General features: G+C 71.0%; 100 protein-coding genes, 3 tRNA genes and 1 pseudogene (2 of these 104 running past the window's edge). 53 read left to right on the top strand and 51 right to left on the bottom strand.

Going from position 1 to position 115,343, the window contains the following annotated elements; translation table 11 throughout:
- From FHS08_RS07820 to FHS08_RS07860, 9 genes are all read right to left on the bottom strand, one after another.
- Positions 1-827 carry the 5' portion of an aldehyde dehydrogenase family protein gene (locus FHS08_RS07820; protein WP_341800359.1) on the bottom strand. Its footprint begins 967 nt before the window's first position, so 827 of the gene's 1,794 nt are visible here — the first part of the coding sequence; its start codon is at positions 825-827; the stop codon falls past the left edge of the window.
- Positions 828-988: 161 nt separating this feature from the next.
- A complete protein-coding gene (locus tag FHS08_RS07825; protein ID WP_167037585.1) occupies positions 989-2,299 on the bottom strand; it encodes a kynureninase in 1,311 nt (436 codons plus the stop codon).
- Entirely contained in the window at positions 2,289-3,266 is a 978-nt protein-coding gene (locus FHS08_RS07830; protein ID WP_167037588.1) for an amidohydrolase family protein, read from the bottom strand. Before FHS08_RS07830 ends, FHS08_RS07825 begins: the two co-directional genes overlap by 11 nt.
- Complete coding sequence (kynA, locus tag FHS08_RS07835; protein WP_167037591.1) at positions 3,263-4,147, bottom strand: tryptophan 2,3-dioxygenase; 885 nt, start codon at positions 4,145-4,147, stop codon at positions 3,263-3,265. The genes FHS08_RS07830 and kynA overlap by 4 nt, the downstream gene beginning before the upstream one ends.
- Before the next feature lie 59 nt (positions 4,148-4,206).
- Positions 4,207-4,452: an acyl carrier protein gene (locus FHS08_RS07840; RefSeq protein WP_167037594.1), complete on the bottom strand. Its 246-nt coding sequence runs from the start codon at positions 4,450-4,452 to the stop codon at positions 4,207-4,209.
- A 23-nt stretch (positions 4,453-4,475) separates the two neighbouring features.
- On the bottom strand, positions 4,476-5,708 hold the full coding sequence (locus tag FHS08_RS07845; RefSeq protein WP_167037597.1) for a pyridoxal-dependent decarboxylase, exosortase A system-associated: 1,233 nt from the start codon (positions 5,706-5,708) through the stop codon (positions 4,476-4,478).
- Entirely contained in the window at positions 5,705-7,261 is a 1,557-nt protein-coding gene (locus FHS08_RS07850; RefSeq protein WP_167037600.1) for an acyl-CoA ligase (AMP-forming), exosortase A system-associated, read from the bottom strand. Before FHS08_RS07850 ends, FHS08_RS07845 begins: the two co-directional genes overlap by 4 nt.
- 8 nt (positions 7,262-7,269) lie before the next feature.
- Positions 7,270-8,109 (bottom strand): hypothetical protein, encoded by an 840-nt coding sequence (locus FHS08_RS07855; RefSeq protein ID WP_167037603.1) that lies wholly within the window; start codon positions 8,107-8,109, stop codon positions 7,270-7,272.
- A 129-nt stretch (positions 8,110-8,238) separates the two neighbouring features.
- Positions 8,239-8,505 (bottom strand): glutaredoxin family protein, encoded by a 267-nt coding sequence (locus FHS08_RS07860; RefSeq protein ID WP_167037606.1) that lies wholly within the window; start codon positions 8,503-8,505, stop codon positions 8,239-8,241.
- A gap of 180 nt (positions 8,506-8,685) precedes the next feature.
- On the opposite strand from FHS08_RS07860, the gene FHS08_RS07865 reads away from it, so the two are divergent.
- Complete coding sequence (locus tag FHS08_RS07865; RefSeq protein ID WP_167039746.1) at positions 8,686-9,837, top strand: glycosyltransferase; 1,152 nt, start codon at positions 8,686-8,688, stop codon at positions 9,835-9,837.
- Positions 9,838-9,894: 57 nt separating this feature from the next.
- Here FHS08_RS07865 and FHS08_RS07870 read toward each other — a convergent pair whose 3' ends face one another.
- Positions 9,895-11,121 (bottom strand): glycosyltransferase 87 family protein, encoded by a 1,227-nt coding sequence (locus FHS08_RS07870; RefSeq protein ID WP_167037609.1) that lies wholly within the window; start codon positions 11,119-11,121, stop codon positions 9,895-9,897.
- Positions 11,122-11,366: 245 nt separating this feature from the next.
- Here FHS08_RS07870 and FHS08_RS07875 point away from each other — a divergent pair, with 245 nt between their 5' ends.
- Positions 11,367-12,869, top strand: a complete 1,503-nt coding sequence (locus tag FHS08_RS07875; RefSeq protein WP_167037612.1) for a glycosyltransferase 87 family protein — start codon at positions 11,367-11,369, stop codon at positions 12,867-12,869.
- 41 nt (positions 12,870-12,910) lie between these two features.
- Here FHS08_RS07875 and FHS08_RS07880 read toward each other — a convergent pair whose 3' ends face one another.
- From FHS08_RS07880 to FHS08_RS07890, 3 genes are all read right to left on the bottom strand, one after another.
- Positions 12,911-14,332 (bottom strand): UbiA family prenyltransferase, encoded by a 1,422-nt coding sequence (locus tag FHS08_RS07880; RefSeq protein ID WP_167037615.1) that lies wholly within the window; start codon positions 14,330-14,332, stop codon positions 12,911-12,913.
- Between the two features lie 49 nt (positions 14,333-14,381).
- Complete coding sequence (locus FHS08_RS07885) at positions 14,382-14,864, bottom strand: GtrA family protein (RefSeq protein WP_167037618.1); 483 nt, start codon at positions 14,862-14,864, stop codon at positions 14,382-14,384.
- Between the two features lie 93 nt (positions 14,865-14,957).
- The gene (locus tag FHS08_RS07890; protein ID WP_167037621.1) at positions 14,958-16,157 is read right to left on the bottom strand and encodes a glycosyltransferase family 87 protein; all 1,200 of its coding nucleotides are present in this window, start codon (positions 16,155-16,157) and stop codon (positions 14,958-14,960) included.
- Between the two features lie 184 nt (positions 16,158-16,341).
- Here FHS08_RS07890 and FHS08_RS17255 point away from each other — a divergent pair, with 184 nt between their 5' ends.
- Positions 16,342-17,241 (top strand): phosphatase PAP2 family protein, encoded by a 900-nt coding sequence (locus FHS08_RS17255; protein ID WP_341800360.1) that lies wholly within the window; start codon positions 16,342-16,344, stop codon positions 17,239-17,241.
- Positions 17,242-17,257: 16 nt separating this feature from the next.
- Here FHS08_RS17255 and FHS08_RS07895 read toward each other — a convergent pair.
- Positions 17,258-18,178 (bottom strand): annotated as a pseudogene (locus tag FHS08_RS07895) (acyltransferase family protein); the annotation flags it as partial.
- A 78-nt stretch (positions 18,179-18,256) separates the two neighbouring features.
- A complete protein-coding gene (locus tag FHS08_RS07900) occupies positions 18,257-20,113 on the bottom strand; it encodes an ATP-binding cassette domain-containing protein (RefSeq protein WP_167037627.1) in 1,857 nt (618 codons plus the stop codon).
- 154 nt (positions 20,114-20,267) lie between these two features.
- On the opposite strand from FHS08_RS07900, the gene FHS08_RS07905 reads away from it, so the two are divergent.
- The 5 genes from FHS08_RS07905 (at position 20,268) to FHS08_RS17265 (ending at position 24,166) form a co-directional block, all read left to right on the top strand.
- Positions 20,268-20,405: a lasso RiPP family leader peptide-containing protein gene (locus FHS08_RS07905; protein ID WP_167037630.1), complete on the top strand. Its 138-nt coding sequence runs from the start codon at positions 20,268-20,270 to the stop codon at positions 20,403-20,405.
- A gap of 66 nt (positions 20,406-20,471) precedes the next feature.
- Positions 20,472-21,632 carry an asparagine synthase-related protein gene (locus FHS08_RS07910; RefSeq protein WP_167037633.1) on the top strand — a complete coding sequence of 387 codons (1,161 nt, stop codon included), beginning with the start codon at positions 20,472-20,474 and terminating at the stop codon, positions 21,630-21,632.
- Positions 21,622-22,083 carry a lasso peptide biosynthesis B2 protein gene (locus FHS08_RS07915; RefSeq protein ID WP_167037637.1) on the top strand — a complete coding sequence of 154 codons (462 nt, stop codon included), beginning with the start codon at positions 21,622-21,624 and terminating at the stop codon, positions 22,081-22,083. The genes FHS08_RS07910 and FHS08_RS07915 overlap by 11 nt, the downstream gene beginning before the upstream one ends.
- Entirely contained in the window at positions 22,080-23,018 is a 939-nt protein-coding gene (locus FHS08_RS17260; RefSeq protein ID WP_167037640.1) for a hypothetical protein, read from the top strand. Before FHS08_RS07915 ends, FHS08_RS17260 begins: the two co-directional genes overlap by 4 nt.
- Positions 23,015-24,166: a nucleotidyltransferase family protein gene (locus FHS08_RS17265; protein WP_167037643.1), complete on the top strand. Its 1,152-nt coding sequence runs from the start codon at positions 23,015-23,017 to the stop codon at positions 24,164-24,166. Before FHS08_RS17260 ends, FHS08_RS17265 begins: the two co-directional genes overlap by 4 nt.
- A gap of 6 nt (positions 24,167-24,172) precedes the next feature.
- Here FHS08_RS17265 and FHS08_RS07930 read toward each other — a convergent pair whose 3' ends face one another.
- From FHS08_RS07930 to FHS08_RS07955, 6 genes are read right to left on the bottom strand one after another with little or no spacing between them, the layout of a single operon-like run.
- Positions 24,173-25,108, bottom strand: coding sequence for a glycosyltransferase family 2 protein (locus tag FHS08_RS07930; protein WP_167037645.1), 936 nt, complete (start codon positions 25,106-25,108; stop codon positions 24,173-24,175).
- Positions 25,109-25,141: 33 nt separating this feature from the next.
- Positions 25,142-26,068, bottom strand: coding sequence for a GNAT family N-acetyltransferase (locus FHS08_RS07935; RefSeq protein ID WP_167037649.1), 927 nt, complete (start codon positions 26,066-26,068; stop codon positions 25,142-25,144).
- A 13-nt stretch (positions 26,069-26,081) separates the two neighbouring features.
- Positions 26,082-26,720, bottom strand: coding sequence for a PIG-L deacetylase family protein (locus FHS08_RS07940; protein ID WP_167037652.1), 639 nt, complete (start codon positions 26,718-26,720; stop codon positions 26,082-26,084).
- A complete protein-coding gene (locus FHS08_RS07945) occupies positions 26,717-27,883 on the bottom strand; it encodes a polysaccharide pyruvyl transferase family protein (protein WP_167037655.1) in 1,167 nt (388 codons plus the stop codon). Before FHS08_RS07945 ends, FHS08_RS07940 begins: the two co-directional genes overlap by 4 nt.
- Entirely contained in the window at positions 27,880-28,674 is a 795-nt protein-coding gene (locus FHS08_RS07950) for a glycosyltransferase family protein (RefSeq protein ID WP_167037658.1), read from the bottom strand. Before FHS08_RS07950 ends, FHS08_RS07945 begins: the two co-directional genes overlap by 4 nt.
- A 1-nt stretch (position 28,675) precedes the next feature.
- Positions 28,676-30,031, bottom strand: a complete 1,356-nt coding sequence (locus tag FHS08_RS07955) for a glutamate-1-semialdehyde 2,1-aminomutase (RefSeq protein WP_167037662.1) — start codon at positions 30,029-30,031, stop codon at positions 28,676-28,678.
- A 57-nt stretch (positions 30,032-30,088) separates the two neighbouring features.
- Here FHS08_RS07955 and rfbG point away from each other — a divergent pair, with 57 nt between their 5' ends.
- Together rfbG and FHS08_RS07965 are read left to right on the top strand one after the other, a co-directional pair.
- Positions 30,089-31,144, top strand: coding sequence for a CDP-glucose 4,6-dehydratase (rfbG, locus tag FHS08_RS07960; protein ID WP_167037665.1), 1,056 nt, complete (start codon positions 30,089-30,091; stop codon positions 31,142-31,144).
- The gene (locus FHS08_RS07965; RefSeq protein ID WP_167037668.1) at positions 31,141-31,710 is read left to right on the top strand and encodes a dTDP-4-dehydrorhamnose 3,5-epimerase family protein; all 570 of its coding nucleotides are present in this window, start codon (positions 31,141-31,143) and stop codon (positions 31,708-31,710) included. The genes rfbG and FHS08_RS07965 overlap by 4 nt, the downstream gene beginning before the upstream one ends.
- A 58-nt stretch (positions 31,711-31,768) precedes the next feature.
- Here the strand turns inward: FHS08_RS07965 and FHS08_RS07970 are convergent, their stop codons facing one another.
- The 3 genes from FHS08_RS07970 to FHS08_RS07980 are packed head-to-tail and all read right to left on the bottom strand — an operon-like array spanning position 31,769 to position 34,446.
- Positions 31,769-32,917 (bottom strand): class I SAM-dependent methyltransferase, encoded by a 1,149-nt coding sequence (locus FHS08_RS07970; protein WP_167037671.1) that lies wholly within the window; start codon positions 32,915-32,917, stop codon positions 31,769-31,771.
- 42 nt (positions 32,918-32,959) lie between these two features.
- On the bottom strand, positions 32,960-33,244 hold the full coding sequence (locus FHS08_RS07975; protein WP_341800361.1) for a PqqD family protein: 285 nt from the start codon (positions 33,242-33,244) through the stop codon (positions 32,960-32,962).
- The gene (locus tag FHS08_RS07980) at positions 33,241-34,446 is read right to left on the bottom strand and encodes a glycosyltransferase (protein WP_167037673.1); all 1,206 of its coding nucleotides are present in this window, start codon (positions 34,444-34,446) and stop codon (positions 33,241-33,243) included. Before FHS08_RS07980 ends, FHS08_RS07975 begins: the two co-directional genes overlap by 4 nt.
- Before the next feature lie 121 nt (positions 34,447-34,567).
- Here FHS08_RS07980 and FHS08_RS07985 point away from each other — a divergent pair, with 121 nt between their 5' ends.
- Genes FHS08_RS07985 through FHS08_RS08000 form a run of 4 tightly spaced genes read left to right on the top strand, consistent with a single transcriptional unit; the run spans position 34,568 to position 38,799 of the window.
- Entirely contained in the window at positions 34,568-35,590 is a 1,023-nt protein-coding gene (locus tag FHS08_RS07985; RefSeq protein WP_167037675.1) for a GDP-mannose 4,6-dehydratase, read from the top strand.
- Positions 35,587-36,519, top strand: coding sequence for an NAD-dependent epimerase/dehydratase family protein (locus FHS08_RS07990; RefSeq protein WP_167037678.1), 933 nt, complete (start codon positions 35,587-35,589; stop codon positions 36,517-36,519). Before FHS08_RS07985 ends, FHS08_RS07990 begins: the two co-directional genes overlap by 4 nt.
- Positions 36,516-37,616, top strand: coding sequence for a glycosyltransferase (locus FHS08_RS17130; protein WP_167037681.1), 1,101 nt, complete (start codon positions 36,516-36,518; stop codon positions 37,614-37,616). The genes FHS08_RS07990 and FHS08_RS17130 overlap by 4 nt, the downstream gene beginning before the upstream one ends.
- A gap of 25 nt (positions 37,617-37,641) precedes the next feature.
- The gene (locus FHS08_RS08000; RefSeq protein ID WP_167037684.1) at positions 37,642-38,799 is read left to right on the top strand and encodes a glycosyltransferase; all 1,158 of its coding nucleotides are present in this window, start codon (positions 37,642-37,644) and stop codon (positions 38,797-38,799) included.
- Between the two features lie 7 nt (positions 38,800-38,806).
- Here the strand turns inward: FHS08_RS08000 and FHS08_RS08005 are convergent, their stop codons facing one another.
- Genes FHS08_RS08005 through FHS08_RS08025 form a run of 5 tightly spaced genes read right to left on the bottom strand, consistent with a single transcriptional unit; the run spans position 38,807 to position 46,267 of the window.
- Complete coding sequence (locus tag FHS08_RS08005) at positions 38,807-42,076, bottom strand: galactose-binding domain-containing protein (RefSeq protein WP_167037687.1); 3,270 nt, start codon at positions 42,074-42,076, stop codon at positions 38,807-38,809.
- Positions 42,077-42,088: 12 nt separating this feature from the next.
- Positions 42,089-42,907 (bottom strand): ABC transporter permease, encoded by an 819-nt coding sequence (locus FHS08_RS08010; RefSeq protein ID WP_167037690.1) that lies wholly within the window; start codon positions 42,905-42,907, stop codon positions 42,089-42,091.
- An 8-nt stretch (positions 42,908-42,915) separates the two neighbouring features.
- A complete protein-coding gene (locus tag FHS08_RS08015) occupies positions 42,916-43,908 on the bottom strand; it encodes a glycosyltransferase (RefSeq protein ID WP_167037693.1) in 993 nt (330 codons plus the stop codon).
- Positions 43,905-45,140 carry an ATP-binding cassette domain-containing protein gene (locus tag FHS08_RS17270; RefSeq protein ID WP_167034302.1) on the bottom strand — a complete coding sequence of 412 codons (1,236 nt, stop codon included), beginning with the start codon at positions 45,138-45,140 and terminating at the stop codon, positions 43,905-43,907. Before FHS08_RS17270 ends, FHS08_RS08015 begins: the two co-directional genes overlap by 4 nt.
- 17 nt (positions 45,141-45,157) lie before the next feature.
- Positions 45,158-46,267: a glycosyltransferase family 4 protein gene (locus FHS08_RS08025; RefSeq protein WP_167037696.1), complete on the bottom strand. Its 1,110-nt coding sequence runs from the start codon at positions 46,265-46,267 to the stop codon at positions 45,158-45,160.
- A gap of 107 nt (positions 46,268-46,374) precedes the next feature.
- On the opposite strand from FHS08_RS08025, the gene FHS08_RS08030 reads away from it, so the two are divergent.
- The 4 genes from FHS08_RS08030 to FHS08_RS17275 are packed head-to-tail and all read left to right on the top strand — an operon-like array spanning position 46,375 to position 50,969.
- Positions 46,375-47,445: a glycosyltransferase family 4 protein gene (locus FHS08_RS08030; protein ID WP_341800362.1), complete on the top strand. Its 1,071-nt coding sequence runs from the start codon at positions 46,375-46,377 to the stop codon at positions 47,443-47,445.
- Positions 47,442-48,443 (top strand): DUF6492 family protein, encoded by a 1,002-nt coding sequence (locus FHS08_RS08035; RefSeq protein ID WP_167037702.1) that lies wholly within the window; start codon positions 47,442-47,444, stop codon positions 48,441-48,443. The genes FHS08_RS08030 and FHS08_RS08035 overlap by 4 nt, the downstream gene beginning before the upstream one ends.
- Before the next feature lie 31 nt (positions 48,444-48,474).
- Complete coding sequence (locus FHS08_RS08040) at positions 48,475-49,815, top strand: O-antigen ligase family protein (protein WP_167037704.1); 1,341 nt, start codon at positions 48,475-48,477, stop codon at positions 49,813-49,815.
- A complete protein-coding gene (locus FHS08_RS17275; RefSeq protein WP_167037707.1) occupies positions 49,812-50,969 on the top strand; it encodes a glycosyltransferase in 1,158 nt (385 codons plus the stop codon). The genes FHS08_RS08040 and FHS08_RS17275 overlap by 4 nt, the downstream gene beginning before the upstream one ends.
- Here the strand turns inward: FHS08_RS17275 and FHS08_RS08050 are convergent.
- Positions 50,966-51,586: an arsenate reductase/protein-tyrosine-phosphatase family protein gene (locus FHS08_RS08050; protein ID WP_167037710.1), complete on the bottom strand. Its 621-nt coding sequence runs from the start codon at positions 51,584-51,586 to the stop codon at positions 50,966-50,968. The genes FHS08_RS17275 and FHS08_RS08050 overlap by 4 nt on opposite strands.
- Positions 51,587-51,682: 96 nt before the next feature.
- Between FHS08_RS08050 and FHS08_RS08055 the strand changes: the two genes are divergently transcribed.
- From FHS08_RS08055 to FHS08_RS17280, 3 genes are read left to right on the top strand one after another with little or no spacing between them, the layout of a single operon-like run.
- Positions 51,683-53,620: a glycosyltransferase gene (locus tag FHS08_RS08055; RefSeq protein WP_167037713.1), complete on the top strand. Its 1,938-nt coding sequence runs from the start codon at positions 51,683-51,685 to the stop codon at positions 53,618-53,620.
- A 2-nt stretch (positions 53,621-53,622) separates the two neighbouring features.
- Entirely contained in the window at positions 53,623-54,633 is a 1,011-nt protein-coding gene (locus tag FHS08_RS08060; RefSeq protein ID WP_167037716.1) for a glycosyltransferase, read from the top strand.
- Positions 54,630-55,748: a glycosyltransferase gene (locus tag FHS08_RS17280; protein ID WP_167037718.1), complete on the top strand. Its 1,119-nt coding sequence runs from the start codon at positions 54,630-54,632 to the stop codon at positions 55,746-55,748. Before FHS08_RS08060 ends, FHS08_RS17280 begins: the two co-directional genes overlap by 4 nt.
- Here the strand turns inward: FHS08_RS17280 and FHS08_RS08070 are convergent.
- From FHS08_RS08070 to FHS08_RS08100, 7 genes are all read right to left on the bottom strand, one after another.
- The gene (locus tag FHS08_RS08070) at positions 55,737-57,470 is read right to left on the bottom strand and encodes a polysaccharide biosynthesis tyrosine autokinase (protein WP_167037720.1); all 1,734 of its coding nucleotides are present in this window, start codon (positions 57,468-57,470) and stop codon (positions 55,737-55,739) included. The genes FHS08_RS17280 and FHS08_RS08070 overlap by 12 nt on opposite strands.
- A gap of 256 nt (positions 57,471-57,726) precedes the next feature.
- The gene (locus tag FHS08_RS08075; protein WP_167037723.1) at positions 57,727-59,256 is read right to left on the bottom strand and encodes a sugar transferase; all 1,530 of its coding nucleotides are present in this window, start codon (positions 59,254-59,256) and stop codon (positions 57,727-57,729) included.
- 288 nt (positions 59,257-59,544) lie between these two features.
- Positions 59,545-63,444, bottom strand: coding sequence for an SCO7613 C-terminal domain-containing membrane protein (locus tag FHS08_RS08080; protein WP_167037725.1), 3,900 nt, complete (start codon positions 63,442-63,444; stop codon positions 59,545-59,547).
- The gene (locus FHS08_RS08085) at positions 63,441-63,671 is read right to left on the bottom strand and encodes a helix-turn-helix domain-containing protein (RefSeq protein ID WP_167037728.1); all 231 of its coding nucleotides are present in this window, start codon (positions 63,669-63,671) and stop codon (positions 63,441-63,443) included. Before FHS08_RS08085 ends, FHS08_RS08080 begins: the two co-directional genes overlap by 4 nt.
- The gene (locus FHS08_RS08090; protein WP_167037731.1) at positions 63,671-64,147 is read right to left on the bottom strand and encodes a DUF2975 domain-containing protein; all 477 of its coding nucleotides are present in this window, start codon (positions 64,145-64,147) and stop codon (positions 63,671-63,673) included. Before FHS08_RS08090 ends, FHS08_RS08085 begins: the two co-directional genes overlap by 1 nt.
- Positions 64,148-64,270: 123 nt before the next feature.
- Entirely contained in the window at positions 64,271-65,566 is a 1,296-nt protein-coding gene (locus tag FHS08_RS08095) for a GmrSD restriction endonuclease domain-containing protein (protein ID WP_243847255.1), read from the bottom strand.
- A gap of 94 nt (positions 65,567-65,660) precedes the next feature.
- The gene (locus FHS08_RS08100; protein ID WP_167037734.1) at positions 65,661-68,150 is read right to left on the bottom strand and encodes a phosphoketolase family protein; all 2,490 of its coding nucleotides are present in this window, start codon (positions 68,148-68,150) and stop codon (positions 65,661-65,663) included.
- A gap of 133 nt (positions 68,151-68,283) precedes the next feature.
- Here FHS08_RS08100 and FHS08_RS08105 point away from each other — a divergent pair, with 133 nt between their 5' ends.
- From FHS08_RS08105 to FHS08_RS08120, 4 genes are all read left to right on the top strand, one after another.
- Positions 68,284-68,832 carry a hypothetical protein gene (locus FHS08_RS08105; protein ID WP_167037736.1) on the top strand — a complete coding sequence of 183 codons (549 nt, stop codon included), beginning with the start codon at positions 68,284-68,286 and terminating at the stop codon, positions 68,830-68,832.
- 4 nt (positions 68,833-68,836) lie between these two features.
- Positions 68,837-69,415 carry a hypothetical protein gene (locus FHS08_RS08110; protein ID WP_167037739.1) on the top strand — a complete coding sequence of 193 codons (579 nt, stop codon included), beginning with the start codon at positions 68,837-68,839 and terminating at the stop codon, positions 69,413-69,415.
- A 14-nt stretch (positions 69,416-69,429) separates the two neighbouring features.
- Positions 69,430-70,665 (top strand): FAD-dependent oxidoreductase, encoded by a 1,236-nt coding sequence (locus tag FHS08_RS08115; protein WP_167037742.1) that lies wholly within the window; start codon positions 69,430-69,432, stop codon positions 70,663-70,665.
- A 90-nt stretch (positions 70,666-70,755) separates the two neighbouring features.
- Positions 70,756-71,022, top strand: coding sequence for a class I SAM-dependent methyltransferase (locus tag FHS08_RS08120; RefSeq protein ID WP_167037745.1), 267 nt, complete (start codon positions 70,756-70,758; stop codon positions 71,020-71,022).
- A 552-nt stretch (positions 71,023-71,574) separates the two neighbouring features.
- On the opposite strand, the gene FHS08_RS08125 is transcribed toward FHS08_RS08120, so the two are convergent.
- From FHS08_RS08125 to FHS08_RS08135, 3 genes are all read right to left on the bottom strand, one after another.
- A tRNA-Phe gene (locus FHS08_RS08125) sits at positions 71,575-71,647 on the bottom strand.
- Positions 71,648-71,717: 70 nt separating this feature from the next.
- Positions 71,718-71,791: transfer RNA gene (locus FHS08_RS08130), tRNA-Asp, on the bottom strand.
- 30 nt (positions 71,792-71,821) lie between these two features.
- Positions 71,822-71,894, bottom strand: a tRNA-Glu gene (locus FHS08_RS08135).
- Between the two features lie 221 nt (positions 71,895-72,115).
- Here FHS08_RS08135 and FHS08_RS08140 point away from each other — a divergent pair.
- Positions 72,116-73,444 carry a peptidoglycan DD-metalloendopeptidase family protein gene (locus FHS08_RS08140; RefSeq protein ID WP_341800364.1) on the top strand — a complete coding sequence of 443 codons (1,329 nt, stop codon included), beginning with the start codon at positions 72,116-72,118 and terminating at the stop codon, positions 73,442-73,444.
- Between the two features lie 122 nt (positions 73,445-73,566).
- On the opposite strand, the gene FHS08_RS08145 is transcribed toward FHS08_RS08140, so the two are convergent.
- The gene (locus FHS08_RS08145) at positions 73,567-74,100 is read right to left on the bottom strand and encodes an inorganic diphosphatase (protein WP_167037748.1); all 534 of its coding nucleotides are present in this window, start codon (positions 74,098-74,100) and stop codon (positions 73,567-73,569) included.
- A 173-nt stretch (positions 74,101-74,273) separates the two neighbouring features.
- Here FHS08_RS08145 and tilS point away from each other — a divergent pair, with 173 nt between their 5' ends.
- Positions 74,274-75,281: a tRNA lysidine(34) synthetase TilS gene (gene tilS, locus FHS08_RS08150; protein ID WP_167037751.1), complete on the top strand. Its 1,008-nt coding sequence runs from the start codon at positions 74,274-74,276 to the stop codon at positions 75,279-75,281.
- Positions 75,282-75,446: 165 nt separating this feature from the next.
- Here tilS and FHS08_RS17140 read toward each other — a convergent pair whose 3' ends face one another.
- Entirely contained in the window at positions 75,447-75,989 is a 543-nt protein-coding gene (locus tag FHS08_RS17140; RefSeq protein WP_167037754.1) for a DUF937 domain-containing protein, read from the bottom strand.
- Positions 75,990-76,134: 145 nt separating this feature from the next.
- On the opposite strand from FHS08_RS17140, the gene hpt reads away from it, so the two are divergent.
- The 12 genes from hpt to lysS all read left to right on the top strand — a co-directional run bounded on the left by hpt (position 76,135) and on the right by lysS (position 87,652).
- On the top strand, positions 76,135-76,686 hold the full coding sequence (gene hpt / locus FHS08_RS08160) for a hypoxanthine phosphoribosyltransferase (protein WP_167037757.1): 552 nt from the start codon (positions 76,135-76,137) through the stop codon (positions 76,684-76,686).
- Between the two features lie 130 nt (positions 76,687-76,816).
- Positions 76,817-78,823: an ATP-dependent zinc metalloprotease FtsH gene (gene ftsH / locus FHS08_RS08165; protein ID WP_167037760.1), complete on the top strand. Its 2,007-nt coding sequence runs from the start codon at positions 76,817-76,819 to the stop codon at positions 78,821-78,823.
- A gap of 9 nt (positions 78,824-78,832) precedes the next feature.
- Positions 78,833-79,423 carry a GTP cyclohydrolase I FolE gene (gene folE / locus FHS08_RS08170; RefSeq protein WP_167037763.1) on the top strand — a complete coding sequence of 197 codons (591 nt, stop codon included), beginning with the start codon at positions 78,833-78,835 and terminating at the stop codon, positions 79,421-79,423.
- Entirely contained in the window at positions 79,423-80,250 is an 828-nt protein-coding gene (folP, locus tag FHS08_RS08175; protein WP_167037798.1) for a dihydropteroate synthase, read from the top strand. The genes folE and folP overlap by 1 nt, the downstream gene beginning before the upstream one ends.
- A complete protein-coding gene (folB, locus tag FHS08_RS08180; RefSeq protein ID WP_167037801.1) occupies positions 80,223-80,630 on the top strand; it encodes a dihydroneopterin aldolase in 408 nt (135 codons plus the stop codon). Before folP ends, folB begins: the two co-directional genes overlap by 28 nt.
- Positions 80,627-81,160: a 2-amino-4-hydroxy-6-hydroxymethyldihydropteridine diphosphokinase gene (gene folK / locus FHS08_RS08185; protein WP_167037804.1), complete on the top strand. Its 534-nt coding sequence runs from the start codon at positions 80,627-80,629 to the stop codon at positions 81,158-81,160. Before folB ends, folK begins: the two co-directional genes overlap by 4 nt.
- Positions 81,157-81,627 carry a DUF3180 family protein gene (locus FHS08_RS08190; RefSeq protein WP_167037807.1) on the top strand — a complete coding sequence of 157 codons (471 nt, stop codon included), beginning with the start codon at positions 81,157-81,159 and terminating at the stop codon, positions 81,625-81,627. Before folK ends, FHS08_RS08190 begins: the two co-directional genes overlap by 4 nt.
- Entirely contained in the window at positions 81,596-82,270 is a 675-nt protein-coding gene (locus FHS08_RS08195; RefSeq protein ID WP_243847256.1) for a PH domain-containing protein, read from the top strand. The genes FHS08_RS08190 and FHS08_RS08195 overlap by 32 nt, the downstream gene beginning before the upstream one ends.
- Positions 82,271-82,395: 125 nt before the next feature.
- Positions 82,396-84,381, top strand: a complete 1,986-nt coding sequence (locus tag FHS08_RS08200; protein WP_341800365.1) for a PH domain-containing protein — start codon at positions 82,396-82,398, stop codon at positions 84,379-84,381.
- Positions 84,378-85,094, top strand: coding sequence for a DUF2520 domain-containing protein (locus tag FHS08_RS08205; protein WP_167037810.1), 717 nt, complete (start codon positions 84,378-84,380; stop codon positions 85,092-85,094). Before FHS08_RS08200 ends, FHS08_RS08205 begins: the two co-directional genes overlap by 4 nt.
- Positions 85,091-85,936, top strand: a complete 846-nt coding sequence (panC, locus tag FHS08_RS08210) for a pantoate--beta-alanine ligase (RefSeq protein WP_167037813.1) — start codon at positions 85,091-85,093, stop codon at positions 85,934-85,936. Before FHS08_RS08205 ends, panC begins: the two co-directional genes overlap by 4 nt.
- Positions 85,937-86,128: 192 nt before the next feature.
- A complete protein-coding gene (gene lysS / locus FHS08_RS08215) occupies positions 86,129-87,652 on the top strand; it encodes a lysine--tRNA ligase (protein WP_167037816.1) in 1,524 nt (507 codons plus the stop codon).
- Positions 87,653-87,666: 14 nt separating this feature from the next.
- Here lysS and FHS08_RS08220 read toward each other — a convergent pair whose 3' ends face one another.
- Positions 87,667-88,884: a DUF4192 family protein gene (locus tag FHS08_RS08220; RefSeq protein ID WP_167037819.1), complete on the bottom strand. Its 1,218-nt coding sequence runs from the start codon at positions 88,882-88,884 to the stop codon at positions 87,667-87,669.
- A 145-nt stretch (positions 88,885-89,029) separates the two neighbouring features.
- Here FHS08_RS08220 and FHS08_RS08225 point away from each other — a divergent pair, with 145 nt between their 5' ends.
- From FHS08_RS08225 to FHS08_RS08240, 4 genes are all read left to right on the top strand, one after another.
- Positions 89,030-89,233: a hypothetical protein gene (locus tag FHS08_RS08225; RefSeq protein WP_167037822.1), complete on the top strand. Its 204-nt coding sequence runs from the start codon at positions 89,030-89,032 to the stop codon at positions 89,231-89,233.
- 52 nt (positions 89,234-89,285) lie between these two features.
- Positions 89,286-90,752 carry a cardiolipin synthase gene (gene cls, locus FHS08_RS08230; RefSeq protein WP_167037825.1) on the top strand — a complete coding sequence of 489 codons (1,467 nt, stop codon included), beginning with the start codon at positions 89,286-89,288 and terminating at the stop codon, positions 90,750-90,752.
- Between the two features lie 91 nt (positions 90,753-90,843).
- Positions 90,844-91,581, top strand: a complete 738-nt coding sequence (locus FHS08_RS08235; protein ID WP_167037828.1) for a hypothetical protein — start codon at positions 90,844-90,846, stop codon at positions 91,579-91,581.
- Positions 91,582-91,736: 155 nt separating this feature from the next.
- The gene (locus FHS08_RS08240; protein WP_167034304.1) at positions 91,737-92,087 is read left to right on the top strand and encodes a hypothetical protein; all 351 of its coding nucleotides are present in this window, start codon (positions 91,737-91,739) and stop codon (positions 92,085-92,087) included.
- Between the two features lie 9 nt (positions 92,088-92,096).
- Here FHS08_RS08240 and FHS08_RS08245 read toward each other — a convergent pair whose 3' ends face one another.
- Positions 92,097-92,294 carry a helix-turn-helix domain-containing protein gene (locus FHS08_RS08245; RefSeq protein ID WP_167037831.1) on the bottom strand — a complete coding sequence of 66 codons (198 nt, stop codon included), beginning with the start codon at positions 92,292-92,294 and terminating at the stop codon, positions 92,097-92,099.
- A 55-nt stretch (positions 92,295-92,349) separates the two neighbouring features.
- Between FHS08_RS08245 and FHS08_RS08250 the strand changes: the two genes are divergently transcribed.
- Positions 92,350-94,875 (top strand): ATP-dependent Clp protease ATP-binding subunit, encoded by a 2,526-nt coding sequence (locus FHS08_RS08250; protein ID WP_167037834.1) that lies wholly within the window; start codon positions 92,350-92,352, stop codon positions 94,873-94,875.
- Between the two features lie 159 nt (positions 94,876-95,034).
- Here FHS08_RS08250 and FHS08_RS08255 read toward each other — a convergent pair whose 3' ends face one another.
- On the bottom strand, positions 95,035-96,039 hold the full coding sequence (locus FHS08_RS08255) for a putative zinc-binding metallopeptidase (protein WP_167037837.1): 1,005 nt from the start codon (positions 96,037-96,039) through the stop codon (positions 95,035-95,037).
- A gap of 44 nt (positions 96,040-96,083) precedes the next feature.
- Between FHS08_RS08255 and FHS08_RS08260 the strand changes: the two genes are divergently transcribed.
- Complete coding sequence (locus FHS08_RS08260) at positions 96,084-96,869, top strand: SDR family NAD(P)-dependent oxidoreductase (RefSeq protein WP_167037840.1); 786 nt, start codon at positions 96,084-96,086, stop codon at positions 96,867-96,869.
- Positions 96,870-97,077: 208 nt separating this feature from the next.
- Here the strand turns inward: FHS08_RS08260 and FHS08_RS08265 are convergent, their stop codons facing one another.
- From FHS08_RS08265 to FHS08_RS08275, 3 genes are read right to left on the bottom strand one after another with little or no spacing between them, the layout of a single operon-like run.
- Positions 97,078-97,971 (bottom strand): transglutaminase family protein, encoded by an 894-nt coding sequence (locus FHS08_RS08265; protein ID WP_167037843.1) that lies wholly within the window; start codon positions 97,969-97,971, stop codon positions 97,078-97,080.
- Entirely contained in the window at positions 97,968-100,511 is a 2,544-nt protein-coding gene (locus FHS08_RS08270) for a circularly permuted type 2 ATP-grasp protein (protein ID WP_167037846.1), read from the bottom strand. Before FHS08_RS08270 ends, FHS08_RS08265 begins: the two co-directional genes overlap by 4 nt.
- Positions 100,508-103,852 (bottom strand): transglutaminase family protein, encoded by a 3,345-nt coding sequence (locus tag FHS08_RS08275; protein ID WP_167037849.1) that lies wholly within the window; start codon positions 103,850-103,852, stop codon positions 100,508-100,510. Before FHS08_RS08275 ends, FHS08_RS08270 begins: the two co-directional genes overlap by 4 nt.
- Before the next feature lie 93 nt (positions 103,853-103,945).
- Between FHS08_RS08275 and FHS08_RS08280 the strand changes: the two genes are divergently transcribed.
- Complete coding sequence (locus FHS08_RS08280) at positions 103,946-104,458, top strand: amino-acid N-acetyltransferase (protein WP_167037852.1); 513 nt, start codon at positions 103,946-103,948, stop codon at positions 104,456-104,458.
- Between the two features lie 66 nt (positions 104,459-104,524).
- A complete protein-coding gene (locus tag FHS08_RS08285) occupies positions 104,525-105,244 on the top strand; it encodes a hypothetical protein (protein ID WP_167037855.1) in 720 nt (239 codons plus the stop codon).
- Between the two features lie 100 nt (positions 105,245-105,344).
- Here the strand turns inward: FHS08_RS08285 and FHS08_RS08290 are convergent, their stop codons facing one another.
- Positions 105,345-106,919 (bottom strand): amino acid permease, encoded by a 1,575-nt coding sequence (locus FHS08_RS08290; protein ID WP_167037858.1) that lies wholly within the window; start codon positions 106,917-106,919, stop codon positions 105,345-105,347.
- A 180-nt stretch (positions 106,920-107,099) separates the two neighbouring features.
- Between FHS08_RS08290 and FHS08_RS08295 the strand changes: the two genes are divergently transcribed.
- The 6 genes from FHS08_RS08295 to FHS08_RS08320 all read left to right on the top strand — a co-directional run bounded on the left by FHS08_RS08295 (position 107,100) and on the right by FHS08_RS08320 (position 113,016).
- A complete protein-coding gene (locus FHS08_RS08295) occupies positions 107,100-108,455 on the top strand; it encodes a glutamine synthetase family protein (RefSeq protein WP_167037861.1) in 1,356 nt (451 codons plus the stop codon).
- A complete protein-coding gene (locus FHS08_RS08300; RefSeq protein ID WP_424960792.1) occupies positions 108,436-109,266 on the top strand; it encodes a gamma-glutamyl-gamma-aminobutyrate hydrolase family protein in 831 nt (276 codons plus the stop codon). Before FHS08_RS08295 ends, FHS08_RS08300 begins: the two co-directional genes overlap by 20 nt.
- Positions 109,263-110,621: an aldehyde dehydrogenase family protein gene (locus FHS08_RS08305; protein WP_167037864.1), complete on the top strand. Its 1,359-nt coding sequence runs from the start codon at positions 109,263-109,265 to the stop codon at positions 110,619-110,621. The genes FHS08_RS08300 and FHS08_RS08305 overlap by 4 nt, the downstream gene beginning before the upstream one ends.
- A 120-nt stretch (positions 110,622-110,741) precedes the next feature.
- Entirely contained in the window at positions 110,742-111,515 is a 774-nt protein-coding gene (locus FHS08_RS08310) for a 3-oxoacyl-ACP reductase (protein ID WP_167037867.1), read from the top strand.
- Between the two features lie 202 nt (positions 111,516-111,717).
- A complete protein-coding gene (locus tag FHS08_RS08315) occupies positions 111,718-112,434 on the top strand; it encodes a FadR/GntR family transcriptional regulator (protein WP_167037870.1) in 717 nt (238 codons plus the stop codon).
- Between the two features lie 171 nt (positions 112,435-112,605).
- Positions 112,606-113,016, top strand: coding sequence for a dehydrogenase (locus FHS08_RS08320; RefSeq protein WP_167037873.1), 411 nt, complete (start codon positions 112,606-112,608; stop codon positions 113,014-113,016).
- Positions 113,017-113,176: 160 nt separating this feature from the next.
- On the opposite strand, the gene radA is transcribed toward FHS08_RS08320, so the two are convergent.
- Positions 113,177-114,544, bottom strand: a complete 1,368-nt coding sequence (gene radA, locus FHS08_RS08325) for a DNA repair protein RadA (protein WP_167037876.1) — start codon at positions 114,542-114,544, stop codon at positions 113,177-113,179.
- Between the two features lie 297 nt (positions 114,545-114,841).
- A protein-coding gene (locus FHS08_RS08330) for an L-lactate dehydrogenase (protein WP_167037878.1) crosses the window boundary here: on the bottom strand, positions 114,842-115,343 show its 3' portion. 455 nt of this gene lie beyond the right edge of the window; the window shows 502 of its 957 coding nt (coding positions 456-957); the start codon falls outside the window, past its right edge; its stop codon occupies positions 114,842-114,844.

Raw genomic sequence — 115,343 nt, forward strand, 5'->3', positions numbered from 1 at the left:
GCGTCGAAGGTCGGCTTGGCCCCCGTGATGTGCACGTGGTCGATCCCGTCGTGCCGTGTCAGATACGCCCCGACGTCGCCCCCGCCCGTCACGATGCGCACGAACCCCGGCTCGATGAGGGGCGCGAGCGCGCGCTCGAAGACCGGGAGGAGGGCATCCTGCGTCGGGTTGAGCTTGAGCAGCGCCACGCGGTTGAACGCGAGAAGCTCGTAGAGCACGTCGAGGACGGGGATCGACGCGACGTTCCCTGCGCCGAGCACGAGCCCGACGCCGCCCGGCGTCGCGGGGTGCAGCTGCCCGAGCCCTGCGCGGCGGCGGGCCTCGGCATCCGTCACCCCCGGCTCGAACCACACCTCGCCCGTGTATCCCGACAGCAGCAGCCCGTCCAGGGGGTCGAGCGGGAACGTGCGTGCGCGCAGCCGCCCGCCCGGTGCGCTCGCCGTCGTGACGCCGTCGAGGGGGCCCGCGCCCTTCGCGAGCTTCGCGAGGGTCGAGCGGTAGGCGTCGAGCGCGACGAGAACGGCGTAGGGCCCCGAGAGCCACTCCTCGCCGCGGAGGGGATGCCCCGGCTCGAGGCCCTTGGAGGTCGATGCGACGTCGGCCCATTCCTCGGCGACGGCGCCCGTCGCGGCGCGGACCCGCTCGAGCAGGCGACCGCGCTGGTCGAGGGTCAGGTGCGTCCAGGTGCTCGCTCCCGTGCGGAGCGCGTCGATCGCCGCATCGAGCGAGGGGGCGGATGCCGGGACCGCGGCAGCCGCGGCAGGGCGGGGGGAGCGAGGCGCTTCGGCGGCGGACGTCTTCGTGGCCGGCTTCGCGGTGGGTGACACGGCGCTCTCCTTCGGGCGTGGCGTGCGCGGGGCGGGATCCCAGCTTACGTCGCGGCGGTGCTTCCGATCCTGGGACTCGGTGCCGCGGCATCCGCCACCGGGTCCCGATGCCATGATCCGGGATGCCGCGCGCGGCGCATCCCGCAGGGCGGTGCCGGGGCTCAGGCCCCCGTGATCTCGCGGAGCGCGACCGATACGGCGTGCAGGCCGTGGAGCGTCTCGAGGAAGCTCGTCGACAGCGGTGAGAGGCCGATGCGCAGGCCTCCCGGATCGCGGTAGTCGGGGATCACGTCGCGCGACCACAGCAGCGCCGTGACGTCGCGCATCGCGGGGTGGGAGAGGGTCACGTGCCCGCCGCGCAGCGCGGCATCGCGCGGAGAGGCGACCTCCACGCCGAGCGGCGCGAGCAGGGCGTCGGACACCCGCACGGCGAAGCCCGTGAGCGCGATCGACTTCGCGCGTATCGCCGGGACGCCGGCCTCCGCGATCATGGCGAGCGAGTCCTGCATCGCGAGCATCCCGAGGATCGGAGGCGTCCCCGACAGGAATCGCCGCATGCCCGTCGCGGGGAGATACGCCGGCCCCATCGCGAACACGTCGGCGGCGCCCATCCACCCCTGGATCGGCTGGCGGAGGAATGCCTGGCGCCGCGCCGCCACGTACGCGAAGGCGGGCGATCCCGGGCCGCCGCTGAGGTACTTGTACGTGCACCCGACCGCGAGGTCGAACCCCCACGCATCCGCCTCGACGGGCACAGACCCGGCCGAATGGCACAGGTCCCACAGGACGAGCGCGCCCGCGTCGTGTGCGGTGCGGGTGAGGGCGGCGGCATCCGTCAGGTAGCCCGAGCGGTACGCGACGTGGCTCAGGAGCACGACCGCCGTCTCGGGGCCGACGACCGCGGCGAGCGCGTCCGCGTCGACGCCCATGGCGTGATCGTCGCCGCGCCCGCTCGAGGCCGCACCGGCCCGGCCCGCGGAGCCTCCGGGCGTGTGCGCCGAGTCGATCCAGCGCACGCGGCCGCCGCGCTCGGCGGCGATGCCCTCGACAAGATAGCGGTCGGTCGGGAACTCGTCGCGGTCGACCACGATCTCGACGCGGGCCGGATCTGCGGCGAGCTGGGCGTCGAAGGCGCAGCGCAGGAGCTTGTAGAGGAGCACCGTCGTCGAGTCCCCGACGACGGTCTGCCCCGGCGCGGCGCCGATGACCCAGCGCCCGATCGCGTCGCCGATCTCGAACGGGAGGTCCATCCACGACTCGTCCCAGCCGCGGATCAGGCGGCCGCCCCACTCGTCTGTCACGAACCGCGACAGACGATCCGCCGTCGCCTTCGGCGGCCTGCCGAGCGAGTTCCCGTCGAAGTAGACGAGCCACGCCGAGGAGTCGGTCCCGACGAACAGGTCGCGGTATCGGGCGAGCGGATCCGCGCGGTCGAGGTCGATCGCCTCGGCCGCCCACGGGTCAGACGTCATCGCGGATCAGCTCCTCGTCGGGCACGACCGTCGCACGCGAGAGCCACGCGGGGACCTCGTCGAGCGTGCGGGGCGCCGGCCCCGGGATGAACGTCGCGATCGCCGTCGCCTGCTCGCGGCGGGGCCACGGGTCCGTCAGCGCGGCGACGAGGGCCGCGCCGCGCAGGCCCGCGGCATCCATCGCCGAGAGCTCGTCGACCTGGACGCCGGGCACCCGCTCGCCGTTGCCGAGGTCCGTGCCGTACAGCACGGCCCCGCCCGCCGCGACGAAGGCCGCGAGGTTCGCGATCGCACGCTCGCGATCGCCGTCGCCGTGGATCGCGACCGTCGGGATCCAGCGCTGACCGCTCGCGACCGCCTCCCCGATCTCCGCAGGCGACAGCGTCTCCGAGAACGGCGCGTGGGCGAGGGCGTCGACGCCCGCGTCGAGGGCGCGACGGGCCATCCCCATCCCCTCGACGTGCGCGACGACGGGGCGCCCGCGCGTCCGCGCCGCCGCGACGACGGCGCTCAGGGTCGCGGGGTCGAGCACGGGCCCGGCAGCGGCGTTCAGGGCCACCTTGACGACGGATGCCCCGAAGACGGCCTGCTCGTCGACGGCGGTCGCCGCACCGCCCGCGGCACCGGCGTGGAGCGTCGCGTCCGACACCTCGCGCGCGATCTCCGCGGGGGCCCAGGGTCTGCCGATCGGATAGCCGCCCGGCGCCGTCAGGATCGCGCCCGCGTAGGCGACGCGGGGGAAGCCGTCCTTCGGCAGGCGGGCGAGGGCGACGGGATCGCCGCCCAGGTCGAGGACGCCCGCGATGCCGCCCGCGGGGAGGGCATGTGCGTCGATGAGGTGCAGATGCACGTGGTGGTCGACGAACGGGGGAAGGGCGACGCCGTGCTCGCCGGTCAGGGCGCGACGGCAGGGCGCGGCATCCTGACCCACGAGGTCGCGCAGCGCGAACGGGTCGATGTGCGTCATCCCGCTCGGCCCCCTGGAGCCGCGTCCTCGAGCTCGGTCCTCACGGCGAACAGCTCGGGGAAGAACGTCAGCTCGAGCGCGCGCTGCAGGAACGGCACGCCGCTCGAACCGCCCGTGCCGACCTTGAAGCCGATGATGCGCTCGACCGTCTTGAGGTGCCGGAACCGCCAGAGCTGGAAGTTGTCCTCGAGGTCGACGAGCTCCTCGCAGGTCTCGTACGCGGCCCAGTGCTGCGCCGGATCCTCGTAGATCGCGGCGAAGATCGGCACGAGCCCGGGCGTGAACTCCCACGCCTTCGTGACGTCGCGGCCGAGCACGGCATCCGGGATCGGGTAGCCGGCGCGCGCGAGCATGCGCAGGAACTCGTCGTAGAGGCTCGGGGCCTCGAGCGCGGCCCGCACGAGAGCGAGGTTCTCGGGCTCGGCCTGGAAGACCCTGAGCATGCCGGCGTTCTTGTTGCCGAGCGTGAACTCGACGGCACGGTACTGCGCCGACTGGAATCCGCTGGCGTTCCCGAGCACGCCGCGGAACTGGGCGTACTCCGCGGGGGTCAGGGTCGCGAGCACCGACCACTGCTCGGTCAGCGTCCTCTGGATGTGCTTGACCCGCGCGATGCACTTGAGCGCAGGCGCGAGCTGATCGTCGCGCAGCAGCCGGCACGCCGCCGACAGCTCGTGGAGCACGAGCTTGAGCCACAGCTCGGTCGTCTGGTGCTGCACGATGAACAGCAGCTCGTCGTGGTGCTCGGGATCGGAGAGCGGATGCTGCGCCGCGAGCAGCGTGTCCAGCTCGAGGTACCCGCCATAGCTCATGCGGTGCGAGAAGTCGGTGACGACCGACCCCTCGATCGCCCGGGTGTTGCGCGCGACGCCCTCTCCCACGGGCCAAGCCTAGTGAGAGAGGCCCGCAGCGTCAGTCCCCCGCTCGCAGCGCTCCGATGTCACAGGCGGCTGTCGACGAGCGCTGCGAGGGTGCCGATGGACTCGAAGGCGTCGCCCGAGACGTCGTCGGGGTCGAAGACGAAGCCGAAGCGGTCTTCCAGCGCGGCGATCAGCTCGAGGACCGCGAGGGAGTCGAGCTCGGGCAGCGCTCCGAACAGCCTGGTGTCGGCGTCGAGGGTTCGCACGTCCAGCTCGAGGACGTGCGCGACGACCTCCGAGACCCGGCCGACAGTCGTGTCCGTCATCATCTCTTCCTCTTCTCTCTCGTTCAGACGACCATCTCGGCGGCGTCAGGGTGACTCAGGAATCGCGTGGGGCTGGCGGTGAGGCCGTACGCGCCCGCGTGGAAGATCGCGACGAGGTCGCCGACGTCGACCGCAGGCAGCGCCACGTTGCGCCCCAGGAGGTCGAGCGGCGTGCAGGAGCATCCGACGATCTCGGCCTCCTCCGCGTCGTGCGCTTCGCCCGCGTGCGTCGCGCTCACGATGGGGAAGTTCCGGCGGATGACCTGCCCGAAGCTTCCCGCCGCCGCGAGCTGGTGATGCAGGCCGCCGTCGACGACGAGGAACGTCTTTCCTCGTGAGACCTTCTTGTCGATGATGCGGGTCACGTAGACGCCGACGGGCCCGACGATGTAGCGGCCGAGCTCGACGACGAACGTCGCACCGCCGAGCCCCGCCTCGCGGCCTTCCCGGACCGAGACGGCGAGCGCGTCTCCGACGGCGTCGACGTCGAGCGCCTCGTCGGCGTCGAAGTACGGGATGCCGAAGCCGCCGCCGATGTTGACGTACCGCACGGGCTCGGGCGCCCCCCGTGCCAGCTCCGCGATCAGCCGGATCGTCTCCCGCTGGGCCTCGATGAGCGCGTCAGCGATGAGGTTCTGGGATCCCGCGAAGAGGTGGAAGCCGACGAACTCGGCGTCGGCCTCGCCGATCTCGGGGAGGATCTCGGGCACCTCCTCGGCGTCGATGCCGAACTGCTGCGGTCCGCCCGCCATCCGCATTCCCGACCCCTTCACGCCGAACGGGGGATTGATCCGGACCGCGACCCTCGGTCGGACGCCGACGTCTGAGGCGACCGCGACGGCGCGGCGCAGCTCTCGGCGCGACTCGAGCTCGATCGTGACGCCCGCGGCGATGGCCGCCCTGAGCTCGTCGTCGGTCTTGCCGGGCCCCGCGAAGCTGATGCGGTCGGCTCGCGTGGGGGTGTCCAGCGCTACGCGCATCTCGGCGGCCGAGGCGACGTCGAAGCGATCGACGAGCGGGGACAGATGCTGCACGATCGCGGGCATCGGGTTCGCCTTGACGGCGTAGCTCAACTGGACATCGTCCGGGAGCGCGTGACGGAGCCGCCCCACGCGTGCAGTGAGCTGCGAGCGGTCATAGGCGAACAGCGGAGTTCCGCCGGCTCGCAGCGCGAGGAGGGACACGCGGGTTCCGCCGACCCCGAGCTCGCCGTCCTCGACGCCGAAGCTTCTCACCAGGTCCTCGATGTTGCTCATCCGTGCTCCTCACGCAGTCGCGCCCTGTCGTACTTTCCGTTCGGGTTGCGGGGAAGGTCGTCGACCGCGACGACGACCTCGGGGACCATGAAGCCCGGGAGCTCGACGCGCAGCGCCGCACGCAGTGCGGTCACGTCGACCGGCGCTCCCGCACGCGCCACGATCATCACGATCCGCTGCCCGACGGCGGGATCGTCTCGTCCCAGCGCGACCGCCTCCGTGACGAGGCCCGTCGACAGGGCCGCCTCTTCGAGCTCCGTCGGGCTGATCCGGTAGCCCGAGTGCTTGATCATCTCGTCGGCACGCGCGACGAAGAAGAGGTAGCCGTCCTCGTCGCGCACGACGGTGTCGCCCGACCAGACCGCCCGCTCCGGGATCCTCCACGCGGCGGCCTGCGAGCCGGGCGGCCACGGGCGGAACCGCTCCGCCGTGCGCTGCGGATCGTTCCAGTAGCCGAGGGCGACGAGGGCGCCGCGGTGCACGAGCTCTCCGGGCTCTCCCGGGTCGCACTCCGTTCCGTCGGCTCGCAGCACGAGGACCTCGGCGTTCGGGATGGCGCGTCCGATCGAGTCAGGTCGGCGATCCACCTCGCCGGGCGGCAGATACGTCGACCGGAACGCCTCCGTGAGGCCGTACATGAGGAAGACATCGGTGTGCGGAAGCTGTCGGCGCAGACGGTCGAGGGTCGCGCGCGGCAGTCGGCCTCCCGTCGTCGCGATGCGCCGCAGCGACATCGTCGCGGGGGACCAGTCCTGCTCGGCGAGCTGGCTCCACAGCGGCGGCACCCCGGTGATGGCTGTGACGCCGTGGCGCACGCACGTGGCGACGACATCGCGCGGAAGGAGATAGTTGATCAGCACGACGTGGGCTCCGGCCGCGAAGCCCGTCGTGAGCTGGCTCAGGCCCGCGTCGAAGCTCAGGGGGAGAACCGCGAGGATGACGTCGTCCTGCGTGTTCCCGAGGTAGGTGTTGACGCTCTCGGCGCCCGCCAGGAGGTTCCGATGCGTCAGCGCGACCCCTTTGGGGCTGCCCGTGCTGCCGGACGTGTAGATGATCGCGGCGAGATCCGAGTCGATGACGTCGGGCAGCCGCGTCGCGGGGGAGTCGGCAAGGGGCCAGGAGTGCACCGCGAGCCGCCCGTCCTCGGTGGCGGCATCCGAACCGAGCAGGATCACATGCGCGAGGGGTGAGCCGTCCGGGAGAGCAGACCCGAGGGCGGCCCAGCGCTCGACCGAGGTGACGAGCACGGTCGCGCCGCTGTCGCCCACGATGTGTGCGACCTGTCTGGGCTTGAGCACGGGGTTGACGGGCACGAACGCGGCTCCGGCCGCCGCGATGCCGAAGAGCGCCACGACCGTCTCGAGCCGCTTCTCGAGGAACACCGCGACGCGGTCGCCGCGCTCGAGCGGGAGTGCGACGAGGGCGCGAGCGAGTCGATCGGCGGCGTCGGCGAGCTCCGCATAGGCGAGTGCGCCGGCCGGCGCGGAGAGTGCGATCCGATCGGGTGCGCTGTGGGCGGCGATCCTGAGCAGCTCTGCGATCGAGGAAGGCATCGGCGGTCCTACCTCGCCCAGATGAGTGGGCTGTAGAGCTCGTCCAGCTCGCTCTCGGGAACGTGCGCGCTCTTGAACTGGCGGGGCACGGACGGTGCCGCGCGTGCCCAGGGCACGGGGCCGCCGATCGTGCGCAGCTCCGCCACGGTGAACAGCGATCGATGCCGCAGCAGCACGTGCCACAGCACGCGTGACAGCGAGGCGCGGAAGACCGGGATGTCGCTCACATGGAGCAGGCGAGCCCGTGACAGTCGTCCGGGCGAGGCCCGGTGGACGATGTGGCTCGTCTTCGCGCCGTCGACGACGACGAGCTGCGCGATGCCGGGAATCCCCTGATGATCGCGGAAGACTCTGGCGTCGCGACCGCGCAGGGTGGCGGCGATCCGCTCGGGATCCGTGATGATCCTGACCCCGCGGCGCAGGGCGGGCGGCCGCAGGTTCCAGATGCTGAGCGCCCGCGTGTCCATGTCGTCGAACCCGAATCGGCGATTGATCGGGCGGACCTGGGGGAAGGGGCTGTAGTCGGTGAACACGTCGACGTCCTGCGCGAGAAGCGCGCGGAACAGGAGGAGGCTCTGGAGGCGGTACGGCTCCTGGACATGCCACGAGCCGAGATGGCAGACCGTGTGTCCGTCGCGGGTGTCGCCGTAGGTGGCCAGGAACACGCCGGCGACGATCCCGTCATCCCTCCGCAGCTGGAATCCGAGGTTGGGCGGACTCGAGTCCGACGCCCATCGGAGCGCGTCCTTCCACTGCTGCGGCGAGCGCAGGCTGTCGCCCGTGGCGACCAGGTACTCGGCGATCGCGTCGATGTCCGACACGGTCACGGGTACGACCGTTGCAGTCATTCGACCACTCCCCAGCGGTGGACGCCCGGCGAGCGGGCGACACTATGACGCCTTCATCGTACGAAAACGAGGGAGATCGCGATAGGCCCGTCTCGCGTCCGCGGCGGACGACCGGCGCGCGCCCCTGCGTCAGATCAGGGCGAGCTCCCGCAGCTTCGACTCGACGTCCGCGTTCGACGGCTCGACGTGATGCGTCGAGTCGGGGTAGACGACGACGGGGATGTTCGTGCGGCCCGAGATCTCGCGTGCGACGTCCGCGGCGGCGGGCTCGGCGACGAGGTCGACGTAGTCGTATGCGACGCCCAGCTCGTCGAGCTGCTTCTTCGTGCGGATGCAGTCGCGGCACCAGTCGGCGCCGAACATCGTGATCGTCGCGGTCGAGTCAGGAGAGGTCATGCCTCCATTCTCGTGCATGAATCGTGGGGGAACGCTGAGCGGACGCGTGCACGCCGGCGCGCCGCGTATACCGCACGAGCGCGATCCTGTTCGCCCGTGCGTTTCGCCGCGGGGCCATGACGTGCGACCATTTACAGAAGTCGGCATGGGGACCGACCGGATCGGCGACAGGGGACCGTCATCGAACTTTCCATCATCGTGCCGACGTTCAACGAGGCACCCAACGTCGCGGAGCTCGTCCGTCGCGTCGCCCTCGCCGTCGAGGGCGTCGACGCCGAGATCATCTTCGTCGACGACAGCACCGACGACACCCCCGACGTCGTCCGGCAGGTGGCGGCATCCGCCCCTCTTCCCGTGCGGCTCATCCACCGTGACGAGAAGACCGGAGGCCTCGGGGGCGCCGTCGTCGAGGGGTTCGCGGCCGCGGCATCCGACTCGTGCCTCGTCATGGACGGCGACCTGCAGCATCCGCCCGAGAAGATCCCCGAGATGGTCGAGCGTCTGAGCCGAGGCGACGTCGACGTCGTCGTCGCGTCGCGCTACGCCGGGGGAGGAACCGCGAGCGGACTCGCCGATCGCACCCGCGTGCTGGTCTCGAAGGTGTCGACGGCTGTGACGAAGGCGATGTTCCCCGTCAAACTGCGCGATGTCACCGACCCGATGACGGGCTTCTTCCTCGCCGACCGGCGTGTCATCGACCTCGATGGGCTGAAGCCCCGCGGGTTCAAGATCCTTCTCGAGATCCTCGCCCGCAGGGCTTTCCGCATCGCGGAGGTGCCGTTCGACTTCGCCGACCGTCACGCGGGCGAGTCGAAGGCGTCGCTGCGCCAGGGCATGCACTTCCTCACGCAGCTCGCGGCGCTGCGCTTCGGCAAGATGTCGATGTTCGCCGTCATCGGCGGGCTCGGAGCCCTCGCCAACGTCCTCATCGTGTGGGTGCTGACGATGCTCGGCGTCAACTACATCGTCGCGGCCGTCATCGCGGCCGAGGTGACGATCGTCGGCAACTTCCTGCTCATCGAGCGGTTCGTCTTCCAGGACATGCGCGGGCAGGCGTCGGGCGCGTGGTCGCGCTTCGCGAAGTCGTTCGGGTTCAACAACGCCGAAGCCGTCATCCGCATCCCCATCGTCGCGCTCATGGTCGAGTCGGGGCACATCTCGAGCGTCATCGCGACCGCGATCACGCTCGTCGTCGCGTTCTTCGTGCGGTTCGTGTTCCACTCGCTCGTCGTGTACGCGCCGCGCAAGGCCGACAAGGACGCCAAGCCCTCGCCGGTCCGCGACGCGATCGAAGACCTCGACCGCCAGGCGATCCAGCCGGGCGAGCTCTAGAGGCGGCGCCCGATCAGGCGACGCAGGCGCCGTCGCACTCGCGCAGTCGGACGGTGGTCAGGCGACGGCCGCCGGATCCGACGCCTGCGTCGCGCTCGACGACACCTGCGGCGTGCGGCGTGCGGCCGCGAGGACGGATGCCGCGATCGCGGCGATCCCGACGGCCATCACGAGCAGGTAGTGCCACGGGGAGCTGCCTCCCACCTCGTTGACGGGCGTGAGCCGGAAGGTCACCACCCAGAAGAGGCCGAGCAGCGCGACCATGACGACAGACGTCCACCGCCGCCGGTCGCTGAGCGCGTGCGCCGCCCACACCCACAGGAGCGGAAGCACGAGCAGCCGGTAGGACAGGTGGGACAGCGGGAGCAGGAGCGTGACGGCGGCGACGAGGTTCCACATCGAGAGGGAGTCGTCGCCCGGACGCCACAGGATGAGCGCGATCAGCGCGATCACCCCGATCGCGAGCGCCCACGAGATGATCGCGCCCAGGACGGGCGCCTCGACGAGCGGCTCGATGTTGCCGGAGTCGGTGAACAGGTGGCCGCCGATGCCCCACACGGAGAACGGGACGAGGTCGAGCCGGCTGATGACGAGCGACTTCTCGAACGCCTCCACGAGCGTGGCGGGTCCCGATACGAGCGCGACGACGAGCAGGCCCACGGCACCGGTCGCGACTGCGGCGACGACGGACCACGCCCTGCGGGGCGCTCCACGCCGGAGGAGCCACAGCCCGATCATCGCGGGCCACGTCTTCAGCAGGGCTGCGAGAGCGAGCGCCACCCCTGACAGCGCGGACTGCCGGAACGAGGCGAGCAGCACCGCGAGCGCCAGCAGCAGCATCAGGAAGAAGTCCGTCTGGCCCAGCCACTGCTGGATCACCGTGACCTGGTTGTACATGATCGTGACCAGACCCAGGCCCCATACGAGGGGAGCCCGCCAGCCCTTCAGAGCGCCGCGAAGCGCGACGACCGTCGCGGTCACCGCGCCCCACGCCGATGCGATCGACGCGGCCGTCCAGGGCACGATCGCGGCGTCGAAGTCCGGGAACAGCAGGAGGATCCACGCCAGGAAGGGAAGGTACGTGTACTCCGGCGCCTCGTAGACGCTTCGCCCGGCGCGCGCGTGATCGGCGGCATCGACGAACGTCCGCAGATCGATTCCGAGCACGGCGAGTCCCGACACGGCGTCGTTGAACCGGATGACGCTCAGAGTGAGTGCGACCGCCACGACGACGACCCACAGCGTCACGACCGTGACGCGTGCATAGAGCTGCTTCCGTTCCACTCGAGACCCCCCAGAGATCCGTGCCGGCTGCGAGCCGCGTACGACAACACCCTAGGTGAATCGTCTCGCCGGGGATGCCCCGACCTCGTCCAGGCCGTGCAAGGGTCGTTTCGGCGTCCAGCCGGGCACTAGTCTTGATCCGGTCCGAGCTCACGAACCGAAATGCACCTGATGGCCGACCTCTCGCGTACGACCACCGCCGCGGTTCGCCGTCGCCGTGCCCCTCGCCGTCGAAGGTCTCTGCGGTGACGGGCGGCGTCCTGGCCGCGGCCGCGGGCGGGTCGGAGCCCCTCGCCGGACCGATCGTGGTGGCGCTGCTCGTCATGATCATCGTCGCCTGCGCTGTCGCGATCACGATCGTCTGGCGCTGGATGCCGCGGAGGATCGTCGAGCTCGTCCCGCAGCTCGCAGACGCGTCCGCGCTGCTGCAGGCGCGCGTGTGGGCGACGTTCGTCCTCGTCGCAACGATCATCGGCGCGGTCCCGATCCTCCTGGCGAGGAGGGAGAGCACTCTGGGCTACGCGCTCCGGGCTCTTCGACCGACGGAGATCGGCGATTCGTGGGCTCCCATGTTCGAAGCACTGGACAGTCTTGTCCACCGACCCGGAGTGCCCGTCTACGATGCCGTCTGGGAGACCGGGTACAAGTTCCAGTACCCGCTCATGTCCGTGCTGCCGGTGGATCCACTCATCAGGTTCTTCGGCATGGACAGGGAGGCGTTCCACGCGAGTCTCAACGTCGCGTCGTGGATCGCGTTCGCGGTGCTCGGTGCACTCACCGCGGTGCTGTGGGCGCGGCTGCACGGTCCGCGAGACGCCGCGTTCTGGCAGGTCGTGCCACCGCGATCGCTCATCGTGCTGGCACCGGCCGGCATCCTCGGCGCCATGGTGTTCTTCCCCATCACGCGCGGTCTTCACCTCGGGCAGATCCAGACGACGCTGACGGTGCTCGTCGGCATCTCGCTGCTCGCATGGTGCACGGGCAACAAGGTCGTCGCGGGCATCGCACTCGCGCTGTGCTGCATCGTCAAGCCGCAGTGGGTGATCATCGCCCTGTGGGCGCTCCTGCGGCGCGAGTGGCGCTTCGTCATCGCAGGCGTGGTCACGGCGGGCGCGGCATTCGCCCTCTCGATCGTCGTCTACGGGGTGGAGCAGGTGCTCAGCTATGCCGACCTGCTCCTGCGCCTGGGATCCAGCGGTGAGACGTTCTACGCCAACCAGTCCGTGAACGGGCTGCTCAACCGCTTGCTCTTCAACGGCGAGAGCCTTCACTTCAGCCACTCCGAGCTCGCCCCCGACCACCCCGTCGTGGCGGCGGGCACCGCGATCTCGGTCGTGGTGATCCTCCTGTTCGCGCTGCTGTGGCGGGTGCGATCGTCGCCCACGACGCTCGATCTGTCGACCGCGGTTCTCAGCCTCACGATCGCCGCCCCGATCGCGTGGGAGCACCACTACGGCGTCGCCTACGCCGTGTTCGCGGTCCTGATGGTCGCGCAGTTCCGGGAGGGCAGCCCCGGGCGACCCGTCATCGTCTTCACCGGGATCGCCTATGTGCTGATCAGCCAGAACCTCTTCCCGATCGTGAACGCCACGCATGACTCGGGGTGGAACATCCTGCAGTCGTACATGTTCTTCGGCGGCATCATCCTGCTCGCGCTCCTGTACGTCCAGTCCGCCCGCGCGCAGTCCGTCGAGCTCCCCGCGCGCCGGATCTCGGTGCCCGCGCCGATCGGAGACCCCGCCGCATAGCGCGCGCCGCGCCCCCGTCGGGTCGCTGTGAGGAGAACGCGCTAATTGCCGATCAGGGTGGCGCCGAGCCAGACGAGCGCCAGCAGCCCGATCACGAGAAGGCTGATCGGGCTGCGCACGGCGTAGACGAGCGGATCGTCATGCATCTCGCCGCGGATCGTGACGAGCCAGGCCCGCGCGACCCAGTAGAGCAGGAGCGGCACCGCGATCCACAGGAGCTGCGGGATCGCGTACTCGGCGAAGCTTCCGCTCGAGTCGAGGTAGAGGATGAAGACCAGGATCGCGATGAGGTTCGACGCGACCCCGAGCGCCATCACGAGGTCCGAGTCGTCGCGCCCGTACCCGCGCGCCCGCCCGATGCTGCCCGACTGGTACAGCTCCGCGTAGCGCTTGATGAGCGCCAGGCCGAAGAAGAAGAACACGGAGAAGGCCAGGAGCCAGACGGTGGGCACGACCGAGATCGCGATGCAGCCGGCGACGAGCCTCCACGTGTAGAGGAGGGCGAGGACGGTGACGTCGATCATCGGCTTGCGCTTGAGCCACAGCGAGTAGAGGTTCGTCGCGACGACGTACGCGATCAGCGTGACCAGCAGCAGGAGGTTGACGGAGGCTGCGATGGCCAGCGCGCCGATGGCGAGCAGCACGCCGACGACGGCCGCCTGCGGTATCGGGATGACTCCTGCCGCGATCGGCCGGTTGCGCTTGCTCGGGTGGGCGCGGTCGGCGTCGAGGTCCGCGAGGTCGTTCCAGATGTAGACGGCGGACGCCATCAGCGAGAACGCAGTGAAGGCGAGGACGGAGTGCAGCAGCGAGGAGCCGTCGATCAGCTCGTGGGATGTCAGCAGCGGCACGAACACGAGCAGGTTCTTGGCCCATTGATGCACCCGCAGCTGCTTGACCCACGCTCGGCCGAGTGAGACCCGCGACGTCGTGAGATGGGTCGTCGGGATGCCGAGGAGCGCCAGTCTGCGGTTCACGGCCGGTGTGGTGTCGACCGCGATCGCTCCGGCGGACGCGCGCCACACGTCGAGATCGGCCTCGCTGTCGCCCGCATAGGTCCACGGGCGCTCGCCCTGCTGCTGCTGGATCGACGCGGCCTTCTGCGACGACTTCTGATTCGGTCCGCCGGACTCGGTCGCGATGACCGAGTCGAAGATGCCGAGGTGTTCGGCGACGTGATGCGCGTAGCGCGATGCCGCGGCGGTGGCGAGGACGAGCTCTGCGCCGTTGCTCTTCCGCGTCTCGAGCTCGTCCAGGACCTCCTTTTTGTAGGGGAGGAGCGTCGTTGTCAGCGGCACACGCTCCGCCAGCCTCGTCTTGAGGGTCACGGGCCCCTTGAGGGCCCACCACGCGACGCGGACGGCGCCGAGCGGCGTCCGAAGCGTGTGTCGGATGGCTGCCTCCCACAGGAGGTCGCCTCGGATCAGGGTTCCGTCCAGATCGACGGCGATCGTCTCGGGCATGGGTCTCCGCGGTGCTCGGTCGGGCAGGTGGTCGATCTCGGACGCCGGACTACTCAAGGCTCGCCCCGTCATGTGGAGGGTCGGGATGCAGGGGCTCGGGTCGCGCCACGAAGACCCACTTCGTGTAGACGACGTACCTGAACGCCGTGGCCACCGCCTGCCCGATGACCGTGCCCCACAGATTGTCCGACGCGATGTCGTCGAGGCCGAGGATCGTGCGCGAGAACCAGAGGCATCCCATGTGGAGGACCACCGCCACCGCGTTCGCCGCGATGAAGCGGCCGACCTCCGCCGTCGACAGGGGAGCGGGGCGGTCGCGATAGGTCCACAGCTTGTTGCCCACGTACGAGACCGCGAGGCTCGTGAGCAGCGAGATCGCCTTGGCGACGAGCGGGTACTCGAAGAGGGGTCCCTCGCCGCCCCAGAACACCAGTGCGTTGTAGAGGACCGCGTCGACGACGAAGCCGACGAGCCCGATGACGAGGAACTGTGATCCGCGGCGCAGGTGGCGCGTGACAAACCCGGCCCGCACGATAGACGTCCCCCCGATCCGCCGTGAGAGGGCAAGCGTACCGTGTGGGGTCGAGCGCTCCGCGTCGTCCGTCGCGCGCACAGGCGCCATGGGCTAGGCCCGCCGATCGGCGGGGAGCGCCCCCGCGCCGCCCCGCAGCGCGGCGGCGGCGACCGACACCCCCAGCGTGAGGAACGCGACGACCATGATCGCGATGTACTGCGTCGGAGCCCCGGCATCCTGATTGTCCAGAGCGGGGAGGCGGAAGGTGGAGAGCCAGAACACGACGCTGACGACCGCCGCCGACACGATCCAGGGATCCTTCGGGCGTCGCATCGCGTAGGCGATCCACACCCAGACGAGAGGCAGCATCAGGAGCCGGTACCACAGGTGGGAGACCGGAAGGAGCAGCACGAGCGCCGACGCGACGTTCCACATCGCGAGCGAGTCGGTGCCGGGCCGCAGCAGCGCGACGACGAGCGCTGCGCACACCGCGAGCGCGAGCGCCCACGCGACGACGGTGCCGAGCAGGGGCGCGTCGACGAGCGGATCGACGACGCCGGAGTCGGCGAAGAGGTGACGCCCGACTCCCCAGACCGAGTAGGCGAGGAGCTGCTGCTCGCTGAAGTCCTGCGTGCGCGCGATCCACTCGCCGAGCGTCTGCGGACCGGCGACGATGACGACGACGAGGATGGCCACGAGACCCGTCGAGATCGCGGCGATGAGGGAGCGCCAGCGGTGAGGAGCCCCCCGGCGCAGGAGCCACAGCCCCATCCCGGCGGGCCACGTCTTCAATGCGGCGCCGATGCCGAGCACGACGCCCGACAGCGCGCTCTGACGCAGGGAGGCGAACAGGACGGCGAGGGCCGTCGTCAGCAGGATGAACGTGTCGTTCTGGCCGAGCCAGAACTCGAGCGAGATGACCGTGCTGTACAGGCTCGTGAAGATGCCGACACCCGCGACGACCGGTCGCTGCCACGGGCGCAGCGACCCCCAGAGCGTCGCCGTGACGGCCGCGACGGCTCCCCAGCAGGCGAGCAGCGACGCGATCGTCCACGGGCCGACCGCCTCGGCGACGCTCGAGAAGGGCAGCAGCGCCCACGCGATGAAGGGCAGGTACACGTATGCGGGGGCGTCGTAGACGCTGCCCCCCTCGCGGACGTGGGCGCTCGCCTCGAGGAACGTGCCGAGGTCTATCCCCGTGTCGCCCGCGATGGCGTCGCGATACCGCTGATAGCTGAGGACCAGGCCGATCGCGATCGCGATGCCCCAGAGCACGATCGTGGTCGCCCGCGTACGCCGAGTATCGCTCATGGCCGTGTCCTCCCCAGAACGACGACGGATGCTGTCGCCGGCAAGCGGCAGGTTACCGCATCCTCGCTACACTGAGGTTCCTGCCGACGCGGGACGCGGCGGTGACTGGGGAAGCGATGGGACGCGACGACCGATCGTCCGCGCGCCGACGGCGTGCCGGGCCGGGACGAGCGGCGCCGCCGACATGACCGGGGTGGGCTCGAGATCCGTTCGCAGCGCCCTGTTCGCGGTCGCCCTCGCGACCGTGTACGCGCTCGCCGTGCTGACTCCGGTCGGGCAGGGACTCGACCAGATGAGCCTCGGGCTTCACGAGTGGATGGGCGCGTGGGCGGTGCCGCTGGGTGCCGCACGCACACCCGTGCTGCTGCTGAGCCTGCTCGGCGCCGGCATCGCGATCCTGCGCGCGCTCGTCGCCCGGCGGGTCGCCCCCGCGCTCACGGCGGCCGCGGCGATCCTCGTGATCGCGCTTCTGAACCCGCTTCTGCGCGACGTCGTGCTCGTCCGCCCCCGGTACTTCGACGACGCGGGCTTCGCCTCGAACACCTTCCCGAGCGGGCATGTCGCGCTGACGGTCGCCGCGTGCGTCGCGATCGTCGCGCTCGCGGCGCGTCCCCTGCCCGGCGACGTGGTCGGGCTCCTCGGCCTGGTCCCCCTCGTCGTCGCCGTCGGCTCGGTCGCGGGCTTCGCCCATCGCGTCGGCGACGTCGTCGGCGGGGCCCTCCTGGCCGGATGCCTCACCCAGTGGATCGCCGGAACGGGCATCCCCGCACCTGCGAGAAGGCGGGCGGCCGTCGTCGCGGCCGTCGCGACGGCCGTGATCGTCTCTCTCGCAGGCCTCGCGCTGCTGCTCGCCCGATGGGGTGCGAGCCATGCCGGCGCCGCGCTCTACGGCGTCGCGATCGTCGCCGTCTCGGCTGCGGCGATCGCCGCGGTCATGGCTGCGGCTCCCCGACCTCCTGCTGCGGCTCCTGGGACTGCTGGGGCTCCGACGCGCTCGGGGGCGTCCCCTGAGCCGGCCGCGGCAGGTGAAGCCACGCAGGCCGATCGAACAGACCGGGAACCCGGCCGATCAGACGGTAGCTGAGCAGACTCGTCGGAATCGCGATCGCCGTCAGCGCAGGGATCACGAACGGCACGAGCACCGATGGGAACACGGGGATGAGAGAGAGCAGGTAGTACGCGAGCGCAAGCACGTAGAAGTGCTGCAGATAGACGGGAAGCGTCCGCGATCCGAGCTTCACGAGCCAGCCGAACCCGGGGACGTGCGTGAGCAGGATCGCGGCGCTGCACCCCGCGAGGATCGAGAGGGAGCTCAGCGTGAACCACATCGGGAGCGTGCCCTCCCAGCCGAACCTTCTCGCGGCCAGAGTCAGGACGGCGTACACGGCGGGCGCGATGAACAGTGTAGGCATGCGGATGCGGGGAACGATCGCGACCAGTCGCGGGCCGAGGAAGACCGCAAGCAGGAAGAAGAAGAAGTACTCCCCGACCTTCGTCCACTCGGACGATCCGAACCAGATGACCTCGGCGTGGAACAGGAGCGACAGGACGGCGGCACCTGTCAGCTGGAGCCAGACGGGCAGGCGCCTGATGCACCACGCGACGAGGAAGTACACGATGAGCGCGTAGATGAACCACGTCGCCGGGTTCGGCTGGATGATCATGAGCGGCAGCGGCCACCAGCCGGGCGCCCCCGTCTCGGCCACGAACGGGAAGAGCTGGGCGGCGAACACGCCGATCGTCGACCAGAGCAGATAGAGCCAGATCAGGCGGAAGAGGCGATCGTCGATCAGCCGCGGCAGGGTCTTCGCGAGGGCGCGAGACGAGAAGATCCCGGCCGTGAAGAAGAACAATGGCATCCGGAAGGTCTCGAGCGTCGAGAAGTAGCCGAGCCATTTCCAGTCGGGGATCGCGCTGAAGTCGTCGAACGTGGCGTGCAGGAAGACGACCAGGATGATCGCGATGCCCTTCGCGGCATCCACCCATGCTTCACGAGGCTTGCCCACAGACGACGTCCCCATAGCCAGCACCCCCAGCCGGGCCTCCCACAGGCCCGCGGCTCGATCATAGGGCGGATCCGGACCGTTGACGACGTCGGATCAACGCCCGTCCTCGTCGCGGTTCTCGCGCGTGCTCGATTCGTCGGGCAGATAGGCCGCAGCCTGGAGGCGGAAGAGCTCGGCGTAGACGCCGTCGGCCGACATGAGCTCGTCGTGCGTGCCAGATTCCGCGATGCGCCCTTCGTCGAGCACGTAGATCCGGTCGGCGTTGCGCACGGTCGAGAACCTGTGCGAGATGACGATCGCGGAGCGCCCCTCGAGCGAGTCGCGCAGCGAGGAGAACAGCTCGAACTCGGCGCGGGGATCGAGGGCTGCCGAGGGCTCGTCGAGCACGACGAGGGGGGCGTCCCGGTAGAACGCACGCGCGATCGCGACACGCTGCCACTGCCCTCCCGACAGGTCGCTGCCTCCTTCGAAGAGCCGCGTGAGGGGCGTGTCGTAGCCGGCGGGCAGGGCGGAGAGGAAGGCGTCGGCCCCGGATGCCGCAGCCGCTGCGCGCACGCGCTCCTCGTCCGGCTCTCGCTCTGGACGGCCGAAGGCGATGTTGGTGCGGCCGTCCAGCGCGTACCGGACGAAGTCCTGGAAGATGACCGCGGTGCTCGCCCGCACGGCGCCCGCCGGCAGGTGCGCGACATCCGTCCCGTCCCACTCGACGCGGCCCGCATCGAGCGGGTAGAGCCCCGCCATGATCTTCGCGAGGGTCGTCTTGCCCGACCCGTTCTCGCCGACGAGCGCGACGACCTCGCCGCGCCCGATCCTCATGCTGACGCCGTCGATCGCGGGGGTCTCGCGGCCGGGATACGTGAACGCGACGTCGTGGGCTTCGATCGACGTGAACTCGAGCGGCTCCGCGGCCGCGTCGGCATCCGGATCGGCGGGCGACAGCGCGACGAACGCGTCCATGTCGTCGATGAACAGCCCGGACTCGAAGATCGTCTGGATGCCTCCTGTGAGCGACTGGACCTGAGAGGCCAGCATCCGGACCGCCACGAGGGCTGCTCCCGCGGACGCGACGTTCAGGCCGCCGATCGAGATCAGCCAGACGAGGATCAGCAGGGTCGCCCCGAGGACGACCGCCGAGACCAGCTGCCCTGCGACGTTGAGCGCGCCGCGCCCGCGCAGGTGGACGGTGAGGTCCGCGAGATAGCGCGCATAGAGCGCGTCGAACCGCGCACGGAGGTTGCCTGCCAGGCCGAACGCGCGCACCTCCTTCGCCTCGTCGCGTCCCGTGAGGAGGATCGCGGCGTACTGGCGGCGACGCAGCGCCTGCGTCTGAGCGACGTTGAAGCGGAACTCGAGCCGGCTCTCGGTGCGGCTCGTGAACAGCAGGGGGGCGGCGCTCAGGAGCAGCAGGGGCAGGAGCACGGGGTTGAACGTGGCGAGGGTGAGCGCGAGCCCCGTTCCCGCCGCTGCCGCGCCGATGCAGGACACGACGCCGTTCGTGACGAGGAACGGCCGCGTCAGGGCGGACGTGCGCACGCGGTCGAGCCGGTCGAAGAACTCGGGCGACTCGAACTGCCGCAGGCTCACTCGGGTCGACACGTCGAGCACCCGCTGCCACATGGCACGTGCGACCGACTCGCCGACGTATCGGCCGAGCGACCCCTGGATCGAGCCGCCGACGGCGCTCGCTGCCGTGAGGGCGGCCAGTGCGACGACCGCGGCGACGAGGGAGGCGGGCGACGATCCGCCCGCGCCGACCTCGAGGATCCCGTCCAACACCCACTGGACGGCGAGGACCTGAAGCGCGAGCAGGCTCGCACCGACGAGCTGGAGCACGAGCAGCCACACGAAGGGCCCCCGCGCGGCGGACCACACGAGCGACAGGCTGAATCCGATGAGACGGACGAGCCGTCCGGCGCTCTTGCGCGAGCGCCCCGGCTCCGTGTTCTGCACATGAGGAGCGTACTCGGCCCCCGATCGGGAGCCTCCGCCGGCATTCGACACGAGCGATACCTCATCGTGATCGAAGAGTGTGGTAAGCGACTGATAGCCTGCATCTGGCCGCCATGGTCTTCGTGGCGGTCACGCATATCTGGGGAGATCGACAATGGCATACGAGGCACCGAAGATCACTGAGGCTGGGCGCTTCTCCGACGTCACTCGGGGCGACAAGCTCGACCTGAGCTTCGAGGACAGCGTCTACGTGTGGGGCCTGCAGATCCCGGTTCCGTTCGGCTCGCGCTGACGCGAATCACGTGATGGGTGGGTGACGACCGTCGCCCACCCATCACCGCGTTCGGACAACCCTCACATGGCAGTGCAGACGGATGCCGCGCATCCGCGCTTCGACAGGCTCGTCGGCGTCGAGTCGGGCCTGGGCTTCCCGACGGAGCACCCGCCGATCGGCATCCCGCGGCGGCGCGGCCCGAGGCCGCCCGTGCGCGAGCTTCTCGAGACGCTCGTCGCGCAGGCCTTCGGAGACCGCCCCACCTATGTCCTGTTCTCGGGCGGCCGTGACTCCTCGGCGATCCTCGCGGTCGCGCAGAAGGTCGCCCGCGGGATCGGCGCGGACGAGCCGATCCCCGTCACCGTGCGTCACGTCGGCGACGCGGCCGCCGAGGAGTCGGAGTGGCAGGAGCTGGTGTTCGCGCACCTCGGCATCGGCCGACGGATCATCCTCGAGTTCGACGGCGAGCAGTCATGGCTCGGCGACGCGGCGCAGCGGGCCCTGCGCCGGCACGGTCTCGTCTGGCCGGAGTCGGTGCAGCTGCAGTCCGCGATCTACGAGCACCTGAGCCCCGGCGCCGTGCTGTCGGGCGAGGGCGGCGACATGATGATCGGGGGGCGCCGGCTGACACCGCTCGGCGACGCCGTGCGCGATCTGCGTCCGAGGCGCGCGCTCCGGCTCGTGCGCCCGACCTTCTTCCCGCCGCGCTCGACGCCCGAGGGCGGCCACTACGCGTGGCGGACCCCCGCGGCACGGGAACGCCTGCACACGGCGTTCGCGCACTGGTCGCACGAGCCGCTGTCGGCCGCGGGCGGGTTCCGGTACATGATGAGCCAGCCACCCATCTACGTGGGGCGGCGAAACCTCGAGGCCTCCGCCGCCGAGTTCGGCTCGGTCGCCGTCAACCCGCTCATGGACCCGCGGTTCGTCGACGCCGTCTCGCGCGCGGCCGGCACGTTCGGGCTGGGCGATCGCACCGCGATGATGCGGTGGCTGTTCTCCGACCTCCTCCCCGACAGCGTGCTCGCGAGATCGACCAAGGCGGCTTTCAACACGACCCGATGGCGTGCGCGCGAGGAGGAGTTCGCGCGGGAGTGGGACGGCAGCGGCCTCGATCCCGAGTACGTCGACGTCGAGTCGTTGCGGCGCGTCTGGCTCGAGGGCCCCCGCATCCTCACGGCCTATCACCTCCACGCGGCATGGCTCTCCCACCACGGGTTACCGTTGGTACCCGATGGCACTTAGGCACCGCGTCCGCACGCTTCTCTCCTACCCTCCGCGCCGGTGGGGGGATCTCGTCGTCGCCGCGACGCTCGTGGCACGCGTCGAGCGGGCACTGCGACGAGGCGGCGTCGAGCAGGCGGCCCGGATCGGACGGGTGAGGGTCGTGATGGACGGCGTCGCCGCGCCCGTCGGCGCCACGACGCTCGTCGAGCTCTCGGCTCGCGAGCGGGAGCAGCTCGACACGGCATGGCGGATGCTCCGCCGTCCCCCGTTCAACGGGACGTGCCTTCGCCGCGCCCTCGTGGGCGGATACTTCCTGCGCGCGCACGACCCCATCCTGCGCATCGGCGTCGCCAAGACCGACGGCGTCGTGGCCGCCCACGCCTGGGTCGAGATCGACGGCGTCGGACTCGACCCCGACGGGGCGGAGAAGTACCGCGTGCTGAGCCGACCCGACGGGATGACCGAGTGACGCGCGCACTTCTCTACGGGCTCGGCGTCGACGCCGACTTCGACCTCCACGATGCGGGCGACGTCCCCGCCCGCATCGACGTCACCGTCGTCACGCGCGAGCCGCTGCGCGAGTGGCCGTCGCTGCCGGACGGCGAGGTCAGACTCCACTTCGAGACCGACGGCCCTTGGTACACGCTCGTGGAGCGGGCGGACGGCTCGTGGCACTTCCGCGTGCACAGCGTGTGCGACTTCCACGTCTCGGAGGATCTGCGCTCCGTCGAGCTCGAGATGCACGACTCGGCGGCGCCGGGCATGGACGGCGTCATGACGACGGGCACGCTCCTCTCGCTGCTGCTCTATCTGCGCGGCGCGCCCGTGTTCCACGGCAGCGCGGTCGAGGTCGACGGCGAGGTCGTCGCCTTCATCGGCCACTCCGGGCAGGGGAAGACGACGATGGCGACGCTCTTCTGCGCGGACGGGGCATCCGTCGTCACCGACGACGTGCTCGTCGTCGACGACTCCGACGGCGTTCCCACCGTGCGCCGCGGATCGCGCGAGCTCCGGCTGCGACCCGGCATCGAAGAGCTCGCCGATCGTGTCGCGGGCGCGAGCCGGCGCACGAGCGCGGATGCGCGCGACGTCGTCGCTCCGCGGCACACGACGGCCGACGCCGTCCCCCTCAAGGCGATCGTCATCCCCGCGCCCGACCGAGGAGGCTCGCCCCTCCGCTTCGAACGGCTCGGCCACAGGGACGCGACGGTCGCCCTCATGTCGTTCCCGCGTCTCATGGGCTGGCGGCACGAGCCCGTGCTCTCGAGCGTCCTCCGCGTCGCGGCGCAGACGGCGGCCCGCGTGCCCGTCGTCGTGGCGCACGTGCCGTGGGGCCCGCCCTTTCCCGACGGCCTCGCCCGAGCGCTGAGCGACTTCCTCGCGCCGGCGGAGAGGGTCGAGTGAGCGATCGGCTTCGGCCCCTCGCGCGGCTTCTCGTCGAGAGCGTGACGGGGGCGACGGGCCCGCTGCCCGCGGGCGTCGCGGACGAGGCCGCCGACCGCGTGCTCGCGGCCGGCGAGCTCCATCGTGTGCGCCCTGCGATCCGCCGGCGCGTCCTTGCGGCCCCGGACGCCCCGCCGCAGTGGCGCGCCCCGCTCGATCGGGCACATCTCGACCAGGTGCTGCGGCAGCTGCGCGCGGGCAGCGACGTGGGCGTCATCGCGGGGATCCTCGATGGGGCGGGAATGGCGTGGGCGGTCTCGAAGGGCCCCGTGCTGGCCGACGCCGTGTGGCCCCACTCGATCATGCGCGAGTTCGCCGATCTCGACGTCTTCGTCCACCCGGCGCGATTCGGCGAGGCGCTCGCGCTCCTCGAGAGCGGCGGCTTCGCGCTCGTCGACCGCAACTGGCCCGAGATCGCGCGGCAGAACAGAGCAGAGCTCGCGCTGCGCGGGCCTTCGGGCCTGGCCATCGACCTCCACTGGGGAACGGTCGTCACGCCCCGCGCACGCCGCTCGTTCCCCGTCGACCTCGCGACGCTGCTGTCCCGCGTGCGGCCGGTCGCGCTCGCCACGGGCGTCTGCGTGCCGGCCTTCGCCCCCGCGGATCTGCTCGTGCACGTCGCGTTCCACGCCGCCCAGTCGGGGGCCAACCGGCTCGCCTGGCTCGGAGACGTCCTCTACTGCGCGCTGCAGCCCGACCTCGACTGGGATGCCGTCGCACACGTGTGCGGCACGACGGGGATGAGCGCGGGGATCGGGCTCGTGCTCGCCCGCACGGAGCGCGTGTTCGACCGCCGACTGCCCCTGCCTGGCGCACTGCGGCGCGAGGCCGATGACACGGCCTGGGCGCGACGGGCTCGCGGGGTGGACGTGCGCTCGCCCTTCCCCGGGCTCCCCGGCGACGCCGCGCTGGGCGGCACGTACTATTCGAGCGCGCGATCGAGCCTGCCCGCCTCTGTCGCCGCCGCCGTGCGGACGAGCATCGAGGTGCGCGTCATCGAGTCCCGCGTGCGGCGTCGAGGCGTCGAGCGCAATCCCCTCGACGACGATGTGCCGGATGCCGCAGCCCGCGCGTCGTACCTCGGCGCGATCGCCGCCGGCACGGCGTGAGGAGGGTCACGCGTCGTCGGAGGGCACGGACGCCGCTTCGCGCGCGGCCCGCTGCGCCCGGAGCCTGCCGGCGCCGGGGCTGACGCCGACCGCGTTGGCGATGTCGCGCGCGACGGCGCGCCAGCGAGGGAACACCCATGACGGTCCGAGCGTCGCCCAGCAGCGCAGCTTCTCGCCGAACGGGAGCTCGCTGTGCGCGATGCCGCGATAGAGCTCGACGTTCGTCATCGTCTCGGCGAAGGAGCGGTTCGCCTTCTGCCCCGGCGCGAACCAGGTCGAGGAGCTCACGCCCTGCACCGAGACCTGCGAGTCGTGGCGGCGCTGGTGGAACAGGTGCTCGGGCACGAGCTGCAGCTTTCCCGCGCACAGGAGCTCGACCAGCAGCACCATGTCGTCGCCGAGCGTCGACACGATCCCGCGCGTCCTGCGCAGAGCGTCCATGCGGATGACGCCGTACATCGGGTGCGACGCCTGCGCCCGCAGCAGATTGCGGATGCGCTCGTGCGCCGTCGCGGCGTCGGCGCCCAGGCCCAGGTCGTCGAGGTCCTCGTAGACGACGCCGTCGGCGTCGATGATCTGCGTGCGCGGGCAGACGAACGCCGTCTCGGGGCCCGTCGCGTCGAGAGCCTCGAGACACGCGCTCGCGAAGCGGGGGAGCTTGATGTCGTCGGCCGCCATCCAGCTGAAGAACTCCGTGTCGGCGAGGGCGAGCACGTTGCCGTAGTTCCAGATCCCGCCGCGGTTCTCGTCGTAGCGGTGGTAGTCGATGCGCGGGTCCTCGGCCGCGGCCGCTCGGCAGAGGTCCTGCGTGGCATCCGTCGATCCGTTGTCGGAGATCACGATCCGGATGTCGGCGAGATCCTGCTCCTGGATCGAGCGCAGCGCGGCGGGCAGGTACTTCTCGCCGTTGTACACGGGGATGCCGAAGGTGAGCCGAGTCATGACGTCATTGTCCAATCGAAGGGTCGTCCGCCGTCAGTGCCGCCGGGTCACCGTGCGGACGGCGCTGTGCGCGAGGTGGCGCAGCGTGGGCGCGAGGACGAGATCGTAGTCCGCGCCGACGGTCGGCGCCCACCGCGACTTGTACGCGTGGCCGCCCCCGAGGTCGATCTCGCGGATGCCATGGCGCGTCGCGTACTCGAACAGCTCGTCGATGATCCGCACACCGGTCGGGAGGGAGCCGACGCTCTCATCGCGGTAGAGCACTCCCGCTGTGATCGTGTCGCCGTCGATGAAGTTGGTCGACCCCGCGAGCGGGCGGCCGTCGTCGTGCAGGACGAGCGTGACGAGCCGGCCCGCCGCCGTGAGCCGACGTGCGATCTCGATCTGCGCGTCGGCCGACGCCTCGGGTCTCGGCTCCTCGGGCGTGGCCCATTTCGCCGCCCAGGAGCGGATCGTCCACTCGGCGTCTCCCGGCTCGTCGATCCGCAGGCCGAGCTCGCTGCAGCGGTTGCGGGCGTTGACGATCGTGCGCCACATCTTCGAGCTGCGCCAGAACGCCTCGCGCTCGGCGACGACGAGGCGCGAGGTCGGCTTGTCGTGCGACTCGCGGATCGCCGGATGCCGTGCGGCCTCCGGCATCCCCCACCATGCGACCGAGATCTCGGCATCCAGGCTTGCGATCGCCTCGAGCGCCATTCCGTCGGCGGACGGGCAGATGAAGCCGGGGATGAGCCAGTTCGTGAGGTTGCGCCAGCGGAGCCGCCCCTCCCGCTCGAGGCCCACGACCGCGACGGGACCGTTCCCGTCCTCGACGACCGCCGCACGGCCGCCTTCGGCGAGACTGCGCTCGAGCAGCGTCGCGTAGAGGCCGGGGGGACACATCGACGACGCGGGCAGCGCCGAGAGAGCGGAGTCGATCTCGGGCGACCAGGCGTCGTACCACGTCGAACGGAGTCTCATCGGGGGTTGCCCTTCACCACACGTGCAGGACGGCTTTGGATGCCGTGAAGGCCTCGGCGTACCGCGTCAGCGTCTCCGCGCCGCGCAGCCGGAGCAGGCTCAGGAAGAACTCGTCGTCCCACCAGTCGCGCGAGTGCTGACTCGGGAACGCGCGGTGGAGCAGCTCGACCTTCCGCTGGGCGGTGTCGACGCTCAGCGGCACGTACATGTTCGGCCGTCCCAGGTCTCCGTCCCACTTGGGGATCTCGTAGTGGAGCACGAGGGGTCCGCGCCACACCGTCGTCACGAGCGAGCCGAGCAGCGCGTGGTCCTGGTGGGCGTCGTCGGGTCGCGGCGCCAGCACGATGTCGGGCTGGGGGAACTCGTCCCGGAACGCGTGCAGCGCATCCTTGACCGCCGCCCACGCGGAGGGCAGGCGGGCATCCGCGAGCCCGCCGAACCGCGGCGGGGCCGTCGCGCCGAACAGCTCCGCCGCGTCGCGCGCCTCGGCCTGCCGCTCGGGCGTGCCGGTGAGCACGAGTGAGCGGACCTCCGTCTCCGGGCGTGCCGCGAGCGTCAGCAGAGTGCCGCCGCAGCCGATCTCGATGTCGTCGGGATGCGCACCGATCGCGGCCACGCGGAGCGGACCGGACGGGATCGTCAAGAACGTCATGCGGTCTCCTGTCGACCCGAGATCGCGGCGAGCACGGCGGGCCAATGCGCCTCGAGACGCTCTCGCGCCGCCTGCACGCCCTCGGCCACCTGGACTGACAGCCGATCGTAGTTCGCCGCTGCCTCCTCCACCAGGAGCGCGACCTCGTCGGGATCGAAGTCGAGCGCGTCACGGTGGACGGCCGGAACCCCGAGCTGCTCCAGCATCGCGAGATGCTTGAGGTTGTAGCCGATCGACACGACGGGCGTCGTCGCCATCTGGGCCATGATGAGCGTGTGGTAGCGGCTCGCGACGACCACGCGTGCTTCGGACATGACCCGCACGAGCTCGTCCGTCGTCGAGGCATCCGAGACACGCACGACGCCCCGGGCGAAGCGCGCCGCGATCTCGTGCCCCGTGGAGACGTCGCCGTCGTCGCCTGCGACGATCACGACGCGGTGACCGGCCGTCAGGAGGCGCTCGATGACGGCCGCGCAGCGCGCGACATAGCTGTCGTGGGCGGGACCGGGTCCCGGCCGATCGGGGCCGCCGTAGTCGATGACGCCGAAGACGACCAACTGCGGATCGCGATCGTCTGCCAGCGGCGGACGGAGCGAGAATGCCATGTCCGTGACGACCGGGTCGCTCGAGGCCGCGGCGAGCCCGTTGTCTCGCATGCACGCTCGCGAGCGCTCATCCCGATACGAGCGATAGGCCGCGTGCGCAGCCGTGCTCCGGATGAACCGACGGGCGAGCGGATCGGCGATCCGGTCGACTCCGACGTCGAGAAGCACGAAGCCCTTGCGCTTGATCCGCGTCGCGACGCTGAGCCCCCAGATCTCGAACGGGGTGCCGAAGGCGTGCGCGATCTCGAGCCCGCCCGAGCCTGCCACGACGACGGAGTCGAGGTCCCCCACGATCCGCAGGGCGTGACGGAGGTATGCCGCGCGATTGCGCAGCGCGCCGAGAGCACGTGCGATGCGGTTGCCCCCGCCCGAGACGGGGCTGCCGACGAGCCGTGCGGGGATGCCGTGCAGCCCGGATGCCGCTTCCGGCTCCTCCGTCAGGATGACGGGGCTGAAGCGGGCAGGATCCAGCTGAGCCAGGAACGCCTCGAGCGTCGCCTCGTTCCCGTAGTTGCCCCTGCCGAAGACACCCCAGATGCCTACGCGGGTCGATGTCATCCGTCCGCCTTGGGTGCGGGGTTCCGCCAGACCTCCCACGGAGCGCTGCCCTTGGCGTGCAGCTCCTCGAGATACGCGCGCTCCTTGAGCGTGTCCATGCATGCCCAGAATCCGCGGTACTTGTTGGCCGTGAACCGCCCGTCGGCCGCGGCCTTGATGCAGGCGTCCATGACGAGGTCGTCGCCGGGCTCGAGGTAGTCGAAGATGCTCTGACGGAGCACGAAGAACCCGCCGTTGATCCACATGTCCATGTCGGCGACGGCCTCGACCCCGGTCATGCCTCCGGCGGCGTCGAAGCCGACGACGTGGAACGAGTCCTGCGGCGGAACTGCCAGCAGGCTCCCCACATGGTCGTCGGGGAGCGATGCGATCAGCTCGTTCATCGGCGCATCCGACACCCCGTCCCCGTAGTTGGCGAGGAAGACCTCGTCACCGTCGAGGTAGGGACGCACGCGGCGCAGGCGCTCGCCGATCGCGGTGTTCAGGCCCGTGTCGACGAACGTGATCTTCCATTCGGAGATGTCTGTCGACAGCAGCTCGATCTCGTCTCCGCCCTCCGTCAGCACGAAGTCGTTCGAGGCCGTCTCGCGATAGTTGAGGAAGTAGTCCTTCACGGCGCTCGCGCCGTGGCCGAGGCACAGGATGAACTCCTTGTGCCCATGATGCGCGTACCACCGCATGATGTGCCACAGGATCGGCCGGTCGCCGATCGGCGTCATGGGCTTGGGCGCCGACTGGTTGTCCGCGCGGATGCGCATCCCGAGGCCCCCGCAGAACAGGACCACCTTCATGTCATGCCCCCAGCCGTCGCGGTGCTGCGAACTCTCGGATGGCCGGCGCGACGGGACGGCCGCGCAGCAGTCCGGCCGTCGAGCCGGCCTCGAGGGCGCGAGCGTAGATCTCGGCCGCTCCGCGGAACGCCTCGACCGTCACGGCCAGGTCGTCGTCGGTGTGCGCCGCCGAGATGACGAGCGACTGGGCCAGGACGCCCCGCTCGAGCAGCTCCTGGATGAACAGCGTCCGATACTCCTGCGAGGGCTTGCCCTCGGCATCCTTCGTCCCGAACACGAGTGCCGAGGGACGCCCGAACACCGACACGTGCTGCGACACGCCGGCCTCGGCGAGGACGACGTCGAGCTCGCGCTTGAGCGCCGTGCCCTGCGTCTCCATGATGCCGACGACGTCGCGCTCCTGATAGGCGTCCGCGACCGCGAGGTAGGCGGCGAGCCCCGTCGTCTCGCCGCCGTGCGTCGTCGAGAGCAGGAAGACGCGGGACGCGTCGGTGTTCAGGCCGCCGAGCTCCATGAGCTCGCGCTTGCCCGCGAGGGCGGAGACGCTGAAGCCGTTCGCGAGCGCCTTGCCCCACGTCGACAGATCGGGGGTCACGCCGTATACGGAGTGGGCGCCCGCAGCCGACCAGCGCATGCCGGCGATCATCTCGTCGAAGACGAGGACGACGCCGTGCTGCTGCGTGAGCGTGCGCACGCCCTCGAGGAACCCGGGCGCCGGCTCCGCCGTGCCCGTCGCGGGCTCGAGGATGACCGCCGCGATCCGGTCGCCCTTCTCGGCGAGCAGGTCGCGCAGCGAGTCGAGGTCGTTGTAGACGAAGGAGACGGTCAGGTCGCGGACGGACTGGGGGATGCCGGCGGTCATCGCCGTCGTCCCCATGAACCAGTCGTCGACCGAGAAGAAGGGGTGGCTGCGGCAGACGGCGACGAGGTCGCGCCCCGTCGCGGCACGCGCGACCTTCACGGCGGCGGTGGTGACGTCCGAGCCGTTCTTGGCGAACTTGACCATGTCGGCCGTCGGCACCTGCTCGAGGAACCGCTCGGCGGCACGGAGCTCCCACACGGAGGGACGCGAGAAGCCGACGCCGTCGTAGGCGACGGCGGCCACGGCATCCGCCACGGGCTTGTAGCCGTACCCCAGGGTCACGGCCTTCGCCCCGAGCCCGTACTCGACGAACCAGTTGCCGTCGAGATCGAGCACGCGAGCACCCTCACCGCGGACGATGATCGGCGTGGCGTCCTCGGGATACTGGTCGGATCCGCGTGCATTGGTATGCGCCCCGCCCGGCACGTATCGGTGCAGCGAACGCTGCGCGTCGGCCGATCGCGCGTACGATCTCAGAGTTCCGTCCTTGGTCATTCTGCCCCCCAGTAGGCAACCGTGCTTCGGACGCCGCGGATACCGTACCGTGGCCCTATGCATTCAGAGTACTGGCATGGACGAGCGGTTTTCGTCACGGGGCATACCGGTTTCAAGGGGGCTTGGCTCACCGTTCTGCTGCACCGTCTCGGCGCGCGTCTGCACGGGTACGCCCTGCCCACTCCGGATGACTTCCTCTTCCAGCGTGCAGGTCTCCGAGAGCTCCTCGAGCAGGACGTGCGCGGCGACATCCGCGACGGGGAGGGCGTCGCCGAGGCCATCGCGGCATCCGGTGCGCAGGTCGTTCTGCACCTCGCCGCACAGTCGATCGTGCGGGAGTCGTACGCGACGCCCCGTGACACCTTCTCCGTCAACGTCGACGGGACGCTGTCCGTGCTCGAGGCCGCCCGCAGCGTCGAATCGGTCGATCGCGTCGTCGTGGTCACGACCGACAAGGTATACCGCAACAACGAGTGGCCGTGGGGATACCGCGAGCTCGACCCTCTCGGCGGCGACGATCCGTACAGCGCCAGCAAGGCCGCGTGCGAGCTGGCGACGCACTCCTTCGCCGTGTCCTTCCCCCGCGAGCGCTTCGCGGTCGCCTCGGCACGCGCCGGAAACGTCATCGGCGGCGGCGACGCGACGCCGGACGCCCTCATCCCGGAGCTCATCGCGGGGTTCGCCGAGCGGCGTCCTGCACGGCTGCGCCGCCCCCGTGCGACCCGTCCGTGGCAGCACGTCCTCGAGCCGCTGAGCGGATACCTGACCCTCGCCGAGAGCCTCGACGCGTCTCGCCACGACACGGCCTGGAACTTCGGCCCCGCGGCGGAGGACGGGCTCACCGTCGGCGGGCTCGCGGACGAGGCGGCGCGCCTGTGGGGCGAAGGGGCGTCGTGGATCGACGAGGACGACGGCGGTCCGCACGAGGCGGGACTCCTCATGGTCGACTCCGCCAAGGCGCGTGCGGACCTCGGGTGGCGCCCTGCCCTGCGCGTGCCGGAGGCCATCGCCCTCACGGTCGAGTGGGAGCAGCGTGTGCGAGACGGCGCGACGCCGCTCGCGGTGACGCAGGACCAGGTCGATCACTATCTCGCGAAGGCGGGCGTGGCATGAAGTTCCACACGACAGGGATCCCGGGCGTCGTGGTGTTCGAGCCCACCCCCATCCGCGACCACCGCGGGTTCTTCACCCGCACGCTCGACGTCTCGGTGCTGCGCGACGCGGGGATCGATCCCGCGTCGTTCGTGCAGGAGAACCAGTCGCGGTCGTCGCAGGGCGGCATCCGGGGCCTTCATGGGCGTCTCGGCGACGGCGAGGCCAAGCTCGCCCGATGCGCTCGGGGCGCCGTCCTCGACGTCGTCCTCGACGCACGCCCAGGGTCGCCGACCTTCGGCCGCGTCGAGACGTTCGTGCTCGACGACGTCGACCACCGCCAGGTGTACGTGCCCGGCGGCTGCCTCCACGGGTACCAGGTGCTCTCGGACGAGGCGGACTTCTGCTACCGCAGCGACGTGTTCTACGCCCCCGGCGAGGTCGCAGTGCATCCGCTCGACCCCGAGCTCGGCATCCCGTGGCGCACGCCCTACGGAGAGCTGAGCGCCCGTGACGCGTCGAGCCCGTCGTGGCGCGCGTTCGCGACAGACGTCCTGGGTGCGACGCTGCCTCCGCCGGTCGAGTAGGCGCGCGACGCGACGACGAAGGGCCGGCCCCGAGGCCGGCCCTTCGCGTCGTCGGCGGCTACGCCGGCTCGACCTCGTGCGGTGTGGGGTCCATGAGCACCCAGCGGCCCCCGTTGGCCTCGATCTCGGAGTACGTCCTGCGCACCTCGTCGAGGAGGTCGGGGACGAACAGCAGGACGCGGTCGGGACGCAGCGCGATCAGATCCTGCGGCGACACGATCGGGATGCGGTTCACCGGCATCGTGAGACCGTGCTTGCCGGGAGCCCCGTCGGCGATGGCGACCATCTTGTCGCTCGTGATGTCGGCCGCGCACAGCAGCGAGGCCGTCCGCGACGCCGCGCCGTAGCCGGCGACCGTGAGGCCCTGCTCCTTCGCCTCGTGGAGATACGTGTCGATCGCCTCGACGCTCTCCGTGACGGCACGGCCGAGCGAGGCGACGTAGTGGGGGTCGGTGATGCCCTCGGCCAGCTCACGGCCGATCATCGCGGTGACGGTGTCGCCCTGCACGTCACCCCACGCGCTGCCCTTGCGGGCCAGTGCGAGCAGGACGGTGCCGTTGTAGAGCGGGTACTCCCACGCGTCGAGAGCCACGAGACCGAGCTCTTCCGCCATGCGCACGAGCACCGGCGTCGAGTACAGGCCGTAGTGGCCGAGCTTGAGCGAGTTCCACATTCCGTGCCGGACGACCGCGGCCACGTTGTGATACTGCAGGAGGAGGACGCCGTCCGGCGCGAGGTGCGAGACGCGCTCGACGAGGGCGGCCTTCTGGTCGCGATCGTGCATGATGCCGAAGTTGTCGACCACGACGTCCGCGACGCCCTCGTGGACGGGGACGAGCCCGCGCTCCTCGAGCTGCTCGGTCCACGAGCCGCCGTGCGGGCTCGGGTACTCGAAGACCGTGTCGCCCGACTTCAGGTAGGTCGCCTCCGCCGCCTGCGTCACCGAGGTCTCCGCCTGCCTGACGACGGCGATCGGCTCGATCCCGAGCACCTCCTGAGGCGTCGTCGGGTCGTCCTCGAGCTGGATGAGGCCGCTCACGGTGCTGATCACCATGCGCAGCGGGTACCGCGGGTCGGGGCCGGGCGCCTCGGGACGAGGGAAGAGGTCGGACGGCGGCTGCTCGCCGAGGTCGAGCACGACGTAGCCGCCGGGCTCGCCGCTCCACCGGTCACGCCACGAGTCGATCGGAAGGGGAAGGTCGGACATGCGGGTCTCCGTAGGAGTCGAGGGGCCGGTGGTCTCGGGGGATCAGTCGATGGGCGCCAGCAGCGACTTGGCGCTGAGCTGCTCGACGAACGCGTCGGCGTCGGCGAGCGCCTGCGGGCGATCGATGTCGAACGCGTCGACCAGCGCATCGGCGAGCTCGTCGAGCGAGCGCTCCTCCGTGAGGAGCTTCGCGAGAGTCGTTCCGGCCGCGTTGGTCGTCAGGTAGGCGGACGTCTTCAGGTCGAGGATGACGAGCTCGCCGTCGATCTCCTGCCAGGTCACGCCCTCGCTGCGCAGCTTCATGTGCGTCGTCCTCCCCAGGCTCACGACATCGACCCTACGGTACCGGATGCCGCGCCCCGCCACGCCCGCCAGACGGCGTCCGCCGTGCGCTCGATCGTGAAGCGCTCGGCCGCCGCGGCACGGGCGGCCACGGCACGGGCCGCGCGCGCCTCCGGCTCGTCGAGAATCGCGCGGATGGCCGCCGCGAGGGCTGCCGAGTCACCCGGTCGGACGAGGACGCCGACCTCGGTCGCCGCCCAGCCGCCCGCGAGGTCGGCCGTGCCGTCGGGGTCGAGGATCTCCGGCACGCCGCCGGCCGCCGTCGCGACGACGGGGACCCCCGCGGCCATCGCCTCGACGACGACCTGGCCGAACGGCTCGGGGACGGGGGAGGCGTGCACGACGACGCCCAGCTCGCGCAGGTGCCGTCCGGCATCCGGCACCCAGCCCGTGAACTCGACGCGATCCGCGATGCCGAGCGCCTCGGGGAGCGCCCGCACGGACGACTCGTACGCGTCCTCGCCGAACAGCGCGGCCCCCACGACGCGGAACCGCGTCGACGGGTTCGTCTCCGCGACCGATGCCGCGGCCTCGAGGAACTGCCGCTGGCCCTTGGTCGGGCTGATCCGTCCGATGAGCCCGACGACGGCACGGTCGGCGCCGTCGGAAGGGGAGTCGAAGGCGTCGGCGGCGAGGCCGGGATACGCGAGGGTGGACTTGCGCCGCGCCCGTCCGGGCAGCGTCGCGAGGGTCGCTTCGGAGTTGACGACGATCGCACGCGGGCCGAGGACCGCGAGCACCCGCAGCGCGGCCACGAGCGGGGCAGGCAGATAGTCGGGCGCGATCCTGTCGTGCACGTGCCAGACCCACCGGCGACCTGCCAGCGGCGCGGCGAGGGCGGTGAAGACGGCGGCCTTGAGCGTGTTGGCGACGACGACATCGGCGCGGGCGCCGCGGATCGCCCGGGCGAGCCGAGGTACGAACGCGACGGAGCGGCCGAGCGAGCGCACGAGTGCCGCGGGGGCCAGGACGCGGTCGCGGGATGTCTGGTTCACGGCCGGGTCCAGCTCGAGCACGGCCGTCTCGATCCCTGCGGCGCGCAGGCGGTCGACGAAGACGCCGGAGGAGAAGACGAGAGCCCGGATGTCGGCGCGATCGCCGTTGAGCTGCTCGACGACCCGCAGGAGGGCCAGTTGACCGCCTCCCTCCTGAGATGTGTGGTCGATGACCAGGATTCGCGGCGGCACGATGTTCCTTCCCGACAAGGGTGACGCACACGGAACGCGGCGTTCTTCCGCAAAGACTATGATCTACGCGTATCCGTGTCGGAATGCCGCCGCGGAGACAATCAGCCTGGGGGCGAACAAAATGACACACAGACGTACCGCTCTGATCACGGGGATAACAGGGCAGGACGCTCGGCATCTCTCGGAGTTTCTGCACGAGAAGGACTACGACGTCGTCGGACTGATCCGCGGCCAGAACAACCCGCGCCGTCCCGAGTTCGTGGCCAGCCGGCCCTACGTCCGGCTCGTCGAGGGCGATGTGACCGATCCCGTGTCGCTCGTCCGCGTCGTCGACGCGGTCGGTCCCGACGAGGTCTACCACCTCGCGGCGCTCAGCCACGTGGGGTACTCCTTCTCCAACCCGACCCTCACCTCGGTCGTCACGGGGCAGGGCGCGCTCAACATCCTCGAGGCAGTGCGTCTCGCCGGCCTCTCCTCGACGACGCGCATCTACCAGGCATCCAGCTCGGAGATGTTCGGCGGCCTCGACTACAACCGTCCGGGCAAGGGCTACGACGAGGACTCGCTCTTCCACCCGCGCAGCCCGTACGGCGTCGCGAAGCTGACGGCGCACTGGATCGCTCGCAACTACCGCGAGAGCTACGGCATGTTCGTGTCGTGCGGCATCGCGTTCAACCACGAGGGCGAGCACCGCGGCGAGGAGTTCGTCACGCGCAAGATCTCCCGCGCCGTCGCACGGATCCACCTGGGGCTTCAGGACTCGATCGACCTCGGCGTGCTGTGGCCGAAGCGCGACTGGGGCTACGCGGGCGACTACGTCCGCGGCATGTGGCAGATGCTGCAGCACGACCAGCCCGACGACTTCGTGCTCGCGACCGGCGAGACGCGCTCGATCGAGGAGTTCCTCGACGCCGCCTTCGCCCGCATCGGCGTCGACGACTGGCACCCGTACGTCCGCCTCGACGAGTCGCTGCTGCGGCCGGCCGAGGTCGACATCCTGCTCGGCAACCCGGCGAAGGCGGAGAGCGTGCTCGGATGGCGACGCGAGGTCGACTTCGAAGGCCTCGTCGACCGCATGGTGTCGGCTGACCTCGACCGGGAGCGCGCACGCGTGGGCGGCGTGACGGAGCCAGCCACGGCATGACCACCGTCACCGTCACTGGGGTGGACGGGTTCGTCGGCAGGCATCTGGTGAGAGTCCTCCGTCGGTCGGGAGCGAGGGTCGTCGGCGTCTCGCAGAACGTCGACGTCGATCCTTCGCTGCGCGACGACCTGGACCGCGTGGTCACGGCGGACCTCACGCGAGGCGTGAGCGCAGACGCGCTCGGCGACGTCGTCGTGCATCTCGCGGGCCTCGCCTCCGTCGACGCGTCGTTCACGCATCCCCAGCGCTATCTCACGGCGAACACCGCGATGCTGACGGTGCTCGGCGAAGCCGTGCTGCGTGCAGGTCGGCCGACACGCCTCGTGATCGCCGGCAGCGGCGTCGTCTACGGGAGCTCGCCCTCGGGCGCGCCCGTGACGGAAGGCGCCGCGTGGCGCCCGCACTCGCCGTACGCCGTGAGCAAGGCCGCCGTGGAGCACCAGGCCGCGTACTACCGTTCCCGCGGAGTCGACGCCGTCGTGTTGCGCCCGTTCAACAACGTGGGACCGGGACAGTCGCTCGGCTACATCGTTCCCGACCTCGTGGCCGCGGTGCGCAGGCTGGGTGACGGCGAGCGCCTGCCGACCCGAGGGCTTGACACCCGACGCGACTACACCGACGTGCGGGACGTCGCGCAGGCCTACACTCTCGTCGCACTCGCCGATCACGTGTCCCACACCGTGTACAACGTGGCGACGGGCCGCGCCGTCGCGGGCGCCGATGTGCTCGCGATCGTGTGCGACGAGCTCGGCCGCGATATGCCCGAGCTGCACGTGCGCGCACAGGAGCGGCGTGCCGAGGACGCGTCGTCGCTCGTAGGCGACGCCACACGCCTGCGACAGGAGTTCGGGTGGGAGCCTCGCATCCCGCTTCGCGAGTCGATCCGCGACTTCATCGCGCAGACTCTGGCCGAGAAGAGAGTGCCGTGACCGGGATCATCGTGCACGAGTGGATCGAGCGCTTCGGCGGCGCCGAGCGCGTCGCCGACTGCGTGGGCGCGCTGTATCCCGACGCACCCATCACGACGCTGTGGAGCGACGCCGAGCCTGGGCGGTTCGCCCCCGGTCGCGTACGGGAGTCCTGGATGGCGCGCACGCCGCTGCGCAGCCACAAGGCGCTCGCGCTTCCGCTCATGCCGCCCACATGGCGGAATCTGGGACGAGCGGATGCCGAGTGGGTGCTCGTCTTCTCGCATCTGTTCGCCCATCACGCCCGATTCGCCGGACCCGCGCGCGACGCCCGTCGGCTCGTGTACTGCTACACCCCGGCGCGGTACATCTGGGAGCCAGGACACGACGAACGCGGCCGGGGCCTCGGCCAGCGGCTCGCCGGGCCCGGGCTCCGAGCGCTCGACCGGCGCCGGGCCGCAGAGCCCGACGACATCGCCGTGGTCAGCAACTTCGTCCGCGAGCGTGTCGAGCGCTTCTGGGGGCGCGACGCGCGGGTGATCAATCCGCCCGTCGACGTGGCCGCCTTCGCGGAGCGCGGCGACGGCGGGCTCTCCGCGGCGGACGACGCCGTGCTGGAGGCCCTTCCGTCGAGCTTCCTGTTCGGGGCGTCCCGCTTCGTCATGTACAAGCGTCTCGACCTCGTGATCCGTGCCGGCATCGCGGCGGACCTGCCGGTCGTGCTTGCCGGAGACGGACCTGAGCGCCCCGCCCTGGAGGCGCTCGCGGCGGAGCATCCCGGTCGCGTCACCTTCGTCGGGCGCCCGAGCGACGCGCTCCTGCGCAATCTCTACGCCCGGGCGACGGCGTACGTGTTCCCTGCGGTCGAGGACTTCGGCATCATGCCCCTCGAGGCGATGGCGGCGGGTGCGCCTGTCATCGCGCCGCGGATCGGAGGGGGCAGCGAGACGGTCGTCGACGGCGTCACGGGCGCCCTCATCGACGACTTCACGGGGGCAGAGGTGCGCGAGGCGCTGACGCGCGTCGACGGGCTCGACCGGCAGGCGATGACGGCTCGCGCTCTCGAGTTCGACTCGAGCGTCTTCGACCGTCGCATGCGGGAATGGATCGAGCAGTGATCCCGCGGACCCCGGCTCGGGCGACGTGAGGATCGCCCTCGCGACCAGCTCCTACCCTCCGTACTTCGGCGGGGTCGAGGAGCATGTGCGCAACGTCGCGCGCCAGCTGACCGCGCGGGGCCACGAGGTCGTCGTGTGGACGGTCGCGCGCGACGGCAGGTTCGCCGTGCGCGAAGTGGACGGCATCGAGGTGTGGGACCTTCCCGCGCCGCTTCCGTCGCGCTCGGCGGCCGGGGTGCTGCGGTTCCTCGTGCGCCTGCCCCGCGCCGTTCTCGCATGGCTGCGGGCGGCGCGCTCGGCGCGACCCGAGGTCATCCACGTGCACTGCTTCGGGCCGAACGGCACGTACGCGCGCCTCCTGGCCGGTCTGGGGCGCACGCCGCTCGTCCTGACGGCTCACGGGGAGACCCTCATGGACGACGGCGGCGTCTTCGACTCCTCCGCGCTCGCCCGGGCATCCCTGCGTGCGGCGCTGACGGATGCCGCAGCGGTGACGGCGTGCTCGCAGGTCGTCGTCGTCGACCTCGAGCAGCGCTTCGGGCTCGCGCCCGGCCGCGGCCGGATCGTCTGGAACGGCATCGACCCCGACGAGCCGATCGGCGAGAAGCCCGCGGGAGTCCCCGAGCGCTACATCGCAGCGATCGGTCGTCTCGTGCCGCTGAAGGGCTTCGATCTCCTCGTCGACGCCTTCGCCGCCGCGGACCTGCCCGAAGAGTGCGCGCTCGTGATCGGTGGCGGCGGCACCGAGGCGGAGGCGCTGCGTGCGAGGGCGATCGAGCTGGGCGTCTCGGATCGCGTCATCCTCCCCGGCCGCCTCGATCGCCCCTCGGTCTCCGCGCTGCTGAGCGGCGCGGCCGTGTCGGTGATGCCGAGTCGCTTCGAGGCGTTCGGGATCGCCGCGCTCGAGGCGTGGCGCGCGGGCGTGCCGCTCCTCGCGACGACGCGCGGCGGGCCCCCGGAGTTCGTCACCGACGGTCAGGACGGTCTGCTCCGCGATCCCGAGGACACGCCCGCCTTCGCGCGGGCGCTGACCGAGCTCCTGGCAGACCGTGAGGCGGCCGCCCGACTCGCTCAGAACGGGCACGCACGGATCGCCGCCTTCACGTGGGAAGCCACGGCATCCGGCTACGAGTCGATCTACCGCGACGTCTCCAGACCCCCCGTGGCCGCCGCTCGCGCCTAGCCCCGCGTCACGGTGCGGGCGCCCACGCCGAGATCGCCGCGATCGTGGCGACGTAGTCCGTCTCGGTCTGCAGGCCCATGAACGGCGGCGGCAGGCCGCCGGCGAACCCCGTGAAGTTGACGTCGAGGACGCGGATGCCGCGCACCCGCGTCCACGGCACCTCTACCCGCACGGCGGTCGCGACGACCGGCTCGAACGAGAAGAGCACGACGCGATCCCAGAACTGGTCCTTCTGCTCCGCGACGACCCGCCACTGGCCGTCGGCCGTGCGCACCGACACGGTGTAGTCCCGCAGTCCCGCCTCGCAGCAGACGATGTTCCCCGTGGCCACGGCGATGCGGTCGAGCGTCGTCGGCGCGTCGAGCGCCACCTCGACCGTCGGCGTCTCGTCGAGCCCGCCGTCGGCGAGTCGCCCCGAGCGCCAGGGCCGGTACGGGTTGACGGTCCCGGACGTCACGATCTGCGGGTCGGCGTCGACGTGCGTCGAGCTGGCGGTCACGTGTCGAGCCTCGAGAAGGTCGTCGCCGAACGCCTCGACGGGCTCGATGCCGATCGTCGTGCCCGCCGGCGCGAGGATGAAGCGGGGGCTTCCCGCGAGGGTGATCTCGGCGCGGCCGTCGCGCAGGGGAAGGGTCTGGCGCGCGCCGTACTGGTCGACGATCGTGAGCGCCTCCGCCGCGCCGTCGGCGGTGACGACGGCATCGACGCGCATCTCGTCGGTCCACGCCGCGACCATGTCGGTCCTGCCGCTGAAGCGCATCGCGTACGCGAAGGGGATGCCGGTCGCCACGAGCTCTCCGGGATCGCGGTCTGCGAGGAGGCGTGAGACGGAGGCGAAGGCGAGTCCGCCCGGCTTGACGTACGAGCCGTCCTGGATGAGCGACCAGCTGAGACCGTTCTCGCCCCACCCGCCCTCGCTGTAGAAGTACGTCCATCCGGCGATCCGCTCGTGCGAGTACCAGAGGAGCTTGCGCGCGACATCCGATCCCTGAGCCCAGTACGCCGCGGCGCCGTCGGAGGTCCAGCCCGATTCGGTGTCCCAGATCGGGAGCCGTCCGCAGTCTTCGCCGAGGGCGGCACGGAGCTCGGCGTATCCGCCGCCGTCGGCCGCGAAGCCCTCCTCCTCCCACGAGCGGTTCCAGCCCGTGTAAGGATGCACCGCGACGGCGTCGATGTGGGAGCACACACCCGTCTCTGCGGAGTCGCGCCACCATTCGGGGTCGAACCCGAGCGTGTTCCCGCCCAGCACGATCGCATCGGGGTTCGCCGCGTGCACGGCATCCGCGAAGGGGATCTCGGCGAGGGTCGCGAAGTCGGACGGCGTCTCGAACACGGCGTTGGGCTCGTTCCACGCCGACCATAGCGTGATCTCGGGGGCGTTGCGCTCGAACGCCTCGGCGATGACCCCGACCCACCCGCCCCACGTCCCCGCGTCGATGGCGGCCCACTCGCCCTCGCCGCTTCTGCCGACCTGCACGACGAGGTCGACGCCCTCGCGCCTCGCGAGGGCGGCTGCCGCCGCGATGTCGGCGAAGCCCGCGGCCTCGGGGTCGGTCGGCTCGACGCCGTCTTCGCCCGTGTCGGATCCGGGGAGCGCGAACCAGTCGACGCCGTCCGCCGAGGGTGTGGCGGCGGGATCGGGAACGAGCGAGCTGAAGTCGAGCTGGATGCGGTGGCTGCCCACGCCGAGCGTCGCGGCCAGCTGTGCGCCGCGCAGTGGTCCCGCGCCGCCCCAGTCAGCGCCGTCCGGGAGCTCGGCGAGGTCGAGCGGGGCGTCCTCCGCGCCGACGGAATACCTCAGGCAGGATCCGGAGAGGATCGCGCCGCTGCCCCGATCGACGAGCGCGAGACTGACCTCGTAGGCGCCGGGTCGCGCCTCGGGCAGCTCGAGCGGCGTCTCGCCGCCGCCGATCGGCGGCTCGACCGTCCGCTCCTCCTGGAGGACGGGGGAGGGCGAGAGCGGGTCGCCGCGCACCGTGTAGCGCACGTCGACGCTCACGTCGGGTGCGCCCTGCCGCTGACCCCATCCGGTCTCGGTGCGAAGGAACACGGCGGGCTCGTCGGGCGCGTCGAAGTGGTCGAACTCGCGATGCGTCACGGCACCGATGCCGACGCCGAGGCGCGCGAGGATCGGCTCGTTCGAGGCGTTGAGGGCGGAGGGGATCGTGAGCGCCGACCTCATCTCGTCGGAGGTGAGCGTGAGCACGCGGTCCACGCCGTCTCCTCGGGTCAGCACCCAGTACGTCCCGTCGTGCTCGGCGAGCCCGCCGGTCTCCCACAGGTCCAGGCCCGCCGCGCCGTCTGTCCACAGCCCCCTGCGGATGCCCGCCGCGTCGAGCCACTCGATGCCCGTGGCGCTCGCGAGGAGGAAGCCGTCGCCGTCGGGCCCCGGCGCCACGCCCCGGATGCCCTGGATCGTCGGCGTGGTCCCGGCGGCGGCATCCTCCCCGTCCGTGCGGAACGGGACCTGGAGCAGGAGCGCCCCCGTGGAGGCGTCCGCGACCTGGAGGGACAGCGCGCCCTCGTCGCCGGGAACGGCGGACATCCCCGCGACCGACGTGCGACCGAACGGTGCCTGCACGGCGTCGGGGAGCCCCGTCCGCTCGCCGAGGTAGGTCCCGTCCTGACGGAAGGCGTGGATCGTGTGCTCGCCTTCGCCCACGAGGAGCGCGGGGGACCCCTCGAGATCGTCGACCAGGATGACGTCGTGCAGGTCGAGCGGGTGACCCGTCGTCTCGGCGCTCGCGGGCACGGGATAGTCCGCACTGTGCCGGCCGTCCTGCGAGAACGCGGTGAGAAGACGCCTGCCTTCGTACGAGTCGATCGCCCAGATCGTGCCGTCGTCGGCGACGGCGGCGGCGCCGTTCGTGTGGGCGGGCTGGGACCTGTCCCGCTCGAAGTCGTACGACGAAGTTCCGAGATACGTCCCCGCGTGGTCGTATCGCACGTTCACCGTCTCGCCGTCATCGCCCTCGTGCGAGATGATCACGCTGTCTGCCGTCACGGCGATGCCCTGCCCGCCCCCGCCGTCGACTTCGAGATCCCAGCCGCGCGTCTGCGCCTCCTCGGCGTCGCTCGGACGGTCGGCGACGATCTGCGAGATCAGCGGTCCGGGGAATCCGCACACGCCCGTCTCGGCGGTGACGCTGCTCGAGCGGGGTCCGAGCCCGCTCGCCGCGGGCGGATCGTGGCGCGGCCAGACCGCGATGGCGGTCGCCGTGACCGCGACGACGGCGACCGTGGCAGCGCCCGCTGCGAGCCATCCCCCTCGCCGCATGCGGGCCCCCGATCAGATGACGTCTGCGAACCCACGCTCCATCGCCTGGAAGACAATGATGCCTCCTGCGAACGTGAGAAGCGACACGACCGGCAGCGCGATGAGCTGCCACGCGGGCGGCAGGCCCTCGCCGAGCAGCGACCAGCGGAAGGCCTCCATCAGCCACGTGAGCGGATTGATGTTGAAGATCCACAGCAGATGCGCGTCGACGGCCTCGAGGGAGTACGCGATCGGCGTCGCGTAGAGCAGGATCTGAAGGATCCACGGCAGCATGTAGGTCACATCGCGGTACTTGACGGTCAGGGCCGACGCGGCGATGGCGATGCCGGACGCCATCAGGATCGTCACGACGACCCACACGGGGATGAGCAGGATGGCCCATCCCGGGTTCACCCCGAAGACGAACAGCAGCACGACGAAGAGCGCGAAGCCGACGAAGAAGTCGAGCATCACGGAGATGATCGTCGACAGCGGCACGAGCATCCGCGGGAAGTAGACCTTCGCGACGAGCGCCTGATTCGACACGAGCGATCCCGCGCCGCGCCCGATGATGCCGTTGAACAGGTTCCAGGCGAGCATTCCGGCGAGCGTGAAGATGAAGTACGGCACGTTGCCGCTGGGCAGGTTCGCCACCTGGCCGAACACGATCGCGAAGATGCCGGCGGACGCGAGTGGCTGGATGAGCACCCACGCGACACCCACGGCCGTCTGCCGGTAGCGCAGCAGGATGTCGCGCTTGCCGAACTGATAGAGCACTTCGCGGGCGTTCCACAGCTCGCGCGCGGGTGGCAGCGAGAGCGCGCGGGGCGGGAGGATGACCGTTCGCAGCATGATGGGACCTAGCCTCGGGGGGTTTCCGGAGAGCCGACGGAGGCGGCGGGGACGGATGGCGTCGCCCGCGTGGGCGAGCCGGCGGCGCGGGGCGGGTAGGCGCGGGGGGACCGCGACTCTCGCGAGAACCCGGCGGATACCGCGAGCGAGTGGATGAGCCGCAGCTCCTGCTCGAACCGGGCGGGGTCGGATCCGTGCCGACGCCGGTGGACCCACAGGCGCACGCGCCGACGCGCCGTGCGCAGCGCGGGACGGGGCATCGTCTCGCCGAGCCAGTGGTAGGCGAAGTACGCCTCCGACAGACCCTTCTGCTGAGCCGTCCGGCGCCAGTAGTCGGGACCGAGTCGCGTCGCGTCGGGGTGGTGGACGACCTCGGCGTCCGCCACGACGTCGATGCGCGCGCCCTGCGCCCGGATCATCGACTCGAAGAGCGTCTCCTCGCCGAACGCCGTCCCGGCGACGCCTGCGCCGAGCCGTTGGTCCCAGACGCCGAGCCCCAGCAGGTCGCGATGCAGCGCCATGCCGGCGCCCACGAGCCGCACGGCATCCCCCGGCAGATTCGCCTCCGCGAGCCAGCCCCTCAGGAGAGGGGAGGCGATGTCGTCGAACTCGGGGCCGAGCCGCACGGGCGCCGCCGTCGCGTCGAGCTCTCCGGCGAGGATGGGCGCGGCCATCCGCCCCGGCCACGACGGGGCGAACTCGACGTCGTCGTCGGTGAAGACGAGGACGTCCCCCCGCGCCTGGATGCATCCGACCGTGCGCGCGAGCGACAGGCCCGGCAGCGCCGCACGGACGACCCGGATGCCGTCGCCGGCCAGCTCGGAGAGAGATCCCTCGGGGGAGTTGTCGACGACGACGGCCTCGGACACGGCGCGCTGGTCGCGCAGCGCCGCCTGCAGGCGTGCGACGAGCCCCGGCATCCGGTCGCTGCGCCCCGTCGTGCACACGACGAGGCTCGCCGACACGAGGGCACGCCCGGGGTCGGTCGAGGCGGCTGTCACGGTGTGCGCTCTCGATAGCTGAAGTCGGGGAAGATGATTCCCGATTCGGTCGCGTCCGGCGCCGACGCGTGCTCGTACGGCGGGTGAGGGAGCACCTCGAAGGATGCCGCGCCCTCCCACGCATCGAGGATCGCGTTCTCGCCCGATCGGCATGCGAACACGTCGACCGAGTAGCGGCCCGGCTTGAACCAGGGCTGCGTGACGGTGAGGGTGATGTCGTGCGGCGACGACGGGTCGAACCACAGACCCGTGACCCGCGAGTCGCACTGTGCGATGACGGTGCCGTTGAGATCGCTGATGTGGCAGGAGATGAAATAGGCGCCCGGCAGGCTCGGCTGGCTGTCCATCGAGATCTGGACGGTCCTGGGCGCCGCAGGCTCCGAGTAGGACTCGGGGACCTCGACCGCACGGATGCGGATCTCGCCTGTGCCGGGGCGGTTCTCCGGAGAGGACTGCGCCTCCGCCCACGTGTCGAAGCTCTCGCGGTAGCGGGTCAGCGCGTCGTCGACGGTTCCCTGGAGGACGAGGCGTCCGTGCTGGAGGTAGAGCGCCGACGTGCACAGCGCGCGCACGGTCTGGGCCTGGTGGCTGACGAACAGGACCGTCCTGCCGGACTTGGCGACCTCGCGCATCTTGGCGAGCGACTTCTGCTGGAACTCGGCGTCGCCGACGGCGAGCACCTCGTCGATCGCGAGGATCTCGGTCTCGAGGTGCGCGGCCACGGCGAAGGCGAGCCGCACGTACATGCCCGACGAGTAGCGCTTGACGGGGGTGTCGAGGAACTTCTCGACCCCGGAGAAGTCCACGATCTGATCGAACTGGACGGCGATCTCCTTGCGACGCATCCCCAGGAGCGCGCCGTTGAGGAAGATGTTCTCACGCCCCGTCAGCTCGGGGTGGAAGCCCGTCCCGACCTCGAGAAGGCTGCCCACGCGGCCGTCGAGCTCGAGCCGGCCGCGCGTGGGCGCCGTGATCCTGGTGAGGACCTTGAGCAGCGTCGACTTCCCTGCGCCGTTGCGGCCGATGATGCCGACCGCCTCGCCCCACGGGATCTCGAAGTCGAGGTCGTGCAGCGCGTCGAACGTCGTCGTCTTCTCGCGTGCCCCGCCCCGACGGAACTGCTGCGAGACCGCCTCGACGAGGGTCGACGCGCGAGCTTCGGTCGATGCGATCCTGTACGTCTTGCCGAGGCCGATGGCACGGATCGCGATGGCCTGAGAGCCGTTCCCCACGTTAACCCTTCCCCACGCTAAGACGATACACGCGGTGAGGGGGCCCGATCCTCGGCGTGGAGGGTGCGCAGCCACGCGTCGATGGGGGCGACCGCGGCCGCCCAGGTGAGCTCGCGCAGGGCGAATGACCGCGCAGGAGCCGGGGCGGGTTCGAGCCCTCTGCGCGCGAGTCGCTCGGCGATCCACGCGGCCCATTCGTCGGGGTCTGCGCTGACGAAGGCCGGCGCCTCCTCGAATGCGTTCGCCCCGTCGGGCGTCGCGATGACGGCGGCGCCCGTCGCGAGCGACTCGGCGAACTTCACGGCCGCGCCGACGCCTTCCAGCACGGGGACCGCGACGACGGTCGCCTTCGCCGCGAACGCCGCGAGGTCGGCGACGCGCCCGACGGAGGTCATGCCCTCCGGCAGCGACGACGGATCCTCGACGCCCGACCCGGCGACGAGGGCGAGCGCGTCCGGCGTGCGCAGGCGGACGCGGGGCCACACCTCCGTCGCGAACCAGTGCAGCCCCCTCGCGTTGGGGGTCCACGACCACGAGCCGAACATGGCCACGACGGGCCGCTCCCGGGAGTAGGGCGCGGCAGGCCACTCGTCGGGGTCGACTCCCAGCGGCGCGGCGAACGTCTTGTCCGCGGCGTCCGGGTGCGCCTCGACGAGTCGGCGGCGCTCCTGCTCGGAGCAGGTCGTGAGCATCGTGCTGTTCGCGATCGCCCGCCTCTCCTGCAGGAAGGCGGCCTCGGCCTCCGCCGGGCGGCCGTGATCGGCATGCCACCGGCTCATGACGTTGTGCACGTCGGTCAGGACGGGGGCGCGCAGCGCTTCGCGCGCGGGAAGCAGCCACGAGGACTCGACGTGCGAGACGACGATGGCGTCCCACTCCTCTGTCGCGATCCGGCTGCGCAGCCGCACCGCGATCGAGGGGACGAACCGGCCGAAGACCTCGAGCTTCGGACGCCGCACGGCGGCGATGCGGCGGATGCTCGTGTCGTCCTGGCTGGACTGCGGCGCGAGGACGGTGACCTCGTGCCCGAGCCTGACGAGCTCGCGGATCTGGTGGAACTGTCGCCGCTGCCCGCCTTGACCGTTGCGATCGGGCACCTCAGCGCTGATCCAGAGAAGTCGTGACATCCCCCGCCTTCCCCAGAAAGTCCCCCGGCTAGAGTAGCCCAACGGGATGCCGCGATCCGACGGCGTCCTGGCGTACCGCGACGTGCAGGTGGTCAATGAACAGGCTGGTGATCGCCACGTCGGCGAGCGCGGTCCCGATGGGCGCGCAGGTGTATGAGGAGCAGGTCGCGTCGCGTGCCGCCGACGCGCTGAGCTCCACGGGCGGATCGTGGCGAGTCGATCGGTTCATCGCCCGCTCGCTGCGCTCCACGCTGCCCGGCACCGCCCGCGTCCCCGTCGGACGGCTCGCCCGCGCGGGACGCCGCGAGCGCGCGGTGCTGGGCCGGCTCCTGTACCCGGGCGGAGTGCTCGTCCACAGGATGGACCTGGGGCTTCCGCCTGCGCGGGCCGAGGTGCTGACGATGCACGACACGGTCGCCTGGCGCTTCCCGGACGAGGGTGCGCGCATCGCGAGCGCCGGAGACGAGCTGCGCGAGGCCGCCGCCGTCATCTGCGTCTCCCAGCACACGGCGGAGGACGTCGCCGAGATGTTCGGGGTCGAGCGCCTCCATGTCGCCCACCTCGGCATCGACGAGCGCTTCGACGGCGCCGAGCCGCTGTCGATGACGGAGCGCGAGTCGCTGGGCATCACGGGCCGCTACGTCCTGCACGCGGGCGGAGCGACCCAGCGCAAGAACCTCGAGGGGCTCGCGGGCGCCTGGGAGCGACTGCAGGATGCCGTTCCCGACGTCACGCTCGTGCTCTCGGGCCCGCCGCATCCGCGGCGCGACGGCCTCTTCCGCGAGCTCCCGCGCGCCCTGCGGGTCGGCAGGCTTCCCGGCGGGATGCTGCCGCGGCTCATGGCTGGGGCGTCCGCCGTCGTCGTCCCGTCCCTCTACGAGGGCTTCGGGCTTCCCGTGCTCGAGGCGATGGCGGCGGGGGCGCCGGTCGTCGCCGCTCGCACCAGCTCCCTGCCCGAGATCGCGGGCGGAGCGGCGATCCTGGTCGATCCGACGCCCGACAGCATCGCCGAGGGCGTCCGCTATGCGCTGTCTGCGGAGTTCGACCGCGACGCCGCCGTCGCTGCGGGTCGCGCACGCGCCGCGGAGTTCACGTGGGAGCGCAGCCTGCGCATCCACGCGGACGTCTGGAGGGCGGCGTCGGGAGGCGATCGGCCCGCTGGTAGCCTCATCGCGTGACGACCGAAGACGCGCGTGCCATCTCCCTCGTCGCGGTGATCCGCAGGGATCCGAACCGACCTGTCTCCGACATCGACCGCTTCCTGGCGCTCGCCGTGCCGTCGTTCGAGCGATTCCTCGGCGACGGGCTCGTCGAGGAGCTCGTGGTCATCACTCCCGAGCGCGACGTCGCCGAGGCGACGAGGCGGATACCGCCCGCGCTCGGCATCCCCGTGCGCGTCGTCGACGAGAAGGACGTCATCCCGCACCTCGACCACGACGCCGCGGGATGGATGAAGCAGCAGGTGATCAAGCTCGCGGCTCCCGCGGTCGTGCGCACGCCGTGGTTCATCACGCTCGACGCCGACGTCGTGGCGGCACGGCCCGTCGACCGCGAGTTCCTCCTCCCCGGCGGGCGGGCGCTGTGGCAGCAGGAGTCCGCCGGTGCGCACATGGACTGGTGGCGCAACAGTGCACGCGTGCTGCGCAGCGGGCTCGTCATCGATTCCGACCAGCCCGTGTTCGGCGTCACGCCGGCCATCATGCACGCGCCCTCGCTCGTCGCCCTCGGCGAGCGGATCGAGCGCGAGCACCCCGGGATGCACTGGACGCGCACCCTGATGGACCTCGCCGACGAGGGGTGGACCGAGTACACGCTGTACTGGACCCACGTCCTCGACACGGGCGCGGCAGACGCGCTGTACACCGCCAGCGGAGACGGCGATCGCCCGTACTCGCTGAACGGATCGGTCTGGGTGGGCGATCACCTCTCGTCGCGCGCGCTGCGCGACCAGCTGGCCGACGTGTTCTCGCCCGACGCCCCCCACGCCTTCTTCGTGTTCCAGAGCAATCTGGACCGTCCGCTCGCCGAGACGGTCGCTCTCGTGCGGCCTCTGCTCGGCGGACACGGTCCGACACGGGCCGAGAAGCGGCTCTGGGCGCGGCGTGCGCGCACGCATCGCGCGCGGTCGGTCCTGCTCACGTGGCGTGCTCGCCTGCGCCGCCTGATTCGCGGGTGAGACTCCCAGCGGGCACCCCTAACATGTACGCATGGGGATGACGCACGCGGTGACGCGTGTGAGGGCGGCGCTGCCGTTGACCGTGGGGCTGATCGCGCTCGCGGTCGTCGGGGCGGTCGTCGGAGTGCTCACGGCGCGCGACTCGTCCATCGCGGTCCCCGCAGCGGTCGGGGTCCTGGTCGTCGGCATCGCGGCGACCGACCTCACCCTCGTCCCCATGCTCGCGGTCCCGGCGACCCTCGTCATGGTGCGCGTCGGCGGCGCCCTGAGCGTGAGCGACGTCGTGCTGGCGCTCGCGACGGCGGTCTCCCTGCTGCTGATCAAGGCCAAGGACATGCGTCCCATGCAGCCGCTGATCTGGGCGGGCATCATCTATCTCGCTTCGGCGATCCCCGTGCAGATCCTCTACGCGTACCCCGAGAACATCGTCGAGTGGGCGCACGAGGTCGTGCTCGTCCTCGGAAGCATGATCGTCGGCTTCGCGATCGGACGCACGGGCAAGGCACGGGCGGCGATGGGCATCTATGCGCTGGCCTGCATCGGGATCGCCATCGCGGCCATGATCGCGACCGTCGTATCGCTCGCGCAGTACGGCGTGCTCTCTCCCGCGTACCTTCCGTACCTGCACAAGAACACGATCGGCGGCATGCTCGCCATCGCCGCCGTCGTCGCGTTCGCGAGACCCGTGTGGCTCGGGTGGAGCCGACGGTGGTCCTACACGGTCCTGGCGATCTGCAGTCTGGGGATGCTCGCTGCCCAGTCGAGGCAGGGGCTCGTCGGCGCCGTCATCGGCGTGCTCTTCATCGCTCTGCGGCCGCGTCCGCAGAGCGGAAAGCGGTCGCGCTGGATCTGGCTCTCGACGATTCCCGTCGGCATCTACGTGATCAGCCAGGTGGTCGATCAGCTCGCGTCCGACAACACCTTCAATTCGGCCCACCAGCGCCTGACCTGGTACGAGGACACCTTCAACGTGTGGATCACCTCGCCCGTGTTCGGGGTCGGGCTGCGGTGGTGGTACACCGATCGGTTCACCGCGAGGTTCCAGCCCCCCAACGTCGAGCTCGAAGTGCTCTCGTCGGTGGGGGTCGTGGGGCTGATCGGCTTCCTCCTGATGTTCGCCGTCGCCCTGTGGGCCCTCATCAAGATGGACCCCGTGTACGGCACCGTCGGCGCCGCGGTCGTGCTCACGAGGTTCGCGCAGGCGCAGTTCGACCTCTACTGGGTGGCCGGCCAGGCCTCGCTGCTGTGGATCATCGCGGGCATCTGCTACGGCGTCCAGGCTCACGATCGCGCCGCTCAGGCGAGCGGGCGGATGCCGGAACACAGACGAATCGCCTCGTCGACGAGGCGAGCGAGGGGGGCTCCCGCGTGACGACGCCGGTCTACCATGTCATCACGCCCGGAGACCACTACTCTCCACGGACCGGCTCCGCCGTTCCGACCGTCGTGCACGGGCTCGCCACGGCGGCACGCGACGGCGACGGCGATCCGCGGTACCGGCATGCGGTCGTGCTCCAGGCCGACACCTACCGTCCTCGCTACGACTCGGCCGACCTCGTCGAGTTCGACGGGGTCCCCGCGCCGTCCGCACGCGAGCGCTACCTCGACGCCGCTCTCGGCCGCGTGGGCGGCCCGCGGCGCAACGCCGCCCGGTACTTCCAGCCCGCGGTGTCGAGCCTCCTGCGCCAGCCGGCCGGGATCGTGCTCGCGCACAACGCGACGGTCGTCCCTTGGCTGCTGCGCGACAGCGACCACGTGCCCGTCCTCTACGCGCACAACGACATCCTCCGCACCTACACGCGACGTGAGTCGGCGCGCTCGCTCTCGTCGGCCGCGCTCATCGTCGCCGTGAGCGAGTCGCTCGCGGCGCAGCTGAAGGAGCACCTGCCGACGTCGCTCCACGACCGTGTGCGCATCGTGGGCAACGGCGTCGACACCGCTGCGTTCACTCCCGCGCCGCCCAGGCAGGACGGTCCGCTGCGCGTCATGTTCTTCGGCCGGGCGATCCCCGAGAAGGGCGCCGACATCCTGCTCACTGCGGCAGCGGGCGTCGAGCGCAGCGACGTCGAGTACGTGATCATCGGCAGCCACGGCTTCGACCCGAAAGCGCCCCTGAGCCCGTTCGAGACGCGGCTGAGGGAGCTCGCGAGCAGTGTTCGCGGGACCGTGCGGTTCGAGGCGTTCGTCGAACGGCCCGCCCTCCCAGGGCTGCTCCGGTCCGCCGACATGCTCGTCCTGCCCTCCCGTTGGCCGGACCCCTGCCCGCTCACCGTCGGGGAGGCGCTTGCGAGCGGCGTCCCCGTCATCGCCTCGAGACGGGGCGGCATCCCCGAAGCGCTCGGCGATGCCGGGATCCTCTTCGACCCGGACCGGCCGGAGGAGCTCACCGCCGCGATCTCCTCGCTCGCGGGCGATCCCGTACGGCGCCGCGAACTCGGCGCCGCGGGGCGCGCGCGAGCCGAGGACCACGACTGGGCATGGGCGTGGGGTCTGCTCGCGAAGGAGCTCGACGGTCTCGCGGTCTAGCCTCGAGAAGCCCTGCGGGACGCGCGCGTGCCGACGCCGGGGGAGTTGATCCAGCGCACGAGCGCGGCGGCGTGCTCCTCGAGCTCGTCCGCCATGGCGATCCAGGCGGGCGCCGGGCTCGCGATCGGGTCGAACGTGTCGTCCTGCGTGCTGATGCCCAGCAGGTCGGCCGGGGGCCGGTCCGCGGCCGCCTCGTCAAGCCACGGTCCGAGAGCGCGCCCCGCCCCCCGGGGATGCGCCGCCGCCCAGCGGTCGAACTGCTTGACCGTGAACACACGGGGGGCGAGCGCGGGGTGAGCGGCGACGATGTCGCGTGCGTGCTGCCGCTCCATCGTCAGGATGAGATCGAACGAGTCGAGATCGACGTCGTCGATCCGGCGGCTGCGGTGGCGCTCCAGGGCGAGCCCGCGCTGTTCGGCGACGCGCAGCCCCGTCGAGGGAACCCGTTCCCCCGCGGCGCGGAAGCCCGCCGACGCGACCAGGAGCGGTCGCGACCCTGTCGCTCTCCGTGCGATGTGCTCGGCGAACGGGGAGCGGCACTGGTTCGCCGTGCACACGTAGAGAACCCGAGGCGTCGCGGCCTCGCGCGCGGCTCGACGCGTGCTTGGTAGTCGCATCCACTGGATTCTACGGGCGCCGCGGCGCGGCATCCTCGTGCGTCTAGAGTGTCGTACGGGGAACATGCTTTGGGGAGGGCTGTGAAAGTCTTGCGCGTGGCTCACCATGCCGTCGTCTCGGCGTGGCGGGAGCGGGAGCGCGCCTTGCGCGCTCGGGGTCATGACATCGAGCTGCTGTCTGCCCGCAAGTGGGACGAAGGCGGCCGCACCGTGGCGCTCGAGGCGGGCGACGACACGTTCGTGGAGGGCGTGACGACGTTCGGCACGCACCCGAACGGCTTCCTCTTCGCTCCCCGGCCGCTGTGGCGGGCGCTGGGCGAGGAGGTCGACCTGATCGACCTCCACGAGGAGCCCTTCGCGATCGCGACGGCCCAGATCCTGCTCTTCCGGCGCCTGCGCGGCAACAGGGCGCCGTACCTGCTGTACTCGGCGCAGAACATCGAGAAGCGGTATCCCGTGCCGATCCGCTGGTTCGAGCGGTGGGCTCTGCGCGGAGCGGCGGGCGTCTACGTGTGCAACCGCGAGGCGGGCGAGATCCTCGTGCGCAAGGGCCTGCGCGGAGAGGTTCCGCTCATCCCGCTCGGCGTCGACCTCGCTCAGTTCTCGCCCGCGCCGAAGGATGCCGTGTCCTCCGCGGCTGTCGTGGGATACATCGGCCGGCTCGAGCCGCACAAGGGCGTCGACCACCTCCTGCGGGCGATCGCGGGCAGGCCGGACTGGCGGGTGGAGATCACGGGCGACGGCCCGGAGCGCGAGAGCCTGCGCGCGCTGGTCGCCGAGCTCGGGATCGCCGACCGCGTCTCCTTCCTCGGGTTCGCGTCCGGCGGGGAGCTCGCCGAGCGCTACCGCCGGCTCGACGTCATCGCGATCCCGTCCGTGCCGACTCCGCGCTGGCTCGAGCAGTTCTGTCGCGTCGCCGTCGAGGCGATGGCCTCGGGCGTTCCCATCGTCGCGAGCCGCTCCGGGGCCATCCCGGACGTCGTCGGCGACGCGGGCATCCTCGTCGAGCCGGGCCGGTCGGCTCCGCTCGCCGAGGCCCTCGACGCCGCCCTCCAGCCGGACGAGTGGTCGCGGCTGCGCACGCGCGGTCTCGAGCGAGCGCACGAGTTCACCTGGGAACGGGTCGCCGAGCAGCAGGACGAGCTGTACCGCGCCGTCGCGCCGGTCAACGACGGGGGAGCGGCCCGCCGCCCGCAGGTCGTCGCCGTCGCCTACGGCGATCCCGCACTGCTGGACGGCGCGCTGGAGCGACTGGGCTCGGACTTCCCGGTCACGATCGTCGACAACTCGTCGTCGGCCGACGTGAGAGGCATCGCGGAGCGGGTCGGTGCTCACTACGTCGATCCGGGGCGCAACCTCGGGTTCGGGGCCGCCGTGAACCGTGCGCTGGACTCCCTCGCAGAGCGCGGGCTCGCCGGCGATGACGTGCTCCTGCTCAACCCCGATGCGCGCGTCGACCCGAGCGACGTCGACGCGATGCACGAGCGCCTGCACGCGACGGCGCGCACGGCCGCGGTGGGCGCCACCCAGACCGATCCGGGCACGGGCGGCCCCGCGCGCGTATGGTGGCCGTTCCCGCATCCTGCGCGCACGTGGCTCGAGGCGGTCGGCCTCGGCCGGCTGAACCGCGCGCACGGGTTCGCGATCGGGTCGCTGCTCCTCCTGCGTGCCGAGGCGCTCGCGCAGATCGGGCGGTTCGACGAGCGGTTCTTCCTCTACGCCGAGGAGGTCGACTGGCAGAAGCGCGCGATCGACGGCGGCTGGACGATCGCCGTCGAGCCCACGTCGGCGACGCACATCGGCGCGGCCACGGAAGGCGACTCCGATCGCCGGGAGGCGCTGTTCCACGCGAGCGGCGAGAAGTACGTGCGCAAGCACTTCGGACCGCTCGGCTGGCAGGTCCACCGCGGGGGTGTCATCGTCGGTGCCGGGATCCGCGCCGTCGTGCTGCCCCGCGGCCGGCGCGAAGAGGCGGCCAGGCGCCTGCGCCGCTATGTGCGCGGGCCCGTCGCGGCCCTGTCCTCCGAGGAGTAGGCGTGCACGTCGTCCAGCTCGTGTGCTCGGGGGCGTTCGCGGGCGTCGAACGCTACGTCCTCACGGCCGCCGAAGGACTCGCACCTCACTGCCGTGTCACGGTCGTCGGCGGTGATCCCACCGTGTTCCCCGACCGCCTGTCGCGGTCCGGCGTCGCGTGGCTGCCGGGGTCGACGATCCCAGAGGCGCGGCGATCGCTCGCGCGCGTGTCGGACATCGACATCCTGAACACCCACATGACCGATGCCGACACGCTCGGCGCGCTCGTGCGGCCGAAGGGCGCTCGCGTCGTCAGCACGCGCCACTTCGCTGCGCCGCGCGGCGGCAGTGTGCCCGCGCGCGTCGTCAGCCGGCTCGCATCCACCCGCATTGCGGGGCAGATCGCGATCTCGGACTTCGTCGCCGGGCGGATCGAGTCGGAGAGCGTCGTGATCCACACGGGTGTGGCCACGGTGGCGGACGTGCCGTCCGGTGCGCGGGAGAACGCCGTGCTCGTGCTGCAGCGTCTGGAGGCCGAGAAGTTCACGGATGACGCGCTGCGCGCGTGGAGCCTCAGCGGCGCCCGCGCGCAGGGATGGCGGCTCTGGATCGCAGGGGACGGCGGCGAGCGACGTCGGCTCGAGAGCCTGGCCGCCGAGCTGGGGATCGGCGGCACGACCGACTTCCTCGGCTTCGCCCGCGACACGGGCGACCTCTACCGCCGCGCCTCGGTGCTGCTCGCCCCGACCCGCGTCGAGGGCCTGGGCCTGTCCGTCATCGAGGCGATGGCGCACGGTCTCCCTGTCGTCGCGACGGATGCCGGCGGTCACCGCGAGACCGTCGGCCCCGTCGCGGAGGCTGCGCTGTATCCCGCGGGGGATGCCGCGGCCGCCGCCGAGGAGCTCGATCGCCTCGTGGCGGACGCCGCGCTCCGCGGGCGGTACGGGGCTGCGCTGCGCGATCGCCAGCGCACGGAGTTCACGATCGACGCCCAGATCACGAGAACGCTCGACGTCTACCGGAGGATCGTGTGACGCGACCGATCGTCGTCCTGTCGCTGGAGCCGTGGGACGACGTCTGGCGGCGCAACCAGTACCTCATCGACGGGCTCCTGCGCCTCGATCCCGCGCTGCGGGTCCTGTTCGTCGAGCCTGCCGCCGATCCGGTGTACGCGGCGCTCTCGCGGCGGCTTCCGCGGCCGGGCGCAGGCCGTCGCGTCCCACCGGGCGGCGACGGCCGGCTGATCCTGTTCCAACCGACCAAGTGGCTCCCGCGCGTCGCCGGGTCGACAGCGGATCGGCTCCTGCGCCGTCAGGTCACCAGGGCCGTCCGCCGCCTGGGCTGGGAGCGCCCAGCCCTGTGGGTCAACGACCCGCGCTGGGCGCAGATCGTCGTCGAGACCGGATGGCCGTCGCTCTACGACATGACGGACGACTGGGTCGAGGCGACCCGCTCCGGCAGGGAGAGCCGTCGACTGCGCGAGACCGACGCCCTGCTCCTGCGAGTCGCGGATGCCGTCGTCGTCTGCTCGCGCGGACTCGAGACGTCGCGCGGGCGCGTGCGCCCCGTCCACCTCGTCCCCAACGCGGTCGACGTCGATCGCTACCGTACGCCCGTGGCCCGGCCCGGGGACCTTTCGGCGGGCGAGGTCGCACTGTATGCGGGCACTCTCCACGAGGACCGACTCGACGTCGATCTCGTGGTGGGCACGGCGCGGGCCCTGCGCGACCGCGGTGCGTCCGTCGTGCTCGTGGGGCCGAATGCGCTCACGGCGGAGAACACCGCCATCCTGGAGGCTCAGCCGAACGTGCACGTCCTCGGCGCCCGGCCCTGGCACGCGGTGCCCGCGTACCTCCAGCACGCCGACGTCCTGATCGTCCCCCACGTCGTCGACGGGTTCACCGAGAGCCTTGATCCGATCAAGCTCTACGAGTACCTCGCGGTCGGCCGCCCCATCGCGAGCACTCCCGTGGCCGGCTTCCGTGAGCGCGACGGGCGGGGCGTCGCGGTGGCGCGCGCAGAGGACTTCCCCGAGAAGGTCGCCGGCCTCATCGCGGAGCAGCCTCGGACGCTGCCCGCCGAGGACGTGCCGACCTGGGATGAGCGGGTCGCCGCCATGCTCGGCATCCTGCGCGAGCTACCCGCCTGAACGCGCATTCCCCTTCGCGGCGCTCATCGGGCTGTCGGCGTGCTCCTCGGTCGTGTGCTCGTCGGTCGCGATCGGCTCGTCGAGGATGACCTCGTCGTCGGCGGTCTCGAAGTCGTCGAGATCCTTCGGCACAGCGGGCTTGCCCGCGCTGGGACGCAGGTCCAGGCGCACACGACCAGACGAGCGGCGCTCGTGGGGCATGTCCCGCGTGGAGCTGTAGTAGCGGTCGTACGACTTGGGGACGCGCTTCCGGGAGCGATTCGCGACCACTCCGACCACGGCCACGTCGTTCGCGACGAGGTCGTCGACCGTGTCGACGAATCGGTCTCGACGTGTGCGGCCGAGCGACGCGAGCACGACCGCCCCGGTCGCGTGCTTCGCGAGCAGCGCGGCGTCGGTCAGCGCGTACGAGGGAGGGCTGTCGACGATGATGACGTCGGCGCGTGCGCGCACGAGGTCCAGCACGAGGCTGAGGGAATCGCTCGCGAGGAGGTCTGCGGGATCCGGCGGCTCCGATCCGGCCGGCAGGATCTTCAGCCCTGCGATGTCGGTGTCGGAGAGCAGCTGCTCGACATCCTCGCCGGAGATCGGCTCGTGGCTGTCGCGAGCCTTCTGGAGCAGCTCCGCGAGACCGGGGCCCTCCGCGGCTCCGCCGAAATAGGTCGGCAGCTCGGGGCGGCGCAGGTCGCCGCCGATGAGCACGATGCGCTTGCCCGAGCGCGCCCACGTCGCGGCGAGGTTGGCGGAGACGAACGTCTTGCCGTCGTTGGGCTCGACGCTCGTGATGACGAAGATCGAGCCGGACGTGCGGGCGAGCACCTGCAGGCTCGTGCGCATCGAGCGGATGCCCTCGTTGAGCGGTGTGCGGGCGCGGGCCAGGACCGGCAGCCGGTCGTCGCGCTTGGTGAGCTTGGGGTCCCACGGCAGCTGTGCGATCAGGGGCACGTCGACGAGCGACTCGAACTCGCGCTCGTCGCGGACGCGCGTGTCGAACTGCACCCAGATGAGCGCCATCCCGATGCCCGCCATCAGGCCGACCGCGAACGCGACCGCCAGGACCAGTGCGGGAGGGTTGCCGACGCGGCTGCCGGGATCGGCCGGGGTCTGCACCGTGAGCGGCGACCCGGCGAGGGTGATCGCCTCGACCTGCGTGCTCAGGGTTCCCAGCGAGCTCAACGCGCGGGCGAGGCTCGAGCTGGCGATGCTGTCGTCGGGGTTGGCGGTGACCTGACGCTGCAGGTCGGCCGCCTGGGCGGCCTTGTCGGCCTGCTGGCCCTGCAGGGCCACGAGCCCCGCGGCGACCTGGTTGTTGATGTACGTGATGTACGCGTCGGCGACGGCATTCGCCCGGTCGTTGGCGACCCCCGGCGAGGGACCCGTGACCGTGATGATGATCCGGTCGGTGCGGGCGCCCTCCACGACCCGCCAGGTGGTGGTGCCGTACAGGGCGGTGGCGGGCGTCTCGCCCACGATCTCGGCCGCAGCCTTGAGCACCTCGGGCGAGCCGATGCTCTCCGTGTCGAAGTCGACGGGGATGGAGCCGAAGTACTGCTCCATCATTCCGGATGCCGCAGCCGCGTTGAGCTTGAGGGTCGTGCTCGCCTGGTAGACGGGCGTCTGCCTCACGACATAGAGCCCGGCCGCGAGCACCGCGAGCACGACGACGAGCAGGATGGCCCATCGTCGCTGCCACAGCACATTGAGGATCTCGCGGAATGTCACATTGCTCCTGGCATGTCGGGCCTGAGGGCCGTCGCTACTGAAAACCGAGGGTACTTCGTCCGGTGCACCCGCCGTCCTCACTCCCGGGCGGCTCAGATGCTCTCGCGTCTCGCGTGGACCGGCCGCAGACCTTCGTCGGCCGAGGCGCAGGACAGCATACCGAATAGGGCTGTTCGCAACCTGAGCGTCCATCGAGACCGCGCCCGCTCCGCGAGCCCGCGTGCGCGGGTCCCGATCTCCGCCGGGTCGGAGGGGATCAGTACGCGCCCTTCGGGGCGACCATGACGGCGGCCGTGCGCCACATGAGGACGAAGTCGCTCGTGACCGACCAGTTCTCCACGTAGCGGAGGTCGAGTCGCACCGACTCCTCCCACGACAGGTCGCTGCGCCCGCCGACCTGCCACGGGCCCGTGATCCCCGGCTTGATGTAGAGGCGGCGGTAGACCTTGCCGTCGTAGGCCGTGACCTCGTCGGGCAGCGGCGGACGAGGTCCGACGACGCTCATGTCTCCCACGAGCACGTTCCAGAACTGCGGGAGCTCGTCGATCGAGTACTTGCGCAGGAGCCGGCCGACCTTCGTGATGCGCGGGTCGTCCTTCATCTTGAACAGGGGGCCGGCGCCCGCGTTGAGGTCTTGCAGGGCATCGCGCTCGACGTGCGCGTTCTCGCGCATCGAGCGGAACTTGACCATCGAGAACTGCTCGCCGTCGCGCCCGATGCGGCGCTGGCGGTAGAAGACCCGTCCGGGGCTGTCGAGCTTGATGGCCAGCGCGATGAACGGCAGCGCGACGGCGATCCCCAGGAGGGCGACCGTGGCGACGGCGATGTCGACCGCGCGCTTGAGCACGTACCGAGCGCCCTCGAACGTCGGGATGGAGACCTGGATCAGCGGCAGTCCCTCGACGGGGCGCAGCGACATGCGCGGCCCCGCGACATCGGCGAGGGGGCTCGACAGGACCAGCTCGGATGCCGTTCCCTCGAGCTCCCAGCCGAGACGCTTGAGGTAGTCCGGATCGTCGTCGGGCGTGCTGGCGACGATGACGGCGTCCGCGCTCAGCTGGGCGGCGACGATCTGAGCCGTGTTCGGGTTGCCCATCGCGTTGAAGGAGTGGCCGCCGACGTGGAGGGTCTCGATGTCGGCGTCCTCCAGCGCGACGCCCACGACGCGGTATCCGTTGAGGTCGTCGGTGTGCACGGACTTCACGACGTACTCGACATCGCGGCGCTTGCCCACGACGATCGCGCGGGAGACGTACTCGCCGGCCTGACGCTGACGGACGAGCCACCGGCGCGAGAGCCACCTTCCGGTCAGCAGTCCGGCCGTGCCCAGGGGCAGGGCGACGAGCAGCTGCATGCGCAGCCCCTGCGACTGCAGCAGGACGAACCCGATCGCGAGGACTCCGAACGCCATCCCGGTGGCGTGGCCGACGCGGCGATACTCCGTCGCGCCGTGGCCGATGGCCTGCGAGGCCCGCGTCTGGAACAGCGCGAGGGCCAGGAGCCAGATCGCGACGGTCAGCAGGAACACGCGACCGAACTGCCACGGTGCGTCGAGGATGTGGACCTGCGCGATCGTGACGATCTGGATCCAGGCGGCGAGGCCCGACGACAGGAGCACGACGGCGGAGTCGATGAGAGCGACCCGCTGGCGGTAGCTGCGCTCCCACCGCAGGCGCCGCTCGACGGCCGGTGCGACCCTCGGCGTGATGACCGTGCGTGGAAGCGGATCGGACAGTCGCGGCGCGGCGATAGGACCGCCGAGAGCGTCATCGGCGAACGTCGTCATAGGTCGCGCCACCGTTCACACGGCACGACCAGCACCCACTGCTGCATGCGCTTCCCCAGAATGCATCTTCCCCAAGATCGGCGGATCCCCACCGCCGATGCCCCTGTCCACCCCCGCTTGCTTCCGATCTCCGAAGAGACCTGCCGCAAGCCCCAGCCGCGAACATGAGAACTCCCTCACTCTACGCGCACGGACTCGGTTGTGGAACCAGCATTTGTAACGAGCGTGTGAACGCCCGAAAGATACATCCGCGGCGTGATTCCGCCTGCTCGGATGTCTGGATCGGCGTCAGGCGAGGTCGCGCAGACGCGCCGCGATGCCGGCGTCCTCGCCCGCCCTCCGCTCGTACGTGACGGCGATGATCAGCAGCACGGCTCCGACGACGGCGAGGGTGATCCACCATGGCATCGACTGGATGCCGCGCCCGATCTGCACGAGGAACGCGAGGGCGTTCTCGACGGGCAGCACGACGACGCCGATGAAGAACGGCGCGGCCAGCCGGCGTCCGGCGCCCACGAGGATCGCGATGAGGGCCAGCACGATGACGAGGATCGCGCGCCACGTCAGAGGATCGGTGAAGGTCGCGGCGATCGAGGCGCCGAGGGTGACGACGATCCCGGGAGCGAGCAGGGCCCACGAGCCGGCGAAGCCGGCGGGCCAGTCGTTCGGGGAACGGCGGGGCGCGGCATCCCGCGTGCTGAGGTGGAGGGCGCCGGCCGCGAGCAGGAGGAGGCCGAGGGGGAGCGAGAACCACTCGACGCGCAGGTCGCGCGGGCTCCACGCGACGACGGCGGTGACGAACGCGATCGCGAAGACGAACCAGACCGGTGGAAGGCTCGTCGTCCTCGCTCGGCTGCGCCACGCGATCGCGACGACGCCGAGGAGATACGCGAGCATGAGCGCCCACATCGTCCAGATCGTGAACCAGTCGCGGTGGATCGCGGGCCACGCCGCGACGGCCACGCAGAGCGCGGCGGGGGCATGAAGCCAGCGGGTTCGGGAGAGGCGCGACTCCGGGCGAGCGCCCGACAGCAGACCGCGGGCGGCGAGAGCCGCCGGGACGGCGCCCGCGATCCCCGTCGCGAGGCAGACCACGACGAGCGGGTCCGGCGCGCTGTCGAGGCCCGCGCCGAAGCGCACTCCCAGAACGGCCGCCGCCGCCGCGGCCGCGATCGCCGCGGCGAACGTCGCAGGGCGCAGAGCCCGCAGCCGCCACGCGTGCCGCCACCGTCCGAGCCCGAGCGAGAGCCCGAGCGCGACGAGGACCCACGACGCGGCGACCAGCCCGTACCCGCGTGCGACGGTCCCATCGATCGCGAGGACCGCGACGAGCGGCACGATCGCAACGGCGAGCCCCGACGCGTACAGCGGCGCGCCCCGCTTTCCACGCGCGGTCAGGGCGGCGCCGACGGCGGCGGCGCCGAGAGCCGGCGGCAGCAGGAACGGCTCCACCCCGCCGACCCCCGTCATCCCCCATACGCACCAGAGCGCACCCGTGAACGACGCGCCCGCGAGCCACCAGCCGTAGCGCCGCTTCGCCCACACCGACGTCGCCGCCGCGCCGATGCCGAGCACGACGAGCACGAGGAACGTCGTTCCCAGTCCCGCCGCATCCCGCACGATCGCGAGCAGCACGGCGATCGCGGCGGTCAGGAGCGTCGACGCCTCGATCGCGAGGCGCACGAGCGAGGCGTCCTGCTCGCCGATGCGCGAGGCGAGCGCCGAGCGGATCATCGCGGTGCTCGGCAGCGTGAGCGCGACGATGACGGCGATGACGGGCAGCACGACGGGCGACCCGCTCGCCGCGAGCAGCTGGGCGCCCAGGCACACCACGACGACGGCGAGCGAGGGTACGAGGGTGGCTGCGGCGAGGCTGCGGACCGGGATGCCGAGCCCTGGTCGCCTCGTCACGACGAGCGTGAGCGCGAGCAGGAAGATGAGCCCCGTCGAGAGCGCGGTCCATCCGCTGCGTTCGAACAGGACCTGCACGACGCCGAGCGCGAAGGGAACCGCGGTGACGACCAGGAGCGCGTACCACGTGCGCGGCGGGACGGATGCGAGGAAGGTCCCTGCGACGGCGGTGAGCGCGCCCGCCGACGTCGTCAGGCAGACGACGGGGATCGGATCGGTGCCCCACAGCGTGAGCGCCGTCGCGAGGACGACGAGCGCGTACGCGTAGCCGGCGCCCGCGTGGACGAAGCGGACGGATGCCGGGACCGTGCGCGCGATCGCCGCGATCGTGACGACGACGGCGATGCCCGCACCCACGACGACGGCATCGTCGCGCCATGACGTGATGGCGCACAGCAGGATCGCGAGGTGTGCGCCCACGATGAGCGGCACGCGTGCCCCCGCCCGTGCGGTGCGCAGCGGCGTGAGCACGAGCGCCGCGCCGACCGCGATCGCGAGTCCCAGGCCGATCGCGATGCGCCCCCAGAGCAGGACGCCGGGCGCGCTGGCCAGTGTGAGGCCCGCGAGCACGGCGTACCAGACCCCGAGGTCGCCGAGCCAGCGCGTGCCGATCGGCGGGAGGACGGACGCGCCGCGGGCGGAGGCGTCGGCCCGGGCGTCTTCATCGGCGTCGAGCGGGGCGTGTCCGATCTGCACCGCGGCGGGGCCGCTCGACACGGCGGCCGAACCGATCGACAGCGCGACTGAGTCCCCCGACAGCGAGTCCGGGCCGTCCTGCATCGCGGCCGAACCGTCCGACAGCGCGACCGAACCGTCCGACAGCGCGACCGGGCCGTCCGGCACCGCGGCTGGGCCGGCGCGGCCGACCGCCCCTCGGGTCGGGGCGGCGGCATCCCTCCGCGCCCGCAGCAGGGAGAAGAGCACGAGTCCGGCGGCGAGGGCCGACAGGCCCAGGATGACGGCGGTCGTGCCGCCGGCATCCGTCGCCCCCGCGGTTCCGTCGCGCCGCAGGAGCACCGCGAGGAGAACGGTGAGTCCCGCCACGGCGGTCGGTGCGAAGGCGCTCAGCGCCACCGCGGTCACGGCACCGCCCGTGACGAGACTCCGCCCCGCCGTGCGCGGAAGCGGCACGAGCGCAGCGACGACGTTCAGGCCGACGACGGCGGCGGCCGGAAGGAGGGCGAACTGCCAGTAGAACGGGATCGCGCCCGCCTCGGCCGACAAAGGCAGCGCGACGAAGGCGAGCACCCCTGCGCCGCCCGCGACGAAGCTCCACAGCGAGCGGGCGACATGGCGGGTCGAGAAGAGCGACAGGGCCGCGATGGCGGCAAGCAGAGCGCTCATCCCGAGCCAGCGCGCCGACTCCGAGTCGGCACCCGCGAGCCACTGCTGACCGAAGGCCGCGACGGTCGCGACGACCTGGACGATCGTCAGCGCGACCCGCTCCGACCGCAGCGGGTCGCCGAACCGTCGTGCGAGGCCGCCGACCGCCTCGACGAGCACGCTCGCCGCCACGGCCGTGCCGAGCCATCCGAACACGCCGGCCCCGTCCGCGTCGAACGCGAACATGGCGGGAACGAGAGCGAGCCCGAGCAGCGACGTCCACAGCCACACGCGGATCCGCAGCCGCACGGCGAGAGCCGCCATGATCGCGCCCGCGATGAGCGTGCCGAGAGCCGCGAGCGTCCACGGCCGGTCGGGGGCGAGCTGCGAGAACGCCTGAACATCGAGCGCGAGGAACACCATCCCGAGCGCGCCGACGGCCTCGGCGGAGAACTGGAGGCCCCTTCGCGCGAGCGACCGGGCCGTGAACAGGAACGCGAGCGTGATCGCCGCGATGATGAGGCCGCGCGCGCCGCGGTCGGTGAGATCGGGATTGAAGAACGTGAACACGATCGCGGCGATCGCGACGAGCCCCGCGCCCGCGACGGCGAGGACGGACTGCACGGTCGCGCTCGCGCGTTGCGGCGCGGAGGGAAGGACGGATGCCGCGGCCGGCCGCGAGACGGCGGGCGCCGTCGCGTCCTCGACGGGGCGCACGGGCACGCGGTCGAGGACGGACTGGCGGGCCTCGAGGGCTGCGACGGCGGCCTGCGAGGCATCCCACAGCTCCGCTCCAATCCCTCCGGTGAAGTCGGCGCCGCAGTTCGGGCAGCGCTGATGCGTGATCGGGGTGTCCTCGCACACGGGGCACGTGATCGTGTCGAGGAGGCGTCCGGCCGCCGCAGAGCTCCACGTCGGGACGCGCCTCGTGGCCGGAACGCTCGACGCGCTCACGCGGCATCCCCCCCGTCCGTCTCTTCGGGGACCCACTCGAGGATGTCGCCGGGCTGGCACTCGAGCACGCGGCAGATCGCGTCGAGCGTCGAGAACCGCACGGCCTTCGCGCGCCCGTTCTTGAGCACCGACACGTTGACGGGCGTGATGTCGATCGCGGCGGCGAGCTCGTTCACGGACATCTTCTTCTTCGCGAGCTCGACGTCGAGATTGATGACGATCGGCATCACACCACCTCCGACAGGTCGTGCTCGAGCTGGGACGCCTTCTTCAGGAGCCCGCGGAGGACGACGATCAGAAGTGAGAGGCCGGCGCCCACCACGATGCCGATGAGGCACAGGAGCGCGATCGACGGCGGGCTCGCTCCCGCCGCCTGCAGCAGGAGCAGCGAGCCGACGATGAGGAGCGTCGCCAGGACGACCGCCCCGAGTGCGACATCGACCCACGCGAACGCCTTCTCGTCGAAGGTGCCGTCGATGCGCACGAGCGACAGCAGGCGCCACACGCACACGAGCACGATCTGGGCGCAGACCGCGAAGACGACGCCGATGATGATCCCCGGAACCTCGAGGTCCGCGAACTCGGGGTAGAGGCGCGCGAGACCGGAGGCCGTGACAGGCAGCACGACGATCTGGCAGAACAGCAGCAGCCCCACGAGCACGACGATGAGCCCCTTGAGGACGGCGATGGTGATGCGATGCATGATCCGCCTATCGATAAACAGTCACTGTCTATCGACAAACGATACACATCTACCGAGAAACGACAAGTGGCACTACGCGTCGATCTCGCTCGGCGCGCGCGCGGCATCCCCTGCCGGCCGGGATCACTCGCAGGCGACTCCGTCGCCGTCGCGATCGAGCTTCCTCGAGTACCCGGGCTGCCCATCATAGAGCGGCGCGGCACCCGCCGCGCGGACCGCCGTGCAGTTCGCGTAGTGCACGCTCACCGGCGCCTCGGGCGCAGGTTGGGCAGGCGCCGGTTGGGCAGGCGCCGCGGGCACGTCCGCGGGAGGGGCCTCCTCCACGGGAGCGACGGGAGGCGGCGCGAAGAGCGAGACGTACGAGCGCTGACCGGGGCACGCCTCGAGGAGTCCCGCGATCGCGTCGTGCTCGGCCTGGGTGACCCACAGGCCGTAGGCGGCCTTGACCGACACCTGCCGCGCGACGTATTCGCATCGGAACGCCTTATTGTGCGGCAGCCAGGTCGCGGCGTCGCCGTCTCCCTTCTGCAGATTGGCCCGACCCGACACGGCGAGGAGGTTCAGCGGGTCGTTGGCGAACGGCTGGCGGGTCTCTTCGGTGAGCTGTTGCGCGCCCTTCTGCCACGCGTCGCCCAGCGCCACGAGGTGGTCGATCTGCACGACCGAAGAGGTCTCGGGGCCGCGCTCGAACGTGATGGAGGTCGCGGTGTAGGGGTCTCCCAGGGTTCCGCCCGACACGGTGCACCGGTCTGTCGTCGTCATCGCGGTGAGGTCGCGTCGAAGGATGTCGTCGCGGGTGTCGCAGCCGTTGCCGTCGACGTCCTTCCACGCGGGCCCGAACGCATCGCGCGAGTATCCCGTCTTCGGTGCTCGACCCTTGATCTCGAGCGTCGCGAGCGCCTCGAGAGCCGTCCGGCTGTCCGCCTGCAGAGTGGCGTCGTTCCTCCAGGTCTCATCCGCGGGGGGCGCGGGTGCGGGGGAGGGAGCCTTCGCGGTCTCGACCAGCGGCGCGGGTTCCGCTGTCGCGGCGGGTGCTGCATCCGTTCGGCTCGCGTCGTCCGGGCGGTTCGTCACGGACGTGATCGTGCCGGCGATCATGAAGACGACGGCCGCGACGGAGGTCAGGGCGAGCGCCGCCTTGCGGCTTCGGAGTCCGAGCCACGTCGGAGTGCCCTTCACGAGCGCGACGATGCCCGTGATCAGCACCGCGAGCGCGGCCAGCGCGATCATGGGCGAGAGCAGAACGATGAAGCCGATCAGCAGGACGGCGCCGACAATCCACATCCACGGCTTCACGCGTCGCGCCTTCGCCGCCGGAGGGGGAGGAGGGGGAGGCGGCGCCAGCGAGACGGCGGGCGATGCCATGCCGTCCGTCGGCGGCAGGCTCCACCGTGTGTCGCCGGCTGGGGGCGTGCTCATTCTTCTCTCCCCTTCGTGGATGTCCCGATGGGTCGAGTCTAGATATGGTCAGACCACGCAGCCTGAGTGACGGCTGTCAGCGCGAGGGATGCCCCTACTCGTTGTCGCCGCCCGTCGCGGCCGTCGCGCTGACGGACCCCTCGCCCGAGACCTCGCGCGCGTCCGGCCACACCCAGTCGCGGATCTCGACGGGGTCCTCGCCATGCTGCCGCGCGTACTGGCGTGCAGCCATGCGCCGGTCGTCGAGCTTCTGCGCCAGCAGGGCCGCGCGCGAGCCCAGCGACGGAACGCGCTCGATGACCTTCATGACGAGGTAGAAGCGGTCCATCTTGTTGAGCATCGCCATGTCGAACGGGGTCGTGGTCGTGCCCTCCTCGATGTAGCCGCGCACGTGGAGGTTGTGGTGCCCGTGGCGCCGGTAGGTGAGGCGGTGGATGAGCCACGGGTAGCCGTGGTAGGCGAAGATGATCGGCTTGTCGACCGTGAACAGCTGGTCGAACTCGCGGTCGGTCATGCCGTGCGGATGCTCCTCGGAGGGCTGCAGCCGCATGAGGTCGACGACGTTGACCATGCGCACCTTGAGATCGGGCAGCTCCTCCCGGATGATGTCGATCGCCGCGAGCGCCTCGAGCGTGGGCACGTCCCCCGCGGCCGCGATGACGACATCCGGCTCCTCGCCCGTCGGGACGTTCGACGCGAACTCCCAGATGCCGGCGCCGCGCGTGCAGTGGTGGATCGCCTCCTCCATCGTGAGCCAGGACGCCTGCGGCTGCTTGCCCGCGACCACGACGTTGACGTAGTCGCGCGAGCGCAGGCAGTGGTCGTAGACACTGAGCAGCGTGTTGGCGTCCGGCGGCAGGTAGACCCGCACGACCTCCGCCTTCTTGTTGACGACGTGATCGATGAAGCCGGGGTCCTGATGCGAGAAGCCGTTGTGGTCCTGTCGCCACACGTGACTCGACAGGAGGTAGTTCAGCGACGCGATCGGCCGCCGCCATTCCAGCTCGCGCGAGACCTTGAGCCATTTGGCGTGCTGGTTGAGCATCGAGTCGACGATGTGGATGAACGCCTCGTACGACGTGAACAGTCCGTGGCGGCCCGTCAGGAGGTACCCCTCGAGCCAGCCCTGGCACTGGTGCTCGGACAGCATCTCGACGACCTGGCCGCTCTTGCCGAGGTGCTCGTCGTCGTCATCGAGGGCCGCGTTCCACGCCTTGTCGGTGACGTCGAGCACGGCCTGGATGCGGTTCGACGCGAGCTCGTCGGGCGCGAAGACGCGGAAGTTGTCGAGGTTCCTCGCCATCACCTCCTTGAGCCAGGAGCCGAGCACGCGCGTCGCCTCGACCGGTGCGGAGCCGGGAGCGGGCACGTCGACCGCGAAGTCGCGGAAGTCGGGGAGCGCCAGATCCCGCAGCAGCAGACCGCCGTTCGCGTGCGGCGTCGCGCTCATGCGCAGGTCGCCGGGCGGGGTCAGCGCCGTCACCTCGGGCTTCGGGGCGCCGGACGCGTCGAACAGCTCCTCCGGGCGGTACGACTGCAGCCAGTCCTCGAGGACGTGCAGGTGCTCGTCGGTGTCGCGCGCGGAGGCGAGCGGCACCTGGTGGGCGCGCCACGAGTTCTCGGTGCGCTTGCCGTCGATCTCGGGCGGGCACGTCCAGCCCTTCGGCGTGCGCAGCACGATCATGGGCCACGCGGGCCGGTCGATCGCAGGGTCGGCCGCGGCCGCCGCCTTGACGGCGGCGATCTCGTCGAGGACGGTGTCGAGCAGCTCTGCGAAGCGCCGGTGGATGGAGAGGTGGTCCTCGTCGTCGAACCCCGCGACGAAGAAGTGCGGCTTGTGCCCATAGCCGACCATCAGCGCGTGGAGCTCTTCGTCGCTGATGCGGGCCAGCACCGTGGGGTTGGCGATCTTGTACCCGTTCAGATGCAGGATCGGGAGGACCACTCCGTCGGTCGCAGGATCGATGAACTTGTTCGAGTGCCAGCTCGTCGCGAGCGGACCCGTCTCGGCCTCGCCGTCGCCCACGACGGCCGCGACGAGCAGGTCGGGATTGTCGAACGCCGCGCCGTACGCGTGCGAGAGCGCGTAGCCGAGCTCGCCGCCCTCGTGGATCGAGCCGGGAGTCTCGGGCGCGACGTGCGAGGGGATGCCGCCCGGGAACGAGAACTGCGTGAACAGCCGCTTGATGCCCGCTTCGTCGTACGAGATGTCGTGGTACGTCGTCGTGTACGTGCCGTCGAGGAAGGATGCCGCGACCAGCCCCGGCCCGCCGTGCCCGGGGCCGATGATGTACATCGCGGGCTGCAGGCGCCGCAGGATCGCGCGGTTCAGGTGCGAATAGATGAAGTTGAGTCCCGGCGTCGTGCCCCAATGGCCCACGAGCCGCGGCTTGACGTGGTCTCGCTGGAGGGGCTCCCGCAGGAGGGGGTTGTCGAGCAGGTAGATCTGCCCGACGCTGAGGTAGTTCGCGGTGCGCCACCAGAGGTCGATGGCCTGGACGTCTTCGTCGCTGACACCGCCGTCCGAGCGGGTCCAGGGGGTCGCGACGGGCTCAGTGAGGTTTCCGGTCACGGCTTCGAGCATGGCACCGCGGCTGCGCCGGCGACAGGGGTTCCGGATGCCGCGGCCCGCGGCATCCGTGCTCTTCGTCGCGAGCCATTGCGCTCGCCGCGGCGGGTGCGATAGTCAACAAGGGAGCCCTGTGGGAGGAGACCCAGTGACGCTAGCGGATGCCGAGTCGGCGGCGTCGATCGTGAACAGCGTCGTGCAGGCGGTCGCCCTGCTCGTCGCCGGCGTCTGGGCGTGGGCCAGGTTCGTCCACGGTCGCGTGCGGCAGCACCGCGTCGTTCCGCTCGTGGAGGCGCGCTGGCTCGATCTGGCAGGATCGCCCGCCGTCGCGGTGAGCGTCACCATCACCAACGGCGGCATCGGTCGCCTCCCACTGGGGGCGGACGCGTGCTGGGTCGAGGTGTCCTGGCTCCCGGCCGGCCGATGGCTCGCAGGGCCGGTGGACTGGGCGGCGCCGGCGGGATCGGCCTGGAGGGCGACGATGCTTGCGGCGCACACCGTGATCGAGCCCGGCGAGACCGTCCGTGACGAGCAGATCGTCGTGCTGACGCCTGACCCCGGTGCCGGCGTCCCGGTCGCCTGCCGGGCGACGGTCCGGCTCACGGCGCCCAGGACACTCCGCTCCGGCGTGACGGAGGCGTGGGCCGCGACGACGGTCGTGGCGAGCCCAGATGTGGCGCGGGCGACGGGGAGCTGAGCACGTGGCCAAGTGGACCGAGGAGATGCAGGAGACGGCGCGCCGCCACGGCGAGGCGGCGCTGCGCCGCGCCGCAGAGCAGACGCAGCGTCAGGAGTCGGCACGGGCGACGATGGCCGGGATGCGCGCGAGCGCGCAGGAGAGCGGCCGGCTCGCGGTGTTCGACCTCGCCGAGGAGCTCCTCGGCCCCTACTTCTGGTTCACGCCCGTCGGAGGCGCGATCGCCCTCGCCGCCGCGCAGTCGGGGCCGCTCGTCGTCGCGCTGCGGCTCATGCCTGCGGCGGAGGGGCCCGCGGGAGAGCTGCCGTTCGCCGTCGATCCCGCAGCGACCGTGGAGGCGCTCGAGGCCCGCGACGCCTATTGGGAGACGGATGCCGCGGCCGTCCTCGCTGCGCTTCCCCCACTGTCCTCGGTGTCCGCCTGGCCCGGAACGCGGCAGGGGCTCTTCACGGCTCGCGGGCTCGAGGACTTCGCGGAGTTCCTCGCCGGCTGTGAGCGTCGCGCCGCCGAAGCCCGCGCCGCAAGCGAGCGCGCGGCGCTCCTCGAGGCCGGCTCGCTCGGCTTCGACGTCCCGCCGCTCTGACCGGCGGTCGGCGCGTGCGGATCGGAGTGATCGGCGGCGGAGGTGCGGGCCTCACGACGGCGTGGCTCCTCGAGGAGCACCACGACGTCATGCTCTTCGAGCGCGACGAGCGGCTCGGCGGGCATGCCCACACGGTCGACGTCGAGGTCGACGGGCAGCGGCTGCAGGTCGACGCGGGCTTCGAGTTCTTCGGCGGATCGACGTATCCGACCTTCACGCGGCTGCTCGACGCGATCGGCGTGCCGCGACGGTCGTACCCGGCGACGTTCACGCTCACGGGTGGCGGCGGGTCGATCGTCCTGCCGCCGGTGCGGGGAGGGATGCCTGCATGGCGGTCGCTGGGTCCGGCATCCGTCGCTCATCTCCTGCGGCTCCGCCGCTTCGCAGCGGGGATCCCGGCGTTCATGCTGGCGCACGACACGTCCATCACGATGCGCGAGCACCTCGACCGGCTGCGGCTGCCGCCGTCGTTCCGAGACGAGTTCCTCGTGCCGTTCCTGCTCGGGTTCTGGTGCGTCGAGCTCGACGAGTTCCTCGAGACTTCGGCGTACAACACGCTCTTCTATCTCGCGGCGATGACCGGATGGCGCGCTCCGATGCAGTTCGAGATCGACGGCGGGATGCGCACGTACGTCGATGCGCTCACGCGCGATCTCAGGCGGACCGATGTGCGCGTGGCGTGCGGCATCCGACGCATCTCGCGCCCGCCGGGCGGGTTCGCCATCGACGACGCTCGCGGCCGCACTCACGAGTTCGACCAGATCGTGCTCGCTGCGCCGGCCGACTTCGCGGCGGAGCTGCTGACCGGCGTGCCCGGGCTGGAGGAGCGCACGACGCAGCTGCGGCGCTTCGAGTTCTTCGATGCCGTCATCGCGATCCACGGCGACCGGCGGCTCATGCCCCCGCGTGAGCGCGACTGGTCGGTCGTCAACTCCCGCTGGGACGGCGCCCACAGCCAGCTCTCGATCTGGAAGCCGACGCGGGGGCTGCCGCTCTTCCGCAGCTGGGTCACGTACGAAGAGCGGATGCCCGAGCCCCTCCACGAGCTCGTGCGCTACCGCCACGGACGAGGCACGCCTGCGCACTTCGAGGCGCAGCGGCGCCTCGCCGCGATGCAGGGCGAGCACGGCGTCTGGCTCGCCGGCATGTACGCCGACGACGCCGACTCGCACGAGAGTGCCGTCCACTCTGCCGTGACGGTCGCCGAGCGGCTTGCGCCGGAGTCGAGAAGGCTCGGGATGCTGCGCTGACCGAGTCGCTTCAGCCGCCCAGGCACAATGGCCGCGTGAGCCCGACTCAGCGGCCGCGATGGAAACCACAACATCCACTGCCACCGGATCGTGATGGATGCCGTCCCGCGCGGCGCGGTGTCGGCGCTCGATGTCGGCACGGGCGACGGCCTGCTCGACGCAGGCCTGAGGCGGGTGTTTCCGGATGTCTCGGCGATCGATCTCGACGCCAGTGTGCTGGCGCGCGCTCGAAGCGGATGTCAGGCGGCAAAGCGCGGCGGGAGTCGGCGCATTCAAAGGCGTTCCAACAAACGCGGCGAAAGGCCGGTCACTTCCCTCATCCAAATCCGATGGTCTTCCCACAACACCCTCCGATGAGGTGTTGCTTCCAGCGGTTGAGCCCAGTGTCAACCCGTCGATCGCGTTCACCGACCGACTCGTCGACGAGGGCATCGACCTGTCCGTCGGCCGCGTCGGGGACGCCAACGGCAACTGCCTCGCGGCGTCGCAGATCGGTCTCCACAATCCGAGCTCATCCACCACAAGGGACCCTGGCGCGACGTCGGCCACGTCGAAGCAATAACCGCGTCATGGGTCCTGTGGCTCAACAGCGAGCGCCCGCGCGGCTCGATCGACGACCTCACACCGCTCGAGGCTGAGCGACTCGACTACGCCTGCAATTAACCGGTCGAGCACGCCGGCTGACGCAAGCAAGACGCCCTCCGGACACGCCGGGGCGAGTCACGTCTCGTCTCTTTCAGGCGGGTTCTCGGCACATTTCCCGCACAAGCAGACGAATCAGGGGCTCCGACGGCCGCAGTGGACGGCAGCGAGCCCTCCGCCACCAGCACAAGCGGATCCAGAGAAATCGGCCCCTGACCAGCACAAATGAAGAAACCCCCGTGCGTAGAAGCCGCACGAGGGTTCCAGTGGCTCCGACGGGCGTCGATCCCGTGACCTCACGATTTTCAGTCGTGCGCTCTACCAACTGAGCTACAGAGCCGCGCGGCAGGCGAAGCTGCCGCATCCTAGACGAAAGGCCCTCTGAAAACAAAGGGCCTGTCGCTCCGGAGCGACCCTGACGGGACTTGAACCCGCGACCTCCGCCGTGACAGGGCGGCACGCTAACCAACTGCGCTACAGGGCCATGCTTATTAAGTTCTGTCTGCGGTAGGAGTGACCCCAACGGGATTCGAACCCGTGCTACCGCCGTGAAAGGGCGGCGTCCTAGGCCGCTAAACGATGGGGCCGGGTGAACCCAGGGGCTCACGCTTACCGAGAGACAAGCATACGGATTATCCAGCGAATGCGCGAATCGAGGGCGCGTCGCGCGTGTCCCGGCGCGCAGAGCCGCGAAGATGACCCGTGCGTATGCCCGCGATCCGGGGCACACTGGAAACGCGGCATCCCGATTGCGCTTGTGACTCATGTTGCTAGTGTGAAAGCTGTGACTCGACGACGGGAGGATCCTGTGGAGTCTCAGGAGACGTCAGGCGCGGGTGGCGAGACCGCCTCCCGCGATCTGCGTCTGCGCTGGCCCGCCATGGATCGTCGCACCGCGCTGGGGGTCGGCATCCTGAGCGTTCTCGGGATCGCGGCCTTCGGTTCGTCCGTGCTTCCGCGCGCGTTCGCGGCCGACTATCCCTCCTGGGACGACGTCGAGCGCGCGAGGGCGAACGAATCGGCGAAGGCCGACGAGGTCACGAGGATCGAGGCCCTCATCGCGGGCCTGCAGGCCGAGGTCACCCGGACGCAGGAGGTCGCGAAGCAGACCGCCGACGCCTACTACGTGGCCCAGCAGAACTACATCGACGCCGCCTACCGCGCCGACCAGCTGCAGCAGCAGGCGGACGCCGAGGCGCAGAAGGCGGTGGATGCCGCGAACAAGGCCGGTCGGGTCGCTGCGCGCCTATACCGCAACGGCGGCGACGACACATCGCTCGAGCTCTTCTTCGCGGGGTCGGCGGCGAGCGCCGACGACCTGCTCGCCCGGCTCGGCACGATGGACAAACTCATCGCTCGCAACAAGTCGGTCTACGCGGACGCGATCACGGCGCGCGGCTCGGCGCAGAGCCTCAGCGATCAGGCGGCGGCGCAGCGCGAAGAGCGCGACCGGCTGCAGAAGATCGCCGAGCAGAAGATGGTCGAGGCGCAGGCCGCGGCCGAGGCCGCGCAGGCCGCCCTCGACACCCAGGAGGCGCACCTCACCGAGCTGCAGGCCCAGCTGCTCGCCCTCAAAGACCAGACCGCGAAGACGCTCGCGGACTACCAGGCCGGCGTCGAGGCCGAACGCAAGCGGAAGGAAGCCGAAGCCGCAGCGGCGGCTGCCGCAGCGGCGGCGGCCGCGGCGGCGGGCAAGGCGCAGGGCGGCGGGATCGTGCAGGGCTCGGGATGGTGCCGGCCCAACGCGGGATGGATCAGTTCGGGCTACGGCCCGCGCTCCCAGCAGTGCGGCTCGAGCTACGGATGCTCGAGCTCGTGGCACCTCGGCATCGACTTCGCAGCCGGCGATGGATCGCCCATCTACGCCGCGGCATCGGGAACCGTCACGATGGCGTGGCCGTTCAGCGGGTTCGGCAACTACGTCCGGATCGATCACGGCAACGGGATCGGCACGGGCTACGGGCACGCGTCGGCGATCTATGTGCGCGCGGGACAGTGGGTCACCGCGGGTCAGCACATCGCGGCGGTCGGACACACGGGCCGGGCGTACGGACCCCACCTGCATTTCGAGGTGTACGTGCCGGGCGGCACGACCGACCCGAAGCCGTTCCTGGCGGCGCGCGGCGTCTACGTCTGATCCGCGGCGCCCGAGGACGGTATATCTGATCCGCGGCGCCCGAGGACCCTATATCTGATCCGCGGCACCCCGAGAACGCGAAAGGCGGATGCCGCCGCATCCGCCCCCCGAGAATCCGACGGCTAGAGAGTCGACGGCGCGAAACCCTCGCCCTGCGTCTTGGTCTTGCCCTCGTGCTCGGCGAAGCGGTCGTACGCCTCGAGCACGAGCCGCTCCGCCTCGGCGGCATCCGCCCACTCGTCGACCTTGACCCACTTGCCGGGCTCGAGGTCCTTGTAGTGCTCGAAGAAGTGCGTGATCTCCTTGCGCGTGAACTCGGGGATGTCGTCGACGTCCTGGATGTGCGTCCAGCGCGGGTCCTTCGCGAGCACCGCGACGACCTTGTCGTCGCCGCCGGCCTCGTCGCTCATCTTGAGCACGCCGACGGGGCGCACCGACGCCATGACGCCGGGGTAGAGGTCGTGGTCGAGCAGGAGCAGGACGTCGAGCGGGTCGCCGTCCTCGCCGAGGGAGTTCTCGAAGAAGCCGTAGTTCGTGGGGTAGCCGAACACCGTGTAGAGGACGCGGTCGAGGAAGACGCGGCCCGTGCCGTGGTCGACCTCGTACTTGACGCGGCTGCCCGCGGGGATCTCGATGACGGCGTCGTACGCGCCCATGATGGTGCTCCTTCGAAAAGACTGTGGGATGCCGCCGTCAAGCCTAGTCGCGAGGCTCTCGCGTGCAGAACTCCACCGATTTCGCTCGCGACCTGCCCAATCCGCTTCATCCACGTCGTTCTGAAGCCGATTCGGTGGAGTTCTGCACGGGGCGCGGCGGATACCGTGGACGGGTGACACATCGCCCGGGCCTCGACCCCGCCGTCGCAGAGGTGCGGCGCGCCGTCCGCGCCGCCCTCGCCGGGATCGCGCAGGGCTCGACCGTCGTCGTCGCGCTCTCGGGCGGCGCCGACTCGCTCGCGCTCGCCGCGTCCGTCGCCTTCGAGGCGCCCAAGCTCGACCTCGCTGCGGTCGCGGTGACGATCGACCACGGTCTGCAGGAGGGGTCGGCGGATGCCGCGGCCGCCGCCGCCGCCCAGGCTCGGGCGCTCGGGCTCTCCGCGCGGGTCGTCCGTGTCGAGGTCGGCGCCGATGGCGGCCCCGAGGCCGCTGCCCGCGGAGCACGGTACGCGGCGCTCGCGGTCGAGGCCTCGGCGCTCGGCGCGGCCGCGGTGCTCACGGGTCACACGCTCGACGACCAGGCCGAGACGGTGCTGCTCGGCCTCGCCCGTGGATCCGGAGCGGGCAGTCTGCAGGGGATGTCGCCCGTGTCGACGGTCGGCGACGGCCTCCTGCTGCTGCGACCGCTGCTCGGCGTGCGGCGTGCGACCACCCGCGCGGCCTGCGCCGCGGCGGGACTCGAGCCGTGGAGCGATCCGCACAACGTCGACCCGCGCTTCGCGCGCGTGCGCGTGCGGGAGAGGGTGCTGCCCGTCCTCGAGGCCGAGCTCGGGCCCGGCATCACGGAGGCCCTCGCCCGCACGGCCGAGCAGGCGCGCGAGGACGCCGACGCCTTCGCCGCCATGATCGACGAGACGATCGAGGACATCGTCGATCATGCTGAGGCGGGGATCTCGATCTCGGTGCCGGCGCTCGCGGCGAATCCGCCGGCCCTGCGGCACCGCATCATCCGCACGGTCGTCGCCGCCGAGTTCGGCGAGAGCCTCACGCGCGCGCAGACGCTCGAGGTCGCGCGCCTCGTCACGGAGTGGTCGGGCCAGGGACCCATCGACCTGCCCGGCTGCCGTGCGCGACGGAGGGGTCAGCGGCTCGAGTTCACGGCACGCTCAGGCGCACGCTGAGGCCCCTCACCTCCCCGGCGACGGCCGCGGGGCTCCTGTCGACCGGAGGAGGCGCGGCTCCCCGGTGACGGCCGCGGGCCTCCGGTCGACCGGACGAGGGGGGGTGAGGCCCCCTGCCCCTGCTCAGGGCTGCGCGGCTACGTGTTGCCGCCGAACGCTGCGCGGCTACTTGTTGCCGCCGAACAGTCCGCCGAGCAGGCCTCCGATGTCGATCCCGCCGCCCGAGGACTGCGCCTGGCCGCCGCCGCCTCCGAGCAGGCCCCCGATCAGCCCGCCGATGTCGAAGCCTCCGCCTCCGGCCTGCGCCTGCGGAGCCGCCTGCTGCTGGCCCTTCGAGAGCAGGCCCATCACGATCGGCGCGAGCATGGGCAGGAGCTTGCCGAAGTCGATGCCCGCCGTCTGCGGCTCATCGGTGAGCTTCTTCGCGACCTGCTCCTTCTGGTCGCCGAAGACGTGGGTCAGGATCTTGTCGCCGTCGACCGTGTCGACCTGGTCGACGTCGATCGTGTCGCCGAGGCCCGTGTGCTTTCCGAGGGCCTTCTCGATCGCGGACGCCCCGTCGGGGGTCTGCGCGTTGCGCTGAAGCCCGCTCAGGATCGTCGCGCCGCCCTCCTGCACCGCCTGCTGCGCCACCGCGGGGTCGACGCCCAGCTTCGATGCGATCTGATCGATGGGCAGCTGCTTGAGAATGTCGTCCAGTCCGGCCATGTGAACTCGTCCCTCCGTCCGGGCGGGCGCCGTCGCCCGCGCGCGCTCAGCCTATTGCGCAGCCCCTTCCGCGGAAACCCGCCCAGACATCCGGATCCGCGCGCACACCCCTGGATCCGAGGCCCGCCGACTCTAGACTCTGACCATGCGCGCGGCCGACATCCAGAGCGAGATCACCAACGTCCTCGTCACGGAGGAGCAGATCCACGACAAGCTCCGAGAGATCGCGGCGCAGGTCGCCGACGACTATGAGGGCAAGGATCTGCTGCTGGTCGGCATCCTCAAGGGAGCCGTCATGGTCATGGCGGACTTCTCCCGGGCGCTGAGATACGTCGTGCCGATGGACTGGATGGCGGTCTCCTCGTACGGCACCGGCACGAAGTCGAGCGGTGTCGTGCAGATCCGCAAGGACCTGGACTCCGACCTGACGGGGCGCCACGTGCTCATCGTGGAGGACATCATCGACTCCGGCCTGACCCTCAGCTGGCTGCTGGAGAACTTCGAGTCGCGGGGCGCGGCATCCGTCGAGGTGTTCGCTCTGCTGCGCAAGCCGGAGGCCGCGAAGGTCGACGTGTACTGCAAATACCTGGGCTTCGAGATCCCGAACGAGTTCGTGATCGGGTACGGCCTCGACTACGCCGAGCGGTACCGCAACCTGCGCGACATCGCGGTGCTCGCGCCTCACATGTACTCGTAGCGCTTAAGCCGTGGGCGAATGCACAGAGTCGCCATAGGCAGCCCGCGATACCCTGAATTCCACCGTCGCCGGGGCATCGTGCCGCGCGCCGGCGGATCGCCGACGAAAGGGAGCGGGCGCGGCCCGAGCCATGGACTTCAAGAAGATCACTCGCAACCCGCTCTTCTACGTGCTTATGATCGGGGTGCTGCTCATCGTCGGCTTCTCGCTGATCTCGAGTCTGCAGGGCGCGAAGACCATCACGACGCAGCAGGGTCTCGAGCTGCTCGACGGCGGGACCGTCACGAAGGTGGTCAGCACCGAGGGCGACCAGCGCGTCGACATGGTGCTGTCGGAGCCCTTCGAGGGTGCCACCGACGTGCAGTTCTACTTCCTCTCCGCGCGCGCCGATGAGGTCGTCTCGGCCATCACCGCCGCCGATCCCAAAGACGGCTTCAACGACACCGTGCCTCGGGCGACGTGGTTCGACGGGTTCATCTCGCTGTTCCTGCCGATCATCCTGCTGGGCGTGCTGTTCTGGTTCCTCATGTCGAGCGCGCAGGGCGGCGGCAGCAAGGTCATGCAGTTCGGCAAGTCGCGCGCGAAGCTCGTGACGAAGGAGATGCCGCAGGTCAGTTTCGGGGATGTCGCGGGCGCCGAGGAGGCGATCGAGGAGCTCCAGGAGATCAAGGACTTCCTGAAGGACCCCGCGAAGTTCCAGGCCGTGGGGGCGCGCATCCCCAAGGGCGTGCTGCTGTACGGGCCTCCAGGAACGGGCAAGACGCTCCTCGCGCGCGCCGTCGCGGGCGAGGCCGGCGTGCCGTTCTACTCCATCTCGGGTTCCGACTTCGTCGAGATGTTCGTCGGCGTCGGCGCGAGCCGCGTGCGCGACCTGTTCAACCAGGCGAAGGAGAACGCCCCCGCGATCATCTTCATCGACGAGATCGACGCCGTCGGCCGGCATCGCGGTGCGGGCCTCGGCGGCGGGCACGACGAGCGCGAGCAGACGCTCAACCAGATGCTCGTCGAGATGGACGGCTTCGACCCCAAGGCGAACGTCATCGTCATCGCGGCGACCAACCGCCCCGACATCCTCGATCCCGCGCTGCTGCGCCCCGGTCGATTCGACCGCCAGATCGGCGTCGACGCGCCCGACCTCAAGGGCCGCCAGCGGATCCTCGAGGTGCACGGCCGCGGCAAGCCCCTCGCCGACGGCGTCGACCTCGAGGTCGTCGCGCGCAAGACCCCCGGCTTCACGGGTGCAGACCTCGCGAACGTGCTCAACGAGGCCGCTCTCCTGACGGCGCGCTCGAACGCGCAGCTGATCGACAACCGTGCCCTCGACGAGGCGATCGACCGCGTCATCGCGGGGCCGCAGCGGCGCACGCGCGTCATGAAGGACAAGGAGAAGCTCATCACGGCCTACCACGAGGGCGGTCACGCGCTCGCGGCGGCGGCGATGAACTACACCGATCCCGTCACGAAGGTCACGATCCTCCCGCGCGGCAAGGCGCTCGGCTACACGATGGTGCTGCCGCTGGACGACAAGTACTCCGTGACGCGCAACGAGCTGCAGGATCAGCTGGCGTACGCGATGGGAGGCCGTGTCGCGGAGGAGATCGTCTTCCACGACCCGACGACCGGCGCGTCGAACGACATCGAGAAGGCGACGAACATCGCGCGCAAGATGGTGACCGAGTACGGCATGACGACCGAGGTCGGCCCCGTCAAGCTCGGCTCGGCATCCGGCGAGATGTTCCTCGGCCGCGACATGGGCCACGGGCGCGAGTTCAGCGAGAAGGTCGCCGAGCGGGTCGACGTCGAGGTGCGCGCCCTCATCGAGCAGGCGCACAACGAGGCGTACGAGGTGCTCAACGCCAATCGCGAGATCCTCGACAAGCTCGCCCTCGAGCTCCTCGAGAAGGAGACGCTCGATCACCTCGAGCTCGCGGACCTGTTCAGCGACATCAAGAAGCTCCCGCCGCGTCCGCAGTGGCTCTCCAGCGACGAGCGCCCCGTGTCGGCACAGCCCCCCGTCGACGTTCCGCGCCGGCGGGAAGACGCGGGACTCGCGGCCGCCGTCGAGGCGGAGCACGAGGCGACCGAGAAGGCTCCGCGCCGTCGTCCTTCCGGACAGGCGCGCCCCGCAACCGCGTAGGCTCGGCCCGTGGCCGTCGATCGTGAACGCGTCGCCGAGCTCGTGCACGAGCTGCTCGAGGCGATCGGAGAGGACCCCGACCGCCCCGGGCTGCGTCTGACCCCCCAGCGGGTCGCGGACGCGTACGCGGAGTTCTTCGCGGGCGTCGGCGAGGATGCCGCGGCCCCGCTCGCGCACACGATCTCGGTGACGCGGGGCCCCGCTCCTGAGACGCTGCCGTCGGGCGCCGTGATGCTGCGGGACATCCGCTTCCGCTCGATGTGCGAGCACCACCTCCTCCCGTTCGCAGGCCACGCCCACATCGCGTACCTGCCGGGCGAGCAGGTCGTCGGGCTCGGTGCGCTGCCCAAGGTCGTCGAGGTGCTCTCGGCCCGCCCGCAGGTGCAGGAGCGCCTCGGCGAGCAGATCGCCGACACGATCGCGGGCTCGCTCGACACGCGCGGCGTGCTCGTCGTGCTCGACGCGACCCACGAGTGCGTCACGATGCGCGGCGGACGGCAGACGGATGCCGCGACGGTCACGATCGCGGCGCGCGGCGAACTGGCCGATCCGGCAGCGCGGGCGGAGCTCATCGCCCTCATCGGCACAGGAGGTCGCTGATGGCGACGCTCGTCATGGGGATCGTCAACGTGACCCCCGATTCCTTCAGCGACGGCGGACGATACCTCGACTCCGACGCGGCCGTCGGGCACGGTCTGCGGCTGTGGGGGGAGGGGGCCGACATGCTCGACATCGGCGGCGAGTCGACGCGGCCCGGTGCCGAGCGCATCGACCCCTCGCTCGAGCGCGACCGCGTGCTGCCGGTCGTGGAGGCTCTCGCGCAGGCGGGCGCGGTCGTGAGCATCGACACGATGAACGCCGCGACCGCCGTGGCGGCCGTGCGCGCGGGCGCGCGGATCGTCAACGACGTGTCGGGCGGCCTCGCCGACCCGGGGATGCTCGAAGCCGTCGCCGCGACCGATGCCGACATCGTGCTGCAGCATTGGCGAGGCGCGTCGTCGGACATGTATGCCAATGCGGAGTACCGCGACGTCGTGCGCGAGGTGATGGCCGAGATCGCGGATCGCGTCGCCGCCGCCGCGGCAGCCGGCATCCCTCCGTCGCGCGTCATCGTCGACCCCGGCATCGGGTTCGGCAAGAAGGGCGGGCAGAACTGGGCTGTCCTGCGCGAGCTGCCTCGCATCACGGGGCTCGGTCACCGCGTGCTCGTCGGCACGAGCCGCAAGCGCTTCCTCTCGGACGTGCTGGGAGAGGACGCATCGGAGGCGCGGCGCGACTTCGCGACCGCCGTCACGAGCGTGCTGGCGGCGCAGGCCGGCGCGTGGGCCGTGCGCGTGCACGACGTCGCGGCGACCCGCGATGCCCTGCGTGTCGTCGATCGATGGGAGAGTGAGGATCCATGGACTTCATCGACGAGATCACCCTGACCGGGGTCCGCGCGTTCGGTCGGCACGGCGTCTTCGAGGAGGAGCGCCGCGACGGCCAGTACTTCCTCGTCGATGCGACGCTGTATGTCGGGACGAGGAGCGCCGCGGAGTCCGACGACGTCGCCGACACGGTCCACTACGGACTCGTCGCGGAGCGCATCGTCGAGATCGTGCAGGGCGAGCCCGTCAATCTCCTCGAGGCGCTCGCCGACCGCATCGCGCGCGACGTGCTGGGCCGTCACGAGATCGTCAGGATGGTCGCGGTCACGGTGCACAAGCCGGACGCGCCGATCCCCGTTCCGTTCGCCGACGTGTCGGTGACCGTGCGACGCGGGCGCCCCGGCGGCGGGTACGAGGGCACGATCGAGGGGCGCGCGTGAGCCGCAGACTGACTCAGCCGCTCGCGCCCGTCGACGGCCCGCGCCCGAGCGGCCCTGTCGTCGCGGTGGTCGCGCTCGGCGCCAACCTCGGCGATCGCGCCGCGACACTCGCGGCGGCGGTCGACGAGCTGCGGCGCCTGCCGCTCACCGACGAGGTGCTGGCGGCGGAGCCGATCGAGTCCGTCGCGCTCAAGCCCGATGGTCCGGATGCCGCGGCCCCCGCCTATCTCAACTCGGTCGCCCTCGTCACGACGCGGCTCGCGCCGAGCGTCCTGCTCGGCTTCCTCCATGCGATCGAAGACCGGCACGGCCGCGAGCGCCGTGAGCGCTGGGGCGATCGGACTCTCGATCTCGATCTCGTCTCGTACGGGGATGTCGTCAGCGACGATCCCGCGCTCACGCTCCCGCATCCCCACGCGCGGGGGCGCGACTTCGTCCTCGCGCCGTGGCTCGCCGTCGACCCCGACGCCGAGCTCCCCGGGGCGGGACGGGTCGACGCGCTCCTGGCCCGTCTGCAGGGGGCTTCGTGAGGCGCACCCGCCCCGGCATCCTGATCATCGCGGCGGTCGTCGGCGGCGCCGTGGGGTTCCTGCTCGACCAGACGCTGACGGGCGCAGGACGCGCGACCTTCGCCCCGACCGTGACGCTGCCCATCCTGCTCGCGCTCCTCGGGGCTCTCGTCGTCGCGCTCGCGGTGCCCATCCGACGTGCGACGCGCGCCACGGCGCCGACGCACGTCAACCCGTTCCGCGCTGTGCGCGTCGCGATGCTCGCCAAGGCGTCGAGCATTCTCGGAGCCGGCTTCGGCGGCTTCGCCCTCGGGCTCGTGCTGTTCGTCTGGACCCGCCCGGTGGCGCCGTCGCTAGGCTCATTGGGCACGGTCATCGCGACCGCGGTGTGCGGGGCGCTCCTCGTCGCCGCGGGCCTGGTCGCCGAGCACCTCTGCACGATCCGGAAGGACGACGATGACGAACAGCCCGGAGGCGTCGATGCCTGATGGGGCTCCGCCCCACACACCCGGCTCGCCGACGCACGCCCCGGACTCGACGCCCACCACCACTGACGCGGCCGGTGCCGTGCAGCAGGAGACGGATGCCGAAGCCCCGCCCGCGGCGCTCGACGACGGCACCTTCACCCGGCTCGCGGAGCCGGGGTCGGCGAACCGGCTCGAGCTCGAGCAGGGCGTATGGCACCAGGTGTCGCGCAAGTACGTCTGGGTGCAGCTCATCTCCAGCGGCATCGTCCTGATCCTGAGCGTCGTCGCGGTCCTCGTCGTCGCGCTCGCTCTCGGGCAGACGTGGGCGTGGATCCCGGGCGGGATCTGGATCGTCATCCTGGTCTGGACGATCGCGATCATGCCGCGCCAGGCGCGCGCGATCGGGTATCAGCTCCGAGACGACGACCTCGTGTTCCGCCGCGGCATCCTGTGGCAGCGGATGGTCGCCGTCCCCTACGGCCGCATGCAGCTCGTCGACATCACCCACGGGCCCCTCGATCGCGGCTTCGGCATCGCCCAGCTCAAGTTCGTGACGGCGGCGGCGTCGACGGGGGTCGTGATCCCCGGCCTGCCGCAGCCGACGGCCGAGTCGCTGCGCGACCACCTCGTGGCGGTCGCCGAGAGCCGCCGCACGGGACTATGACAGATCCGTCGCGCCCCCAGGGCCGGCCCGCCCCTCCTCCGGAGGGTGCCGCAGGTCCGCCGCCCTCCGCGCCGCCGGCGGCCGTATACCGGTCACCGGCTCCCGCGGCGCCGCCCGGCTCGCTCGTGCGGTCGCCGCTGAGCGACGGCGAGTGGCACCGCCTGCATCCGCTCACGCCGCTCCTGCGCGGAGGGCTCTTCCTCCTGGTCGTGATCGGCATCGTCGTCTCGAACCTGCGGGACCGGCTCCTGTACGTGTTCCTCCCGGGTCTCATGCCCGAGATCGACCCGCAGGACCTCGAGGAGTGGGAGTCCAGCGGCGACCCGATCGACTGGATCATCGTCAACAACCTCTACGTCCTGGCGATCGTCGCCGTCCTCGTCGTCCTCGTCGTGCTCGTGGGCGCGTTCTACCTCTCGTGGCGCTTCCACACGTTCCGCATCACGGGGGATGCCGTCGAGGTGCGCAGCGGCATCCTGTTCCGCACGCAGCGGCGGGCGCCGCTCGATCGCGTGCAGGGGGTCAACCTCACGCGGCCGATGATCGCGCGCCTGCTCGGCATGGCCAAGCTCGAGGTCGTCGGCGCGGGCGCCGACGCCAACGTCAAGCTCGAATACCTCTCGACGGCGAACGCCGAGGCGGTGCGCGCCGACATCCTCCGGCTCGCATCCGGGAGACGCCTCGCCGAGACGAGGCCGGATGCCGGTCCCGCCTCGCGGGGGACGGCGCTGACGGCCACCGTCAGTCGCGGCATCACAGGCCTCATCGAGGGGGACGACCTCGCATCGGCCGAGCCCGAGTCGGTCGTCCACATCCCCGTCGGGCGGCTCGTGACGTCGCAGATCGTGAGCCCCGGCACCGTCGCGCTCCTGGTCGGAATCGTCGGAGTCGTCGTCGGCGCGTTCGCCGGCGTGCCCTGGCTCCTGCTGAGCCTGCTGCCGACGATGATCGCGTTCGGCGTGTACTGGGTGCGCCGCATCCTGAGGTCGCTGCGCTACGCGATCGCACCCACCGCCGACGGCGTGCGGATCACGTACGGGCTCCTCACGACGGTCACCGAGATCGTCCCCCCGGGGCGGGTGCACGCCGTCGAGGTCTCGCAGTCGATCCTGTGGCGCCCGTTCGGATGGTGGGTCGTCCGCATCAATCGCCTGACGGGCCGCAGCGCGACCGACTCGAACGCCGACCAGTTCACGACCGTGCTGCCCGTGGGAACCGCCGCCGACGTCGAGCGCGTCCTGCGGCTGCTCCTGCCGCAGGTTCCCGACGGCGAATGGCCGCTCCTCGTGCAGCAGGGCGTGCTCGGCGGTCCCTCGGACGGCGACTTCGTCGCGACGCCCCAGCGCGCATGGTTCCTGCGACCGCTGTCGTGGCGCCGCAACGGATTCCGCAGGACCCCCGATCTCGTGCTGCTGCGTCGGGGCCAGATCTGGCGGACGCTCACGATCCTCCCGCTCGCCCGCCTGCAGAGCATCGCGCTGCACCAGGGCCCCGTCGACCGGATGCTGCGGATCGCGTCGTTCCGCGGCCACACGGTCGCGGGCCCCGTGTCGACGAGCCTCGCGGCGGTGGATCGGGACACCGCGCTCGCCCTGTTCGCAGACGCCGCGGAGGCCGGCGTCCGCGCGGCCGCCGCGGATCGCACGCACCGCTGGGGTGCCGAAGCGGATGCCGCGGGTCCGAGTGCGGCTGCGGGGGTCGCGGCCGGTCCGGGCGCCGCGGCGGGTGCGGGTGCGCCGGCGGCGGGTGCGGGTGCGCCGGGTGCGGGTGCGGGTGCCTGGTCCGCGGCAGGTCCGGTTGCAGGTGCGGCGGGTGCGGTTGCGCCGGCGGCAGGTGCGGGTGCCTGGTCCGCGGCAGGTTCGGTTGCAGGTGCGGCGGCTGCGGCTGCGGGGTCGGATGCCGCGGTCCCGGATGCAGCGGTCCCGGGTGCGGCTGGTGCGGCTGCCGCGGTCCCTGGTGCGGATGCGGGGTCGGATGCCGCGGTCCCGGACGCCGCGGTCCCGGATGCAGCGGTCCCGGGTGCGGCTGGTGCGGATGCCGCGGTCCCTGGTGCGGATGCGGTCCCGGACGCCGCGGTCCCGGGTGCCCCCGATCCCGGGGGCGACGCGTGAGCAGGCGCGACGGACGGCTCGGCGTCGGGATCATCGGCGCGGGACGTGTGGGCCCGTCCGTCGGGGCGGCGCTCGCCGGAGCCGGCCACGCCCTCGTCGGCATCACGCACGGCTCCGACGACGAGCGGATCGCGGGGATGCTCCCCGGCGTGCCGATCCTCGACGCCGTCGAGGTCGTGCGCCGCGCCGAGCTGGTCGTCGTCGCCGTCCCGCGCGACGAGCTCGTGGGGCTCGTGGCGGGCCTCGCCGACGTCGACGCATGGCAGCCGGGGCAGCTCGTGCTGCATACGGACGCGGCGCACGGCATCGGCGTCCTCGGTCCCGCCGTCGCAATGGGTGCCATCCCGCTCGCGGTGCACCCTGCGATCTCGTTCACGGGCACGTCGATGGACCTGCGGGCGCTCAAGGACGCCTACGCGGCGGTGACGGCTCCCGCGGCGGTGCTTCCCATCGCTCAGGCGCTCGCCGTCGAGCTCGGGTGCGAGCCGGTCGTCGTCGCGGAGGAGGACCGGGCCGCCTACGCGGAAGGCATCGAGACGGCGACGGAGTTCTCCCGATCGATCGTCGGGCAGGCGGCGACTCTGCTGACCCGCGCGGGCATCCCGAACCCCGGTTCGTTCCTGTCGGCGCTGGTCCATTCGACGGTCGAGCAGGCGCTGTCCGTCGCGGGCGGCACGGACCCCTTCCCTTCCGCCGGTACGATCGCGGAATGATCCGCACCATCGCGGGCCTGCGCACCCGGCTGGCCGACGCCAGAGCCGCAGCTCCCGAGGCCCGCGTCGCCCTGATCTCGACGATCGGGTCGCTGCACGACGGCCACATCGACCTCGTCCACCGGGCGAAGGAGCTCGCCGACATCGTCGTGGTGTCGATCTTCGTCAATCCCCTGCGGTTCGCCGGCGCAGCCGAGTGGGAGGCGTACCCGCGCACGCCGGAGGACGACGAGCGGCTGCTCGACTCGCTCGGCGTCGACGTCGTCTTCGCGCCGGAGGCGGCGGAGCTGCTGCCGCAGGGATCGAACTCCACGAAGATCTCGGCCGGGGACCTCGGTCTGCGATACGAGGGGCGAACCCGTCCGTTCTACTTCGATGGACTGCTCACGGTCGAGGCGAAGCTCTTCCAGCTCGTCGATCCTGATGTCGTCGTCTACGGACTGCGCGATCGGCAGCGCATCTTCCTCGTCAGGCGCATGATCCGCGATCTCTTCTTCGACATCGACGTCGCGACCGTCGAGACCGTCCGCGACGACAGGGGGCTGCCGATCTCGACGAGAGTGGGCATGCTCGAGCCGCAGGATCTCGCGGCGGCCGCCAAGCTCCCCGCCGCCCTCGACGCTGCGGCGTCGAACGCGGATCGAGGCATCGACGCGTGCATCGCTGCGGCGCAGTCGTCGCTCATGGGAGAGCCGCGCATCCGGCTCGAATACCTCAGCGTCGTCGACCCTGCGACGTTCCTCCCCCTGGACGAGGGCGTGTCCGGCCCCGCGCTCGTGCTGATCGCGGCATCCGTCGCAGGCCATCGATTCATCGACAACGCCGAGGTCTATCTCGGCTGACGCTGCGGGGGCGGGGACGAGCCGTCTCTCGCAGCGGGAGGATGCCGGCGCCCGCGTGTTCGCGGCATCCCCGGTGCGCGATGACATTCGGTGGGCGTCGCTCGCCGAGCCGATCCGGTCGGCCGACCGCCAGGGGCAGCCCAGCCGTCCGTCGATAGACTTGGGGGTCGACTTCCGAGGAGCCCCGCCGTCATGACCGATACCCCCGTGCCCGCCGACGCCGCCGAGACCCCCGAAGAGGACGTCTTCGAGCAGAAGGCGGTGCGCCTCGCGAAGCGCGAGCGGCTGATCGCCGAACGGGCGGATGCCGCGGGCGGCGCCTATCCCGTCTCGGTGCCGATCACCACGACGATCCCCGCGCTGCGTGCCGAGTACGGCGAGCTCGAGGCCGGCGCCGAGACCGGCGTGACGGCAGCCGTCGCGGGCCGTGTCGTGTTCAGCCGCAACACGGGCAAGCTCTGCTTCGCGACCCTCCAGGCGGGCGACGGCAGCCGCATCCAGGCGATGGTGTCGCTCGCGAACGTGGGCGACGAGTCGCTGCAGGCGTGGAAGGAGCTCGTCGATCTCGGCGACCACGTGTACGTGTCGGGCGAGGTCGTCTCGAGCCGCCGCGGCGAGCTGTCGATCATGGTCGCAGAGTGGGCGATCGCGGCGAAGGCCATCCTGCCGCTGCCGAACATGTACTCGGAGCTCAGCGAGGAGAGCCGCGTGCGCAGCCGCTTCCTCGATCTCATCGTGCGCGACCGCGCGCGGGAGACCGTCGTCGCCCGTGCCAAGGTCAACGCGAGCCTGCGTGAGACCTTCGCCGAGCGTGGCTACCTCGAGGTCGAGACGCCGATGCTGCAGGTGCAGCACGGCGGGGCGTCCGCGCGTCCGTTCATCACGCGCTCGAACGCGTTCGACGCCGACCTGTATCTGCGCATCGCGCCCGAGCTGTTCCTCAAGCGGGCTGTCGTCGGCGGCATCGACCGTGTCTTCGAGATCAACCGCAACTTCCGCAACGAGGGCGCCGACTCGACGCACAGCCCCGAGTTCGCGATGCTCGAGGCCTACGAGGCGTACACCGACTACAACGGCATCGCCGATCTGACACAGGAGCTCATCCAGAACGCGGCCGCCGCCGTGTCGGGATCGACGACCGTGACATGGGCGGACGGGACGGTGTACGACCTCGGCGGCGAGTGGGACCGGCTCTCGATGTACGGATCGCTCTCGGAGGCCGTCGGCCGCGAGATCACGCCCCGGACGCCGTTCGACGAGCTCGTCGCGATCGCCGAGGCCGAAGGCGTCGAGCTGCCGCCGCATCCGATCCACGGCAAGCTCGTCGAGGAGCTGTGGGAGCACTTCGTCAAGGGCGGCCTCGAACGCCCTACCTTCGTCATGGACTTCCCGCTCGACACGAGCCCGCTCGTGCGCGAGCACCGCTCGATCGCGGGCGTCGTCGAGAAGTGGGACCTGTACGTGCGCGGCTTCGAGCTCGCGACGGGATACTCCGAGCTCGTCGACCCCGTCATCCAGCGCGAGCGCTTCACGGAGCAGGCCAAGCTCGCGGCCCGCGGCGACCTCGAGGCGATGCGCATCGACGAGGAGTTCCTGCGCGCACTCGAGCACGGCATGCCGCCCTCGGGCGGCATGGGCATGGGCATCGACCGGCTCCTCATGGCCATCACGGGCCTCGGGATCCGCGAGACGATCCTCTTCCCGCTCGTCAAGTAGCAGCCGCGCGGCGATCACGCGGGTCGCCGGAACGCCCAGTCGGGCAGGTGCCCGGCATGCACGAACGACCGGACGATCTCGGCGAGGCCGTGCTCCGGCTCGCTCTCGCACGCCTGCACGGCGTACCGCTCGGCGTGAGTCGAACGGCCCAGGGCCCAGGAGAGCCACGCGGCCGTCGCGAGGCATCCGGCCCGCCGATCCTCCGGCGCGACGCACGCGGCGGCGCGCGCGAGTGCGAGAGCGCGCTCGAGCCGATCGGGATCGGGTCGGTCGCCCTCGCCCCACATGTGCATCGCGAGGTGGGCGGGGTACTCGGCGCCGCCTTCCCACTCGAGCTGCGCGTCGAGGGCCTCGTCGCCGGCCTCGATGCCCCCGCACCACTCGACGAGCGCGATGTCGCGGAGCGACGGGCGCGACAGGCACCAGATGAGCGCGGCGCACTCGTAGGGCGAGAGGGCTGCGGCATCCCACTCCAGCGCCTCTTCGAACAGGCCGGGCAGATCATCCAGGCGGCACACGGCGACGAGGGCACCGGGATCGATGCGAGTCGCGTCGTCGTCTTCTTCTGTGTGGCATGCCGTCGGCTCTCCGGAGTCGGTGGGAGCGGCGACCCGTCCTCGGGGGCTCGACGCCGAGCCTCCGCGCCGCCTGGGCTCCGCGTCCGGGCCGCACAGGAGCGCGACGGCGCGTTCGAGCGATCGGAGGGCCCGTCCCACGTCCTCACGCGCGGCGGAGTCGGGCCGCGGAAGCTCTGCGCCGCTGGCCTGATCGCCGTCTGCGACGGGCAGATCCGGGAGACCCGCGGGCGCGATGTCGAGCTCGGCGAGGGATCGCCCGCCCGGAGGACGGTCCGCGTCGAGGTACGACGCCCACGCGTCGCTCCCGACGCACAGGAGATCTGTCACGTCCAGCCCGCACTCGTGGGCGCGCGCCTCTATCGCGCGGGCCAGAGCGGCGTGCGGCATGCCGTCGTCCGCGCTCTCGTCCGTGAAGGCGACCGCCGCGACGCCGTCGACGCGGGGGATGCGGCACACCGTGCCCACGAGAGTCGCGGCGATGCGGTCGAGCTCGTGGGCGTCGTCGGTGGCCGGCAGGTCGAAACGCAGCGCCCCGGCGCTGCGCGACCCTTCGAACGGGATGAGCACGAGGCTGCGCGTCGGACGGTAGCCGAGCAAGTGCGGAACGAAGGACAGGAACTGGGCCGCATCGGCGGCTCTCACGGTGGTCGTCATGCGACGAGAGTGCCGTCCGCACCGCACCTGCCGGACGGCGAACGGGCGAGGTGTGGGCAGAAGGTCCGCAGCAGGCCGTCGTGGAGTCGTCGATGACGGGCGACGCGGGCCGAGGCCGGGGAGAGGCGGCGGGTATCCTGGAGCTGTGGAGAACTACTGGGTCGCCGTCTTCTGGTCGCTCGCACCGACCGTGGTCGTCAGCGCCCTCTTCTTCTACGTGCTGCGCGGCATCCTGCGCGCCGATCGCACCGAGCGCCGCACCTACGCGCGCATCGAAGCGGAGGAGCGCGCCAAGCGCGGCCTCCCCCCGGCCGCGACGACACCGGGGCCGACTGCAGCAGAGCGCTGACGGACCCCCGCACTAGGCTGGCCTCAACCGATCCCCAGCCGAGAGCAGCCATGTGATCACCTTCACCATCGAGGCGACGTGGTGGCTGGTGCTCGTCTCCGTGTTCGACCTCACGGTGCGCATCGCGGCGATCATCATCGTGCCGCGCAACCGGCGGCCCACCGCCGCGATGGCCTGGCTCCTCGCGATCTACTTCATCCCCCTCATCGGGGTGTTCCTGTTCCTGCTCATCGGCAACCCGCGTCTGCCGCGTGCCCGCCGCAAGAAGCAGGACCAGATCAACACGTACATCCACGACACGAGCGAGTCGCTCGACTTCGGAACGCTGCGGCCGCACGCCCCGGCGTGGTTCCGATCGCTCGTGACGCTCAACCGCAATCTCGGCGCGATGCCGCTCGCGGGCGACAACGCGGCCGAGCTCATCTCCGACTATCAGGGGAGCCTCGACGCGATGGCCGCCGCGATCCGCGAGGCGGAGCGGTACGTCCACGTCGAGTTCTACATCCTTCAGACGGATGCCGCGACCGACGACTTCTTCCACGCGCTCGAGGAGGTCGCGGCGCGGGGCGTGGTCGTGCGCGTGCTCCTGGACCACTGGGCCAACCGAGGCAAGCCCTTCTACAAGAAGACGATCAGGCGGCTCGACGCGATGGGCGCGCAGTGGCGCCTCATGCTCCCGGTGCAGCCGTTCAAGGGCAAGTACCAGCGCCCGGATCTGCGCAATCACCGCAAGCTCCTCGTCGTCGACGGACGCGTCGCGTTCACGGGCTCGCAGAACGTCACCGATTCGACCTACAACCTCAAGAAGAACATCAAGCGCGGTCTGCACTGGGTCGACATGATGGTGCGGATCCAGGGACCGGTCGTGGCATCCGTCAATGCCGTCTTCCTGTCGGACTGGTACAGCGAGACCGACGAGACGCTGAGAGACGAGATCGACCTTTTCGACGTGGCCTCGGGGCCGGGCGACCTCGACTGCCAGATCATCCCGTCGGGTCCCGGCTTCGAGTTCCAGAACAACCTCAAGCTCTTCGCCGGTCTGCTGTACGCGGCGCAGGAGCGGGTCATCGTCGTGAGCCCCTACTTCGTGCCCGACGAGGCGCTGCTGCTCGCCATCACCACGGCGTGCCAGCGCGGCGTGCACGTCGAGCTGTTCGTCTCGGAGGAGGGCGACCAGGCGCTCGTCTACCACGCGCAGCGCAGCTACTACGAGTCGCTGCTGCGCGCCGGCGTGAAGATCTGGATGTACCAGCGGCCGTTCATCCTGCACTCCAAGTCGATGACGATCGACGACGAGGTCGCGATCGTCGGGTCGAGCAACATGGACATGCGGTCGTTCGGTCTCAACCTCGAGATCTCGATGCTCGTGCGCGGCGAGGAGTTCATCACCCAGATGCGCTCCGTCGAGGCCGAGTACCGCGCTCTCTCGCGCGAGCTGACGCTCGAGGAGTGGGAGAAGCAGCCGCTGCGCTCCACGGTGCTCGACAACCTCGCGCGGCTCACCTCGGCTCTGCAATGACGTGCCCCAGCGGGATCTGAGACGATCGGGCGATTCGCGACACTGTTCAGACGAGGGATGCTGCGCCATCCCGCACGACGAAAGGGAACTCATGGCTCGACGCACCTCCGCTCTGCTCGCCGGGATCGGCGCGCTCGCCGCATCCGCTTTTCTCCTGGTGGGCTGCGCGACCCCGTCCGCCGGCGGACCGGAGTCGATGATCACCGTCGGACCGGGCGCGACGGGGGAGCCGGGGGTTCCCGGCGACGTGGCCGCCGCATGGCTCGACGACGGCCGGGCGATCGGCATCGTCACGCAGGGGAGCTCGACATGCGTCCCGCAGGCGGGAGACGTCTCGATCGAGGGCCAGACGATCACCGTGGACCTCGTGAACCCCGAGGCGCAGGCATGCACGGCCGACTTCGCGCCGCGCGTGACCCTCGTCGCGACTCCCGAGTCGATCGACCTCACCTCTGACGTCACGATCGTGACGACGGGCGCGATCGAGGGCCAGGGCGTGCTCGCGGGCTCCGACACCCTCACGGGCACACCGGGCGACTCGACCGACTACCTGCCGAGCGCAGGCTGGACGGGCGCCGAGGGCGAGTTCGTCATCCTCACCTGGGGGTCGTCCTCCTGCGCTCCCGTGATCGAGGAGGTCGTAGCGTCGGGCGCCGCCGAGGTCACCGTGACGTACAAGACCCCGGCCGCCGACCAGATCTGCACGATGGACATGGCGCCGCGCGCCGCGATCGCATTCGTGTCCGGCCTCGAGACCCAGGACGACGCGTTCGCCGTCCTGGTGGGAACCCCCGAGTTCGACAACGTGCGAGTGCCGATCCGCGGCTGAGCAGCAGCGCAGGGAGGGGGATGCCGGAGCCGCGGCATCCCCCTCCTCTGTGTGGCGCCGTCCCCGGTGTCGGCGTGGACCCGCCACGTCAGAGCCCATCCGTATCCTCACTTCCGTGCCCACCCCCTGTCCCCCACAATGAAAGGGTGAGCCTCGTGACCGAACCTCAGGTATGGATCCTGATGGGCGTGTTCTCCACGACGATCTTCGCGGTGATCGGCGTGCAGACCGCGGCGATCATGCGCGTCGTGCGCGTCGAGGTCGGAAGTCTCCGCACCGAGATGGCGCTGCGCTTCGAGAACGTCGACCGGCGCTTCGCCGAGGTCGATCGCCGGTTCGAGCAGGTCGATCAGCGGTTCGAGCAGGTCGATCAGCGATTCGAGCAGGTCGATCGCCGGTTCGAGCAGGTCGATCGCCGGTTCGACGCGATGTCGATGAAGATCGACGGTCTCGACCGCGACGTGCGCTATCTCATGCGTCGCGAGATCGACGACACCGACTCGTAGCCGCGCGGCTCAGGCGTCGGCGCGCACGAGCAGGTCGCCGACCTCGCAATCGAGCACGCGGCAGATCGCCGAGAGGATCGAGTGGCGGATTGCGCGGGCGCGGTCGTTCTTGAGCACCGAGAGGTTGACGATCGAGACGCCGACGAGCTCGGAGAGACGCGTCCCCGTCCTGCCGTCACGCCCACGGCGAACACGGGCTTGCGGCATCCGTCGTCTCGTTACCCTCTTTACAGGCGCCCGAAGTGCGCCCGGAGGAGTCGACATGTTCGAGAGATTCACGGATCGCGCCCGTCGAGTGGTCGTCCTCGCCCAAGAAGAGGCGAAGATGCTCAACCACAACTACATCGGCACGGAGCACATCCTGCTGGGCCTCATCCACGAGGGCGAGGGCGTCGCCGCGAAGGCGCTCGAGTCGCTGGGCATCTCGCTCGACGCCGTGCGCGAGCAGGTGCAGGACATCATCGGCCAGGGCCAGCAGCAGCCGACCGGTCACATCCCCTTCACGCCGCGCGCCAAGAAGGTCCTCGAGCTGAGCCTGCGCGAAGCGCTGCAGCTGGGCCACAACTACATCGGCACGGAGCACATCCTCCTGGGCCTCATCCGCGAAGGCGAGGGCGTCGCCGCGCAGGTGCTCGTCAAGCTCGGCGCCGACCTCAACAAGGTGCGCCAGCAGGTCATCCAGCTCCTCTCCGGCTACCAGGGCAAGGAGCCCGCCGCCGTCTCCGGTGCCGCGCACGATCAGGCGCAGCAGGGTGCACAGGGAGGTTCGCAGGTGCTCGACCAGTTCGGACGCAACCTCACACAGGCGGCACGCGAGAACAAGCTCGACCCCGTCATCGGGCGCGAGAAGGAGATCGAGCGGGTCATGCAGATCCTCTCTCGCCGCTCCAAGAACAACCCCGTCCTGATCGGTGAGCCGGGTGTCGGCAAGACCGCTGTCGTCGAAGGGCTCGCTCAGGCGATCGTCAAGGGCGACGTGCCCGAGACGCTCAAGGACAAGCAGCTGTACTCGCTCGACCTCGGCTCGCTCATCGCCGGGTCCCGCTACCGCGGCGACTTCGAAGAGCGGCTCAAGAAGGTCACGAAGGAGATCCGCACGCGCGGCGACATCATCGTCTTCATCGATGAGATCCACACCCTCGTCGGCGCCGGCGCAGCCGAGGGCGCGATCGACGCGGCATCCATCCTGAAGCCCCTGCTCGCCCGCGGCGAGCTGCAGACGATCGGTGCGACGACTCTCGACGAGTACCGCAAGCACTTCGAGAAGGATGCCGCGCTCGAGCGCCGCTTCCAGCCGATCCAGGTCGCCGAGCCGAGCCTGCCGCACGCCATCAACATCCTGAAGGGCCTGCGCGACCGCTACGAGGCGCACCACAAGGTGCAGATCACGGACGGCGCGATCGTCGCGGCGGCGAACCTCGCGGACCGCTACATCTCCGATCGGTTCCTCCCCGACAAGGCCATCGACCTGATCGACGAGGCCGGCGCCCGCCTGCGCCTGTCGATCCTGTCGAGCCCGCCCGAGCTGCGCGAGTTCGACGAGAAGATCGCGAAGGTCCGCGAGGACAAGGAGCGCGCGAGCGAAGACCAGGACTTCGAGAAGGCCGCGTCGCTGCGCGACGAGGAGAAGTCGCTGCTCGCTGAGCGTCTGCGCCTCGAGCGTCAGTGGAAGAGCGGGGATGTCGCAACCCACGCGGTCGTCGACGAGGGCCTGATCGCCGAGGTGCTCGCGCAGGCCACCGGCATCCCGGTCTTCAAGCTCACGGAGGAGGAGTCCAGCCGGCTCGTCTTCATGGAGAAGGCGCTGCATCAGCGCGTCATCGGCCAGGAGGAGGCGATCGCCGCCCTCTCGAAGACGATCCGCCGTCAGCGCGCGGGCCTCAAGGACCCCAAGCGCCCGTCGGGCTCGTTCATCTTCGCCGGCCCCACGGGCGTCGGAAAGACCGAGCTCGCGAAGGCCCTCGCCGAGTTCCTGTTCGACGACGAGGCGGCACTGATCTCGCTCGACATGTCGGAGTTCGGCGAGAAGCACACCGTCTCGCGGCTGTTCGGCGCCCCCCCGGGATTCGTCGGATTCGAGGAGGGCGGCCAGCTCACCGAGAAGGTGCGCCGCAAGCCGTTCTCGGTCGTGCTCTTCGACGAGATCGAGAAGGCTCACCCCGACATCTTCAACTCGCTCCTGCAGATCCTCGAGGAGGGACGTCTGACCGACGGGCAGGGTCGCGTCGTCGACTTCAAGAACACCGTCATCATCATGACGACCAACCTCGGCGCGCGCGACATCGCCGGCGGCCCCGTGGGGTTCCAGGTCGAGGGTGACAATGCGACGAGCTACGACCGCATGAAGGGCAAGGTCAACGAAGAGCTCAAGCGCCACTTCAAGCCCGAGTTCCTCAACCGCGTCGACGACATCATCGTCTTCCCGCAGCTGTCGAAGCCCGAGCTGATCCAGATCGTCGACCTGTTCACGAAGCGCCTCGGCGACCGCCTGCTCGACCGCGACATGACGATCGAGCTGTCGCAGTCCGCGAAGGAGCGTCTCATCGAGATCGGCTTCGACCCGGCGCTCGGCGCGCGGCCGCTGCGTCGCGCGATGCAGCGCGAGGTCGAGGATCGCCTCTCCGAGAAGATCCTGCACGGCGAGCTCAACGCGGGCGACCACGTCAAGGTCGACTCGGAGAACGGCGAGTTCCTCTTCGAGACCGCCCCGCGCGGCGAGAAGGTCGCCGTCGGAGTCGTCTCGGGCGGCGAGATCACGGCGACGCCCGACCTCGCGGCCGGCGCTTAGGAGCCTCGGACGGAGGAGAGTGGATGCCGACCGGCATCCGCTCTCCTCCGCTCTCGTTTCGGGGCCCGTTCCGTTTCGGGCCTGGGCCGTCGTGACGCCGGGGCCGGGTGGGGGTGCGGACGCGGACCGAGGGACGCGGGCGAGACCCAGGGGCAGGAGTCAGGGGAGCGCCGGCGGGCGCAGCGATGCGACGAAGTCGAGCTTGTCCAGCACAGGGTCGGCGAGCACGAACGGGTAGAGGTCGTCCTTGCCCATCGACCTGTTGACGAGATTGAGCGCCGTCGACAGCGGCACCCACACCTGGGTGACGAGATCCCGGAACCGTGCACGGCCGACGAGGTCGGCGGGCGGGACGAGCCCGTACGAGACGGCGGTCTCGATCGTGTCGCAGATGTGCAGGTAGTGCGCCCACGTCTCGGCGAAGTCCTCGTAGGGGTGCATCGTCGCGTACGACGAGATGTACGTCTGAGCCCACCCCCGCGGCGGCCCCTCGTCGTAGTGCCGCTGGACAGCGGACGCGTAGTCGGCCGTCTCGTCGCCGAACAGGGCGCGGCACTGTGCGAGCACGGCGGGATCGGCGGCGCGCTCGACGAGCTGCCACTCGTAGTAGTGTCCGATCTCGTGCCGGAAGTGGCCGAGCATCGTGCGGTAGGGCTCGGCGAGCGTGCTGCGCACACGCTCGCGGTGCGAGTCGTCGCCCTCGGCGAGGTCGATCGTCACGACGCCGTCGGCGTGCGCGATCATGACCTGCTGGGACGAGCTCGACAGGAGGTCGAACGCGAGGCCGTTCGCGGCATCCTGAGCCTTGCCCACCACGGGGAACCCGAGGGCGTCGAGCTCTGCGACGAGCTGGCGCTTCGCGCGCTCGGCGAGAGGGAAGTTCGCGAGGCCCTGCACGTCCGCGTCGTGCGGGCGCGTGCGCGTGAGATCGCAGCTCGAGCACTGTCCGCCCTCGAGAGGCGCGAGCCACGTGCAGCCCGAGAGGCCGAGGTTGCGGCACACGTGCCAGATCCAGCCCTCCGCGTCGACGTACACGCCCCGGGCGTCGACGGGCACGATGTCGCGCTCGCCGCGCGAGTAGCCGACGCCCGTGCCGCACGACACGCACACCGAGTTCTCGAAGTAGAGCGGGTTCCCGCAGATGCGGCAGCGGTAGGCCTTCACACGTCCAGCCAATCACACGCGCGGGCGCTGTCTACTCTGGACGCATGACGATCGACTACCGGGGCACGACGGCACTCATCACAGGGGCGAGCGCGGGTCTCGGCGCCGAGTACGCGGAGCAGTTCGCTCGACGCGGCACCGACCTCGTGCTCGTCGCCCGCCGCACGGATCGGCTCGACGCGCTCGCGGAGCGGCTGCATGCAGCCCACGGCGTCGGGGCGCAGGTCGTCGGACTCGACGTGGGGGAGCCGGATGCCGCGGCACGCCTGCGTGCGGAGCTCGCCGAGCGCGGCATCCGCGTCGACCACGTCGTCAACAACGCCGGCTTCGGCATGAAGGGGGCGCTCGCGGCGGCGGATGCCGCGCGGCTCGACGAGATGGTGCGCGTCAACGTCGGAGCCGTCGTCGCGATCACCCGCGCGTTCCTTCCCGATCTGCTCGCGGCCGGTCGCGGCACGCTCGTCAACATCGCGAGCAATGCGGCGTTCCAGCCGTGCCCGTCGATGGCGGTGTACGGGGCGACGAAGGCGTTCGTCCTGAGCTTCACGGAGGCCGTCTCGTACGAGGTGCGCGGCACGGGCGTCGCGGTGCTCGCGGTCTGCCCCGGTGCGACGCGCACGGAGTTCTTCGACGTCATGGGGACCGAGGCGATCGTCGGCAGCGTCCAGACAGCCGAGCAGGTGGTGGCCGCCACGTTCGGGGCGCTCGAGCGGAGGAACCCGCCGCCGAGCATCGTCGGGGGCGTGCTCAACCGAGTGAACGCGAAGCTCGCGGGCATCGTCCCTCGCCGCCTCGCGCTCGCCGTCAGCGCCCGACTGCTCGGGGCGTGAGATCGGTGTCGGGCACGGCGCGGCGACGCGTGCGCCCGAACGGGTCGCCTCGTCGCCGATCGGCGGCCGGCCGCGGAGGGCGATCTCCGCGAGCGAGACGGCGGAGGCTCCGACGTCGGATCCGGCGATCGGAACCGGCGATCGGAACCGGCGGAGGCGGTCCGGCGCCGAACTCCGGTAGCGGGGGCCGGAGAGCCGACCCGGGCTGCTACGCCGCGGGAGCGTCCTCCACAGGGGCGACGTCGACCGACACGCGCAGCGTCGACTTCTTCGCCTTCGTGAAGATGATGCCCTTGACGGGCGAGACGTCGCCGTAGTCGCGGCCCCACGCGACCGTGACGTAGCGATCGTTCGCCCACTGGTTGTTCGTCGGGTCGATCGCGAGCCATTCGCCCGACCCCGGCATCCACACGGCGACCCAGGCGTGCGATGCGTCTGCGCCGACGACCCGCTCCTTGCCGGGCGGAGGCTGCGTCGCGAGGTACCCGCTCACATAGCGAGCCGCGATGCCGTGGCCGCGCAGGCACGCGAGCGCGAGATGCGCGAAGTCCTGGCAGACGCCCGCACGCTTGGCCATGACCTCGGCCACGGTGCTCGTGACGGTCGTCGCGGTGCTGTCGTACGTGAAGTCCGCGTGGATGCGGTGCATGAGGTCGGTGACGGCCTCGCCGAGGGGGCGTCCGGGGGCGAAGGATGCCGCGGCATACTCCGTCGCCGCGGCCAGGTGAGACGCGCGGGAAGACTCGAGCGCGTACTCCGTCGCGCGCCACGCGCCGGGCGCGCCGGCGTTCAGCAGGGGCCGGGACTCCTCCCACGGCGCACCGAGAGCGCTCTCGTCATACACGGGCTTCTCGGCGACGACCTCGCTCGTGGACCGGATGACGAGCTTTCCATGCGGGTCGGTGACGTGGAAGTAGGTGACCGAGTTGCCGAAGTAGTCGACGTCGCGATTGACGTCGCCGGGAAGAGGAGTGACGGCGACGTCGCTGGTGAGCACCCGCTGCCACGGCAGGTCGCGCGGGATGAGGTGGAACAGGCCGACGCTGTCCTGCACCTTGCCGCTGTACGCGTAGGTCGTGCTGTGGGAGACGCGGTATCTCATGCGCTCGCCCCGATCTCTTCCACGAGGGAGAGGGCGGACATCGGGATGGGCGGCGGACCGACCTCGAAGTGCAGGTTGTCGATGGCCTCGCCGAGCTGTTCGAGCTGGGCGATCATGTCGGCGAGGAACTGTTCGAGTCCCGCGCGACGGATCTCGCTCGTCGCCGTCATGCCGAAGACGTCGGTCGACGCGAGCGCCGTCTCGAGGTGTTCGAGAAGCCGCTCGGGGCGCGTCGAGCCCGTCGACGCGGGCAGCGCGGCGAGGTGGCCGCGCAGCTCGCCGAGGGCGAAGGCGAGGGAGCGCGGATTGTCGCGATCGAGCAGCAGCAGCTCGAGCGCGTCGGCCGTGCGCACCGACCCCCGGTAGCGACGACGGTGGGTCACGACGCTCTCGGCGGCGGTCAGGAGCGTCTCGAGCACGTCGCGATCCGTGCGGTACGCCCGTCGCTCGATGGTCGTGGCGGCCAGGAGATGGCAGATCTGAAGCCCCCGCTCGAGCCAGCGTCCCGCTTCGATCATGTGCCAGCCGGCATCCCGCATCATGCTCGCCGTGATGCCGTGCAGGGACAGGATCGCCGTGAGCATGCGCCCGCCCGACTCCGCCGTCCGATGCGCACGCGACGACGACACGAGCGCCTTGCGGGCGCGGTCGATGCTGGAGAACACGCGCCACGTGTCGCCCGAGAGCTGATCGCGCACACCTTCGAACGAGTCGCGCAGGCGCGCGATCGAGTGAGCCGCCCCACCCGACCGGTCGCTGTCGAGCAGGAGCGAGCGGAACTCGTCGTCGGGATCCACCCAGCGCGCCCCCGCGAGCCGCCGCAGCGCGCCCATCATGACGCGCGTGTTCTCGTCGCCCGTCGATGAAGGGTGGCCGCCGAGCTGATCGAGCTGCGCCTGCGTCGTGAGCAGGAGCCGCAGCAGATCCTCCGCGCGTTCGGCGTAGCGTCCCGCCCAGAACATGTCCTCGAGCGTGCGGGGCGCGAGGGTCGGGACCGTGCGGCCGACCGTCAGCGGCGCGATCTCGGCGAGGCCCTGATCGGCATCCGTCTCGGCGGACTTCAGCACCCACACGTCCTTCGTCGTCGGTGCCGCATCCGGATCCTCGCGCACCGTCGCGAGCCCGCCGATGAGAGGCCGGTACGCCGACCGGTAGCGCAGCGTGAACGCGCGGAAGACGACGGGCCGCGCGTCGGCGCGCCCGCCGCGACCCCACACGGGCGCCTGCGAGAGCGGCAGGAGGTCCTGCCCAACGAAGCGGTGCGGCGCCGCGAGGATGCGTGCCACGAGCTCGTCGGGGGCAAGACCCGCGACGGAGGCGCGAGGCTGGTCGATGGGCCGCACGATGAGGGCGTCGTCTCCGGCGGCGATGCGGGCCAGGACGAACGCCCGGTCGTCGGCGTCGCCGCACCACCACGTCGGGACGCTCGGAAGCCGCAGCTGCTCGCCGAGGAGGCGCTCGCAGACGGCGGGCATGAACGGCAGCAGCGCCGGGTTCTCGAGGACGCCTGCGCCCAGCCCGTTGACGAGCCGCACGCGACCTCGGCGGACGGCCTCGGCGAGGCCCGCGACGCCGAGCCGGGAGTCGGCGCGCAGCTCGAGCGGGTCGCAGAAGTCCGCGTCGACGCGGCGGACGATGACGTCGATGCGCTCCGTCGGGACGGCTGCCGGCCAGCCGGCCGGCTTCATCCACACCCAGCCGTCGCGCACGACCAGGTCGCTGCCCTGCACGAGCGGGAAGCCGAGGGCGTTGGCGAGGAAGGCCTGGTCGAACGCGGTCTCGGAGTGCGTTCCCGGCGAGAGCACGACGATCCGGGGCTCGTCGAGCTCTTCGGGCGCCGAGCCGATGAGCGCAGCGCGCAGCGCCGCGTAGTACGGCTCCATGCGGTGCAGATCGCTCTCCTGGTACAGCTCGGGCAGCACCTGCGAGATGACGCGGCGGTTCTGCATCGCGAACCCGAGGCCCGACGGCGCCTGCACGCGGTCGGCGAGCACGCGCCACTCCCCGTCGGCATCCCGGCCGAGATCCGTGCCCGAGAGCAGGAGAGGCTGCCGGTCGAACGCGCTCGTGCGCGCGACAGGCCGGGCGAAGCCCGCATGCCCGAAGACGGATGCCGCGGGCACGACGCCGGACGACAAGAGCGACTGTGCGCCGTACAAGTCGACCATCAGGGCGTTGAGCAGCTCGGCGCGCTGGGCGAGGCCGACTTCGAGCCGCGCCCACGTCGCCGCGTCGATGACGAGCGGGACGGGGTCGAGCTGCCACGGCTGCGGCCCCGCGCCCGGTGTGACATAGGTGACGCCGTCGTCGGCGAGGAAGCGCGTGATCTCGCCCTCGACGCGGTGCAGCTCTTCGGGGGTGAGGGCGAGGGCGACGGATGCCATCGCCTTCCATGCGGGCCGCAGCGCGCCGTCGGGGGCGACGACCTCGTCGTAGCGCGTCACGGAGGCCAGCGCCAGTCCGCCCTCGAGCCCCGTGGGCGCGATGAGCGGCAGTGTCGCCTGAGACACCGCCGTCGCGTAGTCGCGGAGCACCGTCACGCCTGCGGAACCCTCCTGAGGTCGAGCGTACGGGGGTAGTCGACGCTCGCCGCGCGACGCCCCGCCGCGCGTGCGGCCGCGACGTCGAAGGCGCCGGGCGTGTGGCCTCGCTGCTCGAAGCGTCCCGAGCGCCGGGCCTCGGCCTCGTTGGCGTTGACGGGGGGATGCTCGTACGCCCGGCCCCCGGGGTGGACGACGTGGTACGTCGCACCGCCCAGGCTCGCGTCGGACGCGATGTCGACGATCTCGAACGTGAGCGGCGCGTGCACCTCGATCGACGGGTGCAGCGCCGACCACGGCTGCCACGCGCGGTACCGTACGCCCGCGTAGTACTCGCCGAGGTGGCCCGTCGACGTGAGGGGGACCTCGACGCCGTTGCACGCGACGAGGTGCCGCTCGGGGTCGATGCCGTGCACCTTGACCTGCACCCGTTCGACCGACGAGTCGACGTACCGCGCCGTGCCGCCCGCCGTCGCCTCCTCGCCGAGCACGTGCCACGGCTCGATCGCCTGGCGCAGCTCCAGCTCGATGAGGTCGCCGCCCGCGCTCGAGGCGAAGCCCGTCCAGCCGCCGTCGGGACGCGTGACGGTCGACCCCGGCGTCGCGGAGATGCGCGTCATCCCGATCCGCGGGAAGCGGAACTCCGTGAACGAGTCCAGCCACGTCTCCTCGAACGCGATCCCGTGCGCCCGCAGGTCGGCGACGACCTCGTAGATGTCGCGGACGGCCCCCTGCGGCAGAAGGAAGTCCTCGTGCAGCTGCGTGCCCCACCGGATGAGCGGCGCCGTGAGCGGCTTCTCCCAGAACATCGCGACGAGGCTGCGCACGAGCAGGGCCTGCACGAGCGCGAGCTCGGGATGCGGCGGCATCTCGAAGCCGCGCAGCTCCAGCAGGCCCAGCCGGCCACGGCTCGAGTCGGGGCTGTAGAGCTTGTCGATGCAGAACTCGGCGCGGTGCGTGTTGCCCGTGAGGTCGGTCAGCAGGTGCCGCAGCGCCCGGTCGACGATCCACGGGCTCGGCGCCGCCGCCTCCTCGACGTCCCCGTCGGCGACGGCGCTCGCCGTGAGCCGGCGGATCTCCTGCAGCGCGATCTCCATCTCGTACACCGCCTCGGGGCGTCCCTCGTCGAACCGCGGAGCCTGGCTCGTCGGTCCGATGAAGCGGCCCGAGAACAGGTACGAGAGCGAGGGATGCCGCTGCCAGTACGTCACGAGGCTCGCGAGCAGGTCGGGGCGGCGAAGCAGCGGGGAGTCGATCGGCTGGGCGCCGCCGAGCGTGATGTGGTTGCCGCCGCCGGTGCCTGTGTGGGTGCCGTCGAGGTCGAACTTCTCGGTCGAGAGCCGTGCCTGGCGGGCCTGCTCGTACAGCGTGAACGTCAGGTCGCGCTGGTCGGCCCACGACGACGTCGGCTGCACGTTGACCTCGATGACGCCGGGGTCCGGCGTCACGACGAGCTGCGTGAGGCGCGGGTCGGGGGGCGGGGCGTACCCCTCGAGGACGAGACGGATGCCGGTGTCGGCCGCCGCGCGCTCGATGACGTGGAGCAGGTCCGCATAGTCCTCGAGTTCCTGCGTCGGCGGGAGGAAGACGAACACGTGGCCGTCGCGCGCCTCGAACGTGACCGCGGTCGTCGGAGCGCCCTCGGGGTCGACGATCTCGACGGAGGGGATCGAGACCGCTATCGGCGGCCCCGCCTCGAGGTACGACGGCTCGCCGGCCCACTCGGGATCGGTCCACGCGATCGCGTCGAGCGGCAGGCGCAGGCCGACGGCGCTCGTTCCCGGGATCAGGACGAGGCGCCCGCGGCGGAACCTCCATGCGGGACTCGTCCACTGGCCGCCCGTCGTGAGCGGCAGCACCCATCCGGTGGGCTCGTCGACGGCCCTGTCGAGCTCGGAGACGTCCTCGGCGTCGGGCTCGGCATCCGGCTTCTGGCCCTCGGGCGTGCGCAGCTCCGCCGCGATCGCCGCGAGCGGATCTTCGAACGCCGGGAGCAGCTGCCCGGCGGGCAGGCCCAGCAGCTCGGCGACGCGTCGCGCGAGCGACTCCGCATGCACAGGTGCGCCGGCGTAGGTCACGCTGCCCCACGGGTCGGCGAACAGCGACGGATCCTGCCAGAGGGCCTTGCCGTCGGCGCGCCACTGCAGCGCGATGTTCCACCGAGGGAGGGGCTCGCCGGGGTACCACTTCCCCTGGCCGCGGTGCACGACGCCGCCCCGCGCGTAGGTCTGGCGGAGGTGGTCGGCGAGCACGTTCGCGAGCTCGCGCTTCTCGGGGCCGTCGGCATCCGTGTTCCACTGGGGGCTCGTCGCGTCGTCGAGCGCGACGAACGTCGGCTCGCCGCCGACGGTCAGGCGCACGTCGCCGCGGCGCAGACGCTCGTCCACGGCCTCGCCGAGCGCGTCGATGCGCTGCCACTGCTGCGGCGTGTAGGGCTTCGTCGTGCGCGGATCCTCGTGGATGCGGCGCACTTCGTTGTGGAACGAGAACGTCACGTCGACGGGCTCGGTCGCGCCCGTGATGGGCGCGGCGCTCGAGGGATGCGGAGTCGCGCTCAGGGGGATGTGCCCTTCGCCCGCGAACAGGGCGCTCGTCGGGTCGAGCCCGACCCACCCTGCACCCGGGACGAAGACCTCGGCCCACGCGTGCAGGTCGGTGAAGTCGGCCTCGGGGCCGCTCGGACCGTCGAGCGACTTCTGGTCGGAGGCGAGCTGGACGAGGTAGCCCGAGACGAATCGTGCGGCGAGCCCGTACTGGCGCAGCAGGCTCACGAGCAGCCATGCGCTGTCGCGGCACGATCCGATGCCTCGCGCGAGCGTCTCGTCGGGCGTCTGCACGCCCGGCTCCATCCGGATGTCGTACGCGACGTCCCGGTAGACGGCGGAGTTCAGCCCCGCGAGGAAGCTGACCGTGGGCACGCCCTCCGCGGGAAGGGGCGGCAGGGCGGATCTCCACTCGGCCGTGTGCCGGCTGTCGGACACGCTTCGCAGGTACGGCGCGAGGTCGGCGGCGAGCTCCGGCTCGTAGGCGAAGGGGAACCGCTCCGCGTACTCCTCGATGAAGAAGTCGAGGGGGTTGATGACCATCATGTCGGCGACGAGGCCGACCGTGATCTCGAGCTTGCTCACCTTCTCGGGGAACACGATGCGTGCGAGCCAGTTGCCGAACGGATCCTGCTGCCAGTTGATGAAGTGGTTCTGGGGGCTCACGTCGAGCGAGTACGCCTCGATGGGGGTGCGCGAGTGCGGAGCGGGCCGCAGGCGCACGACGTGCGGGGCCACCGAGACGGGTCGCGCGAACTCGTAGCCCGTGTAGTGTTCGAGCGCGACTTTGATCGACATGACACAAGACTGGTGCACTCCTGTTGCGGGCCGGTTACGGAACACCCGATTCCGATGCCGAATCCGCTCCTCGACGGGAAATAGGCTGTGGGGATGAGCGCTGCGCAACCCTTCGTCGTGCGTCCGGCCAGGACGGCCGACGTGCGCGGCATCCTCGCGATGCTCGATCCGTACGTGCAGCGCCGGATCCTCCTCGGCAAGGACATCGTCGTGCTGTACGAGGCCGTGCAGCAGTTCCTCGTGGCGGAGGATGCCGATGGCCGCCTCATCGGCTGCGGGGCGCTGCACGTCATCTGGGACGACCTCGGCGAGGTCCGCACGCTCATCGTCGCCGACGAGTGGCTCCACCACGGCGTCGGACGTGCCATCGTCGAGGGCCTCGAGGAGAACGCGCGCGCTCTCGGGCTCACGCGTCTGTTCTGCCTGACGTTCGAGGTGGACTTCTTCACGCGTCGCGGGTTCGCGCCGATCGGCGAGCAGGTCGTCGATCCCGACGTCTACTCGCAGCTGATCCGCAGCCCCGACGAGGGCGTCGCGGAGTTCCTCGATCTCGCGCACGTGAAGCCGAACACGCTCGGCAACACGCGCATGCTCAAGCGCCTCTGATCCGCGAGGGCCTCCTCGGGGCGTGCCGCCCGGGGTCGGGCGCGCCGCCCGACGTACGCTGGAGGCATGAGCGGTCAGGTCCGGCGGAAGCGTCACTCGCCGGCGGTGTATCGCCGCCGTCGGCTCGTCGCGCTGGTCGCGGTGCTCGTGATCGCCGCGGGCATCGTGTGGGTCGTCGTCGCTCAGCCGTGGCGAGGGGAGGCGGATGCCGCGCCGCGGCAGGGCCCCGCCGAGTCCTCGTCGACGACGCTCGGAACGCCGGGCCCGACCGACACACCCGTCCCGACCGACTCGTCCTCGGCGGATCCCGCCGACCCCGCCGCGAGCGATGCGACGGACACCGCCGCCGAGCCGCCGCCGGAGGATGCCGCCGCGGCGAAGCCGTGCGTCGCGGCCGACGTCGTCGTCGAGGCCGTCACCGACCAGGACACCTACCGTTCGGGCCAGAACCCCCAGCTGTCGATCCGGCTGACGAACCAGGGTGCGAAGGACTGCACGATCAACGTCGGCACGACGAGCCAGACGTTCACGATCTCCAGCGGCAGCGACGTCTGGTGGCGGTCGACCGACTGCCAGGCCGAACCCGTCGACATGGTCGTGACCCTCGCAGCCGGCCAGTCCGTCTCGAGCGCGGCACCACTCACGTGGGACCGGACGCGCTCGAACGTCTCGACGTGCGACAGCGCCGACCGTCCGCGCGCGCCGGGGGGCGGCGCCTCGTACCACCTGTCGGTCGAGATCGGCGGAGTCGCCTCGGCCGTGTCGAAGCAGATCCTGCTCTACTGACCTGGGCCGTCGCGGGCCCGCAGGCCGCGGCATCCGTCCCCCGCACGACGAAGGGGGCCGGCTCCCCCGAACCGGCCCCCTGGCTCCCCCGAGCCCGGTGCTACGACTTCGTCGTGTCGCCGAAGAGCTCGCCCTCCATCGCGTCGTAGCCCTCGGCCTGGGGGTCGCCGTGGTGGCCGCCCGACAGGGCGTACTCCTCCTCGGGTGAGAGCACGAGGCGCTTGCGGCCGACGAGGGCGAAGAGCAGGATGCCGAGCGCGAACGCGATCAGGAACGTCACGACCGCCGTCTGGAACGCGGAGTTGAAGATGATGCCGAGCATCGCGCCGAGCGCGAGGAGGAACGCGACCGCCGCGCCGGCGATGCCCGTGGGGCTGCGGTACGGGCGCTTGGCGTCCGGGAACCTCCGGCGCAGCAGGATGAACGACAGCATCTGGCTCATGTACGACACGACGGCGCCGAACACCGCGATGAACAGGATGACGCCCGACGCCGTGCTCGCGGCATCCGGGTCGATCGCGGGGATCACGATGAGCACGAGCAGCAGCACGAGATACCCGATGACGCCGCCGACGAGGAGTGCGACCCACGGGGTCTGATGCGTCTTGCCCGTGAGCGAGAGGAACTTCGGGTAGTAGCCCGCTCGCGACAGCGAGTACATGTTGCGGCCGTAGGCGAACATGATGCCCTGGAGCGATGCGAGCAGGCCGATGAGGGCGAAGATCGCGAGGATCGCCGCGACGCTGTCGGGGAGGAACGCGCGAAAGCCCGCCAGCAGGGGCTCGTCGCCGTCGCCGGGCGACACCGTGATCGCCGCCGTGCCGGTGACGGCCGGGTTGAGGAAGAGCACGAGCAGGCCCGTGATGGTCAGGGTGATGACGCCCCAGAGCCCCGCCTTGGGGATGTCCTTCGTCGGGTTCTGCGCCTCCTCGGCCGCCAGCGGGAGCTCCTCGATGCCGAGGAAGAACCAGATCGCGAACGGCAGAGCGAAGAGGATGCCGATGCCGCCGAACGGCAGGAACGGCGTGCCGCCCTCGGCCGGCTCGATGTCGAGCAGCCTGCTGAAGTCGACGGAGCCCGTCGAGATCGCGCCGATCGCGAAGAACGCGATCACTCCCAGCGAGATGATCGAGACGACGATCGCGAAGCGGAAGCCGATCGACGCACCGAGCGAGTTGAGCCCGATGAAGACCACATAGAGGATCAGCCACCAGACCCACGGGGGCAGGGTCCCGGCATCCGGGTCGCCGCCGATGAGCAGCGTGAGGGCGGAGTCGGCGTACACGCCGGAGAACCACACCACGACGGCCGTCGTCACGACGTACTCGATCGTCTCGGCGAAGCCGGTCAGGAACCCGCCCCATGGGCCGAGAGCGGCGCGTGCGAACGAGTAGGCGCCGCCGGTGTGCGGCATCGCGGCCGACATCTCGCCGATCGAGAAGATCATCGTGAAGAACATGACCGTGATGAGCACCGTGCCGATGAGCGCGCCGCCCCAGCCCGTCGTCGACAGGCCGACGTTCCATCCGGAGAAGTCGCCGGAGATCACGGCTGCGACGCCGAGTCCCCAGAGCCCCCACACGCCGGCGCTGCGGCGCAGCCTGCGTTTCTCGAAGTAGCCTTCCCCTGCGGGGGTGTAGGTGACGCCGGACGTGGTGCTCTTGGTCTCAGACATGCGGTCTCCGGGGGGTTCGGCGATGCGGGGCACGGTCCGTCGGCCGCACCATGCGCACGATTGTGATCCCTATTGGTACGTCGTGTCTACCTTTGGATCGAACTTCCTCGTTACAGTTAGGGGCGATGTCCGAGCGCGATGGCGCCCAAAGGTCGGTCGTCCGACAAGAGAGGAACGCGAATGCCGGGAAACCTCAGCGTCTCGGAGCTGGCGGCAGCGATCGCCGCGCGCGAGATCGACACCGTCATCGTCGCCTTCGCCGACGCGCAGGGCCGGCTCGTGGGCAAGCGCGTGTCGGCGCGGCTCTTCCAGGAGGAGGTGCTCGCGCACGGCGCCGAGGCCTGCAACTACCTCCTCTCGGTCGACGTCGATATGAACACGGTCGACGGCTACGCGATGTCCAGCTGGGAGACGGGCTACGGCGACATGCTCCTGCTCCCCGACACGTCGACGCTCCGGCGCATCCCCTGGCTCCCCGGCACGGCGCTCGTCATCGCAGACCTCGCATGGGAGGGCGGCGCTCCCGTCGTCCAGTCGCCGCGAGAGATCCTCAAGCGTCAGACCGCGCGCCTCGCGGAGCGCGGACTCGTTGCCTTCTCGGGCACCGAGCTCGAGTTCATCGTCTTCGACGACTCGTTCCGGGATGCCTGGGCCAAGGGGTATCGGGCACTCCGGGCGTCGACCGACTACAACGTCGACTACAACCTGCTCGCCTCGACGCGCCTCGAACCGCTGCTGCGCGACATCCGGCTCGGGATGGAAGGCGCGGGCTTCTATTGCGAAGGCGTCAAGGGGGAGTGCAACCTCGGCCAGCAGGAGATCGCCTTCCGCTATGCGGAGGTGCTCGAGACGGCGGATCAGCACGCGATCTACAAGAACGGCGCGAAGGAGATCGCCGACCAGCACGGCAAGTCGCTGACCTTCATGGCGAAGTTCAACGAGCGCGAGGGCAACAGCTGCCACATCCACCTCTCGGTGCGGTCGGAGTCGGGCGAGCCGACCATGGCCGGCACGGGGCCGCACGGCTTCAGCCCGCTCATGGGGCATTGGATCGCCGGCATCCTCGCGACGCTGCGCGAGTTCACGCTCCTCTATGCACCCAACATCAACTCGTACAAGCGGTACGCGCTCGGGTCCTTCGCCCCGACGGGCGTGGCGTGGGGCGTCGACAACCGCACGTGCGCCCTGCGCGTCGTGGGGCACGGCTCGTCGCTGCGCGTCGAGAACCGCGTGCCGGGGGGTGACGTCAACCCCTACCTCGGCATCGCCGCGATCATCGCGGGCGGCCTCTACGGCGTCGAGCACGAGCTCGAGCTTCCGGAGCCGCTCGCGGGCAACGCGTACATGGCCGGCGTCGAGCACCTTCCGACGACGCTCCGGGATGCCGCACGCCTGTTCTCGGAGTCGGCGATCGCCCGGGAGACGTTCGGCGACGAGATGGTCGAGCACTATCTGAACCAGGCGCGCATCGAGGTCGAGGCCTACGACGCCGCCGTGACCGACTGGGAGCGGGTGCGTGGCTTCGAACGGCTCTGATCGGATGAGGGCGGATGCGGGAGCCGCGGCCGCCCGGCCCCTGGCGTCCGATCCCGGGGAGGGGCCGCGCAGGCCCGTCATCGGCCTCACGACGTACCTCGAGCAGGCCAGGCAGGGGGTGTGGGACGTGCGCGCCGCGTTCCTGCCGCAGCAGTACTTCACATCGGTGACGGATGCCGGGGGCATCGCGGTGCTGCTGCCGCCGCAGCCGTCCCCTGACCAGACGGCGGAAGCCGTGCTCGACGGCCTCGACGGCCTCATCCTCACGGGCGGCCTCGACGTGCAGCCCGAGCTGTACGGCGCGCAGCGGCATCCTCTCACCGATCCGGCACGCCCCGACCGCGACGAGTGGGAGCTGGCCCTGTTCCGCGGCGCGGAGCGGCGACGGATGCCCGTGCTCGCGATCTGCCGCGGGCTGCAGCTGGTCAACGTCGCGCGCGGAGGCACGCTGCACCAGCACCTCCCCGAGGCTCTCGGCACGGAGCGGTATCGCCTCGGAGGCGGCGTCTTCGCGACCAACACCGTCGAGATCGCCGCAGGGACCGCCCTCGCAGGCCTGCTCGGGGCAGGGGAGTTCGACGTGCACAGCTACCACCACCAGGGCGTCGACCGGCTCGGGGACGGGCTCGTCGCGACGGCGCAGACCGACGACGGGCTCGTGCAGGCGTTCGAGTCGGACGGCGACTCGTATCTCGTCGGCGTGCAGTGGCATCCCGAGGAGAACGCGGACGACAAGCGGCTGTTCGAGGGCATCGTCGCGGAGGCGGCGACGTATTCCGCTTCGCGCATGCGCGGGGAGCGGGCGTCATGAGCACGTTCACGCTCGTGAACCCCGCGACGGGCGAGGCGTTCCGCGAGATGCCACGCGCGACGGTCGACGAGACGGATGCCGCGATCGCCCGCGCCGTGCGCGCGCAGGTGTCATGGGCCGCGCTCCCGCCACTCGCACGCGCGGACGCACTGCGAGCGTTCGCCCGGACCGTCCGGGAGCACGCCGAGGAGCTCGCACAGCTCGAAGTGCGCAACTCGGGCCACCCGATTGGGTCGGCACGGTGGGAGGCGTCCCACGTCGCGCAGGTGCTCGACTACTACGCGGGGGCGCCCGAGAGGCTGAGCGGTCGGCAGATCCCGGTCGCGGGCGGTATCGACGTCACGTTCCACGAGCCCTACGGCGTCGTCGGCGTCATCGTGCCGTGGAACTTCCCCATGACGATCGCGTCGTGGGGCTTCGCGCCGGCGCTCGCGGCGGGCAACGCCGTCGTGCTCAAGCCCGCAGAGCTCACGCCGCTCACCGCCGTGCGCCTGGGCGAGCTCGCCCTGCTCGCGGGGCTCCCGGAGGGGCTCTTCCAGGTGGTCACGGGCTCGGGCTCGGTCGTCGGGCAGCGGTTCGTGTCGCACCCGGACGTGCGCAAGGTCGTGTTCACGGGGTCGACCGACGTCGGGGTCGAGGTCGCCGCCGGCTGCGCTCGCGGGCTCAAGCCCGTGACGCTCGAGCTCGGCGGCAAGAGCGCCAACATCGTCTTCGCCGACGGCGACCTCGAGAAGGCCGCCGCGACGGCTCCCGGCGCCGTGTTCGACAACGCAGGGCAGGACTGCTGCGCGCGCAGCCGCATCCTCGTGCAGCGTTCCGTATACGACCGGTTCCTCGAGCTGCTCGAGCCCGCCGTCGCCGCATGGCGGGTGGGAGACCCCGCCCTCGAGACCACCGAGATGGGCCCGCTCATCTCCTCGGCCCACCGCTCGTCGGTCGAGGGCTTCCTCGATGGCGTCGACATCGCGTTCCGGGGCTCGGCGCCCACGGGTGACGGGTTCTGGCTCGCGCCAGCCGTCGTGCTGGCCTCTCCGGCGGATCGGATCGCGCGCGAAGAGGTGTTCGGACCCGTCGTCGCCGTGCTCCCGTTCGACGACGAGGCCGATGCGATCCGCCTCGCGAACGACACGATCTACGGTCTCGCGGGGTCGCTGTGGACAGAGAACCTCGGCCGCGCCGTGCGTGTCGCGCGAGCGGTCGAGAGCGGGGTCCTCTCGGTCAACTCCCATGCGTCGGTCCGGTACTGGACGCCCTTCGGCGGGATGAAGGCATCCGGCCTCGGCCGCGAGCTGGGTCCGGATGCCGCGGAGCACTTCACCGAGACCAAGAACGTCTTCTTCGCGACGGACGCGTGATGCCCGGATCCATGCTCCTTCGCACGCTTCAGAACACCCGTGTCCCAGGCGGACCGGACACGCGCAGCGCCTGTTCGGCCCATGTAAGGCACGAACGACAGAGAGGTTGGGGTCACTGACATGGACCTGACACAGCGACTCGAGGACCGCGTCGCGATCATCACCGGCGGAGCCTCCGGAATCGGTCTCGCGACGGCGCACCGGTTCGCCGCGGAGGGCGCCACGGTCGTGATCGCGGACGTGGACCCTACGACGGGGGAGGCCGCGGCATCCGAGGTCGGCGGAGTGTTCCGGCGTGTCGACGTGGCCGACGAGACGCTCGTCGACGAGCTGTTCGACGGCGTCTTCGACCAGTTCGGGCGCCTCGACATCGCGTTCAACAACGCCGGCATCTCGCCCGCCGACGACGACTCGATCGAGACGACCGAGCTGCCCGCGTGGGACCGCGTGCAGGACGTCAACCTGAAGAGCGTGTACCTGTGCTCGCGCGCCGCCCTCCGGCACATGGTGCCGCAGGGGCGCGGCTCGATCATCAACACGGCGTCGTTCGTCGCCCTGCTGGGCTCTGCGACGTCGCAGATCTCGTACACGGCCTCGAAAGGCGGCGTGCTCGCGATGACCCGTGAACTGGGCGTGCAGTTCGCACGGCAGGGCATCCGCGTGAACGCCCTCTGCCCCGGGCCGGTGAACACCCCGCTGCTGCAGGAGCTCTTCGCGAAGGATCCCGAGCGTGCGCAGCGCCGGCTCGTGCACGTGCCGATGGGCCGCTTCGCCGAGGCCGACGAGCTCGCGGCGGCCGTCGCGTTCCTCGCGTCGGACGACGCGTCGTTCATCACAGCGTCGACGTTCGTCGTCGATGGCGGCATCACGAGCGCGTACGTCACGCCGCTCTAGGAGCAGAGGCCATGAGCGCGATTCGACGTGAGTGCCGCGGGAGGATGCCGCACGCGGCGCCGCGCGGCACCCTCGTCCACGATAGGCACACTCCGAGAGTCGGAGAATCGCTCCGGATGCGGACGATCTGCGCGCATCCCTCCGACGTTCGGCGCATCCTCCGAGCTTGCGGAGGCCGCACGGCGGGAAACGGCGGGATGTCATGACGGTCGAGCCGCTGCCCGAAGTGCGCAGGGTCGTCTACCGGCCGGTGCGCGAGGGGAACGCCCTCGAGGACACCGTCGCGCGCCTCGTGCAGACGATCCGGCTCGGCGTCGTCGGCCCGGGGGAGTCGCTCCCCGCCGAGCGCGAGCTCGCCGTGCTGTACGCCGTGAGCCGCGACACCGTGCGCGAGGCGATCCGAGAGCTCGCCGACACGGGGTACCTCGTGCGCCGCCGCGGCCGGTACGGAGGCACGTTCGTCGCTGATCCGCTCCCGCGTCCCGCCGACCCGGGGGTCGTGCCGGCGGTCGAGCTCGACGACGTCCTCGGCCTGCGCCGCGTGCTCGAGGCGGGTGCGGCGCGGGCGGCGGCGGGGCGCACGCTGTCGCCCGAGGTGCGCGAGGAGCTGTGGCTCCGGCACGAGGCTGCGTGCGAGGCGGACGCGGAGGGCTACCGTCGCGCCGACACGCTCCTGCATCTCACGATCGCCGAGCTCGCCCGCATCCCGTCGCTCGTCGCCCTCCTCGCCGAGAACCGCGCGCGCGTCAACGCGTGGCTCGACACGTTCCCGCTTCTGCCGCGCAACATCGAGCACTCGAACACGCAGCACGAGCAGCTCGTGACCGCGATCCTCGCGGGGCGGGCGGATGCCGCTGAGGCGGCTGTGCTCGACCACCTGGCCGGGTCGGAGGCCCTGCTCCGCGGCTTCCTCGCGTAAGCGGGCTGCCTGGTGTTCGGCGCGTCGATCGCGCTGCGCGCGGTTGGGGGAGCGCCGGCTCCTGTCCCGTCGCGCCATCCTGCCCGGTTCGGACCGCCCGGCGCGTCGACCCGGCCGCGCGGCGGGCGGGCAGGGCGCGGGCCGAATGATCGTCCCGGCTACGCTGGATCCGTGGCATCCGGCAAGAAGCGCTCGTCGAAGAAGGAACCCCTCGAGTTCCGCAACACGGCGCTGACCGACGCGCTGCAGACGCAGGACATGGCCGCCGTCGCGTTCGCTCTCCGCCATGGTCCCACGGTCGTCCCGCTCATGAAGCCGGGTCAGCGCGACGACCCGCTGGACGCGGGCGAGGTCTGGACATACCGCGACCCGAGCACCGGCGACCTCGCGCTCCTGCTGTTCAGCGATGCCGCCCACAAGCCCGCGACGCTCCCGCCCGCCGTCGCGCTCCAGTCGCCGGCGTGGCTGCGCGCCTTCCTGTCGACGCACGAACGCGAGATCACGACCGTCTTCTTCGACATCGCGGGCCCGCATCCTCTCCAGGCATCGCCCGCCGACATCATCGCCGCCCTCGACGCCTGAGTCCCCGCCCGCCCTCGACGTGTGGCCTCGACGTGCGAATTCGCGCCCGCCCTCGACGTGCGAATTCGCGCCCGCCCTCGACGTGCGAATTCGCGCCCGCCCTCGACGTGTGACCACGACGCCTGGCCTCGACGCCGGACCTCGGCCGGGCCCCGGGTGCTCAGAACTCCGGCACGCCCTCGGGCCGCGCGGGTCGTCCGCGGGCCGAGAGGTCGTCGAGCGCTCCTCGGAGCGTCTGGGACGCGGCGTCCACGACCGTCTTGTACCCCAGCCGTGCCGCCTCGGCGCGACGCTGCGCGCCCTGCGTCACCGGCCGGATCTCGCCTGCGAGCGTCAGCTCGCCGATCGCGGCGGTGCCGCGCGGCAGCGACTGGTCGCTGACGGCGTTCGCGACCGCGACGGCGATCGCGAGGTCGGCAGCGGGCTCGACGAGCCGCACGCCGCCAACGGTGGAGACGTAGACGTCGAGCTTCGAGACGGGGATGCGCGCGCGGCGCTCGAGCACGGCCAGCACCATCGCGACCCGGGACGCGTCGACGCCGTTGACGACGCGGCGAGGATTGGGCGCCGAGGTGTCGACCGTGAGCGCCTGGATCTCGACCGGCATCGCCCGTCGCCCCTCGAGCGCGATCGTCACGCAGGTTCCGGGCACGGGGGCGCCGTGACCGAGGAAGAGCGCGCTCGGATCGGGCACCTCCGCGATGCCGTCGCCGGTCATGTCGAAGCATCCGACCTCGTCGGTGGGACCGAAGCGGTTCTTCAGAGCACGCACGAATCGCAGCGACGTCTGGCGGTCGCCCTCGAACTGGCAGACGACGTCGACGAGGTGCTCGAGGATGCGGGGGCCCGCGATCGAGCCGTCTTTCGTGACGTGCCCGACGATCACGACGGGAAGAGACCGGTCTTTCGCGACGCGGATCAGGGTGGACGCGACCTCGCGCACCTGCGACGGGTGCCCCGCCATGCCCTCCGACATCGCGGACGAGACCGTCTGCACGGAGTCGACGATGAGCAGGTCGGGGCGGACGTCGTCGACGTGACCGAGGATCGTGGCGAGGTCCGTCTCGGACGCGAGGTACAGCTCGTCGTGCAGCGCGCCCGTGCGCTCGGCGCGCAGGCGCACCTGAGCCGTCGACTCCTCGGCGCTCGCGTACAGCACGCGACGCCCTGCGCGAGCCGACTGCGCCGCGACTTCGAGCAGGAGCGTCGACTTGCCGACGCCCGGCTCACCCGAGAGCAGGATCGCGGCGCCGGGGACGATGCCCCCGCCGAGCACGCGATCGAACTCGCCGACGCCCGTCGTGCGGCGGGGGGTCTCGCGTGTGTCGAGATGCGTGATCGGCCGCGCCGTGCGATCGGCTGACGGGGCGATCGCCGTCACGGATCGCGTCAGACCCGTAGGCTCGGACGCCTCGACGACCGTGCCCCACTGCTGGCACTCTGCACAGCGCCCGACCCATTTGAGGGTCGCCCAGCCGCACTCCGTGCACCGGTACGGTGCTGCCTGCGTCGGGCGTCGGGCTGCCATGCGTTCAGGTTAGCCCCGAGCCCCGACATCCCCGCTCGGCGCGTCCGGCAGGCGGCGAGTGGTGCTGCGCCGGATGCCGCAGCCCCACGAAGCGCCGGATGCAGCATCCCGCGGCCGGTCCTCTCCGAGCTCCTTCCGCGACTGCGGATGCATCGACCTGCCCTCACGACCCCGGACCGCTGTGGCCCCATCTCGCCGGATGCATCCGGCTGCGCCCCGCAGGCCGCGCTCGCACGCCCGACCCAAGATCGCGGACGAGCCGATCGTGGACGGGCCGCGGCATCCGCCCCCGGCTCGTCAGCCCCGCAGGGAGGTCGCGACGTCGCGCAGCGCGTCGGCGGAGCGACGGAACAGGCCCAGCTCGCTCACCGAGAACTGCGTCTCGCGGATCGGCACGGCACCCGTCGCGCTCACGATCGACGGCACCGACAGGGCGACCCCGTCGACGCCGTGGAAGTCGTGCAGCACGGGGCTCACGGGCATGACGGCGTGCTCGTCGTTCAGGATCGCCTCGACGATGCGCGCGCTCGACAGGCCGATCGCGTAGTTGGTCGCGCCCTTGCCCTGGATGACCTTGTACGCGGCGTCGCGCACGTCGACGGCGATCTGATCGAGCTCGTCGGCCGTGAACTTGGGCTGGCCGTCGAGCGGCACCCAGTCGAGGATCGGCACCGTGCCGATCGTCGCATGCGACCACAGGGGGAACTCCGTGTCGCCGTGCTCGCCGACGATGTAGGCGTGGACGCTCGAGGTGGACACCCCCGCGCGACGGGCGAGCAGCCACCGTAGTCGCGACGTG

The organism is Microbacterium ulmi (genome assembly GCF_011759705.1).
GTDB classification, from domain to species: Bacteria; Actinomycetota; Actinomycetes; order Actinomycetales; family Microbacteriaceae; genus Microbacterium; species Microbacterium ulmi.

Bases quoted from the DNA above. Each gene is read 5' to 3' on its own strand.
- FHS08_RS08220 (WP_167037819.1), bottom strand. From the start codon at position 88,884: ATGACGACCACCGTGAGAGCCGCCGATGCGGCCCAGTTCCTGTCCTTC.
- FHS08_RS08025 (WP_167037696.1), bottom strand. From the start codon at position 46,267: ATGTCACGACTTCTCTGGATCAGCGCTGAGGTGCCCGATCGCAACGGT.
- FHS08_RS07935 (WP_167037649.1), bottom strand. From the start codon at position 26,068: ATGAGACTCCGTTCGACGTGGTACGACGCCTGGTCGCCCGAGATCGAC.
- folB (WP_167037801.1), top strand. From the start codon at position 80,223: ATGGACTTCATCGACGAGATCACCCTGACCGGGGTCCGCGCGTTCGGT.
- FHS08_RS08005 (WP_167037687.1), bottom strand. From the start codon at position 42,076: ATGCGGCGAGGGGGATGGCTCGCAGCGGGCGCTGCCACGGTCGCCGTC.
- FHS08_RS07955 (WP_167037662.1), bottom strand. From the start codon at position 30,031: ATGACCAAGGACGGAACTCTGAGATCGTACGCGCGATCGGCCGACGCG.
- FHS08_RS08090 (WP_167037731.1), bottom strand. From the start codon at position 64,147: ATGCATCGCATCACCATCGCCGTCCTCAAGGGGCTCATCGTCGTGCTC.
- FHS08_RS07880 (WP_167037615.1), bottom strand. From the start codon at position 14,332: ATGCCCGAGACGATCGCCGTCGATCTGGACGGAACCCTGATCCGAGGC.
- FHS08_RS07860 (WP_167037606.1), bottom strand. From the start codon at position 8,505: ATGACCTCTCCTGACTCGACCGCGACGATCACGATGTTCGGCGCCGAC.
- FHS08_RS07915 (WP_167037637.1), top strand. From the start codon at position 21,622: ATGGCACTTAGGCACCGCGTCCGCACGCTTCTCTCCTACCCTCCGCGC.
- FHS08_RS08260 (WP_167037840.1), top strand. From the start codon at position 96,084: ATGACGATCGACTACCGGGGCACGACGGCACTCATCACAGGGGCGAGC.
- FHS08_RS07910 (WP_167037633.1), top strand. From the start codon at position 20,472: ATGGCAGTGCAGACGGATGCCGCGCATCCGCGCTTCGACAGGCTCGTC.
- FHS08_RS08265 (WP_167037843.1), bottom strand. From the start codon at position 97,971: ATGAGATACCGCGTCTCCCACAGCACGACCTACGCGTACAGCGGCAAG.
- FHS08_RS07825 (WP_167037585.1), bottom strand. From the start codon at position 2,299: ATGACGTCTGACCCGTGGGCGGCCGAGGCGATCGACCTCGACCGCGCG.
- FHS08_RS08295 (WP_167037861.1), top strand. From the start codon at position 107,100: ATGCCGGGAAACCTCAGCGTCTCGGAGCTGGCGGCAGCGATCGCCGCG.
- hpt (WP_167037757.1), top strand. From the start codon at position 76,135: ATGCGCGCGGCCGACATCCAGAGCGAGATCACCAACGTCCTCGTCACG.
- radA (WP_167037876.1), bottom strand. From the start codon at position 114,544: ATGGCAGCCCGACGCCCGACGCAGGCAGCACCGTACCGGTGCACGGAG.
- FHS08_RS07845 (WP_167037597.1), bottom strand. From the start codon at position 5,708: ATGAGCAACATCGAGGACCTGGTGAGAAGCTTCGGCGTCGAGGACGGC.
- FHS08_RS07990 (WP_167037678.1), top strand. From the start codon at position 35,587: ATGACCACCGTCACCGTCACTGGGGTGGACGGGTTCGTCGGCAGGCAT.
- FHS08_RS17140 (WP_167037754.1), bottom strand. From the start codon at position 75,989: ATGGCCGGACTGGACGACATTCTCAAGCAGCTGCCCATCGATCAGATC.
- FHS08_RS08275 (WP_167037849.1), bottom strand. From the start codon at position 103,852: ATGTCGATCAAAGTCGCGCTCGAACACTACACGGGCTACGAGTTCGCG.
- FHS08_RS07905 (WP_167037630.1), top strand. From the start codon at position 20,268: ATGGCATACGAGGCACCGAAGATCACTGAGGCTGGGCGCTTCTCCGAC.
- FHS08_RS08095 (WP_243847255.1), bottom strand. From the start codon at position 65,566: ATGAGCACGCCCCCAGCCGGCGACACACGGTGGAGCCTGCCGCCGACG.
- FHS08_RS08040 (WP_167037704.1), top strand. From the start codon at position 48,475: ATGGGGATGACGCACGCGGTGACGCGTGTGAGGGCGGCGCTGCCGTTG.
- FHS08_RS08285 (WP_167037855.1), top strand. From the start codon at position 104,525: ATGAGCGGTCAGGTCCGGCGGAAGCGTCACTCGCCGGCGGTGTATCGC.
- FHS08_RS08145 (WP_167037748.1), bottom strand. From the start codon at position 74,100: ATGGGCGCGTACGACGCCGTCATCGAGATCCCCGCGGGCAGCCGCGTC.
- FHS08_RS07945 (WP_167037655.1), bottom strand. From the start codon at position 27,883: ATGACATCGACCCGCGTAGGCATCTGGGGTGTCTTCGGCAGGGGCAAC.
- FHS08_RS07985 (WP_167037675.1), top strand. From the start codon at position 34,568: ATGACACACAGACGTACCGCTCTGATCACGGGGATAACAGGGCAGGAC.
- ftsH (WP_167037760.1), top strand. From the start codon at position 76,817: ATGGACTTCAAGAAGATCACTCGCAACCCGCTCTTCTACGTGCTTATG.
- panC (WP_167037813.1), top strand. From the start codon at position 85,091: ATGATCCGCACCATCGCGGGCCTGCGCACCCGGCTGGCCGACGCCAGA.
- FHS08_RS08315 (WP_167037870.1), top strand. From the start codon at position 111,718: ATGACGGTCGAGCCGCTGCCCGAAGTGCGCAGGGTCGTCTACCGGCCG.
- FHS08_RS08100 (WP_167037734.1), bottom strand. From the start codon at position 68,150: ATGCTCGAAGCCGTGACCGGAAACCTCACTGAGCCCGTCGCGACCCCC.
- FHS08_RS08075 (WP_167037723.1), bottom strand. From the start codon at position 59,256: ATGACGACGTTCGCCGATGACGCTCTCGGCGGTCCTATCGCCGCGCCG.
- FHS08_RS08245 (WP_167037831.1), bottom strand. From the start codon at position 92,294: ATGCCGCAAGCCCGTGTTCGCCGTGGGCGTGACGGCAGGACGGGGACG.
- FHS08_RS08250 (WP_167037834.1), top strand. From the start codon at position 92,350: ATGTTCGAGAGATTCACGGATCGCGCCCGTCGAGTGGTCGTCCTCGCC.
- FHS08_RS07855 (WP_167037603.1), bottom strand. From the start codon at position 8,109: ATGACTGCAACGGTCGTACCCGTGACCGTGTCGGACATCGACGCGATC.
- FHS08_RS08290 (WP_167037858.1), bottom strand. From the start codon at position 106,919: ATGTCTGAGACCAAGAGCACCACGTCCGGCGTCACCTACACCCCCGCA.
- FHS08_RS08235 (WP_167037828.1), top strand. From the start codon at position 90,844: ATGGCTCGACGCACCTCCGCTCTGCTCGCCGGGATCGGCGCGCTCGCC.
- lysS (WP_167037816.1), top strand. From the start codon at position 86,129: ATGACCGATACCCCCGTGCCCGCCGACGCCGCCGAGACCCCCGAAGAG.
- FHS08_RS07940 (WP_167037652.1), bottom strand. From the start codon at position 26,720: ATGACGTTCTTGACGATCCCGTCCGGTCCGCTCCGCGTGGCCGCGATC.
- folP (WP_167037798.1), top strand. From the start codon at position 79,423: ATGGCGACGCTCGTCATGGGGATCGTCAACGTGACCCCCGATTCCTTC.
- FHS08_RS07830 (WP_167037588.1), bottom strand. From the start codon at position 3,266: ATGACGCACATCGACCCGTTCGCGCTGCGCGACCTCGTGGGTCAGGAT.
- FHS08_RS17255 (WP_341800360.1), top strand. From the start codon at position 16,342: ATGACCGGGGTGGGCTCGAGATCCGTTCGCAGCGCCCTGTTCGCGGTC.
- FHS08_RS07850 (WP_167037600.1), bottom strand. From the start codon at position 7,261: ATGCCTTCCTCGATCGCAGAGCTGCTCAGGATCGCCGCCCACAGCGCA.
- FHS08_RS07950 (WP_167037658.1), bottom strand. From the start codon at position 28,674: ATGAAGGTGGTCCTGTTCTGCGGGGGCCTCGGGATGCGCATCCGCGCG.
- FHS08_RS07930 (WP_167037645.1), bottom strand. From the start codon at position 25,108: ATGACTCGGCTCACCTTCGGCATCCCCGTGTACAACGGCGAGAAGTAC.
- FHS08_RS08310 (WP_167037867.1), top strand. From the start codon at position 110,742: ATGGACCTGACACAGCGACTCGAGGACCGCGTCGCGATCATCACCGGC.
- FHS08_RS08195 (WP_243847256.1), top strand. From the start codon at position 81,596: ATGACGAACAGCCCGGAGGCGTCGATGCCTGATGGGGCTCCGCCCCAC.
- FHS08_RS07840 (WP_167037594.1), bottom strand. From the start codon at position 4,452: ATGACGGACACGACTGTCGGCCGGGTCTCGGAGGTCGTCGCGCACGTC.
- FHS08_RS07965 (WP_167037668.1), top strand. From the start codon at position 31,141: ATGAAGTTCCACACGACAGGGATCCCGGGCGTCGTGGTGTTCGAGCCC.
- FHS08_RS07890 (WP_167037621.1), bottom strand. From the start codon at position 16,157: ATGAGCGATACTCGGCGTACGCGGGCGACCACGATCGTGCTCTGGGGC.
- FHS08_RS08280 (WP_167037852.1), top strand. From the start codon at position 103,946: ATGAGCGCTGCGCAACCCTTCGTCGTGCGTCCGGCCAGGACGGCCGAC.
- FHS08_RS07970 (WP_167037671.1), bottom strand. From the start codon at position 32,917: ATGTCCGACCTTCCCCTTCCGATCGACTCGTGGCGTGACCGGTGGAGC.
- rfbG (WP_167037665.1), top strand. From the start codon at position 30,089: ATGCATTCAGAGTACTGGCATGGACGAGCGGTTTTCGTCACGGGGCAT.
- FHS08_RS08085 (WP_167037728.1), bottom strand. From the start codon at position 63,671: ATGCCGATCGTCATCAATCTCGACGTCGAGCTCGCGAAGAAGAAGATG.
- FHS08_RS08050 (WP_167037710.1), bottom strand. From the start codon at position 51,586: ATGCGACTACCAAGCACGCGTCGAGCCGCGCGCGAGGCCGCGACGCCT.
- FHS08_RS08305 (WP_167037864.1), top strand. From the start codon at position 109,263: ATGAGCACGTTCACGCTCGTGAACCCCGCGACGGGCGAGGCGTTCCGC.
- FHS08_RS08010 (WP_167037690.1), bottom strand. From the start codon at position 42,907: ATGCTGCGAACGGTCATCCTCCCGCCCCGCGCGCTCTCGCTGCCACCC.